We start from the raw sequence: 85,867 nt of genomic DNA on the forward strand, positions 1-85,867 counted from the left end.
TCCGCCGCGGCGGACTTGCAGTTCGCGGACCCGTGCTTGCAGGTCTTTCCCCCGTGCCCGCCGGCACCGTGCGCCGCGGGCTCGGCCGGCACCTTCTCGGCCACCAGGACGGCGGCCGGAGCAGAGCCCTCCGCCGCGGCGGCACTCGCCGGGACGCTCGCCGTGGCGGCGGGCGTGGCCACGGGCTCGGCGTCCGCGGGCTGCGCGGCCGGGTCGTCCTCGGCGGCCTCGAGCTCGCGCTCCAGCGCGCCGACGATGCGACCGTTCTCGAACGCGATCGCGTAGACGATGTGCTCCTGCAGGTACAGGCCCACGTTGATGACCTGACCGCGGGTGCCGGCCTCGACCAGGATCTCGCCGATGGAGATCGCCGGGTCCGGGTAGGTGCCGTCGTTGCGCAGCGCCTTGGCGGCCGTGACGACGTCGCCGACGTCGTAGGTGTTGGTGGTCATCGGGCCTCCTCCGTCTGCTCGGACGTTTCCGACGGCTGGGTGGAACCCAGCCGCTCCACGGTGATCTCGGACGCCGGCACGAAGGCCGACTTCGGCGCGCGGTCCTTCAACACCTTGAACAGGCGGTGATCCAGCGCGGTGGCGTTGGTGAACGCCTCGTAGGAGCGGACGAGCGCGTCGCGGTAGTCGTGCAGGAGGTGGCGCGGGTTCGCCGCGTCGGCCCCGGCCTCGGGCAGCTTGGCCAGCTCGCCGGCGAAGTGCTTGAGGATGTGCAGCCGGTTGACGGCCACGACCCGCGGGTCGTAGTCGACCTCCAGCAGGGTGAAGTACTCCTCGGCGGTGGAGCAGCGGTGGAACGCGGCCAGTTGGCCGGCGTCGGTGGTCGCGCTCATCGCGACGTCTCCTTCTCGGCCAGGCCCTCCAACAGGGCGATCTCGGCGTAGGCGTCGTAGGTGCGGCGGGCGACGTCGAGAATTCCCTCCCAGCCGATCGGGAGGTCCTCGGCGAGGTCGTGCAGATCGAGCTTGAGCTGGGTGGCCTTGCTCTGGAGCTTGCGCAGCCGCTGCTGGGCGGCGGCGGCGTCGAGGCCCGCGGTGTCCGGGGCCGGCGTCTCAGGAGTCATCGCGGGCGACCTCGCTCCAGCGCTCGATCAGCTTGCTCGCGCCGCTGACCAGGGCCTCGCCGCGGGCGGCGAGCTCCTCGAACGAGTTGAAGCCGAACCGCTGCACGTCGCGCAGCGCGTTGTCGAGCACGACGAGCCGGCCCGCAAAGATGATCACCCGGCCGAAGCCCTCGCTGTTGAGGTCGAGGATCGTCGTGGTGAACGCGCCGGTCGCCTTCTCGGTGGCGGCGGCGACGGCCTGGTAGAACGACCGCAGCCGGGCAGCGGTGGCGATGTCGAGGTCGCAGTTGGTCGCGATCGTGCGGCGCTGCTCCTTGGTCACCACGAACGGGGCGAGCAGCTGGGAGTCGGTGAACCGGTCGAGCTGGCCGTAGGAGTCGCCGGCCCGGACCTGGTCGAGCAGATCGCGCAGGAAGTCCTTCGCCTCGCTCATGCCGCGTCTCCCTTCAGCACCGCGGCGACGCTGCGGGTCCAGCTCTGCGCGGCCGGCTGCGGGTCGCGGGCCTTGAGGACCTTGCGCAGCCAGGGCGGCGGGGTCCCCGCCAGGGTCGCGACGTAGCGGGTGAGCAGGTCCTCCACGCTGGTGCCCTTGGCCACCTTCACCGGGTGGATCTTGGCCTTGACGACCTTCGCCGCGGCGGTCCCGCCGATGTCGGCGATGTTGAGGATCACGCAGTCCGTGACCGCGGCCAGCCTGGATTCGATCTTGTCCTGCTCGTCGTCCGACGCCGCCTCGAGCAGGCGGGTCTCGAACAGGTGTGACCCCTCGGGGCCGACCTCGTACACGTCGAACCGTCGGCACCAGCCGAAGTGCTGGTCCACAGCGGTGCCGTCACCGGTCGCGAAGGCAATCTTCAACACGGGGACTCCTGGAACAGGTTGTCGAGTTCGTCGGGTTCTGCCGTCGCGCGCCCCTGCTGGGGGATCTCGGTGGCGGCGAGATGACCGGCCGCGGCTCCCGGCGAGGCGGGCAGCGGCGGGCGGCCCGGCCGGGCGTGCGCGTGCCCGTGGTCGAGGACGCGGTTCGCCGCGTCGATCAGCAGCCGCAGGCTGCCCGCGTAGCCGGCGGTGCCGGCCATCGCCGTCCCAAGCCGGTCGAAGATCGGGAACCCGATCGGCAGGAACGCGGCGCCGATCCGCTCCGCGACTGCCCGGGCGTGGCTGGAGCCGAGGACGAGCTCGGCACCGGCCGCCTGCGCCCGCTCGGCGAACTCGGTCAGGTCGCCGATGACGACCTCGGCCCACGGCGCGTCGGCCAGGGCGGGCGCCGGAGTCGGCGACACCGCGGTCACGATCTCGGCGCCGACGTCGCACAGCAGCGAACCGGCGGCCAGCAGGGTCTCGGGCTCGCCGGCGATCGCCACCCGGACGCCACCGAGGACGAAGTGCGCGTCGAGCAGGCCGTCGGCCAGGCGCGCGCGGGCCCGGCGGACCTGCTCCGGGGCGGTCCGGCCGGTGTGCGCCATCAGCTCCGCGACCAGGGCGTCCGTCTCGGTCAGGCCGGACAGGTGCCGGTGGCGCAGCAGCCGGGCGCCGGTACGGGCGGCAAGCAGCTCGCCGGCGGGGGCGGCGGTGGCGCCCGCGACGAGCACGGCACCGGCCTGGCGCAGCGAGCGCAGCTCGGCGAGGCCCGCGCCGCCGGTCGTCGTCGGCTGCCAGGCCGGGGCGAGATGGCCGTCGACCGAGGCCGACAGGTCCGGCACCAGCACGGGTTCGAGCCCGAACGCCCGGACCAGCCCGGCGACCTCGTCAAGGTCGGCCGCGGTGAGTGCGGGACCGGCGAGGACGGCGACCAGCTCCCGGTCGCCACCCGGCTCCCGAGGGGCGACCGGGCTCTGGTCGGCGACCCGGCTCTGGTCGGCGGCTGCGCGCTGGTCGGCGGCTGCGCGCTGGTCGGCGACGTCCTCGTCGGTCGTACCGGCCCGCCGGGACAGGGGCGAGGCCGGGACGGTGGTGGTGACCGGCGCCGCGGCGGGGATCGCGCGGGCGGCGCCGGTCAGCATGGTGGCGGCCGACGAGGTGACGGCCGACGAGGTGACGGCCGACGGGGCAGCGGCGGGTGGGGCAGCGGCCGGCGGGGCGGCGGGGAGGGTGGCGGCCGGCGGGGCGGAGGCGGCGATGAGCGCGGTCGGCGCGTCCGGGCCGGCCTCGGCCGTCATCGGCGCGGGCACCACCGCCCGGATCAGTGCCTCCAGCGCGGCCGCCCAGCCGTCGGACAGCCCGCCCAGGAAGTCCGGGGTGGACACCCCGATGATCAGCGGCGCGGTGTCGGCGTCGGCGTCGGCCCAGGTGGCCAGGTAGGTGCGCAGCTGGCCGCCGACGTCCTCGCCGGAGACCTCGGTGACGCCCGTGGTGAGCAGGCCGATGATCGCCGGGCGCTGCTTCTTGCGGATGGCGTCGAGGGTGGCCACCATCGCCTCGCCGCTGCCCATGACCGCGGTGACCTCGCTGATCGCCGTGGTCTGCAGCGGGATCGGCTCGTTGAAGTGCCGGGTCAGCAGGGCCTTGGCGAACGACGCGCAGCCCTGCGAGCCGTGCATGATCGGCAGCGAGTCGGCGAGGCCGAGGAAGACGAGCGCGGCACCGAGCGGCTGGCTGAACTTGAGCGGGTCGATCGCGGCGCGGCGCTCCCCGGTGATGATCTCGGCCATCAGTGGGCCCCGACCAGGTCCCAGGGGGCGGGCCGGCGGACCTGTTCCCAGACCGGGCTCGCGATCGCCATGTCGAGGCGGCGGGCGAACTCGACCATGCCGGTGTAGCCCGCGTAGGGGATGTGCCGCTCCTGGTTGATGTCGAGGAACGGCAGCCGGCCCTTGAGCGCGGTGTACTGGTTGCGGCCGCCGGCGACGAGGATGTCGGCGCCGGTCTCCTCCGCCACCCGCAGCAGTTCCCGCGGGCTCCCCTCGGAGATCATCTTGGCGTCGCCGAGCAGCTCACGGATCTTGTCGATGTCGCCGTCGGAGCTCTTGGTGATGCCGCTGCCGACGACCTCGATGCCGAGGTCCTGCAGCGCGGAGACGATCGACCAACTCTTGACGCCACCGGTGTAGAGCACGGCCTTACGGCCGGTCAGCCGGGCGCGGTAGGGCGCGATCGCGGCCTCGACGGCCGCCTCCTCGACGGCGATGAGTTCCTCCGTGCGGCGGGAGAGCTCGTCGTCATCGAGCAGACGGGCGAAGCCGCGCAGGGTGTCGCCCATCGCGCTGACGCCGTAAAAGCTGCCCTCGAACCAGGGGATGCCGTAGCGCTCCTCCAGGCCGCGGGCGAGGCCCAGCAGCGCCCGGGAGCAGACGACCATGGTCGCCTTCGCCCGGTGGGCCGCGGCGATGTCGCGGTAACGGGCGTCCCCGCTGATGCAGGACCGGACCCGGATCCCCAGCCGGGTCAGCAGCGGCACGACGTCCCACAGCTCGCCGGCGATGTTGTACTCGCCGATGAGGTTGACGTCGAGGTCGGTGACGTCGCCCGGCTCGACCGTGCCGATCACGTGGTCCAGCAGCGTCTGGCCGGCGATCTTGTTGCCGAGGTTCTTGTTCCCGACGAAGCCCGGGGCGTCGACCGGGATCACCGGCACCCCGGTCTGCTCCGCGGCGGCCGCGCAGACCGCGCCGAGATCGTCGCCGATCATCGCGGTGACGCAGGTGGAGTAGACGAAGACCGCGGGCGGCGCGTACCGCTCGACGACCTCACAGATCGTGTCGAACAGGCGCTGCTCGCCCCCGAGCACCACGTCGCTCTCGGTCATGTCGGTGGTGAAGCCGTGGCGGAACAGCGTCGGCCCGGACGACAGGCTGCCTCGGCCGTCCCAGGAGTTGCCGGCGCAGGCGATCGGGCCGTGCACGATGTGGGCGCTGTCGGCGATCGGGACGAGGGTGATCATCGCCCCGTCGAAGGTGCAGCCGCCGGAGGTACCACCCGGCTGGGGCTTGGGGCAGCCCGCCTTGCGAGCCTTGGCGCTCTTGGCGTTGTTGGTGTCGCAGGCCGTCTCGGTGAATAGGGCAGCACGTTCAGTAGCAGCCATGGGCCATCCTCGGGAGGGGGCGGTCCTCGGGAGAGGCTGGACAAGGGGGTCGATCGGCCCGGGAGGGAGCCGATCGACCCGGCGCGGGGAGATGTCGCCATCGGTCGACCCGCGGGAGGTGGTCGACCGGCCGCAGGGAGCGCGGTGGGCGCGGCCGGCCGACCACGTTCGGATCCGGCTGGGAGCCGGCCCGGCTACAGCGCGGCGCCGATCAGCGAACGGCGTCGAAGCTGTGGTCGGGGGCGTTGCGGTCCATCTCGTCGAGGATCGTGTTGACGAGCTGGGTGAGCAGGTGCAGACCGCCCGTGTACCCGATGATCGGGAACCGGTGCAGGTGGTGCCGGTCGAAGATCGGGAACCCGACCCGGACCAGCGGCACGTTCGCCTCGCGGGAGATGTACTTCAGCTGCATGCTGCCGATGAGCACGTCGACCGGCTCCGTGAAGACCAGCGACCGCAGGTGCCAGAGGTCCTTCTCCGGCCACACCGTCGCCTCGTCGCCGAACTTGCTGGCGGAGAGCACCTTCTCCATGCGGGCCTTGAAGGAGGTGTCGGCGTTCGTGCTCACGATGTGCACCGGGATCATGCCGAGTTCGAGCACGAAGCGGGTCAGCGCGACGACGAGGTCCGGGTCGCCGGCGATGGCCACCCGCTTGCCGTGCACGTAGGCGTGCGAGTCGGTGATCGCGTCGACCAGGCGGCCACGCTCGGCGGTCAGCTCCGCCGGGACCTCGACGTCGGCGACCTTGGCGACCGCGGTCAGGAAGGCGTCCGTGCCCTTGACCCCGAGCGGGGTCTCGAGCGTGATCGTCTCCTGCTTCCAGTCCTTCTCGATGTACTCGGCCGTGCGGCGCAGCGTCGACTCCTGCAGCAGCAGGCTCGCGCGGCTGAACTTCGCCAGCGCCCCCTCCTTCAGCGGGGTGCCGCCCGGGTAGAGCTCGTACTCGCCGTTCGCCGGCGAGTCCAGCGCGCTGGAGTGGTCGCCGAGGATCAGCGGGTCGACGCCCATCAGCTCGAGGATGCGCTTGTACTCGCGGTGGTTGCCGACGTAGGTGTCGAACCCGGGGATGACGTTGAGCCGGACCTTGTCGGACTTCGCCACCTTCGACGCGTCCGCGTCGGGGGACTTCGCCAGCATCTCGATGATGCCCTTGAGCATCACGTCGTAGCCGGTGATGTGCGAGCCCACGAAGGACGGGGTGTGGGCGTACGACACCGGGAAGTCCTGGGTGATCGCCTCCTGCTCGCGCGCCGCGCCGATGTAGGCGAACAGGTCCTCACCGATGACCTCGGCCATGCAGGTGGTGCTGACCGCGATGTGCTTCGGCTTGTAGAGGGCGGTGATGTTCTCCATCGCCTCGACGAGGTTGTTGATGCCGCCGAACACGGCGGCGTCCTCGGTCATCGAGGTGGAGGCGGCGGGCACCGGCTCCTTGAAGTGCCGGGCGAAGTGGCTGCGGAAGTACGCCACGCAGCCCTGCGACCCGTGCACCAGCGGCATGGTGCCCTCGAAGCCGAGCGCGGCGAGCACCGCGCCGAGCGGCTGGCAGGCCTTGGCCGGGTTGACGGTCAGGGCCTCCCGGGCGAAGTTCTTCTCCCGGTACTCCCACCCGCGGGTCCAGTCGAGGACCCGCTGGACCTCTTCCTTCGGGGCGGCGTTCTCGAACTCGCGCTTGCCCTCGAACTGCTTCTGGTAGACCTCGTCGCGGAAGATGTCGTTGTGGTCAAGGACCCGCAGCGGGACCGCGCTGGTGTGCTCGGGGGTCGTCGTCACCGGACGTCCCTCCTCTCCCCTGTGGGGCTTGTCCCCAGGTGGGGCTTGAGGCCTGCCGCGGCAGCCGCCAGCGACCGTTCGGGGTCACGGGATCGCTGGCGGCTGCGTTCGGCCAGGCCGGGATGAACTACTGGTCAGCTACTACAAGTGGCCGTCTACTGCTGGGCGCCTGGCGCCCGGATGCCCGAAGGGCGGCGGATCAGGCGACCTCGCCGGCCTTCGACCAGGGAGCCTCGAGGAGGTCCCAGGCCGGGCTGTTGATGGCGATGTCCATGTCCCGGGCGAAGACCGCGAAGCCGTCGACGCCGTGGTAGGGCCCGGAGTAGTCCCAGGAGTGCATCTGCCGGAAGGGGATGCCCATCTTGTGGAAGACGTACTTCTCCTTGACGCCCGCACCCATCAGGTCCGGCTTGAGGAACTTGGCGAACTCCTCGAGCTCGAACGCGGTCGGGTCGTCGTAGAGGACGGTGCCTTCCTTGAGCATGCCGTAGGTCCGGGTGTAGTCGTCCTTGTGGGCGAACTCGTAGCCGGTGCCGACGACCTCCATGCCAAGGTCCTCGTACGCGCCGATGGTGTGCCGGGGACGCAGGCCACCGACGGCGAGCATGACGCGCTTGCCCTCGAGCCGCGGCCGGAACGCCTTGGTGATCTCGTCGAAGCGCACCTGGTACCGGGCGATCGCCGCCTCGGTCTTCGCCTTGATCTCGTCGTCGAAGAACTCGGCGATCTTGCGCATGGAAGAGATGATCTTCGTGGGGCCGAAGAAGTTGAACTCGGTCCACGGAGTGCCGAAGCGCTCCTCCATGGTCGTGCAGATGTAGTTCATCGAGCGGTAGCAGTGGATCAGGTTGAGCTTCGACAGGTGCGTCGAGGCCATCTCGTTGATCGTGCCGTCGCCGGACCACTGGGCGATGACCCGCAGGCCCATCTCCTCGAGGATGCGCCGGGAGGCCCAGGCGTCACCGCCGATGTTGTAGTCACCGATCAGCGCGACGTCGTAGTCGGTCCGCTCGAAGGAGTCGCCGCCGGTGCCGAGCACGTGGTCGCGGACAGCGTCGTTCGCGATGTGGTGGCCCAGCGACTGGCTGACGCCACGGAAGCCCTCGCAGCGAACGGGGATGACCGGGATGTCGAGCTTCTTGGAGGACTTCTTGGCCACGGCCTCGATGTCGTCACCGATCAGACCGATCGGGCACTCGGACTGCACGGAGATGCCCTTGGCCAGCGGGAACAGCTCGACGATCTCGTCGCAGACCTGCTCCAGCTTGGGGTCACCGCCGAAGACGATGTCCTTCTCCTGGAAGTCCGTCGTGATCTGCATGGCCGTGAAGTTGTCGACGCCGAGGTGACCGTGGGCGTAGTTGCGCCGGGTCGCCCAGGAGTACTGACCGCAGCCGACCGGGCCGTGGCTGATGGTGACCATGTCCTTCACCGGGCCCCACACCACGCCCTTGGAACCGGCGTAGGCGCAGCCGCGGATCGTCATGACCCCGGGCCGGGACTTGATGTTGGACTTGACCTCGCACTCCTTCGACCCCTCGGGGTCGTTGGCCTTGAGGTGCTTGGCCCGGAACTTGGCTGCCTTCTTGGGGTACTGAGACAGAACCTCGGCGATCATCGCCTCGGTCTCGGCCCGCTCGGGTGCCGGTGTCGTCGTCATGGTCGGGACCTCATCCTCGACGGTGTCGGTGCAGGTGGGCGTGGGATCGTCAGGCGACCGCGGCGGCCTTGCCGATCACGCTCTCGTCCTCCTGCGCCATGATCCCGAAGTCGATGAGGAGCTCCTCGAGCTCGTCCATCGTGATCGGGGTCGGGATCGTCTTCATGTCGTTGTTGACGATCTTGTTGGCCAGCTGGCGGTACTCGTCGGCCTGGCTGTTCTTCGGGTCGTACTCGATGACCGTCATCCGGCGCAGCTCGGCGTGCTGCACGACGTTGTTACGCGGGATGAAGTGGATCATCTGGGTGTTGAGACGGCGGGCGAGCTCCATGATCAGCTCGTCCTCGCGGTCGGTCTTGCGGCTGTTGCAGATGAGCCCGCCGAGCCGGACACCGCCGGAGTGCGCGTACTTCAGGATGCCTCGGGCGATGTTGTTCGCCGCGTACATCGCCATCATCTCGCCGGAGGTGACGATGTAGATCTCCTGCGCCTTGCCCTGGCGGATCGGCATCGCGAACCCACCACACACAACGTCACCGAGGACGTCGTAGGTGACGAAGTCGAGGTCCTCGTACGCGCCGGCCTCCTCCAGGTAGGTGATGGAGGTGATGACGCCACGGCCGGCGCAGCCCACACCCGGCTCCGGGCCACCGGACTCGACGCACTTGATGCCCCACTGGCCCTCGACGAGCACCTCGTCGAGCTCCAGGTCCTCGACCGAACCCTTCTCGGCGGCGAGCTGGATGACGGAGGTCTGCGCCTTCGAGTGCAGGATCAGGCGGGTCGAGTCAGCCTTCGGGTCGCAGCCAACGATCATGACGCGCTGGCCCATCTCGGCCATGGCCGCCATGGTGTTCTGCTGGGTGGTGGACTTGCCGATACCACCCTTGCCGTAGAAGGCGATCTGGCGCATGCGGTGCTCCTCCTTGGGACGGTTGCCCGGCGCGCGGTCACCGGGGCTCGGCCATGCCGGTCGGGCTGGCCGGGCCGCTCGGCCCGCGGGCTGCCGGACGTGCCGCCGGTCGGTTGACCGGGACGTCGGCACTACCGTGGTGCTGGTCGTACGACCCCTGGCGCGGGGCAGGTCGGTCAGACCTGCTCTTCGCGCCGGGGGGCCTCCACTCGGGGGGTCGGCATCTCTACCCGCCCGAGAAGCTCCTGGAAGTCACGGCCGTGAAGGCCGCGCTTGTGCTGGGTGGCGGCGGCGCGGACCCGCTCCAGCAGGGGTTCGATCTCGTCGTCCTCGGCGGTCAGTCCGTACTGCTCGAGGGCGTAGCGGACCGAGGCCCGCCCGCTGTGCTTGCCGATCGCCAGCCGCCGCCGCCCGCCGACCTCGGCGGGGTCGAACGGCTCGTACGTCGCCGGGTGGCGCAGGATGCCGTGCACGTGGATGCCCGACTCGTGCGCGAACACCGACTCGCCGACCACCGCCTTACCCGCCGGCAGGGGCCGGCGTGCGGCCCGCGACACCAGTCGGGCAAGGCTGCGAAACGACGTCGTGTCCAGGTCGACGGGCAGCTTCAGCAGGTGCCGAAGCGCCATCGCGACCTCTTCGATCGGGGCGTTCCCGGCGCGTTCACCCAGGCCCAGCACGGTGGTGCTGACCCAGGTGAACCCCGCCTGGACGGCGGCGATGGTGTTGGCCGTCGCCAGGCCGAAGTCGTCGTGGGCGTGGATCTCCCACGGCCCCGGGACCGCCCTGACCAGTCGCCCCAGCCGATCGTGCGCGCTCACCGGGTCGAGCAGGCCGACGGTGTCGGCCCAGCGCAGCCTGGTGACGCCCAGTTCCCGCAGTTCGCCCGCCAGGTCCGTGACGAACGCGTCGTCGGCGCGGGAGGCGTCCTCGAAACCGACGCTCACCCGCATCCCGCGGTCCGTCGCGTCCGCAACACAGTCGCGGACCCGCAGCCGCGCCCAGGCCCGGTCCCGCCCCAACTTGCTCTTCAGGTGCAAGTCGGAGACCGGGATGGTCAGGTGCGCGGTCACGAGGCCGCAGCTGGCCGCGGCCTCGACGTCGCGGTGGTCGGCCCGGCACCAGCCCACGATCTCCGCGTGCGGATCGGTTGCGAGGATCTCCCGCAGCACGTCCCGCTCGGTGACACCCATCGCCGGGATTCCGGCCTCGATCTGGTGTACTCCGATGGCGTCCAGGGCAGCGGCGATGGCGAGTTTCTCGGCCGCGGTGAATGCGACGCCAGGCGCCTGCTCGCCGTCGCGGAGCGTGGTGTCGCAGAATTTGATCGCCGCGTCCGGCTGTATCGCCGTGGTAGATGAGCTGGGAAAACGGGGGTCTCGCACTGTCATCACCAGCCGTTGCTCCGGGACTGAAGACCATGGGCTGCGCCGCGAACTGTGGTTCTGCGTTTGTTCGGCGGCGACATGAATCAGACTAGGAGGCGATTATTTCGAGGCTGCAAGCGCCGGTAACTTCCGGGTTAACAGGTATTCCGAGCGGATGAGTGCAAGCTTTTCCGTCGGGATATCTCGAAGGATATCTGCCAGGAAAAACTTATCCTTGGATTTTTCTTTGGGGGACTTCGTGCGGGCCGTAGGTGGCCCAGCTCACCCGGCGGGGGTGGGCCGCCCAGGGCGGCCGGGGGCCCTCGTGGTCACGCACCTCACCGAGGGCGGCGCCCGCGCCGAACGAATAGGAGCACCGGCGGAGGCGTCCGACCGTGCATACGCCAGGTTATCCGACGGGGCCGGCCAGGCGAGTCCTTTCCGTAGCGCAAATGTCACGGAAAGAGGTCCGCGGGGATCGTCGAGGGGTTGCCGAGGGGCCGTCGAGAGGCCGCGGCGGTGGTGCGGAGTACGCACTAATCGGCACGTCCCGACGGCGTCACCATCGGCCTGTGCAGCGAGGGTTAACGTTATCGAAACCCTTGAACTTCTTCCCGGGTTGGACCTCGTCGGACGGGTCGGATATCTTACGGATAACAAAAAGACGCCGGGCGAAGCCGGGCGAGGCCGGCCCGGCAGCACGCAGTGCTTTCCCTCGGGGAAGCGGAAGGAGCTGGGCGTGTCGGTACACGTATACGCGGGGTACTTCGGTTGCCAGCCGGGATGGTAGAGATGTCGGAGGCGCAGATGATCGGTGTGCCGACCGACACCCCCGGGAGCTGGGAGGACCTGCGGTCGGCCGTGGTGGGGAACAACGGAGTCTTCAGGACCACCATGGGCATGCTGCGGGAGATCGGTGGCTACGGCCGGCTCGGGACGAACGTGCGGCAGATCCTCAGCCGCAACCTCGCGGGTATCGGTCTCGGTCACCTACCCATGGAGCTGCCGGCATACCAGGACAAGGAGATCCTGCTCTTCCAGTACGGCACCCCCGCGGCCGAGATCGTCGAAGCCGTCCGTGAGGGCGCCTCGGACGGAGCCGAGACCGCCCTGATCCGGCTGAACTCGTCGCAGGACATCGCCAAGGTGCGAGACGCCTCACTGAAGGCGGTCGAGCTCCTGTCGATCCTGAACGACCGATGCCGGGACTGCATGCGTCCACTGCCGTGAACGATCGGTAGGCGGCTCCCCTCAGCGATTCTCGCCGATCGCCGAGGCACCGCCTGCCCGTCGACTCGGCCCGCAGATCGCCGCCGCCGGCGCGGGTCCGGGGACGGCGGCTACCACGGGCTTTCTCTCGCAGTGGCGACCTGGGACGCCGCTGCGAGAGAAAGCCTGGGTCACCGTCCGATCGTTGACCACTGCCCCGGCCGACCGGCCCGGGCAGTGGTTTGCGATCCGCTCGGTCACAGGTGTAGATCCCTCCTTGGACTCCTTGTCGGACACCTGGAGGGACGAGACCATGACGACGGGCACCGGCCGAGCAGACGCCATGGCCGCGGCGCGCGTGACCTGGGTGCTCATCCCCGGTGCGGGGGGCGCCTCCTGGTACTGGCACCTCGTGGCGCGCAGGTTGGCGGAGGCCGGCGGGACCGTCGTCGCCGTCGACCTCCCCGCCGCGGACGAACGCGCCGGCCTGCCCGAGTACGCCGACGCGACGGTCGCCGCGGTGACCACGGCAACCCCGACAACCGGGGCAACGCCGGCAACCGGGGTAACCGGGGCGACCGGGGCCGCGGTCCGGCCGGGCGCCGACGGGGCCGGCCACGCCGCGTCCGGCGGCGGCGAGGTGGTGGTGGTCGCGGCCTCCCTGGGCGCCTTCGTCGCGCCGCTGGTGTGCGAGCGGCTGCCGGTGTCGTTGGTCGTCCTGGTCAACGGCATGATCCCGCTGCCGGGCGAGACGCCGGGCGCATGGTGGGAGGCGACCGGCCAGCCGGCGGCCCGGCGCGCGTCGGACCTCCGCGCCGGCCGGCCGCCGGACGCGGACTTCGACGCCACGACGTACTTCTTCCACGACCTGCCGGCCCCGCTGGCCGCGCAGGCGTCGGCGGGCGAGCCCACCCAGTCGGAGGCGGTCTTCGGGTCGCGGCTGTTGATCGACGCCTGGCCGCCGGTGCCGACCCGGGTCCTCGTCGGTCGGGACGACCGCTTCTTCCCGGCGCAGTTCCAGCGCCGGGTAGCCCGCGAACGCCTGGGCCTCTCCGCCGACGAGATCCCGGGTGGTCACCTCGTCGCGCTCGCCAACCCGTCCGCCGTCACCGCCCGACTGCTCTCCTACGCCGAGGCGGCCCTCGGCCCGATCGGGCCTCGCTGATCAGCGGCTTCCCCTCGTTCCACCCGCTTACTGATCAATAAGCAAGTAGCGTGGGGGCCGTGAGCCAGACCAGGGAACGGATCCTCGCGATCGCCCGCGAGCTGTTCGTTCGTCATGGCTACACCGGCACGACCAACGCCGACATCGCCCGCGAGCTCGGCACCACGACGGCCGCGCTGTACTACCACTTCCCGTCCAAGGCGGCGATCCTCGACGGCCTGCTCGCCGAACCGCTGGCGGCCTACCACCGGATCATCGGTTACCTCGACACCGGGCCGCCCGCGCCGGCGGAGCTGCTCGGCGCGTTCATCGACCTGGCCGCGGACTCCCGCGAGCTGGCCGCGCTCATCGACCGGGACCCGAGCGTGCTGGCCGTCGTCGACAAGCGGCTGCCCCGCACCATCGAGCGGATGACCGAGCAGGTGATCGCCGCGCTGGCCGGCCCCGACGCCGACCGGGGCGCCGTCCTGCGCGCCCACGCCGCCTTCGCCGCGACCAAGCACGCCACCATGGCCGCGCTCGCCCTCAACGCCGGCACCCTCGACCCCGCGGATCGTGCCGAGATCCTCCGCACCGCCCTGCGCGTCCTTCAGCCTCCCGCCGCGGGCTGAGCCTCCCGCCACGGGATGGGGAATCCGGCTGCCTCGTCTCGCCCGACGGCGTAGAAGGGAAGGATGTCGCAGTATCACTTCGACCCCGGGACCTATCGGGCCATGGTGGTCGCCGAGGTGCCGCACTACGAGCGGCTCCAGGACGAGGTGGCGGCGGCGACGGCGGGCCGGCGGGTGACGCGTCTGCTCGATCTGGGGGTGGGCACGGGCGAGACCAGCGGGCGCGTGCTGCGCGTCCATCCGGATGCCGCCCTCGTCGCGCTGGACGAGAGCCCGGCGATGCTCGACGCCGCCCGCACCCGCCTGCCACCCGCGGACCTGCGCGTCGGCCGGCTCGAGGAGCCGCTTCCCGCCGGCCCGTTCGACCTGGTGATCTCGGCACTGGCCGTTCACCATCTCGACGGGCCCGGCAAGGCCGACCTGTTCCGCCGGGTCGCCGCGATCCTGCCGCCGCGTGGCCGCTTCGTGCTCGCGGACGTGGTCGAGCCAGACGACCCCGAGGACGCCGTCACTCCCGTCGACGGCGTCCACGACACACCGAGCCCGTTGCCCGACCAGCTCGACTGGCTTCGCGAGGCCGGTTTCGACACCGCGATCACCTGGCAGCACCGCGACCTGGTGGTCGTCACCGCCGATCGCGCCGCCCGCTGAGACCGGCTGCCACACTGCCACACCACGTACCACGCACCGCCCAGGTCGGCCAGGATCGGTCAGATGACGACGGTCCTGCTCGGGTTCGCCGCCGGTCTGCTCATCGCGACGGTCACCACTCCCGTCGGCGTGTCGGGAGCGGTGTTCCTGCTGCCCGTGCAGCTCGACGTCCTGCACACCCCGAACCCGGCGGTCACCCCGACGAACCTGCTGTTCAACGTCATCGCCACCCCCGGCGCCCTGGCTCGCTACCGCCGGCAGAACCAGCTCGCAGGGCCCCTGACCCGCCTTCTCGTCGCCGGCACCCTGCCCGGCGTCATCGCCGGCGCGATCATCCGCGTCCACCTGGTCCCCGGCGCCCGGCTGTTCCGCCTGCTGCTCGGTCTGTTCCTGCTGCCTCTGGGCATCTGGCTCTGCGCCCGCACCCTCCGCCTTTCACGCCAACCCCACCCCACCCCGCCGCCGCGGCCCCGCACCATCACCGCGCTGGCCCTGCTCGTCGGCCTCATCGGCGGCGTCTACGGCATCGGCGGCGGCTCGATCCTCAGCCCGATCCTCGTCGGACGCGGCATGCCCGTCCCCACCGTCGCCCCCGCCGCCCTCGCCTCCACCCTCGCCACCTCGATCGTCGGCGCCGCCGCCTACGCCATCCTCGCCCTGACCACCACCGGCAACATCGCCCCCCACTGGGCCGTCGGACTCGCCAGCGGCCTCGGCGGCCTCGGCGGCGCCTACCTCGGCGCCCGACTCCAACACCACATCCCCAACACCGGCCTACGACTGCTGCTCGGAGCCCTCGCCATCGCGCTGGCCGCCGTCTACCTCACCCAGGCCCTCTGACCGGCGCCGAGCCCTCCGCTCCAGGGCCCCGTCAGACGGTCCTGATCAGCGGCCTTCCGGAAGCTCGATGACCACATTGGTCGACTTCACCACGCCGACCACCACCACGCCCGGTTCCAACCCGAGCTCGTCGGCAGCCTCCCGGCTCATCAGCGACACCACCCGGTGCGGCCCGGCCTGGACCTCGACCTGCACCATCACCGGACCCCACACCACCCGCGTGACCAGGCCAGGAAAACGATTCCGGGCCGACCGGGCGACCACCGGAGAGCGCGCAAATCCCTGCTTGACGGCCAGATCCTCCATGAACCCGGCCAGAACAGCACCTTCGACCGCGCGACGTCCAGCGTCATCCGTGATCACCGCCAGCCGGCCGCTGTCCGCCCAACGACGCACCGTGTCATCGCTGACGCCGAGAAGCGCGGCGGCGTCTCTGATCGGGAAACTCGGCATGACCCAGATTACAGACCTCACCCGACCAGGCGGTCTTCACAGCCGCGCCTCGGGTCGGGGCCGCCGTCCCTCGCCCCGCCGGGCGGCTCGGAGTTCGCCCTACTCACCGCCAGCCGCCGCCGATGATGCCGACGGTTCGATGGGCGGCGGCCCGGTGGCCTGCTGGCGTAGCTGCTCGTTGAGCCGGTGGGCCTCGGCGAGCTGGTCTTCGAGCAGGACGATGCGGCAGGCGGCGTCGATCGCGGTGCCCTCGTCGACGAGTTCGCGGGCGCGCCCGGCGAGGCGGAGTTGGTGGCGGGAGTAGCGGCGGTGGCCGCCGTCCGAACGCAGGGGAGTGATCAGGCCGGCTTCGCCGAGGGCCCGCAGGAACGCGGGGGTGGTGTCGAGCATCTCGGCCGCGCGGCCCATGGTGAAGGCGGGATAGTCGTCGTCGTCAAGGCTGTCGGCCGGTCTGCGGGTGGTTCCAGGGGTCATCGCGCCTCTCGAGCACACATCGAGGGACCCCGGTGCCGCATGGCACCAGGGTCCCGAGGGTTCAACACCATCTACCGACGACTAGCGCCGGCTCTCTGTATCCGCGTGGCCGCCCAGGACGGGCGGGGACGCGGGGACCGCATATGCGTGACCGGGGACCACCTTCCAATCTGGGGCCTGCGGTAGCCGAGCGGGCTGGAGCGCCGCTCCGGCGATCCTGATGGCGTCTGCTCCTCTCTCCTCGTTCGTCACCTGACCGAGTGCTACCGATCTTGCGTGATCGTGCTCGACAGCCGTCCTTGGCTGCCGTCCCGCTCGCGCCAGTTCCTGTCTGGCGCGACCATGGACTCTCTTGGCTACGAGAAAGACTCTACCCAGGACAGCGCCCGATGTCTACTGCCGCGGATGCAGATTTTCCGGCTCCGCAGCGACAGACCATCGTCGGCCGGCAGATCCCGCCGACGGCCACGCGTCCGTCGCACAGGGCCACGAGATCGTCGGGATCCGACGTGAGCGCGGCAGCCGGGCGGGGCGGGGTGGGCGGGGCGGCCAGTACGGTCGTGCAGACCATCGCGTCGACGTGGTTCCGGCCGGGCCGGAACCAGGGAGGTGGAACCCTCCGGATACTCCTCGGTCACGTCGAGAGCGGGGCCGGATCTCCTCACCTTCCGTACCCACCCCCGGTGTGCCGGCGGTTGGGCGAAGGATCGCGCGTTTCACGATGCGCGAGGTGACGGGTGCCCATCAGCACGGATGCCCGTTCTCGACCTGGGCGTGGTGCGTCCAGGAGGTCCGTCCTTGGGTCGGATGTCCGGCGACACGAGCGTGGTGGACCCTCCGGATACGTGTCATCGCTCTCTGTTACTGGTCACATGATGCTCATGCATCCGATGGAGGTGGCGCAAGGCCACGACGACGCAGTCCGCCCCCCCGCTGACGTACAGGTGGACGGCCGGGCTCCGGCCAGCAGCCAGCGGCCGCCGGATCGGCGCCCCGAGCGGATGACTGGACAGACCTCCGAGTCACGGGGTCCGCACCGGCGCGGCGTGCTCGGCAGCGCCGGGCTGCTCGGCGCCGCCCGGCTGGCCAGCATTGCCCGGCTGTTCGGCGGCGCGGGACTGCTCGGCGGCACCGGCCTCGTCGGCGGTGCTCTCGCCCCGAGCGGACTGCCCGGCCTCGGGGTCGGCACCGCCCTGGCCGCCGACGACGCCGGTCACCAGCCCGGGATCACCGAGACTCCCCCGGACTGGCTGGTGTTCACCGCCTACGACCTGACCGCCGCCGATCCGAGCGCGGCGCGCTCGTCGCTCGAGGCGGTGCTGCGCGCCTGGACATCCGGCGTGGCGGGGTTGACGACCGCGCCGGCGGCGGGCGGCGGGGTGGGGCTGACCGTCACCGTCGGGCTCGGCGCGTCGGCGCTGCGCCGCGCCGGCCTCGGCGACCGGATCCCCGGGGAACTCGCCGACATCCCCGCGATGCCCGGTGACCAGCTCGACCCGGCCCGCAGCGGCGGGGACCTCGGCGTGCAGGTGTGCTCCACCGATCCGACGGCGGCCCTGTCGGCCGCCGCCCGGATGGGCACCCTCGCCGCGCCGTTCGCGGCCACCCGCTGGGTACAGCGGGGGTTCCAGCCCACCAACCCCGGCTCGACGGACCCCCCGGGTGCACACCGCAACCTGATGGGCCAGCTCGACGGGCTGGCCAACCTCCAACCGGGCACCCCCCAGTTCGACCGTGCCGTCTGGGCGTCGGGGGAGCCCGCATGGATGCGCGGCGGCAGCTACCTGGTTCTCCGGCGCATCCGGATGCTGTTCGACGCCTGGGGACGACTCGACGAGAGCGACCAGACCGCGGTGATCGGCCGGCGGCAGTCCGACGGCGTGCCGCTGTCGGCCGGCCCCGGCGCCACGGCGTTCACCCTGCCGGACATCAACGTCCGCCGTCCCGACGGCCAGTTCGCCATCGCGGCCAACGCCCACGTCCGGGTGACGAGCCCGCCCGCGAACGGCGGTGCCGTCATCTTCCGGCGCGGCTACTCCTACGACGACGGGCCGGACTCGTCCGGCGCCCGGGACGCGGGCCTGTTCTTCGCGTCCTACCAGGCCGATCCGCGGACGTCCTACGTCCCGATCCAGCAGAGGATGTCCGCATCCGACGCCCTGAACGCCTTCATCCGCACCACCTCCAGCGCCCTGTTCGCGATCCCGCCCCTGCCCTCTCCGGGCGGCTACTTCGCCCAGGCACTGATCGAGAACGGCTGAACGGCCCCGTTCCGGTAACCAGCAGACCCGATGAGCGCGGTATGGCGGACGGGCAGGGGGTCGCCCTGATCCGGTTCCTGGTCGTGGCCTGACGGGCGTAGGTCACCGGTGTATCGGGGTACCAGGTGGACGTTCGGTGAACGTTCCAGCCGAACCGGAAATTCGGTTTCGAGAGCGGACGTCACCCCGTTCCGGCGTTTCGCTCTCGGTGACGCTCCCAGAAAAATGGTCCGATCAGGGGAAACGCCACCGCGGTACACCCGGCGCTGTTCGGCACCGACCACTGACCCGCCACCGCTACGACCACCATCGTCACGAGTATGAAGAACGGGGTACCGACGGCGAGCAGCGTTGCGCTCGCGACGCCGTCACGGCGAAGAAGGACCACCGCTGCCACCGAACACAGGGCCGCCGGACCAGTGAAGATCAGGAGTGGTCCACCGAACCACACAAACGCCAGGCCAGCACCGGAAGACGCCAGCACGAGCGTTCCGACCGGCCATAACACGCTCGCGGACGCGGCGAGACAGGCAATCACGCAGGTCGCGGCACCCGCTGGCTGCGCCCTGCCCGGCCCGCCGAAGCGAAGGGTTCGGGTCACGGACCTCACCTCCATCCACATGATGCGTGAAACACGGAAGAGGCGGTGATCGTGCAGCCGGGCTCGGACTCCGCGGATCTTCCCCGGGCGGTGGCTCGAATGCCGACCGGACTGACGTTCACCGAGTCCTGCGGGGCCGTCGACACCGTGCTCATTTACCGCACTCCGGCCGAGCAGGTCGGCAGCCGACCGCAGCGAACAGTCCCTGGTCGCGAAGGGCCGCTCTCGGCGAGTACTACTCCACGGGGTGCAATCCGATGTCGTCGCCGACCGACCCCGCCGCGACGCGAACCGCGAGGTCGGTATCCCGCCGCTCCATGTCGGCGTGGTGCTCGGAAGGCGAGATCCGCTCCTTGCTGCGCCGGCTTGTCCACAGGTCGCGATGTACGTCGGCCTACATGGTCGTCCGCCGACGACACGCCCGTTGCTACAGGCCCTGCTACCCCGGCCGGGCCGGCATGGCGCCGGACGGGACAGAGTCCACGTGACGAGCATCACTCGCCGGGGGTGGGCGACGGCGCTCGCTGCGTGGATCGATCGGAGAATATGCGGATCGTGTCCGTTCCCATGCACGTCGGAGCAGGAGGCCGCGGAGTGTCCACCGTCGAGGAGCGCGTAAAGAACGTGGTCGTGGAGCAGCTGAACGTCAAGCCGGCGGAGGTCACGAACAACGCGTCGTTCGTCGAGGACCTGGGAGCGGACTCCCTGGACCTTGTCGAGCTGGGCGTGGCCCTGGAAGAGGAGTTCTCCATCGGTATCTCCGACGAGGACGCCGCGGGGATCAACACCGTGCAGGATGCCATCGACTGGATCAACGCGCGCTGGCGGTAGGGCACGCGGTCGGGCTGTCCACGCGATCCGCGCGCCGTGCGCTTACTCGCCTTCTCCATCACGTCGACGGCAGGGTGACGGTGGCTCCTACGCTGCTACCTGTGAAACTGATCGAAAGGCCTGGTAAGGCGGCGACGCTCACAGGCTTCGGTCGATCGAACCGCCTCCCGGCTGGCGCTGGTCAGCCGAGGTAGGGCGTCGGCCGGTGCTCCAGGTAGTGACCCGATCCGCAGGCGCATCGACGGGTGGATGTCTAGCCCGTCGATGTCGGCCGGGGTGACACCCCAGATTTGGCCACCCACACGCCCGCCCCGAACTCTGACGTGCACAGGCTGCCCCGCCACACCGGGGTCCGGGGGGTCGTCCCCCCGGGCATACATCAAGGCCACCGGGAAGCTGCCCGAAGGGCAGCAACCACGAGGAATCAGCGCGTGGAGACGCGGGGACTTGAACCCCGAACCCCTGCCTTGCAAAGGCAGTGCTCTGCCAATTGAGCTACGCCCCCTGGACATGCCTCCGCCGGGCCGCGTTGCCCGGAGGCAGGCGCCGCTCGGTGAAGCGCCCCCTAGCCTACGGCATCGAGCCCATCTCGGACCTTCACCGAGGCGGGAGTCCCGCGCGTCGGCGCCTGCCGCCCGGGGTGCCGGCCGGCCGATTCGGTGCCTGCCCAGGAGCAGGGTGGCTCACTTCCGCCCCTGTGGATAACTTCGACGCTGCCCATCGGCGGTCATGGCTTGGGGCTGTGGATAACTTTCGCGCTGCCCTCCGAGGGGCTGTGACGTCTGCCCTGTGGACAACTTCCACGCTCACCACTGGAGGTCAGCGTTGGAGCCTGTGGATAACTCCTCGCTGACCATCGGAGGGCGCCGGCGCCATCCGGCAGGCACCCTGAGGACGTCGGCCCGGCCGGTGGGTCAGGAGCGGCGCAGGGTGGGGTCGATGAAGGCGAGGCGTTCGCGGACCTTGACGGCGAGGTCGCGGAAGTCGGAGTAGCAGCGGCGGACGGCGGTCTGGGTGCCGCCGAGGGCGCCGTCGCCGGCGCGCAGCTCGAACATGGGCTTGCGGGCGTCGTGGGCCAGCGGGATCAGGTTGGCGTAGTGGCGCAGGGTCGCGATCTCGAAGGAACGGTCGTGCGGGCCGGGGTTGCCGCTGGTGAGCACCGAGGTCGCGAAGACCTCGGGGATGCGGTCGAGCCAGCGGTCGTGGGCCTTGGCGGGGCGGTCGGCGCGGGCGGGCGGCTGCATGACGATGTAGCCGATCGGCATCATCAGGCCGCGGGGCGCGGGAATCCGCTCGGGCACTTTCGGCAGCACGGTGCCCTGCCAGGTGGAGCGCCACTCCCGCAGCGTCGGGCCGAGGTTGCGCAGGCCGCGCAGCGAGAACAGGTCGGCGGCCAGCGGCATGAGCACCGTGTCGGCGGACAGCAGCGACGCCCGGTTGATGGCACCGAGGTTCGGGCCGACGTCGATGAGCACGATCTCGGCGCCGACGGTGCGGGCACCGTTGTCGATGACCCGGTGCAGCGCCGTCGTCGTCCGCAGCGCGGCGATGTCCTTGCCGAGAAAGCTGTTCGGCCAGGCGGCGGACAGCCGGTCCTCGAAGACGCTCAGCTCGACGTCTCCGGGCAGCAGCCAGAGGCCGTCCTCGATCATCACCGGGTCGGGCAGCTCGACGTCCCCGACGCCCTCCATGATCGGCGCGATGGCGGTGGCCATCGTGCCCGTGCCGGGGAAGACCCGCGCGGGGCGGGCGTCGAACTCGACGGGCTTCGGGGCCGACGACGCCGTGTCCTCCGGTTCCGCCCAGAGCCGGGTCAGCTCGTCCTCGTCGAGGAACTGCGCGGTCAGGTTCGCCTGCGGGTCGAGGTCGACGGCGAGCACGCGGTGGCCCATCCGCTGGAGCATGTGCGCCAGGTGGTAGGCCAGGGTGGTCTTACCGACGCCACCCTTGTTGTTGAACAGCGCCATCGTGATCATGCGCGGATCCGATCGCGCCGCCGCCCGTGGTTCCGCCGCCCGCCCTGTGTGACCTCACCCCGGTTGTCCCTGTTGTCCGACACGCCAGACATTCTCTCGCCTGCCCGATTCGCGGGCGTGAGCGGGAGACGCCTACCGCGGGCGGTCGCCTCTCGGCAGTGGGCTCCCGCCCGTTCTCGACGACGGGCCCCCGCCCGTCACCACCAGGGACCGAGCGCGGGCCACTCGGGGCGGCCCGGCTCGCGCCCGGTCAGCCAGGCCAGCGCGGCGGTGGTCGGGGCGTCGACGACGACCAGCGTGTCCCCCCGCCCGACCGCGGTCGACGGCCGGTCGCCCGGCGCGAGCAGGACGGTGACCTCCGGCGGCAGCCGCGCCGGCAGGCCCCGCACGGCCCAGGCCCATTCGACCTCGACGTAGGCGGGGCTCAGGTCCGCCCAGCTGGGACCACCGAGGTCGGTGAGGGCGAGATCGACGAGGTGGATCTCGGTCTCCCGCCACCGCAGGAAGACCAGATCGGCGAGGGTCGTCACGCCGTACGTGCTGACCCGGCCGAAGCCGGTGCGCCAGACGTCGACGTGGACGGCGTCCCAGGCCCGCTCCAGCCGCGCGACGGCGGCGGCGACCTCGGCCCGCACGGTGGTGGCCGGCAGGTCGCGGCCGGCGGCGATGTCGCCGTCGCGCTGCTCCTGGCCGCCCGGGTACTGGTCGCGGACGTCGCCCCCGGCCGCCGCCTCGACCATCCCGCTGTGCCCCTCGGCGTTACGGGCCAGGTGGGTGAGCAGGTGGGCCACCGTCCATCCGGGCAGCCCGGACGGGCGGCGCAGCACCTCGTCGTCCACCCGTTCCACCAGGTCCAGCAGCCGGCGGTGGGCCGCGGCGCAGCCGGCGAGGCGATCGTGCGGCACCACGGACGGCCGGTAGTCGGGGCCGGCGGACCACGCCCCGGAGGACGCCGACGGCTCGATGCCGGACTCCTGCGCCGGGCCCGGGTCGGGGCCCACGCCGCCGAGAACCGGACCGAACTCAGGGTCGGCGGCCGCGGCGTCATCGGCTGGGGGAACGCCGACGCCAGCTGGTCGGGAAGAGGACGGGGCAGCCATGCTCCCACCGTGCCCCCTGCGGGCGGCGGTACGCCAGGCGAAACGCCATTCCCGTGACGATGCTCCGAACATCACGGGAAAGCCCGGTTCTAGACCAAGATCACGATCGAATCAGTCGCGACACAGACTCTTTACCGACCAATCCCTTGCTGTCCCGCAAGGCTGCTGGGAGGGTCGAACCCGACTGGACAGCGCCGTCAGGTCAGCGGTGTCGGGATGGGCGACAGACGGAGGCCGAGGGCGGATGCGAGCCGAGCGGTACCCGTGGTGACGACATGACGGCGACCAGCGGTGCCAGGACCAGCGACGCCAGGACCAGCGGTGCCAGGACCAGCGACGCCGGGATCGGGTCGCCGGCGGCGATCGAGCTTGTCGGGGTGGCCAAGGACTACCAGACCCGTGGCCGGGCGGTGCCGGCGGTCAGCCGCGTCGATCTCGCGATCAGGCCGGGCGAGTTCTTCTCGCTGCTCGGGCCGTCGGGGTGCGGCAAGTCGACGACCCTGCGGATGATCGCCGGCTTCGAGGAGCCGACCCGCGGGCGCATCCTGTTGCAGGGGCGCGACGTCACCGCGGTGCCGCCGAACCGCCGGGACGTCAACCTCGTCTTCCAGAGCTACGCCCTCTTCCCGCACCTGGACGTGGCCGGCAACGTGGCGTTCGGCCTGCGCCGGCGCGGGGTCAAGGGGCGTGAGCTGCGGGAGCGGGTCGGGGCGATGCTCGACCTCGTCGAGCTGTCGGAGCTGGCCGACCGGCGGCCGCGGGAGCTCTCCGGCGGCCAGCAGCAGCGGGTGGCGCTAGCCCGCGCGCTGGTCAACCGGCCGGCGGCGCTGCTGCTCGACGAGCCGCTGGGCGCCCTCGACCTCAAGCTTCGCCAGACCATGCAGATCCAGCTCAAGGCCATCCAGCGCGAGGTGGGCATCACCTTCCTCTACGTCACGCACGACCAGGGCGAGGCGTTGACGATGTCCGACCGGATCGCGGTGATGAACGGCGGCCGGGTCGAGCAGCTCGCCTCGCCGCGCGACATCTACGAGCGACCCCGGACCCGCTTCGTCGCCGGGTTCATCGGCACGTCGAACCTGCTGCGCCGCACCGTGCGCGCGCTCGACGCGGCCGGCCCGGGTGGGCGACCGACGGTCGTCCTCGACGCCGGTACCGACGAGCGGCTCAGCGCCCCGCTGCACCCGCCGACGGGCCCGCTGCGCGCCGGGGACCAGGTCGAGCTCACCGTCCGTCCGGAGAAGATCGAGATGTCGGTGAGCCGCCCGGACGGGCCAGGCTGCGCACTGCGCGGCCGCATCGTCGAGGTCGTCTACCTCGGCACCTACACCACGTACACGGTCGCCACCCACGGCGGCACCGAGATCACCGTGTTCTGGCAGAACTCGACCGGCGCCGGCAACGTCGCCGAGCGCGGGGACGAGATCTGGCTGTCCTGGCTGCCGGAACACTCCTACGTCCTGCCCGAGCCAGTAGCCCTGCCCGAGCCGGTAGCCCTGCCCGGATCGGTCGTCCCGCCCGAGACCGTCAACCAGCCTGACTCGGTCGGCCCGCCGGACTCGATCATCCCGCCTCACTCGGTCGTCGCGCCGGACTCGGTCGACCCGCGCGAGACGGTCGTCCCGGCGGCCGGTACCTCCGCGGACCCGGCGGCGTACCGGATCTCCCACTGACAGCTCAGGCCAGCACGCGGGCTCGCGGGCGCACCTGCCGCCGAGCCTGCCCCGACGCAGAGGAACGCGCACCGTGACGCAGCCCGACACCCCCGGCGACGCCGGCCGCTCCGGCGACCACCGAAGCGGCGGCGACGATGTGCGCGCGGCGGCGCTCGCGGACCCCGCGATGCTGCGCGGCCTGACGCGGGCCCGGTTCGGCCGCCGCGGTCTGCTGCGGTTCGCGGGACTGGCCGGTGGGACGGCGTTCCTCGCCGCCTGCGGCGTCAGCGGGGAGAAGAAGGACTCCGCGGGCGCGGATGCCGCGTCGTTCTGGAAGGACCGGACGAAGGCCGGCACCCTCGACTTCGCGAACTGGCCGCTGTACATGGACGTCGGCTCCACCGACGCCGACCATCCGTCGCTGGACATGTTCACGAAGGAGACCGGCATCAAGGTCACCTACCGGGAGGTGATCCAGGACAACGAGTCGTTCTTCGCCCAGATCCGGCCCACGCTGGCCGCGAACCGGTCGATCGGTTACGACCTGATGGTCCTCACCAACGGCATCACGCTGAGCCGGGTGATGCAGCTCGGCTACCTCGCGCCGCTCGACCACGCCAGGCTGCCGACGTTCGCCGCGAACGCCTCGCCGAGCGTGAAGAACCCGACCTACGACCCGGGCAACGCCTTCACGATCCCCTGGCAGTCCGGGCTCACCGGCATCGCCTACGACCCGGCGAGGACCGGCCGCGAGATCACCAGCTACAACGACCTGTTCGACCCGAAGTTCGCCGGCAAGGTCGGCATGTTCGGCGACAACCAGGACCTGCCGAACCTCGCCCTGCTCGGCATCGGCGTCGATCCGGCGAAATCCACCCCGGACGACTGGAAGAAGGCCGCCGCGAAGCTCACCGCGCAGCGCCGGGACGGAATCGTCCGCAAATACTACGACCAGTCCTACATCGACGCCCTGGCCGGCGGGGACCTGTGGATCTCGATGGCCTGGTCCGGCGACGTCTACCAGCAGATCGCCACCGGCACGAACCTGAAGTTCGTGGTGCCGTCCGAGGGCGGTCTGCTGTGGACGGACAACATGTGCATCCCGCGGACCGCGCCGCACCCGGTGGACGCCATCTCCTACATGGACTTCGTCTACCGGCCCGAGATCGCCGGCATGCTCGCGGAGTACATCAACTACATCACGCCGGTGCCGACGGCCGCCGAGCACGTCCCGGCGGACCTGGCGAGGTCCACCCTGCTGTTCCCGTCCGCGGACGAGCTCTCCCGGGTCAGCCGGTTCCGGGTGCTGACCACCGACGAGGAGACCGAGTGGAACCGCATCTTCCAGCCGGTCTACCAGTCATGACGGCCGCCGCCGGCGCAGGCGCGGTGAGGCGGCGGCGGGCCGGGGCGCTCACCCCCTACTTTCTCGTCCTGCCCGGCGGCCTGTGGCTGGCCATCTTCTTCGTCGTGCCGATGGCCGTCATGCTGTCGGTCTCGCTGCAGACCGGAAACGTTGTCGACGGCTTCAGGCAGACCTTCGACCTCGGCATCTACGCCGACGCGATCACCACCTACGACACCCAGTTCATCCGTTCACTCGTCTTTGGCCTGATCGCCACGGTGACGACGATTCTGCTGGCCTATCCGATGGCCTACTGGATTGCCTTCCACGCCGGCCGGAACAAGTCCAACTACCTGTTTCTCGTGCTGCTGCCGTTCTTCGTCTCGTTCGTCATCCGCACGGTCTCCTGGAAGTTCCTGCTCGCCGACGACGGCATCCTGCTCGGCAACCTGAAGGACGCCGGGCTGCTGCCGGCCGACTTCCACGTCCTGGCCACCTCGTTCGCGGTCGTCGCCGGGTTGACGTACAACTTCTTCCCGTTCATGCTGTTGCCGATCTACGTGGCGCTGGAGCGGATCGACCCGCGGCTGCTGGAGGCCGCCGACGACCTGTACGCGAACCGTCGAGGGGTGTTCGGCCGAGTCGTCCTGCCACTGTCGATGCCCGGGGTGTTCGCCGGCTTCCTGCTCACCTTCGTTCCGGCGACGTCGGACTTCGTCAACGCCTACGTCCTCGGCGGCACGAACACCACCATGATCGGGAACATCATCCAGACGACATACCTGACGAACGCGGACTATCCCCTCGCCTCGGCGGTGTCGTTCATCCTGATGGCCGTGCTGCTTGTCGGGATCTTCCTCTACGCCCGCCTGCTCGGCACCAGGGACGTCCTCGAGATGAGCGCACGATGACCCTCCTGGACGCCGCCCCGCCCCGCCTCGACCCGGCGGTCGACGGCCGATCGCGGCCCGCCCGGCGATCCGGCCGGCGCGGCGGGCGGCTGGGCGAACGGCTCCTGCACGCCTACACCTGGCTGATCCTGCTCTGGCTGGTGCTGCCGATCATCGTGATGATCGTGTTCGGATTCAACGACCGGGTGGGCAAGCGCAACAACACCTGGAACGGCTTCACCCTGCGCTGGTGGGGCGAGCTGTTCGCCATTCCCGACCTCACCACCGCGCTGGTCAACTCGCTGACGATCGCGTTGCTGTCCACCGCCGTCGCCACCGTGCTCGGCACCCTGATGGGCCTCGCGCTCGGCCGGCACGGCTTCCGCGGTCGCGGCGGCGTGGAACTGCTGATGTTCGCCAACATCGCCGCGCCCGAGGTGGTGCTCGGCGCGTCGCTGCTGTCGCTGTTCATCACGATGGGCGTGCCGCGGGGCTACCTGACCATCCTCATCGCGCACATCATGTTCACCATCTCCTACGTGGCGGTGGTCGTGCGGGCCCGGCTCGCCGGTTTCGACAGCTCCGTCGAGGAGGCCGCACGCGATCTGGGGGCCGGCCCGCTCACCACGTTCCGCCTGGTCACGCTGCCGCTCATCCTGCCGGGGGTGGTCTCGGGGGCGTTGCTCGCCTTCGCGATGTCGATCGACGAGTACGTCATCACGACGTTCAACGCGGGCAGCACGCTGACGTTCCCGCTGTGGGTGTTCGGCGCCACCCGGGTCGGTGTGCCACCCCAGGTCAACGTGATGGCCACGATCATCTTCGTGGTCGGCGTGCTGCTGGCGCTCGGCAACGCCCTCCTGCTGCGCCGCCGCCGGGTCTGACCCCGGACCGGCCGTACCATACGGAAAATCGACGAGAGGAGGAGGGGATGTTCACCACGCCCCGCTTCCTGCAGGGCATCGTCCCGTTCGAAGGCAGGGGCCTGGACGCGCCGTACCCGCTCGGACCGGCGTTCAGCTACGTGGTCCCGGCCGGTGTCACCGCCCAGCCGCTGTACTTCCGCGGCGGCAACTCGACGGACGAGCTGATCTGCCTGATCCTGCAGCGGGACGGTGCGCCGATGCGCTTCTTCCCGATCGGCGCCCGGGCCTCGGTCCACGTTCCGTTGCGCGTGGTCGAGGATCTGGCTCCCGCGACCCGTATCGAACTGCACCTCGCCGCCCCCGCGGGTCTGCTCGGCATGCTCGTCGCCGACGTCGGGATCGTCGAACTCTGACCGGGCGGCAGCGGCTCAGTCCTCGGGAGGCCGGCTGCGGCGGTCCCGCTTCGTCGCGGACCGCTGCTTCTTCGCCTGCAGGCGCCGCTCGACGGCGCCGCGCGAGGGCCGCGTCGCCCGCCGCGGCCGGGGTGGCGGGGCGGTCGCCACCCGCAGGGCGTCGACCAGCCGGTCGAGCGCGGCCTCCCGATTGCGCAGCTGCGAGCGCTGCTCGCTGGCGACGACGGTGAACACACCGTCGGTGAGCCGGTCGCCCAGGCGCGCGAGTGCGCGCTGACGCAGCGTCGGCGACAACGCCGGCGAACCGGCGACGTCGAAGGAGAGCTCCACCCGCGAGTCGGAGGTGTTCACCGACTGGCCACCCGGCCCGGACGAGCGCGAATACCGCCAGCGCAGCTCGGCCGAGGGCAGCACGAGACCCGGGCGAACCGGGATCTCACGGGGCAGCATGGCTCCCATGGTGCCCGATCACGGACTCGACGTCAGGCGAGTTCCGCGCCACCGAGCAGGCCAGCGGGCGAACGGGCGAACAGCCGCGGGCGCCCCGCCGCCGCGACGAAGGTCAGCGGCCTGCGGCCGGCGACCCGGTGGTGGACGTCGCCTCCCGCCAGAGGTCGATCTCCTCCTTGCCCCGGGACCGCCGCCGGGCCGCGGAGAAGGCGGCCCCCGCACCAGCCAGCAGCGCCAGCACGGTCATCTTGCGCGCCATGTCGACTCCTTCGTCGGCGTCCTCGGCCCGGGGTGGCCCAGTCGTTCCACGTTATCCCGACCGGCGAGCGAACCGTCGATCGAACCGTTGACCGGACGGGCGACGGACGGGCGACGGATCAGCGACGCAGCAGGCCGCGCAGTCGGGAGCGGGCGGGCCAGGACGGCGGCGGCCCGGACACCTCGTAGGCGGGGAACGCCCGCTCGGCCACGTCGACCAGCATCGCCACGTCGATGGGCCGCAGCACCACCCCGGCGGACAGGATGTACTCGGCCACCCCGGTGGCGGGCAGCAGCAGCACGCCCTCGACGAGGGCGAGGCCGGCCGGAACCTCCGCGCGGGCGAACGCGACGACCGGTTGGACCTCGAGCTGCCAGCCGTCCGGCAGCTCGCCGAGCAGTTGGGCGGTGGCCTCCTCGCCCATCCACGCCACCAGGCCGAGCATCGCCCGCAGCGGCACCTTGCCGGCCCAGACGCCGGCCGCGTTCTGCCGGACGGGCCCCTGGTGGGCGTCGGTCTCGACCACCCAGGCCCCGGACGGCCCGATGACGAGGTGGTCGATGTTGCCGGCCGAGTCCGCGAGGCAGCGGTCGTGCAGGACGGTGTAGCCGGCGCGGACCAGCCGGTCGAGCGCGCGGGCGGTGCTGCGTTCGGCCTCCGCGTCCTCGCGCCAGGCCTCGATCTCCGGCGGGGTGCGCAGGAAACGCACGGCCCCGACGACACCGACCGCGAGCGCGGCGAGCACCGCGAGCTGGGCGGTGGCGAGGCCGGGCAGCCCGGCAAGGGCACACAGCACGGCGAGGACCAGGGCCGCGCCCACGGCGAGGGCCCCGCCGACGGCCAGCACCCGACCTTTGTGATCTCCGCGTTCGGCGGAATACAACTGTTTACGCCGCAGGTACTCGGCCATGGCCGAACGTCCCGCTGACTGTCGATCGGACACGGCCGCGGTCACCACCTCCCGGCGCCGTCATGACGCCGTCGCGCTCGGCGTTGTCTCCGGGTCCGGGACCGGGGCGGGCGCCAGTTCGTCACGGCGCGCTACCGGCTTTCTGGTCCATCCCGGTCACCATTCCATCGAATACACAACAGCGACAGGGTCAGGGGCGTGGAATATGCGAGCGAGAACCACGTTGAACCCACATCTATACCACCCCTCGGCGAACCGGCCGAGGCGACACCACACGCGACGGCCGGTACGGAGCGGGCCGGGCAGGGGAGGACTCCCCGGGAAGGCCGCCATGGGGCGCCGTGCCGACCGCTGGCAGCACCGAGAGGGAGCCGCAGGATGCCACGTCACGTGTCACTCCGGGGATCCGGGGACGAGGAGCAGCCGTCGTCCCACCGATCGCCCGGAGCACCGTCGCCAGGCCGACAGTCGCCTGCCGGACAGCCCGCAGCCCCGGCTCGCCCGGACCGGCCGGTCGACCTCGACGCGGTGTGGGCCTTCGCCGCCGGCTGCGTCACCCCGACCGAGAAGCCCGCGGGTGGGTCGGGCTCGGTACCCGCCCGCGACGTCCCGCGCCCCGGGACGTCGGCGGACTCCGAGACGTCGGCGGGCCCCGAGCCGTCGGTGGGGATCGGGACGTCGGTGGGGATCGAGACGGAGTGGTTCGTGGTGGACACCCGGGTGGTCCACCAGCCGGTCCCGCCCGAGCGGACCCGTCGGGCGCTCGGCCGGATCTCCGGCCTGATCACCGGCGCCGCCGGACCGGTCCTGCCGGGGGGCAGCCGGCTCACCTTCGAACCCGGCGGCCAGTTGGAGCTGTCGGGTCCGCCGGCCGGGCTCGCGGCCGCCGTCCAGTCCACCGCCGCGGACCTGCACCTGGTGCGGGCGGCGCTGGCCGAGGACGGCCTCGCGATCGTCGGGATGGGGGTCGACCCGCTGCGCGCCGGGGTGCGCCAGACCACCGCATCCCGGTACGCCGCCATGGAGGAGCACTTCCGGACCGGCGGGGGGACCTCCGGCGAGGTGATGATGCGTTCGACCGCGTCCGTCCAGGTGAATCTGGATCTCGGCACCACGCCCGCGCAGGCGGCCGAGCGGTTTCGGCTGGCGCACGCCGTCGGGCCGGTGCTGACCGCGATGTTCGCCGCCTCGCCGGCGTTGGCCGGCCGGCGTACCGGCTGGCGCTCGACCCGCCAGGCGGTCTGGTCGGGCATCGACGCGGGTCGCACCGGCTCCGTGCTGGACCTGCCCGCGCAGCCGGCGGCGGGCGGCGACGCGGGTCCCGGTGCGGCGGCGGCGCGCTCCGGTGATCTCGCCGACCGCTGGGCGCGGTACCTGCTGGCGGCGAAGCTGATGATGATCGGCGACCCGCTGGGCGACGTCGGGCCCGGCGAGGACCGCCGCTTCGTCGCGGCCACCGGCGGGCACACGTTCGGGGACTGGGTCGCCGGGCGGGGCCCGGTCGAGCGCGCGCCCACCCTCGACGATCTGTCGTACCACGCGACGACGCTGTTTCCCCCCGTCCGCCCACGGGGCTGGTGGGAACTGCGCTACCTCGACGCCCAGCCGGCAGAGGGCTGGCGGGTGGCGGTGGCGGTGGCGACCGCCCTGCTCGACGATCCGGTCGCGGCCGCGGCGGCGGCGCAGGTCTGCGCGCCGGTGGCGCGGCGCTGGCCGGCGGCCGCGATGCTCGGCATGGCCGACGAGCCCCTGCGGCTGGCGGCGGTGCGCTGCCTGGAGCTGGCCGCCGCCGCGCTGCGCCGTGCCGGCTGCGCCGACCTCGCGGACGCGGTCGAGCTGTTCTCCGAACGCTATCCCCAGCGGGGCCGATGTCCGGCCGACGAGCTGTCCGAGCGGTTCATCCTGATCGGCCCGGCCGGCCTGCTGCGCGAGGAGGCACACCTGTGCGTATCGGTCGCCTGACCCAGGATCCGACGCCCTCGGCGACGCCGGTCACCGCCGAGGCCGTGGCCGGCGCGCTCGACCTCGCGCGGGCGCGCTCGCTGGCCTACACCGACATCGACGCCGAGGAACTCGTCCGCCAGCATTCGCCGCTGATGTCGCCGCTGATCTGGGACCTCGCCCACATCGGCAACTACGAGGACCTCTGGCTGGTGCGCGTGCTCGGCGACGCCGCCGCGACCCGGCCGGGTCTGGACGACGTTTACGACGCCTTCCGGCACAGCCGGGCCAGCCGGATCCGCCTGGCCCTGCTCGACCCGGCCGAGGCTCGTGCCTACCTGCGCGAGGTCCGCGGCCGGACCCTCGACGTCCTCGACCGGCTCGCGCCGCTGCCCGCCGACGCCGGGTCGCCCGACGCGCCGCCGCCCTTCGGCGCCGGTGGACCCGGCGATCCAGCCGGCCCCGGCAGCCCCGGCAGCCCCGGCAGCCCGGTGAGCCCCGGCGGCCGGGTGAGCCCCGGCGGCCCGGCCGCGGACCGGCGCCGGCTGCTCGCCGGCGGCTTCGTCTACGGCATGGTCATCCAGCACGAGCACCAGCACGACGAGACGATGCTCGCCACCCATCAGCTGCGCGCCGGACCGCCACTGCTCGCCCCGGGCCGGACGCCGCCGCCCGGACGGACCATCCCGCGCGCCGAGGTGCTGGTGCCGGCCGGGCCGTGCACGCTCGGCACGAGCACCGAGCCCTGGGCCTACGACAACGAGCGGCCCGCGCACCAGGTGGACCTGCCGGCGTTCTGGATCGACACCCTGCCGGTGTCCAACCGGGCGCACATCGCCTTCATCGACGCCGGCGGCTACGACGACGAACGGCTGTGGTCGCCGGCGGGCTGGCAGTGGCGCATGCAGGAGAACCTCACGGCGCCGGCGTTCTGGTGGCGCGACGGGGCGGTGTGGCTGCGTCGGCGCTTCGGCCGGGTCGAGCCGGTGCCGCTGGACGAGCCGGTCCAGCACGTCTGCTGGTACGAGGCCGAGGCGCACGCCCGCTGGGCCGGCCGCCGGCTGCCCACGGAGGCGGAGTGGGAGAAGGCCGCCGCCCACGACCCGGCCACCGGACGTTCACGGCGCTATCCGTGGGGGGACACCGATCCGACGCCGGAGCATGCCAATCTGGGGCATCGCACGAGTGGCCCGGCCCCGCTGGGGGCCTATCCCGCGGGCGCGAGTCCCTGCGGAGCCGAGCAGATGATCGGGGACGTGTGGGAATGGACCGCGAGCGGTTTCACCCCGTATCCGGGTTTCCGCTCCCATCCCTACCGTGAGTACAGCGAGGTCTTCTTCCCGAAGCCGGGAGCGGATTCGCCGTTCCGGATCCTGCGCGGGGGAAGCTGGGCGACGGACCCCGCAGCCGTGCGCACCACCTTCCGCAACTGGGACTACCCGATCCGCCGGCAGATCTTCGCGGGCTTCCGCCTGGCCCGCGACGCCGGCTGAGCCGATGTGCCGCCACCTGGCCTGGCTCGGCGCGCCGCGTACTCTGGCGCAGCTGACCATGGACCCCCCGCACAGCCTGTTGCGCCAGTCCTGGGCGCCGCGCCGAATGCGGCACGGCACGATCAACGCCGACGGCTTCGGGGTCGGCTGGTACGCCCCGGCGCTGCGTGCCCAGCCGGCCCGGGTGCGTCGCGCAGTGCCGATGTGGACGGACGCCTCCTACGCGTCGATGGCGGGTGCGATCGCGTCCGGCTGCGTGCTGGCCGCGGTGCGCAGCGCCAGCGTGGGGATGCCCGTGGAGGAGTCCTCGACGGCTCCGTTCACCGACGGGACCCGGCTGCTCAGCCACAACGGGCGCGTCGACCCCACGGCGGTGCGGGCGCTGCTGCGCGAGCGGCCCGACGCTCCGGCGCCCGACTCCGCCTGCGACTCGGCGCTGCTGGCCGCGCTGGTCTGGGAGCGGGCCGCGACACGTCCCCTGGCCGACGCCGTGGCCGACGTCGTGTTGTCCCTCAGTGGCGCCGGGCTCGCGGACCGGCGTGCGGGTGGCATCGTGCCGTGGGCCGGCGACTGGGCGTCCGGGACGGGACCGCAGCCCGCCCCGCCGCCGACGGCGGTGGCCGGCGAGGACGTGGCGCGGCTGAACCTGCTGGTGACGGACGGCACCCAGCTCGTCGCGACCGCCTGGCTGGACAGCCTGTCCTACCGGGTAGAGCCGGACGGCATCCTGGTCGCAAGCGAGCCACATGATGACGAACCCGGCTGGGTCGACGTTCCGGACCATCATCTCCTCTTGACCGACACACGCAAAGTTACTCTTCGTAGTTTGATCCCTTAGATCGGTTACTGTGGGTTGCACCACGTCGATGGAGGGCGCCACGATGACACCGAGGACTCCGACGACCACCCCCGCGGGTGCCGCCGGCACCACCGGAGCGGACCGCACCACCGGCACGAACCACACCAGCGACACGAACCACACCAGCGACACGAACCACACCGCGAGCGGTGGCGGGACGGTCGCGGCGGCGGCGCCGGCGGGGCTGACCCTGGACCGGCACGTGGACCCGGCGGATCGCGCCGTCAACCTGGCCCGCGACGTGCTCACCGGACTCACCGCGAACCCGCGGGAACTGCCGCCCAAGTGGTTCTACGACGCCACCGGCGGCATGCTGTTCGACGAGATCACCAGGCTGCCGGAGTACTACCCCACCCGGCGTGAGCGGGCGATCCTCGACGGCCACGCGGGCGCCATCGCGGCCGCCTGCGCCGCGGACACGCTCGTCGAACTGGGCTCGGGAACGTCCGAGAAGACCCGGCTGCTGCTCGAAGCCCTGCGCGCCGGCGGCGGCCTGCGCCGATTCGTCGCGTTCGACGTCGACGAGACCACGCTCGCGCAGGCCGGTCGCGGCCTCATCACGGCCTACCCGGACCTCGCCGTGCACGCCGTCGTCGGCGACTTCGAGCGGCACCTGGCGCACCTGCCCGGCGGCGGTCGGCGCCTGATCGCCTTCCTCGGCGGCACGATCGGCAACATGCGGCCCGCCCAGCGCGGTGCCTTCCTGCGCGCGCTGCGCGAGCAGTGCGGCGCCACCGACGCCCTGCTGCTCGGGACGGACCTGGTCAAGGATCCGGACCGCCTCGTCGCCGCCTACGACGACGGGGCCGGGGTGACCGCCGCGTTCAACCGCAACGTGCTCACCGTGATCAACCGGGAGCTGGGCGCGGACTTCGACATCCGCGGCTTCGCCCATGTCGCCTGCTGGAACGCGGCGGACTCCTGGATCGAGATGCGGCTGCGCGCGGTCCGCGACCAGCGGGTGACCATCGACTCCCTCGCGCTGGAGATCGAGTTCGAGCGCGGGGAGGACCTGCTGACCGAGATCAGCACGAAGTTCACCCGGGACGGCATCTCCGCGGAGCTGGCGGACGCCGGCTGGGCGGTGGCCCACCAGTGGACCGACCCCGAGGGCGACTTCGCCGTGACCCTCGCGACGCCGTCGACCTCGCCCTCGGCGGCCCCGGTCTGAGCCCCCCGGCGGCCCGCCCCCGCCCCGACGCGATGCCGGCAGGCCGTCAACCGCGCCCGTCGCAGCCGCAGCTGCGTCCGTCGCGGCCGCCTCGGCGTCAGCCGCCGAGGAGGCTGACGTCGCGGGCGGCGCCGGTCGACGCCGAGGTCGCCATCGCGGCGTAGGCGCGCAGGGCCGCCGAGACGGCGCGCTCCCGGTTCGCCGGCCGGTAGCCGCCGGCTGCCTCCAGCTCGGCACGGCGCCGCGCCAGTTCCTCGTCCGAGACGAGCAGTTCCAGCCGGCGCGTCGGAATGTCGATGTCGATGACGTCACCGTCACGGACGAGGGCGATCGTGCCGCCGTGCGCCGCCTCCGGCGAGACGTGGCCGATCGACAGGCCCGAGCTCCCGCCGGAGAACCGGCCGTCGGTGATCAGCGCGCACTTGGGCCCGAGCCCCCGCCCCTTGAGGAAGGCGGTCGGGTAGAGCATCTCCTGCATGCCGGGGCCGCCGCGGGGACCCTCGTACCGGACGATGATCACGTCGCCGGGCTGGACCCGCTTGTTGAGGATGGCGTCGACCGCGTCCTCCTGGCTTTCGACGACGAGCGCCGGGCCGCGGAAGGACCACTGGCTTTCGTCCACCCCGGCGGTCTTGACGACCGCGCCGTCGGTGGCGAGGTTGCCGAACAGGACGGCGAGGCCACCCTCGGCGGAGTAGGCGTGCTCGACGGAGCGGATGCAGCCGTTCTCCGCGTCGGTGTCGAGGGAGTCCCAGCGGTTGGTCGAGCTGAACGGCTCGATCGTGCGCACCCCGCCCGGCGCCGCGTGGAACAGCTCGACGGCGTCCGGCGACGGCTGCGCGCCGCGGACGTCCCAGCGGTCGAGGAACTCCCGCAGGCTGGCCGCGTGCACCGAGTGGGTGTTCCGGTCGAGCAGGCCGGCCCGGTCCAGCTCGCCGAGGATCGCCGGGATCCCGCCGGCCCGGTGCACGTCCTCCATGTAGTAGTGGGTGGAGCTGGGAGCGACCTTGCACAGGCAGGGCACGGTGCGCGAGATCTGGTCGATGTCGGCGAGCGTGACGTCGACGCCGGCCTCGACGGCGGCGGCGAGCAGGTGCAGCACGGTGTTCGTCGAGCCGCCCATGGCCACGTCCACGGCGAACGCGTTACGGAACGCAGCCGCCGTCGCGATCGAGCGGGGCAGGACGGCCTCGTCGTCCTTCTCGTAGTAGCGCCGGGCCAGGTCGACGACGAGGCGGCCGGCCTCGACGAACAGCTCGCGGCGGGCGGCGGCGGTGGCCAGTGTCGAGCCGTTGCCCGGCAGGGACAGGCCCATCGCCTCGGTCAGGCAGTTCATCGAGTTCGCGGTGAACATGCCCGAGCAGGAGCCGCAGGTCGGGCAGGCCGACCGCTCGATCGTCGACAGGTCGCCGTCGGAGACCTCCGGGTTCACCGCCGCGGACATCGCCGTGATGAGGTCGAGCTTCGACCGGGCGGTGCCGCCGGAGATCACCGCGTTGCCGGACTCCATCGCCCCGCCGGAGACGAACACGGTCGGGATGTTGAGCCGCAGTGCCGCGAGCAGCATGCCCGGTGTGATCTTGTCGCAGTTGGAGATGCAGACCAGCGCGTCGGCGCAGTGCGCGTTGACCATGTACTCGACGCTGTCGGCGATGATCTCCCGCGACGGCAGGGAGTACAGCATCCCGCCGTGTCCCATCGCGATGCCGTCGTCGACCGCGATCGTGTTGAACTCCCGGCCCACTCCCCCGGACTCCGCCACCGCCTCCGCGACCAGGGCGCCGAGGTTACGCAGGTGCACGTGGCCCGGCACGAACTGGGTGAAGCTGTTCGCGATGGCGATGATCGGCTTACCGAAGTCGTCATCGGTCATGCCGGTCGCGCGCCACAGGGCGCGGGCCCCGGCCATGTTCCGGCCATGCGTGGTGGTACGGGAGCGGAGTGCGGGCATCTCGACCTCGGACGTCACGACGGCTACGCCCCGACGGGGCCGCCGGCAGCGGACTGGCGATGTCACGACGGTACGCCACATCCCGGGCGCCACCCTTGAGGACGCCAGGCGGGCAGGCGCTCTGGCGTCGAGGTCGGGTGACCGGGGACCGGTCAGCCGTCGGAGTCGGGTTCGTCGGGAGCCGACCGTGGCTGGCGTGAAGACGCGTCACCCGGACGCTGCCCGGGCGGCGGGGCCGCCCAGGGGTAGCCGGCGATCCGCCGCCCGCCGCCCCGTCGACCCGTCGGGCCGGGCGGCGAACCGGCGCCGGTCGCCGGCCCGCCGTCGGACCCACCGACCGGCGTGGTCGGATCGGCCGGGCCGTCGAGATCGTCCCCGCCGCCCGGGCCGGCCGCGGTGTCCGTGAGCCCGTCGAAGGTCGGCGGGTAATCGGGGATCGGCGGGATCGGTGGCAAGTCGGGGATCGGTGGAAAGTCGGGAATGGAGGGGAAGTCGGGGTCCGACCGGTGCCCGGCCAGCGGCGGGTAGTCCGGGATCGACGGGAAGTCCGGTCCGGGCGGGCCGTCCTCGACCCCCGGTGGGCGGGCGTCGGGCTTCCCGGGAGGGGTCCTGTCGCGACCACCGGTCGCCGGGCCGCCCGTCGGCGCGCCCGGCCAACCTGGAGGCCCGGGCTGACCCGGGCCTCCAGGTTGGCCAGCCTGCCCCGGAAAGCCGCGCTGACCGGGATAGCCGGGCTGACCGGGATAGCCCGCCTGACCGGGAAAACCGGGCTGACCCGGATAGCCAGCTTGACCTGGATGGCCCGCCTGACCGGGAAAACCGGGCTGACCCGGATAGCCTGCCTGACCCGGAAAACCGGGCTGACCCGGATAGCCCGGATAGCCGAGCTGACCCGGAGGGCCGATCGGCTGACCGGGGTAACCTGCCGGCTGATGACCGCCGGGTCCCGGCTGGCCGGGCTGCGGCGGGCCGCCGCGGGCCCCCTTCCGGCTGGTCGGGGGCCGGTGGCGGCGCCACCGGTCCCTGATCAGCCAGACGAGTCCCAGCGAGGCGGCGGTGCCGGCGATCGGCCCCACCGAGGCTCGCGCGATGAGTAGGAAGAGGGTCAGGACGCCGGTGAAGACGTAGCCGGTGACGAAGAAGACGAACGGGCGGACCTTGAACCTGGTGATCTGCTCGCGGAGCAGGATCGCCAGGAACAGCCAGATGAGGAAGCCGAAGAAGCCGGCCATCAACGGCGCGACGAACAGAAACCCGAAGAACGTTCCCATGGTCAGGGGTCCAGACGGTCGCGGGCTGGTCAGACCGGGTCGGGGCCGGCCGGGACGTCCACCCCGTGCACCATGGACGGCGGCCCGGCGAAGTACGGCCCAAGCGCCGCGCGCCAGCGGACGAAACGGTCGGATTCGCGGAAGTTCTTCAGGTGGCTGTCCAGGTCGTCCCACTCGACCAGCAGCACGAAGCTGGACGGCGACTCGATGCCCCGCGTCAGCCGCGCGGACCGGCAGCCGGGCGTGTCGACCACCTCCGTGCGCGCCTCCCGGTAGGCGGCGGCGAACTTCTCCTCGGTGCCGGGCTGCACGTCGATCCGGGCGATCTCCAGAACGCCCGGCCCCTCGGCTCCGCTGTCCCCGCCGTCACTCACCGGCCGTCCCCTCGATGCGCCGCATGGTCCCGGTCATCCCCGGGTTCCGGCTGTCCCGCGTTCCCGGTCGCCATAGCGCCCAGTGTGTCACCGTCCGGGGATCGTGGTCCGCCGACCGGGGCAGGTGGGCACCGGCCGGCAGGGGTCAGTTGGCCATGTCGACGAATCTCGAGTAGTGCCCCTGGAAGGCGACGGTGACGGTGCCGGTCGGCCCGTTGCGATGCTTGGCGATGATGAGGTCCGCCTCGCCGGCGCGCGCCGACTCCTTCTCGACCGTGTCCTCCCGGTAGAGCAGGATGACCGCGTCGGCGTCCTGCTCGAGGCTGCCGGACTCGCGCAGGTCGGAGACCTGGGGGCGCTTGTCGGCGCGTTGCTCGGAGGCGCGGTTGAGCTGCGAGATCGCGACCACCGGCACGTCGAGCTCCTTGGCCAGCAGCTTCAGCGACCGCGAGATCTCGCTGACCTCCTGCTGGCGACTCTCGACCTTCTTCGGCGACGACATCAGCTGCAGGTAGTCGAGGATGACCAGACGCAGCTCGTTGCGCTGCTTGAGCCGACGGGCCTTGGCCCGGATCTCCATCATCGTCAGGTGCGGGCTGTCGTCGATGAACAGCGGTGCCTCGGCCACCTCGCCCATCCGCCGGGCCAACCTGGCCCAGTCGTCGTCGGTGAGCCGACCGGTGCGGATGTTCTGCAGCGACACCCGCGCCTCGGCCGACAGCAGCCGCATGGTGATCTCCATGCGGCTCATCTCCAACGAGAAGATGACCGAGGTCAGCCCGTTCTTGATCGACGCTGCCCGGGCGAAGTCCAAGCCGAGCGTCGAGTTGTGGGTCGGGATACAGGTCTCGCCCGCGAGGTAGAGGTGATCGGGACTGTCGACCTCGACGCACCGGACCGGCACAGACGCGATCGGTCGGACGTCCGTGATGTACCGCACCGCGGCCGCCGGGTGTCCGGTCGGCCGCAGTCGGGCGGCCTTGCGCGCAAGCCGGAAGACCTGATCCTGGGGAGCGAAGTTCACCGTGAAACAGGTGGACGTCTCCTCCGACCGGCCCCGCGTCCGCGTCGTCGTGACGGTCGCCCGACAGCCCAGCGAGAGAACGAGCTCACGGACCTCTCGGGCCAGCCTCGGGTTGGTGGTGGCGAACTGGGCGGTCGACCCGTTGCTCGCGACGGTGCCGTCGGCGTCCAGCAAACCTGCCAGCAGGTCACGGCGTTGCTGCTCGCTCGCCCGCAGATAGCCGGCCGGGATGTGCCGGTCGCCCAGCACACCGAGGGTGCGCAGCCGGGCCTGCAACGTCCCGGCCCGGGCGTGGCAGGAACGGCAACGCGGCCCGAAACCGGTGGTCCGGCCCCCGCAGTCCACGCAGCTTCGCACCGAGAGCGGCTCCGCGAGGAAACGCAGCTTGCCCCCGCAGGACTGGCCACAGGTGCGGACGCCGGGCATCGCGGCGGTGAACGGCCGCCCGCACACCGTGCAGGCCCTCTCGGTCGCCGCGGACCGCCGCAGCCCCGGTCGATGTCTCGCACTGGTGCTGCCCACGACCTCGTGTCCCCGGCGCCGGATCTCCTCGGAAATCTCCGGATCAGCCGAGGTCAGGCTCGCACAGGCCGCCGTTTCGTCGCCGAGCCAGGATCCCAGCACATACGGATCGACCGGCAGGTCGACCGCCGGCAGCTGGAACGGGCCGGCGACACGCACCGCATGGGTGCACCGGCGATCGGCAGTCCGACAACGCAGAGTGCGAGCGATCTCCTCCGTGGTGACCGGTCTGGTGAGCGTCGCGGTGCGGGAGCCCGAACGAACCGGACCGTCACGGCGAGGCTCCGCCCGGGTCTGCGTGATCCACTGATGCTGTCCGTCCGCCACGATCACGGACCCGTCGGAGAACTCGACCTCGTAGCACGGCCGGCCGTGCATCACGTCGGTGGCGGCGACCACGCGCGTCGGCCGCCCGTCGGCACCGATGAGCATGTCGCCGACGGCGACGCGGCCCATCGTCGTCCAGCCGGTCGGGGTGGGGAGCGCAGTCCCGAGGGCCAGCGCCTTACCGACGGCCGGGCGGGCCGCGACGATCCAGAGCTGGCCGCCGTGCAGGCCGTTGGTCAGCTCGTCGAGGTCCACGAAGCCGGTCGGCACGCCGGTCAGCGCGCCCTCGCCGCGGCCCTGGATCGACTCGATCTCCTCCAGGGCCGGGTTGAGCAGCTCTCCCAGCGGCAGGTAGTCGTCGTTCGCCCGCCGCTCGGTGACCTCGTACACGGCGGCCTGAGCGCGATCCACGACGTCGCTGACGTCGGGGGCGGCGCCGAAGGCGAGCTGGACGATGCGGGTGCCGGCCTCGGCGAGGCGGCGCAGGACCGCCTTCTCGGCGACGATGCGCGCGTAGTAACCGGCGTTCGCCGCGGTGGGCACGCTCGAGATCAGGGTGTGCATGTACCCCGGCCCGCCGACCCGTTCCAGCAGGTCGCGGCGGCTGAGCTCGGCCGCGACACTGATGACGTCGGCGGGCTCGCCCCGGCCGTACAGGTCGCCGATGACCTCGTAGACGAGTCCGTGGGCCGGGCGGTAGAAGTCCGCCATCCGCAGGACCTCGACGACGTCGGCGATGGCGTCCTTCGACAGCAGCATGCCGCCGAGCACGCTCTGCTCGGCCGGGAGGTCGTGGGGCGGGGTCCGCTCGAACTCCGCGCCGCCGCCTGCGCCGCCGCGCGAGATCTCCGTGACGCTCACGACGCACCCTCCCCGCTCTCCCGCAGATCCAGATTCGAACACATGTTCGTACACATCGGGGCTGCGGTCAACGGGCCACGCCACCGCGCCCAGCAGATCTCGGCCACTCGTCGACCCCCGTCACGCCGCGTCCGACACGGCGACCGCCACGCGACCCGGGTACCGGCGAGCGGCCGTTGAGCTGGCCGGGCGAGTCCGGCTGACCCAGTGTGGAGGGTCCGACCATACGGATCGACGAGCACCCCCACCAAAAAGTTATCCACAGGCCCATGTGGAAAAGCTGTGGGTAACCTGCCGGAACCTGGGGAGGAGCTCGGGACAGCGGCTCACACCCTGTGGAAAACAAGGATCACAAGGCCGAGGGTCCGCAGGCACCGCAAGCACAGCCGACCCGCCTCCTGTGGATAAAACAAGGCGGAAGAAAGTTCGCTGCGGACCGGTCCCGCAACGACGAACTCCCCCGGACCGAGGACCACCACTGGGGTGGGTCGGCCGGGGGAGTTCGTCAGTCCGGGGCATCCGCGCCTCGGCGGCGAGGCGGCAGTGCCGCCTCGCGAGGGCAATGCCGCCTCACCCGAGGGCGGTGCCGCCGGTCCTAGGCCTTCTTGACCTGGAGCTTCACCGACGCCGTCACCTCGGGGTGAAGGTGGACGGCAACGGTGTACGCCCCGAGCGACTTGATCGGCGTGGTCAGTTCGACCCGCCGACGGTCCAGCTCGGGACCGCCCGCCGCGGTGACGGCCTCGACCACGTCGGCCGCCGTCACCGAGCCGAACAGCCGGCCTTCCTTGCCGGCCCGGCTGATCAGCTCGACCTTGAGGCCGCCGAGCTGGCCGGCGATCTCCTGGGCGTGGCCGAGGTCGCGGACCGCCCGAGCCGAGCGGGCCCGCTTGATCTGCTCGACCTGGCGCTCCGCGCCCTTCGTCGCGAGGATCGCGTACTTGCGCGGCACCAGGTAGTTGCGCCCGTAGCCGTTGGCGACCTCGACGATGTCACCCGGGCTGCCGAGGCCGGGGACCTCCTGGGTCAGGATGAGCTTCATCCCGCCACCCCCTAGCGGGCCGAGGCGGTGTAGGGCAGCAGCGCCATCTCGCGGCTGTTCTTCACCGCCGTCGCCACGTCGCGCTGGTGCTGGCTGCAGTTGCCGCTCACCCGCCGGGCACGGATCTTGCCCCGGTCCGAGATGTACTTGCGCAGCAGCGAGGTGTCCTTGAAGTCGATGTACTCGACCTTGTCCTTACAGAAGACGCAAACCTTCTTCTTGGGCTTGCGCACGGCCGCCTTGGCCACGGATGTGCTCCTACCTCGTTGTGTCGACCGCGAGGACGACGAGCGCCCGCTCAAAACGGAGGCTCGTCTGAGTAGCCACCGGCCGGCTGCTGCGACCAGGGGTCATCATTCGGGACTCCGCCGGCCGGCGCACCGGAGGGGACGCCGGCGGGCGCACCGAAGCCGCCGCCAGTGCCGCCACCGCCGCTGTAGCCACCGCCACCACCGCCGTAACCGCCACCACCGCCGCCACCACCACTGCCGCCACCGCGGGCGGCGCGGACGACCTTGGCGGTCGCGTAACGCAGGCTGGGGCCGACCTCGTCGACCTCGAGTTCAATCACAGTGCGCTTCTCACCCTCGCGAGTCTCGAACGAGCGCTGCTTGAGCCGGCCCGTGACGATGACCCGGGCGCCCTTCTGCAGCGACTCGGCGACGTGCTCGGCGGCCTGACGCCAGATGGAACAGCGCAGGAACAGCGCCTCGCCGTCTTTCCACTCGTTGGTCTGGCGGTCCAGCGTGCGCGGCGTGGAGGCGATGGTGAAGCTCGCCACCGCGGCGCCGTTCGACGTGAACCGCAGCTCGGGGTCGCTGGTCAGGTTGCCAACGACGGTGATGACCGTCTCACCGGCCACGGGCGCCCTCCCGGATGTCGGCGGTCCACGACGGCGCGCAGATCGCCGTCACCGCGGACCAGGTCATGCCGCCACCCGGCGGCTCTGGCGAGGCTTCTTCGGCTCGGGAAGCCGGATGACCTTCGTGCGGATGACCGACTCGTTCAGAACGAGCTGACGGTCGAGCTCGGCGACCACGTCCGGCTCCGCGTGCAGGTCGATCACCGCGTAGATGCCCTCGTTGCTCTTGGCGATCTCGTAGGCGAGCCGGCGCCGGCCCCAGATGTCGACCTTCTCGACCACGCCGCCGCCCTGCCGGACGACGCCGAGGTACTGGTCGAGAGACGGCGCAACGGTGCGTTCCTCGAGATCCGCGTCGAGGATCACCATGAGTTCGTAATGACGTGCCAAGGGTGAACCCACCTCCTGTGGACTCAGCGGCCACGGATTCTCCGTGGCAGGAGGAGCCGTGGATCGGGTCTGCGCCGACGCGGACGAGCGCGGCCGCGCTGATCCAGGAGGGACCGCGCACCGGCACATCCGGACGGTCAGCAGTGCACTGCGGCCGCTCGCGGCAGGCTGACGATCCCGAGGAGATCGCCGGCTGACCAGCGAACAAACGCGTGCCCCGACGCACGGCGTGTCTCGACGAGCTTACTCGATCCTTTTCGGCACCCCGGGCGCCCCGACGACCAGGACCACACGCAGCCAGGCGGTCGCCACCCCGGCCAGGCAGACGAGATCAACCGAGACGAGCAACCCACGCAGGTGCCGTGACGGGGTGGGATCCGCGATCGCCAGCCCGAGCACGGCGAGCGCGGCCAGGCCCGCGATCCCGGCCGCCAGGTGGGCGAGGGAGCGCGGACCCAGGCCCGCGCCGCCGTCCGACCGGCCGCCGTCCGACCGACCACCGCCCAAGCGACCACCGCCCAAGCCCAGACCGTCCGAGCGACCGCCGTCTGCGCGAACGCCGTTCGAGCGCACACCGTCTGCGCGGTCCGCAGAGGCGTCCGCGCCGGCCCCGGATCCGGCGTCGGGTCGACCCGGCCGGGGATCCCCGGTATCCACCGCATCGCCCTTTCGTCACGTGGCCCCGACGCGGCGACACGCGCGTCAGCGACATCGTCGCGCATCCCCCGCCCGCAGGGTCGTACCACCGCGCCGACATGCGGCACGTCGCCGGGTCAGTCGACCCACTGGCCCTGGGTGAAGGCGATGACCAGCGTCGCCATCACGGGGGTGCACAGAAGCAGGTACACCGGCGCGACCCGGGGACTGCGCGCGGCAGCCCGCGCGAGCAGCAGGTAGAGCGGAAAGGCGACCAGGATTCCGCGAATCCCCGAGGCGTAGTAGTTCGTGCAGGCCATGATCGTGGTCATCACGCCGACGAAGGTCGCCTCCCCCCACCTCCGGCCGATCAGCAGGACGACCGTCAGCAGCACGCCGACGACCACCGCGAGCAGCTCCCCCCGCCAGAACCACACGAAGGTCGACGCCCCGTTGCCGTCGGTCGCCGACGACCAGGTGGTCGCCCACCCGGACCAGGGCCAGTCGGTGCCGCGATGCCAGCCGTCGCGCATGGCGTCGGTGTAGGCCCCCCAGCCGCCGGTGCGCGCGCGCAGGTAGCCCAGGTAGGCGAGGACGGGGATCGGCGGAAGGGCCAGCGCGAGCGCCGGCCAGGCGAACACCGGCCGTCCCGCGGCACGGCGGCCGACGACGTACTGCACGGCGAGCGCCACGCCGAAGGCGACGCCGCTGATCCGCGTGCTCGCCGCCCCCGCGCCGAGCAGGCCGGCCAGCCACCAGCGCTGCCGGCGGGCGGCCAGCCAGGACGCCGTCGCGAACGCCAGGAACAGCCCCTCCGAATAGGCGGCGAACAGGAACACCGCGTACGGGAAGGAGATCAGGCTGACGACGGCGAACCTCGCGGCCGGGGCCCCCACCTCGTCCGCGGCCAGCCGCCAGAGCGCGGCCGCGGTGACGGCGCCGGCGAGCAGGGAGACGACGAGACCGGCGACGATCCAGTCCGGCACGACGAGATGGACGAGGCGGATGGCCAGCGGCAGGCCCGGGAAGTCGACCTCGGTGCGGTCCGAGTAGGCGGGGGAGAGATAGCCGTACCGGGCGACCTTGGTGAACAGGCCGACGTCCCAGTGGTCCCAGAGGGTGCGCAGCCCGGGGGCGTCGCGGGCCGGGCGCGAGGTCAGCGCCCTCGCGGCGGCGAGGGAGAGCAGCGCGACGGCGATCCGGCTGCCGAGCCAGAGCGGCAGCGTGGCCCGAACGGACTCCGGCAGGCGGGACCAGGCCGCACGGGCGGTGTGGATGCCCCGAGCGGACGGACTCCGCGCGGCGGAGGTGCCGTCCGGCTCGGCCAGATGGCCCCGACCGGATGGGATCGCCGGGTGGGACGGCTCGGCGGCGTCGGCGGACGGATCCTGAGAGGCCGCCTCAGCCACCAGCGGATCCGCTTCCATCGGGGTCCGGGCTGTCGAGGGTGTCCGACCGGTTCTGCCGCGGCCGGAACAGCGCCCCCGGTTCCAGCGGCGCGAGCTCCGGCCGCGGGGCGGACTCGCCTGCCGGCCCCGCTGCGGGCGACGCGTCGACGGCGGTCGGCGAGGCCGTGACGGCTGCCGGCGAGGCCGTGACGGCTGCCGGCTCCGGGACGCCACGCGCCGGCCTCGTCGGCCGGCCCCGCCAGCCACCGCGCACGTCAGGCGCGTGATCCAGGAAGCCTCCGGCCGGGTCGTCCACCGCGTCCGGGTCCAGCCCCGCCGCCGGCTGATCCACGGCGAGTCGGTCGGCCGGGTCGAGCGACCCGCCGGCCCGCACCACATCCGCCCGCGGATGCAGGATCTCCCGCACCACGAACGCCGCCAGGACGAGCAGCACCAGGTCGCGCAGCGCCACCGCGCCCACGAACCAGCCCCGGTCGATCCCGCGCCGGCCCTGGGTGTCGTTGTAGATGAAATGCATGAAGCGGGTGAACAGGACCCACGCCTCGCAGGCCTGCCAGAGCAGGAACAGCCGCCACCGCGGCCGGGCCAGCGCGACCAGGGGGAGCAGCCAGATCGTGTACTGCGGCGAGAAGACCTTGTTGCTCAGCAGGAACGCGACGACCAGTAGGAACAGCACCTGGGGCAGCCGCGGCCGGCGCGGCGCGAACCAGGTGAGCAGCCCGATCGCGACGACCGCGACCACCAGGGTCGCGGCGGTGATGATGTTCAGTGTCCCGATGGGCAGGCCGTGCTCGCGGATGCCCTGCAGGACCAGCGGGACGCCGATCGCGACGGTCCCCCACGCCGCCACCGCCGAGGCGGCGACGAGGCGGCGGGTGTCCGGGCGGTGCACGATGAGCGCCGCCGCCACCGCCAGGACGACGACCGCCGTCACCGCGCAGACCACCAGGTGCAACGGGCCGAACCAGGCGGGGTCGTGACGGTCGGCGAGCCAGGTCGCGCCGAAGGCCACCGAGTCCCAGTCGGCGCCCCGGTCGGAGTTCAGGTCGATGAACCGGGCGAGACCGTTGCGGGCCCCGTCCGGGCCCCCGCCGACCAGGCGCAGCCAGTCCCCGCCGCGCCAGAAGGTCGTCCAGATGCTGTCGCCGACCTTGTTGCCCTGCTCGTTGAAGTAGCCGGCGGACAGCCACAACGGCACGATGACGACGATCACCGTCACGATCGCCGTGGTGACGGTCTTCGCCAGCTCCCGCATCTTCCCGGCCCGCAGGCAGAGAAAGCCCAGCCCGAGCAGGAACAGCACCGGGTACAGCTTGGTGAGGATGCCCAGGCCGAGCAGCAGGCCGGCCAGCCGCGGTGCCCGTCTGGACCAGGCGAGCAGACCGCCGGCCGCGAACGCCACCGCGAGGATGTCCCAGTTCGTCAGCAGATGCAGGACCAGCGCGGGCGCCAGCGCGAACAGCGCCGCGTCCCAGACCCGCCGGGATCCGGCCGTCAGCGCGGTGCAGAGCACCGCCACGCACGCGGCGACCATGAACAGCAGCGCCGTGAGGTCGTAGAAGACGGCCGAGCGCCGGTCCATCGTGTAGTGGTCGAACACCCGGCGGCCGTTGTCGTCCCGGTAGACCGCCTTCGGGCCGGAGGCGTGGCCCGCGGGCCAGGAGATGAGGGCCATCGCCGCGCCGATCAGCGGCGGGTACTCCGTCGGGTAGTCCAGGTAGGGGATCTTCCCGTCGACCAGGCCCTCCTGGCTGTAGAGGGCGACGACGTCCGAGTAGCACAGCGCGCTGTACTGGTGCTCGTGCGTCCAGGTGCGGGTGTCCCGACAGCCGATCTTCTGCGTGTAGCCGAGCACGCTGGCCACGATGACCAGGGCCATCAGCACGCGCAGCGGGGTCAGCCAGGTCCGCCGGTCCGCCAGGACCGCGTGTTCGCCGGGCGGCCCGCCGATGAGCTGGCTCGCGCCCGCCACGACCGGGTCCTCCCGGGCCGGGCTGACGCGGGCGGGAGACGCCGGTGTCGTGGCCATGCGGGTCATTGTGGTACACGGCCAGGCGGGCGTCCGACCTCACCCGCGCGGAGCGCGAGAAGCGGTCCCGGGTGCGGAACCGCTGGACGGACCGGTGGACGGACCACCCCCCGCCGCGGCGGATTCGGGATTGCGGGTGCGCATCTCGACGACACCCCGATGTCCCGAACCCGCCGGCGCGGTCGGCCCACCGGTCACCCCAAAGGGTCCCCGAAGAGCCCCGTCGGTCTGGGCGAACCGTTCGGGCGGTTCGCACCGCCGGGCTGCTGCGGCTGCTGCTGCTGCTGCGGTTGCTGCGGCTGCTGCGGCTGCTGCTGCTGGCCGCCGCCGTTCCCGCCGAACAGGCCGCCCAGCAGATCGGTGAGGCCCGACGTCGGCGCGGCGCTCGGAGTGTCCGTCGGCGTGGGCGTGGGGTCCGGCTCGTTGTCCTGGACCAGTCCACCGAACGCCGGCGGGTCGAACGTCGACTTCGGGACCCCCTGCAGGGCCGCGTCCATGAAGGCCTTCCAGACCCTGGCCGGCAGAGTTCCGCCGTACACCCCGTCCGCCGCACCCGGGATGCCCTTGAGCTGGTCGGTGTTCAGGCCCTTGCCGCGGAACATGTCGACGCAGGAGGCGATCTCCTTCGTGTATCCGCAGAACCAGGCAGACCGGAAGTCGGTCGAGGTACCGGTCTTCCCGGCGGCCTCGCGGCCACCGGCGAGCGCGGCCCGGTGCCCGGTACCGCTCGGATCGGTGATCACGCTCTGCAGCGCGTAGGTCGCGTCCCGGGCGACCGAGCTCGGGATGGCCTGCTTCGCGTTCTGGTCGGCACCCGAGTAGATCACCTGGCCGCTGCCGTCCACGACCTTGTCCACCATGTGGGGTTTGGCCCGCACCCCGTTGCTGGCGAGGACCGCGTAGACCGACGTCATGTCGATGGGGTAGACGTTGTCCTTGCCCAGGGTGATACCGGCAACCGGTTCCAACGTGGTCGAGTCACGGATGCCCAGGTTGCGCGCGGTGGAGATGACGTTGTTGACGCCGATGTTCTGGCCGAGCGGCACGAACACGGTGTTGATCGAGGCGGCGGTCGCCTGGATGAGGTTCTTGTAGCCGAGGTCGCCGCCTTCGCTCTCGTCGTTGCCGACCTCGTAACCGGGGAGAACCGCCTTGGCGGGCGCCGCGAACGTCGACTTCAGGTTGATGTTCTTCTGGAGCGCGGCCACCAGGGTGATCGTCTTGAAGGTCGACGCGGACTGCACCTGCGCCGTGGCCACGTTGTCCTCGTACTGCTCGCGGCCCTGCGCATCCTTGCCGTAGAGCGACCCTCCGTACCAGGCAAGGATGCGGCCGGTCCCGGGTTCGACCGCGGACAGGCCGGTCCGCAGATCCGGCACCGCCGCATAGGCGGTGCTCAGCACGCTGGTGACCGCGTTGAACGCGGCCATCTGGCGACCCTTGTCGATCGTGGTGGTGATGCGCAGGCCACCGCGGTTGATCTGGTCGTCGGTGATCCCCCCCGCCTTCAGCTCACGCTTCACCTCGTCGCGGATGTAGGCGACCTGGGCGGAGGTGGTGGTGGAGTCGCTCGCCATGGCGGCGACCGGTGGGGGCTGCTCGCCGGTGATGGACGCGGGCGCCCAGCCCTTCGCGGCCATCGTCGCGACGACGTCATGCCAGCGGTTGGCCGCCGGGCCCGGATTCTTCGCCGGATCGAGGTAGTTCGGCGATCGGATCAGGCCCGCGATCACCGCACCCTGCTGGGCCGTGAGGTTCGCGGCCGTCGTGTTGTAGTACGCCTTCGCCGCGGCCTCGATGCCGTAGGCACCGCGGCCGAAGTAGATCGTGTTCAGGTAGAACTCGAGGATCTGGTCCTTGGAGTACTTGCGGTCCAGCTTCACCGCGAGGACGATCTCCCGCATCTTGCGGCTGAACGTGCGTTCCTGGCTCAGGTAGGCGTTCTTCGCGTACTGCTGAGTGATCGTCGAGCCGCCCTGGAGCTCGCCACCGGTGACGTTGACGTAGAGCGCCCGGGCGATGCCCTTCGGCGAGATGCCGGGCTCGCTGTAGAAGTTCTTGTCCTCGGCCGCGAGCACCGCGTGCTGCATGTCCTTGGACACCTGGGCCAGCGGCACGTCGGTGCGGTTCACCGTCCCGATGCGCGCGAGCTCGTCGCCGGTGCCCTGGTTCGACCCGGCCGGCGGGCCGTAGAAGATGATCGAAGTCTGGTCGGTCTTCACCTCGCCGGGCAGCGGCACCCGGGTCGCCGCGTAGACGACGGCGACGCCGGCGGCGAACAGCAGGATCGACGAGAAGACCCCGGCCAGCACGAGCCGGCGCAGCCAGCGGGGCCGCCGCCGCCACCACTTCGGGCCACGACGTCCCTCGCCCGGTCGGCGGGAACGACCGCCGCCCGGGCCGCCGGGCCCGTCGGGTCCGCCCGGTCCGTCCGGACCTCCCATCGCCGCCCGGGACGAGCGCGTGGGCGCCCCGCGCCCCGGCCCGGTGCGCGCGGACGCGGGCGCGGGCGCGGGCCGGCGGGCACCGGATCCCCCCGGGCCGGTGCGGCCCTCGGCCGCCTCCAGCTCGCCGACCCGCAACGCCATCCGTTCGGTCGCCCGGGTGGGCCGGTCACGGCGCCGCCCGGCGACCCGGCGCACCGGCGTCACCTCCGTCATCCCGGCACCGTCCGCCGCGCCTCGCCCAGCCTGCTCCGCCGTCACCTTGCGGTAGACGGTCGCATCGGCGGTGCGTTCGCTGACGTCGACCCGGCGCAGTGCCGCCTGGTCGACGGTGTCGTAGAGCGTGTTCACCTTCGCCGAGGTCCGCGGCGCGCCTGCGGCCCGATCGCGTCCCGCCGGTGGCGGCGGTGGGCCGGACGGGCGGTCCAGCTCGGGCCCACCACGGTCGCCGGCTCCGGGCATCCCACCCGAGCGACGGTCCGGCACACCCCGACCCCCCGTGCGCTCCCGTCCCCGCCCGCCGCGGACGGCGGGCTCGTCGCCGGCCGGCCGGTCGGCCCGGCGACGTGGATCGGTTCCGTCCCCGCCCACGGGCGGCTGATCGGGGCGGGCGCCACCCCTCGGGTCCACCGCCGGGACAAACGGCCCGGCCGCGACCGCGCGGGTGGCTCCCGCGTCGCGAGGCCGGCCGGTCTCGCGGAACGTCGCCGGATCACGGGGGGCTCCCGCGACGCGGCCGGGTGCGTCGGATGGTGTCTGCCGGCCCGCCGCGCGGGTCGCGGGCCATTCGGGTGCGCCGCCGGGCAGCGACCGCTCGACCGCCGCCCGGTCGGGCGTTCCCCGGTCGGGCGTTCCCCGCTCCGGTGCCCGCCCGGGGCTGGCAACCCGCTCGGGGGCGGCGCCCCGCTCGGGGGAGATACCACGCTCGGAGGAGACACCACGCCCGGACGCGCGGCCGGCCCGCTCGTCGGCGACGGGATCGGGACCGGGACCGGGCGGCACCCCACGACCGGCGGCCCGGGCCACCGAGCCGTGGTCGGGTACCCAGCCGGCGGTCGGGATCGCCGCGGCGCCGGCACCCGGACGCCGGTCGGGCTGCGCCGCCTCGACGGGAGCCACCGCACGAGGCGGCGGTCCCCCGACACGTCCGGCGGGACCGGCCGCCCCCGCCCGACCGACGACTCCCTGCGACCCGACAACTCCCTGCGACCCGACGACTCCCTGCGACCCGCCGGCTCCGGGTGGCCCGGCAACTCCCGCTGGCCCGGCAACTCCCGCTGGCCCGGCAACTCCCGCTGGCCCGGCGGATCCGGCAGGCCCGGCAGGCCCGGCGGATCCGGCAGGCGGCACCAGCGCGGTGCGCTCGCCGCGTCCCGCTGCGGGTCGACCGGCCGCCGGTACCAGGGCGGTGCGCTCGCCGCGGGGGCGGTCGACCGACGGCGGGCCGTCGTGGCCGGCCCGGGCAGGCGAATCCGGCCGATCCGGCTGGCCGGCTCGGGCAATCCGGTCGGGCCTGGCCCGATCGGGGGACGCCTCCTGAGGCTGGCCGGGTTCGGACCGCATCGGGTCCGCATCCGGGCCGCCCCGGTAGGCGCCTCGGTCGTAGGGAGAGCTCACCGACCGCTCCATCCGTCGCTCTGGGACTCCCCGGTCGCCGCTCCGCCACAGGGGACGGGCCGGCACCCCCGACCGCTACCGAAGGTCCGGCCCCCACCGGTCCGATCCGGCCGGAACCCGGCTGTGGGGGAGGTCGACGGCCTCAGGCCCTGGGCAGGAGTCGGCCGACCAGACAGGACCGGGCCATCCGCCGGGCTCACCCCGGCAAGGTCACGAAACGGAACCACTCGTGGTCGGCACCACGCCTGGACCCGTCGCGACACCCACATGGCAGACCAGGATCTCACGCCAGATTCCGCCCGCTCGCGCAGGGCGCCCGGAGCGCCGTCGCGTCGCAGCGCCCAGCGCCGCGGCGCGGCCGGAGAACAGAGGGTTCGAGGGGAGCGCGCAGAGACGCGGTGGAGGGGAGCGGGGGAGGGCGGGAAACGCCGCCGTCAGGTGTCGGCGGCTCGGCGGTGCTGGCGCTTCGCCTTCGGCTCGCCGGTGCCGATCACGTAGGACGTGATCAGATGGTTCCACCCGCACGGACGGCACACCTCGACGACGTAGACCCGCAGCTCGCTGTACCTCGCCGCGAGCGCCGGGAGGTCCTTCGTCGCCCGCACGCGGCCGGAGCTCTCCCCAAGTTCGTCACCGTAGGTGTAGGTGACGTGGATGAGCGGATCGGCACCGCGGCAGACCGGGCACCGCTTGCTGGTCGGCTCGCCGTGGTACTTGGCGGCGCGCAGCAGGTACGGGTGCGCGTCACAGACGTCGAGCGAGGACACCCGCCCCGCGAACAGATCCGCGAGCGTCGCCCGGCGGGCGAGCGCGTAGTCGATGACCGACCGCGACCGCATGTTCCAACGGTACGCCGCGGACGTGTTCCAGGCAGATGGTCCGGACAGATGGTCACCGAACGGACTGCCGGCCGCCACCCGCGCGACGGCCGGGCCCGCGCGCCCCGGGCGGGGCCGCGACCACTGTGAGCCGGATGACACTGTGACGCCGCCCCTACTCACGGCGAGGTCGCCCGGTGGGCACCGCCAGCCTCAGCCCGGTCCCGCGGGCCCGTGGGCCTCGCCTGGGCTGGACCCCGATCACCCCTGCGACCAGGCAGTTCCCGGGGCGGCCACCGGCTGCGGCGAGATCACGGGGGACCGGGTCACGCCAGCCCCGGGCCGCGAGCGGAAGGGGCCGCGCCGCGACCCCGCCCGGAGGTGGAGGTGTCGTTGTGTCATCTCCTGGTCGCCGGATGGTCATTCCTGGTTGCGGCGCTCGTCCCGAGACGTCTATCCTCGATGTATCGATTCGATATGTCGGCGCGACAGTATCGACTCGGCAGTACGGGGCGACGGCACGAGCGAGACGCAGCGGGCAGCGCCGCACAGCCGGGAGCGCCACGCAGCGAGGCGGCAGACCGCGAGGCGATCAGGCCTGCGGCCGGGCACGGTCGAAGGAGGGTGGGTCATGCTGGAACTGGCGGTTCTCGCCCTGCTCTCCGAGAGCCCGATGCACGGTTACGAGCTGCGCAAGCGGCTGGCCGCGGTCCTCGGCGCGTTCCATCGGTTCAGCTACGGCTCGCTCTACCCCTGCCTGCGCCGCCTCGCGGACGCCGGATATGTCACCGCGGACGACGTCAGCGCGACGACCCGGCTCGGCGGGCGCAGTCGGGTCGTCTACACGCTGACCGGCGAGGGCAAGGAGAAGCTCGCCGAGCTGCTCGGTGAGGGTGGCCCGTCCTCCTGGGAGGACGAGATGTTCGGCGTGCGGTTCGCCTTCTTCGCGAAGACGGACGCCGCCGTCCGCCTGCGCATCCTGGAGGGGCGCCGGGGCCGGCTCGAGGAGCGCCGGGAGAAGGTCCGTTCGGCCCTGACCAGGACCGTCGAGCGGTTCGACACCTACACGCTCGAGCTGCAGCGCCATGGGCTCGAGTCGGTGGAACGCGAGGTCCGGTGGCTCAACGAGCTGATCGAGACGGAGCGGGCCAGCGCCCCGGCGGGGTTCACGGAACCACAGTTGTCCACAGCGTCCACAGGGTTGTCCACAGCTCCATCCACAGGATCGGAGCCATCCACAGGATCGGAGCCTGGCACGCTCCCCCCTCCCGCTCGTGGCGGCGGGACGGGGCGCCGGCCGGTCAGGCCGGCCCGAGCGGGCCGGACGGCCCGGCGGGACGGACGCGGCACCTATCTCGACGGCACGCACGGCGGCAACGACGGCGACGCGCGCGACCGGAACAGGCACGCCCCGGCCGAGGCCGGCCCGGACCCCGACGGTGAGGTTCCGGCCGGTCGGTGAGTGGCACCGCGCAGCGGCGCCCGCTCCCTGCCCTTCGGCTGGTGGGCGGCGCCGCGGCGGGCCGTATGCCCCGAATATTTCCACTTCCATAGAAATCGCAGCTAAGGAGCAGACCGTCATGGGTTCGGTACGTGTCGCCATCGTCGGCGTAGGCAACTGCGCCGCCTCGCTGGTCCAGGGGGTCGAGTACTACCGCGGCGCCGACCCGTCGGCGCAGGTCCCCGGGCTGATGCACGTGACGCTTGGCGACTACCACGTCTCCGACCTGACGTTCGTCGCCGCGTTCGACGTGGACGCCAAGAAGGTCGGCCGCGATCTCTCCGAGGCCATCGTCGCCAGCGAGAACAACACCATCAAGATCGCTGACGTGCCGCCGCTGGGCATCACCGTCTCCCGGGGGCACACCCTCGACGGCCTCGGCCGTTACTACCGGGAGACCATCGAGGAGTCCGACGAGACGCCGGTCGACGTCGTCGCCACCCTGCGGGAGTCCCGCGCCGACGTGCTCGTCTGCTACCTGCCGGTGGGTTCCGAGGACGCCGCGAAGTTCTACGCCCAGTGCGCCATCGACGCCGGGGTCGGCTTCATCAACTGCCTGCCGGTGTTCATCGCCGGCGTCCCCGAGTGGGCCGAGAAGTTCCGGGCCGCGGGCGTGCCGATCGTCGGCGACGACATCAAGTCGCAGGTCGGCGCCACTATCACCCACCGGGTGATGGCGAAGCTCTTCGAGGACCGCGGCGTCGTCCTCGACCGCACGATGCAGCTCAACGTCGGCGGCAACATGGACTTCAAGAACATGCTCGAGCGCGACCGGCTCGAGTCGAAGAAGATCTCCAAGACGCAGGCCGTGACCTCCCAGGTCTCCCACGACCTCGGCAAGGACAACGTGCACATCGGGCCGTCGGACTACGTGGCCTGGCTCGACGACCGCAAGTGGGCCTACGTCCGGCTCGAGGGTCGCGCGTTCGGCGACGTCCCGCTGAACCTGGAGTACAAGCTCGAGGTCTGGGACTCCCCCAACAGCGCCGGCGTGGTCATCGACGCGGTGCGCTGCGCCAAGATCGCCCTGGACCGGGGCATCGGCGGGCCGATCCTGTCCGCCTCGTCGTACTTCATGAAGTCCCCGCCGGAGCAGTACCGCGACAACGAGGCCCGCGACAAGGTCGAGGCGTTCATCCGCAACGAGGGCTGATCGGGGCGTCGGGTTCGGTCGTCCGGAGGGGGCGGCCGAACCCGACGGCACCACCCGGCCACGCCGCGACCGGCTCGACCGGGCCTGCGCGGGAGCACCGGTGACCTGAGTCGGGCCGGGTGGCCCTACGCTGACAGGCGTGGCATGGTCGGCGAACCTCCGCGAGCTGCTCGGCGGCCGCGGGTTCCGGATGCTGTACGCGGCCCGGCTCACCTCCCAGGCCGCCGACGGCGTCTTCCAGGCGACCCTCGTGAGCTACGTGCTGTTCTCCCCCGAGCGGGCGACGTCCGCGGGGGCGCTGGCCTCGTCCCTGGCGATCGTCGTGCTGCCCTTCAGCGTGATCGGCCCGTTCGCGGGCATCGTGCTCGACCGGACGTCCCGCCAGCGGGTGCTCGTGGTCAGCTCGCTCGTGCGGATGGTCCTCATGGCCATCCTGGTGGTCCTCATCGCCGCCGGGCGTACCGGCGTCGACTTCTACGCGGTGGCGCTCGCGTCGGTGAGTGTGAACCGTTTCGTCCTGGCGGCGTTGTCCGCCGGGCTGCCCGTCGTCGTCGACGTCGACCGCCTCGTCACCGCCAACGCCCTGTCGGTCACCTCCGGCACCGTCGCGACCCTGCTCGGCGCCGGCCTCGGCAGCGGGGTGCGGGGCCTCGTCGGCGGCGACGACCGGACGGTGGCCCTCGTCGCGGGCCTGGCGGCGATCGCCTACCTGTTGGCGATGGTGACGGCGGCGCGCTCCGGCCGGGACGATTTCGGGCCCGTGGTCGCCGTGCCCTGGCAGGGAGCCTGGCGGCAGGCCACCGAGGTCGTCGCCGACATGGTCGACGGCGCCCGCTACCTCGCCGGCCACGGCCCGGCGCGCCGCGCGCTCGCCGCGCTGACCAGCTCGCGGGCGGCCTACGGGCTGGTCCTCGTGATGACGGTGCTGCTGTACCGCAACTACTTCACCGGCAGCGAGGGCGGGCTGACCGGCCTCGCCGCCGTCGTGACCGCCAGCGGGGTCGGCACCGTCACCGCCGCCCTCGTGACCCCGCGGGCCACCCGGCGGATGCCGAAATCGAGCTGGATCACGCTGGTCCTGGTGTTCGGAGGCGTCGTCGAGGTGGCGCTCGGCCTGCCCTTCAGGGCTCCCCTGTTCATCGTCGCCGGCGCGCTGCTCGGGTTCTCCGCCCAGGCCAGCAAGATCTGCGTGGACACGATCGTCCAGGAGCAGACCGACGACGCCTACCGCGGCCGCGCCTTCTCGCTCTACGACCTGTTGTTCAACGTCGCCTTCGTGGCCGCGGCGGCGCTCGCCGCCGTCGTCCTGCCCGACGACGGCCGCTCGGCCGCGGTGGTCGTCGTCGCCGGGCTGGGCTACGCGCTGGCCGGGCTGGTGTACTACCGGGCCGCCCGCCGGCATCCCGAGGACCGGGTGATCCGCGGCGTGGGCGACGGACCACCGAGGCCGCATCCGGCCGTTCCCCCGCCCGGCGGTCCCGCCGACCCGGTCGATCCGACCGACTCCACCGGACGGATCAACCCGATCATCTCGGCGGGGCCGGCCGAGAGCCGCAGCTGACCCACCCCGACAGCCCCACAGCCCCACAGCCCCGACAGCGCCGACAGCGCCCGCTGCCCCCGGCCGCGTCGTCCCCCGGTCGGGCGGTCAGGCGTCCGGGATCGGCACCTCGTGCTCGCGGGCCCACCGGAACAGCTCCGCCTCGGCCGCCTCGCGTCCGACGAGGCCGCACTCGAAGCGGAACTCCAGCATGTGCGCGCGGGCCTGGCCCACCAGGCGCGACGGGGCAAGCCCCAGCAGCGCCATGATGTCGTCGCCGGACAGCTCCGGCCGGATCGCCGCGATCTCCTCCCGCGCGGCGAGGTCCGCGATCCGTTCCTCCAGCGAGTCGTAGGTACGCGACAGCGCCGCCGCCTTGCGCCGGTTGCGGGTGGTGCAGTCGGAGCGGACCAGCTTGTGCAGCCGGGTGAGCTGGGGGCCGGCGTCGTGGACGTAGCGACGCACGGCCGCGTCCGTCCACTCGCCCTCGCCGTAGCCGTGGAACCGCAGGTGCAGGTAGACGAGCCGGCAGATGGCGTCCGTGACGTCCTTGGGGAAGTGCAGGGCGGCCAGCCGGCGCCGCGTCATGTCCCGGCCGACGACCTCGTGGTGGTGAAACGACACCCGGCCGCCCGGGATGTGCCGCCGGGTGCGCGGCTTGCCGATGTCGTGCAGCAGCGCCGCCCAGCGCAGCACCTCGTCGGGCGCGCCCGGCTCCTCCAGGGCGATCGCCTGGCGCAGCACGGTCAGCGTGTGCGCGTACACGTCCTTGTGCTGGTGGTGCTCGTCGATCTCCATCCGCATCGCCGCGACCTCGGGCAGCACGATGTCGGCGACGCCGATCTCGACGAGCCGCTCCAGGCCCGCCACCGGATCGGCGGCGAGGAGGAGCTTGCGCAGCTCGTCCCGGATCCGCTCGGGGGAGACGATCGCGAGCCGCTCGGTCCGCGCGCGCATTGCCTCGACCAGCTCGGGCACCGGGGTCAGCCCGAGGGTCGCCTCGAACCGGGCCGCGCGCAGGATGCGCAGCGGGTCGTCGTCGAACGACGCCGCCGGGCTCGCCGGGGTACGCAGCACGCCGCGGGCGAGGTCGGCCATCCCGCCGAACAGGTCGACGAAGTCGTGGCCCGGGACCGACACCGCCATCGCGTTGACGGTGAAGTCCCGGCGGGACAGGTCCGCCTCCAGGCTGTCGCCGTAGGTGACCTGCGGGTTGCGGGACTGCCGGTCGTACGCCTCGCTGCGGTAGGTGGTGATCTCGAAGCGCAGGCCGCGACGGGCGAGCCCGACCGTGCCGAAGGCGATCCCCGCCTCCCAGGTGGCCTCCGCCCAGCCCCGGGTGATCTCCAGAACCCGCTCGGGCCGGGCGTCCGTGGCGAAGTCGAGGTCGGCCGGGGCGCCGCCGGCGCCCGTGGCACCCGTGGTGGGCCGGCCGAGCAGGGCGTCGCGGACCGACCCGCCGACGAGGTGCAGCAGGTGGCCGTGCGCGGCGAACACGCGCCCGAGCTCGTCCGCGGCCGGCGGCACCCTGAGCAGCTCACTCACCACCCGTTCGGCCGAGTCGCGCGGGTTGTCCAGACTGATCACTGACACACCTTCAGGTTACGGGGTTGGACGCGGTGAACCGGCACCTGGACGGACTGGGGACGATCACATCGCGGCCGCGGCGGCGCGGTTGCGACCACCCGGAGCAACGGGCACAACCGGGACGTTGCGGGCACACGGGCCGGCCGGGGGACCCGCGCCTCGTACGATCAATCCATGCCGCCGTCGACCTCCTCTACCGGTCGCGCTCCGCTGCCCCGGGTGGAGGAGACCTCGGCGGGCGGCCTCATTCTCGACCAGTGCTCCACGGACGCCTCCGCCGCGCTCATCGCCCGCCGGGATCGCCATGGGCGCCTGTTGTGGCTGCTGCCCAAGGGGCACGTCGAGGCCGGCGAGACCACCGAGCAGGCCGCCGTGCGCGAGGTCAGCGAGGAGACCGGGCTGACCGGGTCCGTCCTCGGCCGGCTGGGCACCATCGACTTCTGGTTCGTCGCCGGGGGGACACGCATCCACAAGACGGTGCACCACTTCCTGCTGCTGCGCAGCGTCGGCTCGCTGTCGGACGCCGACATCGAGGTGGATGCCGTGGCCTGGGTCCCGCTGGCCGAGGTCGCCGGGCGCCTCGCCTACGCCGACGAGCGGCGCCTGCTCGACGAGGTGCCCGTCGTGCTGGCCGCGACCGCATGACGGCGCCGCACCGGCCCGCGCTACGGGCGCGGCGGCGCTCGGCCGCCGGCGGCCGGCGCTGGGCGACCCGGCTCGCCGCCCTGGCGCTGCTCGCCCTCGTCGTCCCGGTGGCCGGCGGCTCCGCGGCGGGCGCGGCGATCCGCGGCGGGCTCGTGGAACGGATCGCCCGACCGGATTCATCCACAGGATCACCACGGTCTTCCACAGCTTCATCCACAGACGAACCGGGAAATTCACGACCTTCTTCATCGGGATCGACGCCGTCGTCCACCGGTGCGGGCAACCCGGTGACCGTCACCCTCACCGAGGTGCAGGCACCGCCGGCCGGCTCGTCCGTCGTGTCCGTGCAGGGGACGCTGGCCACCTCGGCGGACCAGCCCCTGACCGACCTGCGGATGAGCCTGTGGATCGGCTCCGCGCCGGTGACCTCCCGCGGGCAGCTCGAGACCCTGGCCGGCAGTACCGTCGCGGCCCGCGCCCTGACCACCCGGCAGCTCGCCCTCGCGAGCGGCGACCGCTCACAGCCGCTGACGGATCCGCCCGTCCGCGGCACCGATCCGGTTCCCTTCATGATCACCGGAGACCTCGGTGGTGCGGCCCCGCCGGCGCGGGCCGGCGCCTACCCGCTGCGGGTCCTGGTCACGGGTTCCATCGGCGGGAGGGCCACGAGTCCGCTCGGCGCGGCGTACACCTTCGTGGTCCGCTCGTCCGGCCAGCAGCAGCGAACCCCGGTGGCGGTGGTCCTGCCGCTCGCCGACCAGCCCCGCCTGCGCTCGGACGGCCTGCTGACCGACAACGTGCTCGCCGACGAGGTGAAGCCGGGCGGCAGGTTGTACCGACTGCTCGACGCGGCCCGCACGACCGTCACCGCCGAGGGCCGGCCCGCGGTCACGCTCGCCGTCGACCCGACGCTGGTGCAGGCGCTGCAGGCCATGACGAACCCGGACGGCTACCACTACGCCAGCCCCGGCGGCGGCGCGGAGGGCGTGAAGGAGACGCAGAGCTCCAGCGCCGCCCAGTTCCTCAACGACATCAGGGGCTTCGCCGAAGCCGGCGGCGCGGTCTTCGCCCTGCCCTACGGCGACGCCGACCTGGCCGCCCTGGTCCACGCCCAGAAGCTGGACACGGTGAGCTACGCCGTCAACACTGGCCAGGTCGTGCTGGCCGCCCTGCTGAAACGAGACCCTCGGCAGATGGAACGCGTCGCCTACCCCGTCGACGGGCTCGCCGACGCCGCCACCGTGGACGTGTTGCGCCAGTTGCAGGTCGGGACCGTGCTCCTCGACGACCGCTCGCTGCGCCCCCGGTCCAGCGCCACCTACACACCGTCGGCAACCTACGAGCTGCCGACGTCGGCCGGCCCGATCCGGGCGCTCGCCACCGACCACCGCCTCGCCGAGATCGCCACCTCCTTCGACGGCCGAGCCGACGGGCCCAGCGCGGGGGGCGTCCTGGCGCACCTGCGGGCCGAGCTCGCCACGATCACCGCCGAGAGGTCCGAACCCCGGTTCCAGGTCCTCGCCCTGCCACGGGACTGGGCCCCCCCCACGGACGACTGGGCCAGGCAGGTGCTGGGGACGATCGACAGCGACTACTCCACGCCGGTCCCGCTCGACGGCGGCGCCGGTCAGAACCAGCCGCCGCCCCGTCGCGGCGCGCTGGTCTACCCGGCCGACGCGCAGGCCCGGGAGCTGCCCGCCACCTACCTCGACGCGGTCACGAGCGTCCGTGACGAGGCGCGGGCGCTGGGGCCGGTACTCTGCCCACCGCTCAAGTCCCCTCCCACCTGCCAGGTCGACAGGGTCAACCCGATGAGCGACGCACTTGTCACAGCGACCTCCGTCGCCTGGCGCGGGGGGCGCATGGTCGACGGTGTGTCGCTGAGCCAGCAGGTGGACGGGGACGTGTCCGCGATCCGCAACGGCATCCAGGTGGTGGCCTCCCGCAGTGTCAACCTGACGAGCAAGCACGGGCTGGTGCCGATCACGCTCGAGAACAACACGAAGTTCGAGGTCACCGTCGTGCTCGCCTTCTCCTCGACCCACTCCCGGCTCCGCTCGCCGGCCCGCGAGACCCGCACCCTCCCCTCGGGGCAGAAGGCCCAGATCGAGATCGAGGTGGACGCCGAGGGAGCGGGGACCTTCCCGCTGGAGATCCGCCGCCTCAACCTCGACGGCCAGGCCCTGTCGACCGATCCCCCGACGCGCGTGCTCGTCCGCTCCACCGTCTACGGCGCCATCGCCACGGCCATCACCATCGGCGCGGTCAGCGTGCTGCTGCTGGCCGTCGTGATCCGCCTCGCCCGCCGGCTGCGGCCGGGCGCGCGCCGCGCCGCCGACTCCGCCGGCGGCGCCCCCCCACCGGTCGCCGGCGCCACGGCGGCCCCGGACGGCACGGCGATCCTGAGCGGCACGACGGCCCTGAGCGGCACGACGGCTCCGAGCGGCACGACGGCTCCGGACGGCCGGATGGACCCGGGTACCGGCGCGGCAGGCGGCGCGGCGCTGCCGGGCCGCCCCGGGAGCGAGTCCGACACCGCCCGGCCGCCTCTGCGGCGGGCGCCCGCCACGGTTGCCTCCGGCTGGTCGACGGGCGCCCCGACCACCGACCTCTCCTACGCCGCGCGTCGCGGGCCGGCCAGCGCGCCCGCCGCCCGCGGCCTGGCGCCCGGGACCGGCCAGGAGCAGGACCGAGACCGGGAGCAGGACCGGGAGCATCTGCCCGATCCCGGCCACGGCGTCGCGGCGGAACACGTCGCCCCCGAGCGGGACGCGGCCACCGGCCAGGTTCCGTCCCGCCGGCGACGGAGCGGCCCGTGACCCCCGAGGGGGAGGGCGGCTCGGGTCCCCGGCACCGCCGGGGAGGCACCGGCCCCCGGGCGGGCCGTGGCAGTCGTGGTCGCGATCCGTGGCAGGACAACGCCGGCGACCCGGACCACCGGGCGGACGAGTGGCCCGACGGCGCCGGCCAGCCCCACCTCGACCCCGACCGCTCCTATCCGGGCAGCGACCAGCGGTACCCGGGCGGCGGCCGATCCTTCCCGGGAGACGGCCGCTCCCATCCCGACCCTGGTGGGCCGCACCCGGACCGCGACGAGCGATACCCGAGCCTCGACCAGCGGTATCTCGATCCAGCCGATCGGTACCCCGGTCCCGACGGCCAGCCCGGCATCCCGGACGACATTTACCGGGATCGGCACGACGGCTACCGCCGCCGGGACGGCGACTACACGCATCAGTCCTATGGCGACGGACCGTACTCAGAACGGCCGAACGCAGGTGGGCCGCACGGAGATGAGCCGTACGCCGGCGATTCCTACGTCGACGCTTCCTACGTCGACGACTCGTACGTCGACGACTCGTACGCCGATGGTGCGTACGCCGAAGGGCCGCCTACGGACGGGCAGTACCCCGGGCGGGCACGGCGGGCGGCCTACCCCGAGCGTCGATTCGGCGATCACGACCCTGCCGGGCGGTTCGACGCGCCCCGCGGCGGCGACGACCGATGGGCCGACCCCCGGGACGGCGCCGCGGCGCGCCCGGTCCCATCCCCCGGTTCCCCGCGGGCCGCGGCTGCGGAGGCGACCCGGAAGTTGCCGTCCTCGCCGCGGACACCACCGCCTCCCCCCGGGGTGCCCCCCCCGTCCGAGCGAGGTCCTGGCTCCGCGGCACCTGGGCGGGTCCAGCCCGCCGCGCCCGTCGACGGGACGCGAACCACCAGGCTGCCCACCCCGCCCAGCCCGCAGCCGGCAGGTCCGATGCCCGGACGAAGGCCGCAGGCGGAACCCGGCCCGCCGCCCGCACAGGTCGGCCGACTCACCGGTCCAGGCTCCGCTGGTCCAGGTCCCGCCGGTTCAGGTCCCGCCGGACCGGGTTCCATCGATGCGGGTTCCATCGATGCAGGTTCCGCCGGTTCGGACTTCACCGGGCGCGGGTCGCGGGAGCAGCAGCCGGATCCCGACGACCGCCCCCGGCGCTTCGCCGGCGAACGGCGCCGGCCGTCGCTCGGCGAGTCCCGGCCGACGGTCGCGCTTCCGCGCAGCAACGTCCGGCGCATCCCCCCGGAGTCGCACCAGCACGGCCGCGCACGGGACGGCGGCCGCGGACGGGACACCGCCCTGCCTCCCGAGGCTCGGGACGGCCGCGCAGGCCGGGACCCCCGCTCCCGTGACCGTCGCGACGAAACCCGCCGCGGCGAAGCCCGCCGCGGCGCTGAGCGCGACGGCGCCCTCGGCGGTTGGCGCGACGATCCGGTCGCCGACCCGCGGGCCGGCGGCCGTGTCGGCGAGGTCAGCGACGGCGGCGGCCGCGGGGACGGCGGCAACGTGGGCTACGGCGGCGGCGTCGGGCAGGACGACCTCAGGGACGTCCGCGCCGCCCGCCCCCGCACCCCGACCCCCCGCGAGACGGGCGGACGGACCGCCCGGCGCGACCCGTCCCGTCGACGGAACCCGCGCCCCGCCGATGCGGCGGCCACCACCGCGCTCGCGAAGCCGTCCACCGCGAAAGCGGCGACCCCACCACCCACGAGCGCCCAGTCCACCAGGGCGCCGTCGACGCGGGCACAGCCGACGCGGGCACAGCCGACGACCGCGAAGCCGACGACCGCCCGTCGGGGGAAGTCCGGCGCGGGGAAGTCCGGGCCGAGCCTCGGCCAGGCCAGCGGGATCATGGCGATCGGCACGATCGTCTCCCGGGCGTCCGGCTTCCTGCGTACGGTCGCGATCGCCGCCGCGCTGGGCACCAGCGGGGTCAGCCAGGCCTACAACGTCGCCAACACCACCCCGAACGTCCTCTACGACCTGCTCCTCGGCGGCATCCTGACCAGCGTCATCGTCCCGGTGATGGTGCGCGCGGCCAAGGAGGACCCGGACGGCGGGGACAGGTTCGCCTCCTCACTGCTGACCATCATGATCCTCGGGCTGGGCGCGGCGGTGGCGGTCGGCATGCTGGTCGCGCCCTGGATCACCGACGCCTACCTGCACGCGGGGTCGGCGGAGCGCGCGCTGGGCACCGAGATGCTGCGCTGGTTCCTCCCCCAGATCGTCTTCTACGGGGTGGGCGCGACGATCGGCGCGATCCTCAACGTCAGGCAGTCCTTCGCCGCGCCGATGTTCGCGCCGATCCTGAACAACCTGATCGTCATCGCGACGTGCGTGGCCTTCGTCTACGTCGTGTCGGGACCGCACCCACCCGGGGTGGACGGGCCGAAGGCCATCAGCAACGCGCAGATCACCGTGCTCGCCGGCGGGACAACGCTGGGCGTGGTCGCCATGACGCTCGCCCTGCTGCCGTCGCTGCGCAAGGTCGGTTTCCGGTACCGCCCGCGGCTGGACCTGCGCCATCCCGAACTGCGCTCGGCGGCCCGGCTGGCCGGCTGGACGCTGCTGTTCGTCATCGTCAGCCAGATCGGCTATCTGGTGATCGTCAATCTGTCGACGGCGTCGACCGCCTACACGATCTACACCTACGGCTACCAGATCTTCCAGCTTCCCTACGCGATCATCGGCGTCTCGGTGATCACGGCGCTGCTGCCGCGGATGAGCGGGCACGCCGCCCAGGGCCGCCGGGATCTGGTCCGGGCGGACATCTCGACCGCGACCCGGGTCGCGGTCACGGCCATCGTGCCGGCGGCCCTGTTCATCCTCGCCCTGGGGCGCCCGATCGCCGTCGCGGTCTTCTACCACGGCGCGGTCCGGTACCACGCCGCGGTGGACATCGGCGACACGCTCAGCGCCTTCGCGCTGGCGCTGGTGCCGTTCTCGCTGTTCCAGGTGCAGTTGCGGGCCTTCTACGCCTACCAGGACAGCCGGACGCCGGCGCTGGTCAACATGGGCGTCGTCGCGGTGAACGTGCTGGGCGCGGTGGTGCTCACCGTGCTGGTGCCCGAGCAGCACCGCGCGCCGGCGCTGGCTCTCGCCTTCGCCTTCGCCTACCTGGTCGGGCTCGCGGCCACGACGATCCTGCTGCGCCGACGGCTGGGCGGCGTCGACGGCAACCGCACCGCCCGGGTGATCACCCAGGTCGCGGTGGCCGCGGGTTTCGGCGCCGTCATCGCGTCCCTGCTGGCCCGGGGAATCCGAGCGGTGATCGGGACGGGCTGGCTCAGTTCCGGGATCGCGGTGGTGATCGCGGCCGTCGTGGGCGGCGCGCTGTTCATCGCGGTCGCCAGACGGATGAACGTGCACGAGGTCAACGCGCTGACCGAGGTCGTCAACGGCCGCCTGCGTCGCGGGCGGGGCAGGCCCGGCGGGCCGACCGCCGCGCCGACAGCCGCCGGCCGGACCGGGCGGCCGGCCCGCGCGGACCGGACCGACCGGACCGACCGCGCGGGCCGCCGGGAGCCGTCGTCGCGGACCGGGGCACGCGCCCCCACGCCACCGCGGCGGGACGACCCGGACGACCGGTCGGGACCTGCGACGGGCACGCGCCGGAACGGGCGGACGCCGCGGCGGCGCTGACCGCGCGGAGCCCGCGCCGGCCCGGCCCGGGCCGGCGCAGACGGCCGACCGACACCCGCGGCGGGCACCAACGGGCCAGCCCGACCCGGCGAATTCCTGCTGACCACGGTCGGGCAATGCCCGTGTGGGCGAGGCCGGCAGTACCCGCCGACCCTTTCGTCAACCTAACGCGGTGTAGTCGAGTAACACCCAGGGATTACACTACTGATACGTAGGTATACGGCGGATATTCGCCGCGACGCGCATGGCTGGACGAGAGCCCGACGACCGCCGGCGGCTCCGTCGTCGTCGGGGGAAACGTCCTTCCGGCCCCCGTGGGGGCCTATCCGGACCCGGCCGGGCCGGCGGCCCCGAAGGCCGACCAGAGGCGACTTGGCGGCCATCGTCACAGCCGGTACACAAGGGCGGGTTGTCCCAAGACATTCGCGAGATCCTCCGGCCATCCTCGTACACTGGACACGCTGTGCGCGGGCCCCGCCCAACGTCGCCGGTGAACCAGGCGCAGCCTCCGCTCGTCACGTCGTTCACCGTGGCGACAAGCTCCGGGCGACGAAGGATTTCGGGGTCTCCGCCCACGGTCACGGCACACTGGGCGGACCCCTGCCCGGGTGAGGTAGGGAAGCCCGACGGCGGATCGTCCCCGTCTGGCCCGTGGACGACGGAGGCGCTGTGGTCGACGGAAGTAACCGACCGCAGGCTGAGGACGTCGACGACGTGACGCTGACCGCCGCCGATGCTCGGAGCTCCGCGACCCCCGCCGGCACCACGGTCCTCGCCGAGACCGTCCTCGACCGCCGCTACCGCCTGCTTTCCGCGCTCACCAGTCGCGGGCCGGTCACCCTCTGGCGCGGCGACGACAACGTGCTCGCCCGGCCGGTCGCGGTACGCATCGTCGAGCACGGCCCGACGAGCCCGGGCGACAACGGCGCCGCCGCGGACCCGAACCGGGAACAGGCCGCCCGGCGCCTGCTCGCCGCGGCCATCAACTCCGGCCGGCTCGTGCACCCGGGTGCCGCCTCCACCTACGACGCCACGACGACGACCACCGGATCACGCCGCATCTCCTACGTCGTCTCCGAGTGGGTCGACGGCAGGACGCTGCGCCAGCTCACGGCCCAGGGGGCGCTGCGCCCCGAGCAGGCCGGCGCCGTGGTGCTCGCCGCGGCCAGGGTCATCGCCGCGGCCCACGAGCGGGGCATCCATCACGGCGATCTCAACCCCGGTGACGTCATCGTCTCCAGCCACGGCACCGTGAAGATCATCGATCTGGAGATCGGCGGCGTGCTCGCCGAGCTGGAGCGGTCGGCGACGCCCGCAGAGCTCGACGGCCCCGACCGCGCCGGGACCGGCGATGACGGGGAGGACGCCGAGGCCACCAGGGTGGTGGGCACGGCTGCGGGAGACGACGCCGCGGCCGATCTGCGGGCGCTCGGCGGCCTGCTGTACGCGGGGCTCACCGGCCACTGGCCCCTCGGTGGGGACCGCGGCCTGCCCACCGCGCCGACCTCGGGCGGGCGGCTGCGCACCCCCCGGCAGGTCACCTCGTCGGTGCCGCGCGACCTGGACGCCATCACCATGGCCACCCTCGGCGACGAGCGTGCCGGCACCCCCATCGCCACGGCGGCGGAGCTCGTCGACGAGCTGGAGTCGATCAACCCGGTCGACGCCGTGCTCGACACCGGCCTGATGAGCCTGGGTGAGTACGCCGCCAGCACCGAGGCGATGGACGTCAACCGCCTCGATTCCACCGACTACGGGACCACCGCGGACTACGGGGCCAGCGCCGACTACGGGGCCACCGCCGACTATCCCGCCCCGGGCCGCTACGCCGACACCGGCGGCTACCCCGCCGGGGCCCAGGAGGGTCGCAACGCCCGGTACGGCCCGCAGGCAGGCGGCGCCGGTCGGGGCGGCGGCTTCGACACGCGTGGCGGCTACGACGACCGCGACCGCGACAGTCGCGGCTACCCCGAGGGCCGCGCCGGCTATCCGCCGTCGGACCGTCGTCCGTCGGACCGTCGTCCGTCCGGCCCGGGGCGGGAACGCGGCCAGGAGAGGTCCTCGTGGGGCCGCATGGTGCCGTGGATCGCTCTCGTCGTCGTCGCCGTCGTCGCCGTGGTGGCGGTGATCGTGTCGCAGAGCGGCGGGCACGGGGGCGGCGCCTCGCCCACCGCGACCGCTCCGGCCCAGGCACTTCCGAGCGGCACCGTCCTGAGGCCGGTCAGGGTCAACTCCTTCGATCCCCCCGCGGACAACGGCGACGGCAGTGAGAGGGACAGCGAGGTCGGGAACGTCGTCGACGGCAACCCGTCCACGGTCTGGCACACCGAGGGCTACACAACCAGCAACTTCGGTGGTCTGAAGTCAGGCGTCGGTCTGCAGCTGAACTTCGACAAGCCCATCAGCCCCACGTCGGTGACGGTGCAGGTGGCCGGCGGGCCGGTGTCGTTCGACCTGCGCAGCGCCGCCTCCCCGGCCGACTCGATCGAGGGCTACCAGACCGTGGTGTCCAAGGCCGGGGCCGTCGGCCCGGTCAGCCTGGCCATGCCCTCCGACCTGACCCAGGCCCAGTACTGGGTCCTGTGGGTGACCTCGCTGCCGCGGATCTCCCCGACTCCCGCTGACGGCAAGCCGTACCGCGGCGCCATAGCCGAGGTCACCTTCCGCTACTGACCGCGCACGTGCAGCCCGAAACCCGTGCGACCCGCGGGCTCCAGCCCCTCCTTCAGGTGCAGCGAGCCGAGGTCGTAGTCGCCGAAGTTCTGCGGCCGGAACGCGATCGGCTCGGTGGACTCCAGGGTGAGCAGGCGCTGCTCCCAGGCCCTGGCGACATCCGGGTAGTCCTCGCCGGTCATCCGGTCGGTGCCGTACAGCACGAACGGCGGCAGCACCTCGATGCCCGGGTAGTAGAGGATGCCGTGCTGGATCGGGAACAGCAGGTCGTCGATGGGCCCGTTGATCCCGCGAGCGGCGTAGTGCGACTGCGGGCCGCCGGCGGTCACCGACAGCAGGGCCCTGCGGCCCGCGAGGGTGCCCTCGCCGAAACGCTCGCCGTACCTGGTGTCGCTGTGCTCGCCGACGCCGTAGGCGAAGTGGTAGGTGAACACCCGGTCCACCCAGCCCTTGAGGATCGCGGGCATCGTGTACCACCACAGCGGAAACTGGAAGATGATCGTGTCAGCCCACCGCAGCTTCTCCTGCTCGGCGAGAACATCCGGGGTGAGTGTCCCGGCGTCGAAGGCCCGGCCCGAGTCCAGGGCGACCTTCAGCGGGCGGGAGGCGTCGGGGCCGTAGTCCGCGGCGTCCACGACCGCCTTCCAGTTCATCGCGTACAGATCGCTGACCCGCACCTCGTGCCCGTCGGTCGCCAGGGTGGACACCGCGAGGTCCTTCAGCGAGCCGTTGAGCGACGTCGGCTCCGGGTGGGCGTAGACGATCAGGGTCTTCACGGGAACTCCTTCGGATCGGGTGCAGTCGATCGTGGGCGCCGCGGCGCCCGGCGTTCAGGGGCGCCTCGTCCGTCGGACGGGACTTCCTGGTAGCGACAGGACCACCTGCACGGACACCACCGAGGCCATACTCGGAGGCATGGACGATCTTGCGGGCTTCCTGCGGACCCGGCGTTCCCGGGTCGACCCGGCGGTCGTCGGCATCCCCACCGACCGCCGCCGCCGGGTCGAGGGGCTGCGCCGCGAGGAGATCGCGCTGCTGTCCGGAGTCAGCGTCGACTACTACGTACGCCTGGAGCAGGGCCGCGCGACCCAGCCCTCCGAGCAGGTCCTCGACGCGCTCGCCCGCGTCCTCGGCCTCGACGAGACCGAACGCGGCCACCTCCACCGGCTCGCCCGACAGCGCCGGCGCCGCGCGAAGGCGCCGAGCGGGCGAGTCCGGCCGGAGCTGGCGCGCGTCCTCGACCTGATCACCGACGCACCCGCACTGATCATGGATGACCGCCTGGACGTGCTCGCCGGGAACCGCCTCGCCGGGCTCCTGTTCGGCCGGCCGATACCGGGCCTGAACACCGCCCGGCACATCTTCCTCGACGAGGCCGAGCGCGGCCTCTACGCGGACTGGGAGAACTGCACCCTCGACGTCGTCGGGCACCTGCGCCTGGCCGCCGGCAGGTACCCCGAGGACCCCCGCCTGGCCTCGCTCATCGGCGAGCTGGCGATGGGCAGCGAGCGCTTCCGCCGCCTCTGGGCCCGCGCGGACGTGCGCGCCCGCACACACGGACGCAAGGCGTACCGGCACCCGGTGGTCGGACTGCTGGAACTACACCAGGAGAACTTCGCCCTGCCAGACGCGTCAGGCCTGGAGCTGCTGGTGCTGTCCGCGGCCCCCGACAGCCCCGCCGAGGACGGGCTGCGCCTGCTCGCAGGCCTGGATGCGGACACGGCGGTGGATCCGCGCCGGAAGGCCGTGGGGGAGGGCCCTCCTGAGGCCGTGAGGCCGTGGGTTGAGGCCGTGAGGCCGTGGGTTGAGGCCGTGGGGCCGTGGGTTGAGGCCGTGGGGCCGGATGTCGAGGGCGCGGGCGGTGCGGCGATGATGGGTGTGGCCGGGCAGCACCCAGGGTGACGATGTCTCGGCTCGACGTCGGGTTCGGCCGGGCGCTCTGGCGTCCGCCCGGCCGTGGTGCTGACGGGCGGGGCGGGAACCGCTTTTCGCGGACGGTGCTCGGCTGGTCGATGTGCCTGTCCGCACGGCGAAAAGTCGCTGTTCGTGGGGTCGGGCGCGCCTCGCCCTGTTCCTCGGTCACCCGCCGCTCGGGAACCCCGGGGCGCCGCCCACCGTCTCAGAGGTAGGACACCACGATGCGGCGGCCACCTCGAAGCGGCCGCCGGACGCCCGCAGTCGGTCCGCCGGCCGCAGTCCCCACCACGCGGCCCACAGCGCCCGGACCCGCCGGAGGAGGTGATCGACAATGACGACCGACCCGCCGGACGACCGTCGCCGGCCCGCCCACGCGCGCCCCGCCTTCCCACTCGGCCGCCGGTCCCGCGGGCACGACCACCATCCCGACGTGGAGCTGCTCGACGCCGTCGCCGGTGGTGAGCCGGTCACCCGCTCGACTCGTGACCACGTCGAGACCTGCCCGGTGTGCCGGGAGTCGATCGCCGCGCTCCGCAAGGTCCGCGCCGACCTGTCCCGGCTGGCCGCGATGACGATGCCGGGCGACGTCGCCGAGCGCATCCAGGCGGCGCTGGCCGCGCGGATGCCTCCCCAGCCCCACCCGCCGCACGATGCCGCGGCCCGCCCCGGTGCCGCGGTGACCACGACCGACGCGCCCGCGCCACGCCCGGCCCCCGACGCGGGCCGCTCCCCCACCGGCCCGACGGCCGCGGTGCCGACCGGCGCTCCTCCAACCGGCGCTTCCCAGACCGGCGCTTCCCAGACCGGCACCCCTCAGACCGGCGCGCGGACCCGGGGCGGTGGGCCCACCGGCGACACAGGCGGCGGCGGGCGCGAAATCCGACCCGTCCGGGGTCCGGCGCGGATCGGCCCCGGCCGGCGGCCCGCGGCCCGCCCGGAGCGGCGACCAGCGCCGGGCGTGGGGGCGGCCCCGGGGTGGGACTGGGTGTCGATCGCGGCCGTCTGCGCGGCGTTCGTCACCTTCGGTGCGGCGGTCCTCGCCTTCTACGGACTTCGGGTGGTGGCCGCCGACCATCCGGTCGCGGCATCGAGCGTCGCGCAGGGCCGGCATGCGACCGCCGCGGCCGCCGGAGCCGGGCCGGGCCGGCTGACCATGATGGCGGATTCGCGGACGACCGTCGCCCCGGCTGATGTCGGCCAGCACGGCAGGGAGCTGCTCACGGGCCAGATCGCGGGTTCGGTGGCGCTGCCCCTGCCGCTGACCGGCCCGACGGGGGGCGCCGAGGCGGATGCCGCGGCGACGGGCGCCGTGCCGCTCCAGGCGGTCGCCCCGGCCGCCGCACGCCACCCCGCCGCCGTGGTGGCGGCACCGCCGGCCACGGCCGGCCAACGGCTGCGCACCCTGCTCGACACCCCGGACCTGCGCTCCTGCTACCAGAGCCTCATCGCCCAGTCGGGCGGCGAGATCCTCGCGGTCGACCTCGTCCGGTACGACGGGCAGCCGGCGCTGCTGGTCGTGCTGTCGATCCCCATGCAACCGGCGGCGGCACGGGTGCTCGTCGTCGACGCGCACTGCGGCGTCGTCAGCGTCTCCGCCGCACTGTGGTACAGCGCGACCACGTTGCGCAGGTAGCGTGACCAGCAACACCGGTGGTCACTGGCTGCTCGGCACCGGCGGGCACACGATGGAATCAGACGCCCTCGAAGACCGTTGTCGCTCTCGGACACCGTCTTCACGGATCAGACCTACGACCAGGGATCGCGAAGCACCACCGAGGCCGATGGGCACCGGCGGGGTCCACCCCGGCTGACGGGGAATCGCGCAGCGTGGAAGGAGCGGGTGTGACAGCCCAGCAGCAGGTCCAGGACGTCACCGGTCACGGTGATCGACCGGCAGACGACGTGCGCGATGTCATCATCGTCGGCTCGGGGCCGGCGGGCTACACGGCCGCCATCTACACCGCCCGGGCCAACCTGCGGCCCCTCGTCTTCGAGGGCGCGGTCGCCGCCGGCGGCGCGCTCATGAACACCACCGAGGTCGAGAACTTCCCCGGCTTCCCCGAGGGCGTGCAGGGCCCGGAGCTGATGGAGAAGCTGCGCCAGCAGGCGGAGCGCTTCGGCGCCGAGCTGGTCGCCGACGACGTGACCGAGCTCGACCTCACCGCCAACCCGAAGGTCGTCCGGGTCGAGGACCAGACGTTCCTCGCCCGTACCGTCATCGTCGCCACCGGCTCGGCCTACCGCAAGCTCGGCGTCGAGCATGAGGAGCGGCTACTCGGGCGCGGGGTGTCGGCGTGCGCGACCTGTGACGGCTTCTTCTTCCGCGACCACGACATCGCCGTCGTCGGCGGCGGTGACTCGGCGATGGAGGAAGCGACGTTCCTGACCCGGTTCGCCCGGTCGGTCACTCTGATCCACCGGCGGGACAAGCTGCGGGCCAGCGCGATCATGCAGGAGCGGGCCTTCTCCAACGACAAGATCCGGTTCCGGTGGAACGCCGACGTCGCCGAGATCCTCGGCGAGGACAAGCTCACCGGCGTCCGGCTGCGGGACACGGTCACCGGGGAGACCGACGAACTCGAAGTCACCGGCCTGTTCGTCGCGATCGGCCACGAGCCGCGCACCGAGCTGCTCCGCGGCCAGCTCGAACTGGACGACGCCGGTTACGTCAAGGTCGCGCATCCCACCACGAAGACGAACCTCGACGGCGTGTTCGCCTGTGGCGACGTGGTCGACCACACCTACCGGCAGGCCATCACCGCCGCCGGCACGGGGTGTGCCGCCGCCCTCGACGCGGAGCGCTTCATCGCCGCCGGCGAGGGTCCCGGCGAGACGACCACCGAGGCCCCGCGGGTCTCCACCCCGGCGCCGCAGCCGGCCTGACGCCGCCCCCGCGGGTCGGACCCCACGACCACTCACTTCCAGCCGCCACCACATCCAGCAGGGAGAACAGCAATGGCAGGCACCACCCCCGTGACCGACAGCACCTTCACCGCCGAGGTCCTCCAGAGCGACGTACCGGTCCTCGTGGACTTCTGGGCCGAGTGGTGCGGCCCGTGCAAGATGGTCGGGCCGGTCCTCGAGGAGATCGCCAAGGAGCACGGCGAGAAGCTGCGGATCGTCAAGCTGAACATCGACGAGAACCCGGAGACGGCGCGGAACTACCAGATCATGTCGATCCCGACCATGGCGGTCTTCGTCAAGGGCGAGGTGGACAAGAGCATCGTCGGCGCGAAGCCGAAGGCCGCTCTGCTGCGCGACCTCTCCGCGTACATCTGATCGTTTCCTGACCACCGGCCCTTCTCCGCGGCCACGCGGTGCGCTCACCCTGGCGGGTGGGCGCCCTGCGGGCCGCCCCCGACGGCCCGCCGCGCGTTCCCGCCGGCGGGCCGTCTGCGTGTCCGGGGGACGGCGCCTGGCCAGCGGGACCGGCGGGGGGTCGGCGGCGGGAATGGGGATTTCACAGCACAGCGTGGCCGAGTCGGTCACGCTGGGTCAATGACGGAGGATCCCGTTCGCGGCCAGTCGGGACCACGCGGGCATGCCCTAGGCTTGAGATTCAGCAATCGGCAGTCGCGAAACAGTTCGTCGACGCGGCGGCCCCGACCACCGGGTTCCGCCGGGGAACACGTTGGGGGCAGGCAAGCTGAAAGGTACACGTTTGTGAAGCTGTTGCGGCTGGGAGACCAAGATTCCGCCGTCGCCGAGGTTCGGGCGGCCCTGACCTATCTCGGTTTTCTTCCCGTGACCCCCCGGCAGAGCGGGGAACGGGGCGAGGCAGCGCCGGCCGTGGCCCGTCCCGGGGAGTCGAAGGGGGTCGGGCTGCCCGCCGCGGCCGCCGACCCGGCCGCCGCGGTGGGCGTGCACAGCCCGGCTGAGGAACCGGCCGGCGGCGCGGGCGGTGCGGCGCCCGCTCCCCCCGACCGGTTCGATCGCGACCTCGACAATGCGCTGCGGGCCTTCCAGCAGAGTCGTGGGCTGTCCGTCGACGGGATACTCGGTCCGAATACGGCGCGGGCGCTCGAGGAGGCCCGGCACAATCTCGGCGACAGGTTGCTCTATTTCAGCGCCGCGCACCCCTTCGTCGGAGACGACGTGGCCGCGCTGCAGGAGCGCCTGTTCAACATGGGCTTCGACATCGGCCGGACCGACGGCATCTTCGGCCCCCGCACCGAGAGCGCGGTGCGCGACTTCCAGCGCAACCGCGGCCTGGATCCGGACGGCCGCTGCGGCCCGCGGACGCTGCGTGAGCTCAAGCGGCTGCGCCGCACCGTGACCGGTGGTCGTCCCGATGTGCTGCGCGAATCCGTCCGCCTGCTCGCCCGCGGCACCTCACTGCTGGGGGTGGTTGTCGCCCTCGATCCCGGGCACGGTGGCGACGACCTCGGCATCGTCAGCGGCGGCCTGTGCGAGCGGGACCTGATGGCCGATCTCGCCGCCCGGCTCACCACCCGCCTGCTCGACTCGGGCCTGGAGTCCCACCTCATCCACGGCCCGGACGAGTCGCCGAGCGAGGAGGAACGCGCCGCCCGCGCGAACGAGCTGGAAGCCGACCTCCTGATCTCCCTGCACACGGAAGGCAGCACCTCCCGCCACGCGCAGGGGGTATCGGCCTACTACTACGGAAACGCCCGCGGATCCTCGGCCGTCGGCGAGCGCTTCGCCCAGCTCGTCCAGCGCGAGATCGTCTCCCGTACCGACATGCTGGACTGCCGCACCCATCCGAAGGTCTGGGATCTGCTCCGCCGCACCCGGATGCCGACGGTCCGGCTCGACCTCGGCTACCTGACCAACGATCACGACGCCCGCGCGCTCGGTTCGACCGATTTCCGGGCCGCGGTCGCCGAGGCGGTTCTCGCGGCGACGCAGCGGCTGTTCCTCCCGCCGGAGCTGGACGCCCCGACGGGCCAGCTCCACGTCCCCCGGCTTGCCGGTCGCGCCTGACGGGTCCGCCGGCCCCTCGTCGACGGGGACGGAGAAGCGCCGGCCCGCCGGCCCGCCGCCACCCGGCTCCGGACACACTCCGGGTGCGAGAGGGGTTTCACGTGAAACGGAAGCGGTGCGTCGAGGGTTGATCCGCGCCGGTCGGCCTAGGCTGAGGCCAACACGGCCGCCGTCCCCGCAACCGCTGCGGACGGCGGCCCGGTGGCCGACCGCGGGAGTGCCCTTTCGATGAGCCGTCGCATCGCGAACATCACCTTGGACAACATCGACGACATGCCGCTGCCCTGCCGCCGCTGCGTGTTCTGGGAGCTCGATCCGGTCGCGCGCAGTCGCGCGGAGGAGACCGGAGCCACCGACCTGGAGAAGGAGGCCTGGGTTTCCGCGGCGCTTCTCGAATGGGGAAGCTGCGGGAAAATCGTCTATATCGATGACGTCCCGGCCGGCTTCGTCATGTTCGCGCCGCCCGCGTACGTGCCGCGCTCGGTCGCCTTCCCCACCAGCCCAGTGTCACCGGACGCGGTCCTGCTGATGACGGCGCTCATCGTGGAGGAGTTCGCCGGCCAGGGCCTTGGACGCATCCTCATCCAGTCCGTCACCAAGGAGATCCTGCGGCGGGGGTTCAAGGCGGTGGAGGCGTTCGGTGACCTGCAGGACTCGGGCACCCGGTGCGTGGTGCCGGCCGACTACCTGCTGGCCGTCGGATTCAAGACGGTCCGTCCCCATCACCGGTGGCCTCGGTTGCGTCTCGAGGTGAAGAACACGGTGAGCTGGCGCGAGGACGTCGAGGTCGCGCTGGAACGGCTGCTCGGTTCGATGACGCCGGAGGGCGTGCTCCGCAAGGTCGGCCAAGCCGGCAACCCCGCCTGACCGCCGCCGGGACGCCGCGCCCCCGCGTCCCGTACCGGCGGTCCTCGCCACTTCCCGCGTATCCTCCCGCCGGGCCGTCAGCGCGATTCTCCAGGAACCGGCGGTCCTCGCGCTTCCCGCGCGTCCCCCGTCGGGCGACATAGCGGGATCAAACCCGGTTCGCCGCCACCGCCACCGCCGGTACCGCGGCGTCGAACGGCACCGCGACGACGCGTTCCCGTCGGGTCGGCCGGCCCAGCCGCGCCCGACCAGGCCGCGCCTCGGACCGGTTCGTAGGCAGGCGCGGGCGTCATGGGCCCGCCGTCGTGGCGAGGACGCGACGACGGCGACGCGGCCGGGACGACTAACGCGGCGAAGCGGCGTCCGACGCGGTCGCGGGGGACATCACCGCGACGATCCGCTCCAGGTCCTCAAGCGAGCCGAACTCAACCGTGATCTTTCCCTTGGTGCGACCCATGTCGACCTTCACCCGCGTCTCGAAGCGGTCCGAAAGCTGGTCGGCGAGTCGCGACAGGGTGGGTGGGGTCGAGCGTGGGCCGCGCGGAGCGCGCTTGCGCGGCGTGTCCTCGTCCAGCGCGACGATCTCCTCGACGGCCCGGACGGACAGCCCCTCCGCGACGATGCGGGTGGCGAGCCGGTCCTGGGCCTCGGGATCCCGCAGCGAGAGCAGCGCCCGCGCATGCCCCGCCGAGAGCACGCCGGCCGCGACGCGCCGCTGCACCGCCGGCGACAGGCCGAGCAGGCGGATGGTGTTGGTGACGTGCGAGCGGGACCGGCCGAGCCGGCCGGCGAGCTCCTCGTGGGTCGCCCCGAAGTCCTTGAGGAGCTGTTCGTACGCCGCCGCCTCCTCCAGCGGGTTGAGCTGCTGGCGGTGCAGGTTCTCCAGCAGGGCATCGCGCAGCATGGCGTCGTCGGCGGTCTCCCGCACGATCGCGGGGATGCGGGTCAGCTCGGCGAGCTGGGACGCCCGCCAGCGCCGCTCTCCCATCACGAGCTCGTACTGCTCCCGCGCCACCTGCCGGACCACGACCGGCTGAAGCAGGCCGACCTCGCGCAGGCTCGCCGCGAGTTCCTCCAGCGCGTCCTCGTCGAAGTGCGTCCGAGGCTGGCGCGGGTTCGGGACGATCCACCCGACCTCCAGCTCGCGGAAGGTGGCGCCGTGGACGGGCAGCGGACCGGTGCTGTCCCCACCCCGCAGGCCGAAGGCGCCGAGGGGCCCGCCCCCGCCGTCGGGACGGCCTCCGTCGGCCGCGAGGCGAACGGCGTCGGGCCCGTCCGCGGGCGGGGGGGCGACGGGGATGAGCGCCCCGAGCCCGCGCCCCAGTCCGCTGCGGCGCGCGCTCACCTGACCGCACCGTTCGGCTCGAAGCCCCGCTCGGCGAGCTCACGGGCCGCGGCCAGGTAGGACAGGGAGCCGCGGGAGGTCGGGTCGTAGGTCAGCGCCGACTGCCCGTAGCTCGGGGCCTCCGCGAGCCGGACGTTACGGGGGATCGTCGTGCCCAGCACCCGGTCCCCGAAGTGCTCCTTGACCTCGTGCACGACCTGATCGGCCAGCCTGGTGCGCGAGTCGTACATGGTCAACAGAATCGTCGACAGGCGCAGGTCCTGGTTGAGGTGGGCCTGGACGAGCTCCACGTTGCGCAACAGCATGCCGAGTCCCTCCAGCGCGTAGTACTCGCACTGGATCGGGATGAGCAGCTCCCGCGCCGCCACCAGCGCGTTGACGGTCAACAGGCCCAGCGACGGAGGACAGTCGATGAGGACGTAGTCGACCTCACGCTGCATGCTCTGGATGGCCCGGTGCAGGCGGTTCTCCCGCGCCACGAGCGAGACGAGCTCGATCTCGGCACCGGCCAGGTCGATCGTCGCCGGGGCACAGAACAGCGCGGGTGCCTCGGCCGAGGCCACGATGACCTCGTCAAGCGGACGGTCCCCGAGCAGCACCTCGTAGATGGAGGGGACGCCGGAGTGGTGGTCGATGCCGAGCGCCGTCGACGCGTTTCCCTGCGGATCGAGATCGATCACCAGGACACGGATGCCGTGCGACGCCAGGGCCGCGGCCAGGTTGACCGTCGTCGTCGTCTTGCCCACGCCGCCCTTCTGGTTGGCCACCGAGATGATGCGCCGCCGAGTGGGACGGGGGAATGGTTGTCGTCGTTCTGCCGCCAAGGCTTCCACTGCTGCTGCCGCCGCCGCTCCGATCGGGGTCGACCGGTCGAGCGGGTCCAGCGGGGGAATGACGGAGTCGTGACCCCGATATCCCCCGCCCACGGATCCGCCTCGGCCCGTCGACGCTGTTTCACGTGGAACGAGACTGCCCACGCGTCGGCTGGTCACGATCGACCTCCCGTGATCGTCGTGAGTCCCGCGCCGTTCGTCTGACCTGTCTGCCATCGTGCCGCTCACCGTCGCCGCGCCCTTTCCTGCCTTCGGCCCGGGAGAGCTGGGATGACCGCACGGCTCGGAGGACGCGAGTGGGTTCGTCCACCCGTCCCTCTCCGCACACCACGACATCCACGGGATGCCACCCCTGGGTTCCGAGACTGCCGCGCGCGTCCTGCAACTCCTCCAGGATCCGCGAACCGCGCATCGCCAGCATGACACCACCCGGTTGCAGCATCGGAAGGAGGATTGCGCCCAGCCGCTCGAGCGGGGCGACCGCGCGTGCGACGGCAACCCCGAATCTACGACCCTCCGGGCCGATTCCGGCATCCGGCGCGCGGCCACGCAGGACGGAAACCTGCTCCTCCAGACCCACGGCAGCCACAACCTCCTGCAGAAAGCGGCAGCGTCGTTCCATCGGTTCGAGCAGCACGACCCGCACGTCCGGGCGGGCCAGCGCGAGGGGAATTCCCGGCAGACCGGCGCCGCTGCCCACGTCAACGGCGTCGGCACCCTCGGGAACGACCTCGGCGAGAACCCCACAGTTGATCACATGCCGCTCCCACAGCCGGTCGGTCTCCCGCGGACCGATCAGCCCGCGTTCCACTCCCGCGGTCGCCAGCAGCTCGGTGAAACGCTCCGCCGCCGCGAGACGCGGGCCGAACAGCTCGGCCGCGGCCGCCGGTGCCGCTGGCGGGGGACCCACGGGACGCACCGGACGCGAGGGGTCCGAGTCGGTCATCGCACACCCACCCGGGCCAGTCCGGTGGTGCCATCCCCGCCGTCGGCACCACCGTCGCCGTCTGAGCCACCACCGACAGTGGCGGCGGTGCCGGCGCCGGGTGGGCGGGGCCGGCCGGACCCCGGCCGAGGCAGCCAGCCGGGTGGACCGCCGCCGGGGACCGCGGGTCGGGAGAGGCAGGACGACAGCAGCAGAGGATCGCGCACCCGACAAGCATCCCCGCTGCACCGGGCGGGGCATACGCCGCGGTGCCGTCGGGTCCCGTCGGCCCGCATCAGCCGCCGCTGCGAGCCCGGGGCCACCGCGGGCCGAGGTCACCGCGGGCCGAGGTCACCGACGTAGCGCCGCTCGGGCGTGACGTCGGACGCCGAGCCCCGACACCGATGGTCGGGGTCACCGGCGGAGGCCGGGTCAGTGGTAGGCGACGATGACCCGCCGGGGCGGCGGGGTGCCTGCGGAGCAACGGTCATAGCGGGTCAGCACGCCGGTCAGCCGGAAGGTCCAGTCCTCGGTCGCGCACCAGCCGGCCCGGTGCAACGGCGCGAGCTGACCAGCCAGGCCCGTCCGCTCGATGTCGAAGACGAAGACGAGCAGGTGCCCGGGCGGAACGGGGCGCTGCGCAAGCTGGCGCAGCAGCGCGGGCGCGGCGCCGCCGAAGAAGACGGTGTCCCGTCGGGGGATCCGGGCGGGCGTACCTGCCCCGCCGCTTCCGGCCGCCCGGGCATCCGCCGCACGTCCCGCGGGCCGGTGGCCATCGACGACGCTCACCCCGTCGGCCCCCGAACGGCCGACGAGGACGGCGCGGCGCGGCGCGGGTATCGCCACCCGGGCGCCACCGGCGGACCCTCCACCCGCGGACACCCCGTCCGCGGACACCTCGCCGGCGGACGTCTCAGTCGCGGGACTCTCGCCGGCAGACCTCTCGCCGGCAGACCTCTCGCCGGCGGCGGAGTCGGCCGTGCCGCCGGCGCCGCTTCGCCGCGGGCGGCCGTCCCCTGCGGGGCCGGGCTGGAGATCGCTGGGCTCGCGCGGCCCGTCGTCGCTGGCCTCCATCGCGTAGAGCCAACCCGGACGGGCCAGTCTGCCGCCGACCGCGACGACGTCACCGGGCCGGGCCACCCGTCGGGTGACGATGGCCGCGTCGACCATCAGGTCCAGGCCGCGCAGGCGGTCCTGGTGTTCCCAGAGTGGACGGCTGCCCGACACCGACGTCTGCATGAGCAGCACCCCGCAGCCGGTGATCGCGACGACCGCCGCGAGGGGGAGCGCTACCGCGGCCCGGGCGAGGCCGACTCGCGAGACCGCGAGTCCAGGCACCGGCGTGGCGCCGACCGGGGGTGAAGGCGGCGGAGAAGCCGGGGACACAGGAGAAGCCGGAGAGGCGGGAGAGGCCGGGGGAGTCGGGACCAGCGTCCCGGAGAGTGCAAGCGTACCGTCGCCTTCCGTCACCACCCTCGGCGAGAAGACGGAATGTGAGCGCTCGGCCACGGATCCCGGCAGGGTGAGGGTTGGGGGACTACCCTTCGAGCGCCCAGCGGCCCGCTGGGGCCCGCCGCGGGGCAGATGGCCTCGCACCGCCGACAGGAGGGACCGAATCACCCGCTCGGCACCCACCACCACCACAACAACGAGCAGTGGCACCACGTACAGGTTGGTCCGGGTCGGTCCGAACGGCCAGTACCGAGCGGCGCTCGCGCCGAGCATCATCAGCTCCGCGCCGCCGAGCGCGGCGAGCAGAGTCCGGCCCTGCCGGTGACGGGCGAGCGCCACGACGCCGGTTCCGCCCGCCACGACGACCGCGACCGCGATCAGGACGGCCGGTGCGGAACCGAACGGCCCGGCGGGCACCGTGCCGTGGACGAGGCTCGGGTCGAAGCGGTCGATTCCCGGCGGCGAGCCGGTGACGGTGGCACGGACCTGATCGGCGACGAACCGCAGTGCCGCCCACGGCCCGCGGCCGGCGAGGAACTGGCGATCCCAGTAGTCGCCATTGCGCTGACTGGACTGGTGGGCGACGAACCCGACGGTGTGCACGGTGCTGAGGGCGAGCGCGGGCAGGCACTCGACCAGCCGCCACCGCCGCGCCGGGCCCCGCCACACGTCGACCGCAACCAGCGGGAGCACCACGAAGATCCCAGGCACGGCGACGAGCGCCAGCACCCCCGCCGCCGTCCGCCGGACCAGGCGGCCACGGTCGGGCCCTCGCGCGGCCCCGGCGGCCGGGACCTCGTCGGGCGGCTCGCGCGGGTCCGAGGTCCAGACGACGACGATGCACACCGCGGCGAGCGCCTCGACCGTGTACGGCTTGAGCTGGGTGGCGAGGTCCAGAAACGTCGTGTTCAGGCACAGCCAGCCGGCGGCGAACACCGCCGAGGTCGTCCCGGCGAACCTGCGGGTGAGCACGACGATCGCGGCCCCGAGCAGGGGCAGCGCGACGAAGCCGGGCAGCCGCAGCGACCACGAGTGCCAACCGAACGCCTCGCCCGCGAGCCGGGTGATCCCGAGCCAGCCGAGCGCGGACGGGGTGTTGGCGACCGTCAGCTCCGACCAGAACGACGCCAGCGGCTCGCTGACGAAGTGCGCCCGCCAGATCTCGTCGTACCAGAGTGGCCTGGTCAGGTAGGCGTGCAACAGGCCCAGGACGCCGGCCAGGCCGAGCGCGACCGCGCCGGCCGCCACCACCGTGGACCGCCCAGGCCGACGACGGCCCGCAGGCGGCACGGCATCCCCCGATCAGCAGCGGCGCCTACCGCCGCACCTCCAGCCCGAATCTAGCGCCCGACACCGACCCCCATCGCGGGGGAGGTCGTTGTGCCCGCCCGGCGAGGTCCGCGCGCAACACTCCGCATCAGACGCCCGCGCGCCGGTCGTCCCCATGCCGGGCGGCCGAGTGCCGGTCGAGCGGGGGCCGGGGCAGCCAGGGGCCGGGTCAGCCGAGCAGGATGACGACCCGCCGGCTCGGCTCCTCGCCCTCGGACTCACTGTGGACGCCGTCGATCTCGGCGATGGCGTCGTGGACGACCTTGCGCTCGAACGGGGTCATCGGGGCGAGCGTCTCGGGCTTGCCCCGTTCGATCGCGCGCTCCGCCGCCGCCGTCGCGATCTTACGGAGTTCGACCCGACGCCGCGCTCGGTGACCGCCGACGTCGAGCATGAGGCGGCTACGGTTCCCGGTCTTCTGCAGGACGGCGAGCCTGGTGAGTTCCTGCAGCGCCTCGAGGGTCTCACCGCCGGTCCCGATCAGCTTGTCGAGCCTCTCGCCGACCACCGCGACGACAGCCCGACCACCCTCGACGTCGAGATCGAGGTCGCCGTCCATGTCGACGATGTCGAGCAGGCCCTCGATGTAGTCGGCGGCGATCTCCCCCTCCTGTTCGAGGTCGACGAGTCGCCGCTCCTGCGGGCTGAGCCCGGCCTCCTCCGGGGAGCCTTGCTCTTCGGAGACTCCAGCTCCATCCACAGCCAGGTCAGGTGCCGAACCGGTCATCAGCGCTTCTCCAGGGGAACAGGGGGCGGCGGAGCAGAGATTACGGGATGCCCCCGCATCGTGACGAAATCAGGGGGACCGGCGAGTTCGCCCGCCGGCCGGGGAAGGGCTCCCCGGGTCAACGCCGCCCGCCGGGCCGCTTGCCCTTGCCTCGCCGCTTGGCGGGACGGGAACCACCGACCTGGCGGCGGACGCCGGCGGGAGCCGGGACGGGGCGGGTCGCCGCGCCGTCGCCCGCCGCGGGCACGGCCGCGGGTTCCGCACCGCTGCCGGCCGCTGCGGCGGCCTTGCCCGGTGAGCTCTTACGGCCGCCCGACGAGGCCTTCCCTCCCGCAGTCTTCCCCCCCGCGGCCGTGGAACGCGCCGCTGCGGGGACGTCATCGGCTCCCCCGGCCGCGCCCGCGACCGGCGGGGCGGCAGGCGGCTGCGAGGGCTTTGCCGCCGCCGACGCGCCGCTGCGGGACCGGGTCCCGGGCGGGGCCGACGACGAGCCTCGCCCTGCCTTCGCCGCACCGCCCTTGACCCCGGCACCCTTCGCCGCGGTCGAACCGCCGCCCGTCGCGGCCATCGCCCCCGCGCCGGAGTCGCCGCTCTTGGCCAGGCTCGGGCCGCCCGCAGCCGCCGGCCGCGCGCGGTTCCTGGACTTGGCACCGGCACGCACGCCGGGCGCCGGACGCGCCGGAGTGGGCGCTGCATCGGCGCCGGTGCGAGCACCGGGGAGCCGGCCACCGGCGGCGAGTGGGCGGACCGGCGGCATCCTCTTGATCACGAAGAACTGCTGGCCCATGCTCCACAGGTTGGTCGTCAGCCAGTAGAGCAGCACCGCGATCGGGAACCGGAAACCGAAGATCGCGAGCATCAGCGGGGAGCCGTAGAGCAGAACCTTCTGGACGATCGCCTGCTGCGGATCCACCGGCCCGGTACGAGCCATGATCTGCCGCTGGGTCATGAAGGTGGTCAGACCCATCAGCACGATCAGCACGACCGCGAGGATCTTGACGTGGGTGCTGTTCACCCCGAGGAAGTGCACGAAGTCGCTGTCGGAACCGAACTCGCTGGCGAGCGAGATCCCGAAGACCTTGGCCGAGGCGATCTGCTCGACCTGGTCCGCGGACAGCCCCACCCGGGGCCGCCAGACAAGGGCGCCGTTCGGGCCCTCGTTCATCGGGGCCAGGTGGGTGAACACGTGGAACAGCGAGATGAACAACGGGATCTGGAGCAGAATCGGCAGGCAGCCGAGAAGCGGGTTGCCGTGCTCCTTCTGCAGCGCCATGATCTCTTGCTGCATGCGGGGCTTGTCGTGCCCGTACTTCTCCCGGATCTCCTTGATCCGAGGCTGCATCATCTGCATCGTCCGCTGCGACTTCACCTGCTTGACGAACAGCGGGAAGATCAGGACACGCACCGCGATGACGAGCAGGACGACCGAGAAGGCCCAGGCGAAGAAGCTGTCGGCGCCGAAGATCGGCGCGAACCCCTTGTGGAAGAAGACGATCGCGTTCGCCGCGAGATGGTAAAGGGGATTCAACAACGTTCGGACTCCTCACGCCCACGGTCCGCGACCGGAACCGACGATCTCGGCCCGCGTCCCCTCGGCCGGAGACGGAAAGCCATGCCTGTGGGCCGGCGCGACCGCACCGGTGATCCGGGCGCGACCGCGCGGTTACCACGCCCGGAGACGGTCGTCACCCCTCTGGGTTTGCGAACGACTCCCGGCCCCGCGCTGGTTCCCGGATCGGCGGTCGTTCCGGGATCCGTCCCGATACCCGGCGGCCTGCCGGTGGGCGCAGGCCGATCGGAGGGCACATGCCGGTCGGTGGGCTCGCCGGGGACCGGGTCGTACCCGCCGGCCGAGAGCGGCTGGCAGCGCAGCAGCCGGCCGACGGCCAACGCCCCACCGCGCATGCCGCCATGGCGGCGAACCGCCGTCAGCGCGTAGGCGCTGCACGACGGCTCGAACCGGCACATGCCGGCGTTGCGGCCCGACCAGCCGGCCCGATAGAGCCGCACGAGCCCGGCGAACACCCAGGCCAGCGGCCCTCGGACCGCCCCGTCGGCGGTGCGGGCCACGGTCGGCAGGCGCCTGCGGGCCAGCCCGGAGGCCAGCACAAGATCAAGGACAAGGGCCACGGCCAGCGCCACGAGCAGGAACATCCCGACGGTCATCGGCCGCTTCCCACCACGAGCCGCGCCGGTCGGGCCGGCTGCGCACGCGCGCCGTCGCCCCGACCGTCCGAACCCCGACCATCCGCGGCCGGGCGGGCACGCAGGGCCCGCGCAATCGCGTCGTCCAGGGCCTGACCGAGCCGCTCGGAGCTGGCCGAGGCCGCCTCCGGCAGGGCGCGGACGACGACCATCGTTCCCGGGGGCAGCCGGTCCAACCGGGCCCGCACCTGCTCTCGCAGGCGGCGACGCACCCGGTTGCGCACCACGGCCTTGCCGACCCGGCGTCCGACGACGAAACCCGCGCGTGGGGGCTCCCCACTGGTTGTCCACACGCTGTGGACAACCAGTGGACCGGACCTGGTCCGCCGGCCCGCGGTCCCCACGTGGGCATGCTCGCCCCGGGTCCGCACGCGGGAGACCTCGGGAAGCATGTCAGCCGGGGTACAGCAGGAACCCGCCGTCAGGCGGAGAGCTCGCTGCGGCCCTTGCGACGGCGGGCAGAGACGATGGAACGACCAGCGCGGGTCCGCATGCGCAGCCGGAACCCGTGCGTGCGGGCCCGCCGGCGGTTGTTCGGCTGGAAGGTGCGCTTACTCACGTGAAGACTCCGTCTGCAAGATGGACGCGGGCGGTGATCTCCGCCGCCGAGGGGTGGGCCCCACACGGCCCGCGCAAGCGCATCCCACGACAAACGAAGCGGTCTAACACCGCGGTTCGACCTAGCGTACACATGCCGGTGCCGCGGACGACCCGGCGACCGCACCCCGCCCGCCGTCATCGGCGAGCCCGGCCCGTCCCGCGGCCCCTCCCCGACCGCGACCCAACCTGGGCGACCGACTCGGTCCAGACGCAACCGCAGGCCGCCATCGTCCACCCGAAGCCACCGTGGGACCGACCGCGACCCACGGCAAGCCGGGGCCGGACACCGCGATGACTGCTGGTAAGCAAATGCCACACGGCCGGGTCCGCCGACCCGGCCGGCCCCGCCCGCCG

Annotated in this window: 72 protein-coding genes and 1 tRNA gene (1 of these 73 cut by a window edge); 29 read left to right on the top strand and 44 right to left on the bottom strand. The window is 72.6% G+C overall.

What is annotated here, in order from left to right:
* The 11 genes from FRAAL_RS29710 to nifV all read right to left on the bottom strand — a co-directional run.
* Nucleotides 1–452, bottom strand: partial view of a nitrogen fixation protein NifZ gene (locus FRAAL_RS29710; protein ID WP_011607838.1) — the 5' portion only. The gene continues 199 nt to the left of window position 1, outside the view; the window shows 452 of its 651 coding nt (coding positions 1–452); the start codon lies at nt 450–452; its stop codon lies off the left edge, out of view.
* The gene (gene nifW / locus FRAAL_RS29715) at nt 449–844 is read right to left on the bottom strand and encodes a nitrogenase-stabilizing/protective protein NifW (protein ID WP_011607839.1); all 396 of its coding nucleotides are present in this window, start codon (nt 842–844) and stop codon (nt 449–451) included. Before nifW ends, FRAAL_RS29710 begins: the two co-directional genes overlap by 4 nt.
* Nucleotides 841–1,074, bottom strand: coding sequence for a CCE_0567 family metalloprotein (locus tag FRAAL_RS29720; RefSeq protein WP_011607840.1), 234 nt, complete (start codon nt 1,072–1,074; stop codon nt 841–843). Before FRAAL_RS29720 ends, nifW begins: the two co-directional genes overlap by 4 nt.
* On the bottom strand, nt 1,064–1,507 hold the full coding sequence (locus FRAAL_RS29725) for a NifX-associated nitrogen fixation protein (protein WP_011607841.1): 444 nt from the start codon (nt 1,505–1,507) through the stop codon (nt 1,064–1,066). Before FRAAL_RS29725 ends, FRAAL_RS29720 begins: the two co-directional genes overlap by 11 nt.
* Nucleotides 1,504–1,935 (bottom strand): nitrogen fixation protein NifX, encoded by a 432-nt coding sequence (gene nifX, locus FRAAL_RS29730; RefSeq protein WP_041939985.1) that lies wholly within the window; start codon nt 1,933–1,935, stop codon nt 1,504–1,506. Before nifX ends, FRAAL_RS29725 begins: the two co-directional genes overlap by 4 nt.
* On the bottom strand, nt 1,929–3,725 hold the full coding sequence (locus tag FRAAL_RS29735; RefSeq protein ID WP_011607843.1) for a nitrogenase component 1: 1,797 nt from the start codon (nt 3,723–3,725) through the stop codon (nt 1,929–1,931). Before FRAAL_RS29735 ends, nifX begins: the two co-directional genes overlap by 7 nt.
* A complete protein-coding gene (nifE, locus tag FRAAL_RS29740) occupies nt 3,725–5,095 on the bottom strand; it encodes a nitrogenase iron-molybdenum cofactor biosynthesis protein NifE (RefSeq protein WP_011607844.1) in 1,371 nt (456 codons plus the stop codon). Before nifE ends, FRAAL_RS29735 begins: the two co-directional genes overlap by 1 nt.
* A gap of 211 nt (nt 5,096–5,306) precedes the next feature.
* On the bottom strand, nt 5,307–6,869 hold the full coding sequence (gene nifK / locus FRAAL_RS29745) for a nitrogenase molybdenum-iron protein subunit beta (RefSeq protein ID WP_011607845.1): 1,563 nt from the start codon (nt 6,867–6,869) through the stop codon (nt 5,307–5,309).
* Nucleotides 6,870–7,068: 199 nt separating this feature from the next.
* On the bottom strand, nt 7,069–8,529 hold the full coding sequence (nifD, locus tag FRAAL_RS29750) for a nitrogenase molybdenum-iron protein alpha chain (RefSeq protein ID WP_011607846.1): 1,461 nt from the start codon (nt 8,527–8,529) through the stop codon (nt 7,069–7,071).
* A gap of 49 nt (nt 8,530–8,578) precedes the next feature.
* Nucleotides 8,579–9,442 carry a nitrogenase iron protein gene (gene nifH / locus FRAAL_RS29755; protein ID WP_009741523.1) on the bottom strand — a complete coding sequence of 288 codons (864 nt, stop codon included), beginning with the start codon at nt 9,440–9,442 and terminating at the stop codon, nt 8,579–8,581.
* Nucleotides 9,443–9,618: 176 nt separating this feature from the next.
* Nucleotides 9,619–10,836 carry a homocitrate synthase gene (nifV, locus tag FRAAL_RS29760; RefSeq protein ID WP_011607848.1) on the bottom strand — a complete coding sequence of 406 codons (1,218 nt, stop codon included), beginning with the start codon at nt 10,834–10,836 and terminating at the stop codon, nt 9,619–9,621.
* A gap of 765 nt (nt 10,837–11,601) precedes the next feature.
* Here nifV and FRAAL_RS29765 point away from each other — a divergent pair.
* From FRAAL_RS29765 to FRAAL_RS29785, 5 genes are all read left to right on the top strand, one after another.
* Nucleotides 11,602–12,039 carry a hypothetical protein gene (locus FRAAL_RS29765; protein ID WP_041939986.1) on the top strand — a complete coding sequence of 146 codons (438 nt, stop codon included), beginning with the start codon at nt 11,602–11,604 and terminating at the stop codon, nt 12,037–12,039.
* A 292-nt stretch (nt 12,040–12,331) separates the two neighbouring features.
* Nucleotides 12,332–13,183 carry an alpha/beta fold hydrolase gene (locus FRAAL_RS29770; RefSeq protein ID WP_231861430.1) on the top strand — a complete coding sequence of 284 codons (852 nt, stop codon included), beginning with the start codon at nt 12,332–12,334 and terminating at the stop codon, nt 13,181–13,183.
* 59 nt (nt 13,184–13,242) lie between these two features.
* Nucleotides 13,243–13,794 (top strand): TetR/AcrR family transcriptional regulator, encoded by a 552-nt coding sequence (locus FRAAL_RS29775; RefSeq protein WP_157892258.1) that lies wholly within the window; start codon nt 13,243–13,245, stop codon nt 13,792–13,794.
* 63 nt (nt 13,795–13,857) lie between these two features.
* Entirely contained in the window at nt 13,858–14,445 is a 588-nt protein-coding gene (locus tag FRAAL_RS29780; protein ID WP_011607855.1) for a class I SAM-dependent methyltransferase, read from the top strand.
* A gap of 63 nt (nt 14,446–14,508) precedes the next feature.
* On the top strand, nt 14,509–15,285 hold the full coding sequence (locus tag FRAAL_RS29785; RefSeq protein WP_011607856.1) for a sulfite exporter TauE/SafE family protein: 777 nt from the start codon (nt 14,509–14,511) through the stop codon (nt 15,283–15,285).
* Nucleotides 15,286–15,330: 45 nt separating this feature from the next.
* Here the strand turns inward: FRAAL_RS29785 and FRAAL_RS29790 are convergent, their stop codons facing one another.
* Both FRAAL_RS29790 and FRAAL_RS29795 read right to left on the bottom strand, forming a co-directional pair.
* Complete coding sequence (locus FRAAL_RS29790; protein ID WP_041939988.1) at nt 15,331–15,738, bottom strand: TOBE domain-containing protein; 408 nt, start codon at nt 15,736–15,738, stop codon at nt 15,331–15,333.
* Nucleotides 15,739–15,837: 99 nt separating this feature from the next.
* Nucleotides 15,838–16,212 (bottom strand): MerR family transcriptional regulator, encoded by a 375-nt coding sequence (locus FRAAL_RS29795; protein ID WP_041939989.1) that lies wholly within the window; start codon nt 16,210–16,212, stop codon nt 15,838–15,840.
* 1,001 nt (nt 16,213–17,213) lie between these two features.
* On the opposite strand from FRAAL_RS29795, the gene FRAAL_RS29805 reads away from it, so the two are divergent.
* The gene (locus FRAAL_RS29805; RefSeq protein ID WP_011607861.1) at nt 17,214–18,473 is read left to right on the top strand and encodes a Dyp-type peroxidase; all 1,260 of its coding nucleotides are present in this window, start codon (nt 17,214–17,216) and stop codon (nt 18,471–18,473) included.
* Nucleotides 18,474–18,654: 181 nt separating this feature from the next.
* On the opposite strand, the gene FRAAL_RS29810 is transcribed toward FRAAL_RS29805, so the two are convergent.
* Nucleotides 18,655–19,074, bottom strand: coding sequence for a hypothetical protein (locus tag FRAAL_RS29810; protein ID WP_157892259.1), 420 nt, complete (start codon nt 19,072–19,074; stop codon nt 18,655–18,657).
* A gap of 51 nt (nt 19,075–19,125) precedes the next feature.
* On the opposite strand from FRAAL_RS29810, the gene acpP reads away from it, so the two are divergent.
* The gene (acpP, locus tag FRAAL_RS36455; RefSeq protein WP_505474310.1) at nt 19,126–19,905 is read left to right on the top strand and encodes an acyl carrier protein; all 780 of its coding nucleotides are present in this window, start codon (nt 19,126–19,128) and stop codon (nt 19,903–19,905) included.
* A 432-nt stretch (nt 19,906–20,337) separates the two neighbouring features.
* Here acpP and FRAAL_RS29820 read toward each other — a convergent pair.
* The 3 genes from FRAAL_RS29820 to FRAAL_RS29830 form a co-directional block, all read right to left on the bottom strand.
* Nucleotides 20,338–20,410: transfer RNA gene (locus FRAAL_RS29820), tRNA-Ala, on the bottom strand.
* 409 nt (nt 20,411–20,819) lie between these two features.
* Nucleotides 20,820–21,881: a ParA family protein gene (locus FRAAL_RS29825; protein ID WP_011607865.1), complete on the bottom strand. Its 1,062-nt coding sequence runs from the start codon at nt 21,879–21,881 to the stop codon at nt 20,820–20,822.
* 197 nt (nt 21,882–22,078) lie between these two features.
* Nucleotides 22,079–22,981, bottom strand: coding sequence for a maleylpyruvate isomerase family mycothiol-dependent enzyme (locus tag FRAAL_RS29830; RefSeq protein ID WP_041939993.1), 903 nt, complete (start codon nt 22,979–22,981; stop codon nt 22,079–22,081).
* A 275-nt stretch (nt 22,982–23,256) separates the two neighbouring features.
* Here FRAAL_RS29830 and FRAAL_RS29835 point away from each other — a divergent pair, with 275 nt between their 5' ends.
* The 5 genes from FRAAL_RS29835 to FRAAL_RS29855 all read left to right on the top strand — a co-directional run bounded on the left by FRAAL_RS29835 (nt 23,257) and on the right by FRAAL_RS29855 (nt 28,150).
* Nucleotides 23,257–24,654, top strand: coding sequence for an ABC transporter ATP-binding protein (locus FRAAL_RS29835; protein WP_011607867.1), 1,398 nt, complete (start codon nt 23,257–23,259; stop codon nt 24,652–24,654).
* A 73-nt stretch (nt 24,655–24,727) separates the two neighbouring features.
* On the top strand, nt 24,728–26,002 hold the full coding sequence (locus tag FRAAL_RS29840; RefSeq protein WP_011607868.1) for an ABC transporter substrate-binding protein: 1,275 nt from the start codon (nt 24,728–24,730) through the stop codon (nt 26,000–26,002).
* Entirely contained in the window at nt 25,999–26,892 is an 894-nt protein-coding gene (locus FRAAL_RS29845) for an ABC transporter permease (RefSeq protein WP_050997296.1), read from the top strand. The genes FRAAL_RS29840 and FRAAL_RS29845 overlap by 4 nt, the downstream gene beginning before the upstream one ends.
* Entirely contained in the window at nt 26,889–27,755 is an 867-nt protein-coding gene (locus tag FRAAL_RS29850; RefSeq protein ID WP_011607870.1) for an ABC transporter permease, read from the top strand. Before FRAAL_RS29845 ends, FRAAL_RS29850 begins: the two co-directional genes overlap by 4 nt.
* 47 nt (nt 27,756–27,802) lie before the next feature.
* Nucleotides 27,803–28,150 (top strand): hypothetical protein, encoded by a 348-nt coding sequence (locus tag FRAAL_RS29855; protein ID WP_011607871.1) that lies wholly within the window; start codon nt 27,803–27,805, stop codon nt 28,148–28,150.
* Nucleotides 28,151–28,165: 15 nt separating this feature from the next.
* Here the strand turns inward: FRAAL_RS29855 and arfB are convergent, their stop codons facing one another.
* From arfB to FRAAL_RS29870, 3 genes are all read right to left on the bottom strand, one after another.
* Nucleotides 28,166–28,600, bottom strand: a complete 435-nt coding sequence (gene arfB, locus FRAAL_RS29860; RefSeq protein ID WP_041939994.1) for an alternative ribosome rescue aminoacyl-tRNA hydrolase ArfB — start codon at nt 28,598–28,600, stop codon at nt 28,166–28,168.
* A 112-nt stretch (nt 28,601–28,712) separates the two neighbouring features.
* Nucleotides 28,713–28,859 (bottom strand): DLW-39 family protein, encoded by a 147-nt coding sequence (locus tag FRAAL_RS29865; protein WP_011607873.1) that lies wholly within the window; start codon nt 28,857–28,859, stop codon nt 28,713–28,715.
* Nucleotides 28,860–28,977: 118 nt separating this feature from the next.
* Entirely contained in the window at nt 28,978–29,769 is a 792-nt protein-coding gene (locus FRAAL_RS29870; RefSeq protein ID WP_011607874.1) for a nuclease-related domain-containing protein, read from the bottom strand.
* 378 nt (nt 29,770–30,147) lie between these two features.
* Here FRAAL_RS29870 and egtA point away from each other — a divergent pair, with 378 nt between their 5' ends.
* Genes egtA through egtD form a run of 4 tightly spaced genes read left to right on the top strand, consistent with a single transcriptional unit; the run spans nt 30,148 to nt 35,233 of the window.
* Entirely contained in the window at nt 30,148–31,731 is a 1,584-nt protein-coding gene (egtA, locus tag FRAAL_RS29875; protein WP_041939995.1) for an ergothioneine biosynthesis glutamate--cysteine ligase EgtA, read from the top strand.
* Complete coding sequence (egtB, locus tag FRAAL_RS29880; RefSeq protein ID WP_011607876.1) at nt 31,713–33,203, top strand: ergothioneine biosynthesis protein EgtB; 1,491 nt, start codon at nt 31,713–31,715, stop codon at nt 33,201–33,203. Before egtA ends, egtB begins: the two co-directional genes overlap by 19 nt.
* Before the next feature lie 4 nt (nt 33,204–33,207).
* Nucleotides 33,208–34,041 carry an ergothioneine biosynthesis protein EgtC gene (egtC, locus tag FRAAL_RS29885; protein WP_011607877.1) on the top strand — a complete coding sequence of 278 codons (834 nt, stop codon included), beginning with the start codon at nt 33,208–33,210 and terminating at the stop codon, nt 34,039–34,041.
* A gap of 43 nt (nt 34,042–34,084) precedes the next feature.
* The gene (gene egtD, locus FRAAL_RS29890) at nt 34,085–35,233 is read left to right on the top strand and encodes an L-histidine N(alpha)-methyltransferase (RefSeq protein ID WP_041939996.1); all 1,149 of its coding nucleotides are present in this window, start codon (nt 34,085–34,087) and stop codon (nt 35,231–35,233) included.
* 97 nt (nt 35,234–35,330) lie between these two features.
* On the opposite strand, the gene ilvD is transcribed toward egtD, so the two are convergent.
* From ilvD to FRAAL_RS29955, 13 genes are all read right to left on the bottom strand, one after another.
* A complete protein-coding gene (gene ilvD, locus FRAAL_RS29895; RefSeq protein ID WP_041941157.1) occupies nt 35,331–37,184 on the bottom strand; it encodes a dihydroxy-acid dehydratase in 1,854 nt (617 codons plus the stop codon).
* Between the two features lie 152 nt (nt 37,185–37,336).
* Nucleotides 37,337–38,455 carry a hypothetical protein gene (locus tag FRAAL_RS33405; protein WP_011607880.1) on the bottom strand — a complete coding sequence of 373 codons (1,119 nt, stop codon included), beginning with the start codon at nt 38,453–38,455 and terminating at the stop codon, nt 37,337–37,339.
* A gap of 29 nt (nt 38,456–38,484) precedes the next feature.
* Complete coding sequence (locus tag FRAAL_RS29905) at nt 38,485–38,829, bottom strand: antibiotic biosynthesis monooxygenase family protein (RefSeq protein WP_011607881.1); 345 nt, start codon at nt 38,827–38,829, stop codon at nt 38,485–38,487.
* 145 nt (nt 38,830–38,974) lie between these two features.
* Entirely contained in the window at nt 38,975–41,563 is a 2,589-nt protein-coding gene (dnaB, locus tag FRAAL_RS29910; RefSeq protein ID WP_041939997.1) for a replicative DNA helicase, read from the bottom strand.
* Between the two features lie 595 nt (nt 41,564–42,158).
* The gene (gene rplI / locus FRAAL_RS29915) at nt 42,159–42,605 is read right to left on the bottom strand and encodes a 50S ribosomal protein L9 (protein ID WP_011607885.1); all 447 of its coding nucleotides are present in this window, start codon (nt 42,603–42,605) and stop codon (nt 42,159–42,161) included.
* 11 nt (nt 42,606–42,616) lie between these two features.
* A complete protein-coding gene (gene rpsR / locus FRAAL_RS29920) occupies nt 42,617–42,853 on the bottom strand; it encodes a 30S ribosomal protein S18 (protein ID WP_009741495.1) in 237 nt (78 codons plus the stop codon).
* Between the two features lie 50 nt (nt 42,854–42,903).
* Nucleotides 42,904–43,467, bottom strand: coding sequence for a single-stranded DNA-binding protein (locus tag FRAAL_RS29925; RefSeq protein ID WP_011607887.1), 564 nt, complete (start codon nt 43,465–43,467; stop codon nt 42,904–42,906).
* A 63-nt stretch (nt 43,468–43,530) separates the two neighbouring features.
* Nucleotides 43,531–43,857 carry a 30S ribosomal protein S6 gene (rpsF, locus tag FRAAL_RS29930; RefSeq protein ID WP_256788871.1) on the bottom strand — a complete coding sequence of 109 codons (327 nt, stop codon included), beginning with the start codon at nt 43,855–43,857 and terminating at the stop codon, nt 43,531–43,533.
* Nucleotides 43,858–44,100: 243 nt separating this feature from the next.
* Nucleotides 44,101–44,379 carry a hypothetical protein gene (locus FRAAL_RS29935; protein WP_083867064.1) on the bottom strand — a complete coding sequence of 93 codons (279 nt, stop codon included), beginning with the start codon at nt 44,377–44,379 and terminating at the stop codon, nt 44,101–44,103.
* A gap of 251 nt (nt 44,380–44,630) precedes the next feature.
* On the bottom strand, nt 44,631–45,902 hold the full coding sequence (locus FRAAL_RS29940; RefSeq protein ID WP_011607890.1) for a glycosyltransferase family protein: 1,272 nt from the start codon (nt 45,900–45,902) through the stop codon (nt 44,631–44,633).
* Nucleotides 45,895–47,940 (bottom strand): glycosyltransferase 87 family protein, encoded by a 2,046-nt coding sequence (locus FRAAL_RS29945; protein WP_011607891.1) that lies wholly within the window; start codon nt 47,938–47,940, stop codon nt 45,895–45,897. Before FRAAL_RS29945 ends, FRAAL_RS29940 begins: the two co-directional genes overlap by 8 nt.
* Before the next feature lie 185 nt (nt 47,941–48,125).
* Nucleotides 48,126–51,494, bottom strand: coding sequence for a transglycosylase domain-containing protein (locus FRAAL_RS29950; protein WP_231861431.1), 3,369 nt, complete (start codon nt 51,492–51,494; stop codon nt 48,126–48,128).
* Nucleotides 51,495–52,426: 932 nt separating this feature from the next.
* Nucleotides 52,427–52,831 carry a DUF5318 family protein gene (locus tag FRAAL_RS29955; RefSeq protein WP_011607893.1) on the bottom strand — a complete coding sequence of 135 codons (405 nt, stop codon included), beginning with the start codon at nt 52,829–52,831 and terminating at the stop codon, nt 52,427–52,429.
* A gap of 610 nt (nt 52,832–53,441) precedes the next feature.
* Between FRAAL_RS29955 and FRAAL_RS29960 the strand changes: the two genes are divergently transcribed.
* The 3 genes from FRAAL_RS29960 (at nt 53,442) to FRAAL_RS29970 (ending at nt 57,025) form a co-directional block, all read left to right on the top strand.
* On the top strand, nt 53,442–54,272 hold the full coding sequence (locus tag FRAAL_RS29960) for a PadR family transcriptional regulator (RefSeq protein ID WP_011607894.1): 831 nt from the start codon (nt 53,442–53,444) through the stop codon (nt 54,270–54,272).
* A 118-nt stretch (nt 54,273–54,390) separates the two neighbouring features.
* Nucleotides 54,391–55,464 (top strand): inositol-3-phosphate synthase, encoded by a 1,074-nt coding sequence (locus FRAAL_RS29965; protein ID WP_011607895.1) that lies wholly within the window; start codon nt 54,391–54,393, stop codon nt 55,462–55,464.
* 139 nt (nt 55,465–55,603) lie between these two features.
* Nucleotides 55,604–57,025: an MFS transporter gene (locus FRAAL_RS29970; protein WP_011607896.1), complete on the top strand. Its 1,422-nt coding sequence runs from the start codon at nt 55,604–55,606 to the stop codon at nt 57,023–57,025.
* Nucleotides 57,026–57,112: 87 nt separating this feature from the next.
* Here FRAAL_RS29970 and FRAAL_RS29975 read toward each other — a convergent pair whose 3' ends face one another.
* On the bottom strand, nt 57,113–58,591 hold the full coding sequence (locus FRAAL_RS29975) for a CCA tRNA nucleotidyltransferase (protein ID WP_041939999.1): 1,479 nt from the start codon (nt 58,589–58,591) through the stop codon (nt 57,113–57,115).
* A gap of 174 nt (nt 58,592–58,765) precedes the next feature.
* Between FRAAL_RS29975 and FRAAL_RS29980 the strand changes: the two genes are divergently transcribed.
* The 4 genes from FRAAL_RS29980 (at nt 58,766) to FRAAL_RS29995 (ending at nt 68,369) form a co-directional block, all read left to right on the top strand.
* Nucleotides 58,766–59,236 (top strand): NUDIX hydrolase, encoded by a 471-nt coding sequence (locus FRAAL_RS29980; protein ID WP_050997297.1) that lies wholly within the window; start codon nt 58,766–58,768, stop codon nt 59,234–59,236.
* Nucleotides 59,233–62,055, top strand: a complete 2,823-nt coding sequence (locus FRAAL_RS29985; protein WP_011607899.1) for a DUF6049 family protein — start codon at nt 59,233–59,235, stop codon at nt 62,053–62,055. The genes FRAAL_RS29980 and FRAAL_RS29985 overlap by 4 nt, the downstream gene beginning before the upstream one ends.
* The gene (gene murJ / locus FRAAL_RS35925) at nt 62,052–65,696 is read left to right on the top strand and encodes a murein biosynthesis integral membrane protein MurJ (RefSeq protein WP_011607900.1); all 3,645 of its coding nucleotides are present in this window, start codon (nt 62,052–62,054) and stop codon (nt 65,694–65,696) included. Before FRAAL_RS29985 ends, murJ begins: the two co-directional genes overlap by 4 nt.
* A 669-nt stretch (nt 65,697–66,365) precedes the next feature.
* Complete coding sequence (locus tag FRAAL_RS29995) at nt 66,366–68,369, top strand: protein kinase family protein (protein ID WP_041940000.1); 2,004 nt, start codon at nt 66,366–66,368, stop codon at nt 68,367–68,369.
* Here the strand turns inward: FRAAL_RS29995 and FRAAL_RS30000 are convergent.
* On the bottom strand, nt 68,363–69,145 hold the full coding sequence (locus FRAAL_RS30000; protein ID WP_011607903.1) for an NAD(P)H-dependent oxidoreductase: 783 nt from the start codon (nt 69,143–69,145) through the stop codon (nt 68,363–68,365). The genes FRAAL_RS29995 and FRAAL_RS30000 overlap by 7 nt on opposite strands.
* 139 nt (nt 69,146–69,284) lie before the next feature.
* On the opposite strand from FRAAL_RS30000, the gene FRAAL_RS30005 reads away from it, so the two are divergent.
* The 6 genes from FRAAL_RS30005 (at nt 69,285) to FRAAL_RS30030 (ending at nt 76,097) form a co-directional block, all read left to right on the top strand.
* On the top strand, nt 69,285–70,271 hold the full coding sequence (locus tag FRAAL_RS30005) for a helix-turn-helix transcriptional regulator (RefSeq protein WP_231861432.1): 987 nt from the start codon (nt 69,285–69,287) through the stop codon (nt 70,269–70,271).
* 346 nt (nt 70,272–70,617) lie between these two features.
* The gene (locus tag FRAAL_RS30010) at nt 70,618–71,919 is read left to right on the top strand and encodes an RsmA family anti-sigma factor (RefSeq protein ID WP_063822671.1); all 1,302 of its coding nucleotides are present in this window, start codon (nt 70,618–70,620) and stop codon (nt 71,917–71,919) included.
* A gap of 209 nt (nt 71,920–72,128) precedes the next feature.
* Entirely contained in the window at nt 72,129–73,169 is a 1,041-nt protein-coding gene (trxB, locus tag FRAAL_RS30015) for a thioredoxin-disulfide reductase (RefSeq protein WP_041940001.1), read from the top strand.
* Nucleotides 73,170–73,241: 72 nt separating this feature from the next.
* Nucleotides 73,242–73,565 carry a thioredoxin gene (trxA, locus tag FRAAL_RS30020; RefSeq protein WP_011607908.1) on the top strand — a complete coding sequence of 108 codons (324 nt, stop codon included), beginning with the start codon at nt 73,242–73,244 and terminating at the stop codon, nt 73,563–73,565.
* Between the two features lie 384 nt (nt 73,566–73,949).
* Nucleotides 73,950–75,230, top strand: a complete 1,281-nt coding sequence (locus FRAAL_RS30025; protein WP_041940002.1) for an N-acetylmuramoyl-L-alanine amidase — start codon at nt 73,950–73,952, stop codon at nt 75,228–75,230.
* A gap of 228 nt (nt 75,231–75,458) precedes the next feature.
* On the top strand, nt 75,459–76,097 hold the full coding sequence (locus FRAAL_RS30030; RefSeq protein ID WP_041941162.1) for a GNAT family N-acetyltransferase: 639 nt from the start codon (nt 75,459–75,461) through the stop codon (nt 76,095–76,097).
* 343 nt (nt 76,098–76,440) lie between these two features.
* Here the strand turns inward: FRAAL_RS30030 and FRAAL_RS30035 are convergent, their stop codons facing one another.
* The 9 genes from FRAAL_RS30035 to rpmH form a co-directional block, all read right to left on the bottom strand.
* Nucleotides 76,441–77,442 (bottom strand): ParB/RepB/Spo0J family partition protein, encoded by a 1,002-nt coding sequence (locus FRAAL_RS30035; protein WP_011607911.1) that lies wholly within the window; start codon nt 77,440–77,442, stop codon nt 76,441–76,443.
* Nucleotides 77,439–78,209 (bottom strand): ParA family protein, encoded by a 771-nt coding sequence (locus FRAAL_RS30040; RefSeq protein ID WP_082121920.1) that lies wholly within the window; start codon nt 78,207–78,209, stop codon nt 77,439–77,441. The genes FRAAL_RS30035 and FRAAL_RS30040 overlap by 4 nt, the downstream gene beginning before the upstream one ends.
* A gap of 187 nt (nt 78,210–78,396) precedes the next feature.
* Nucleotides 78,397–79,185 (bottom strand): 16S rRNA (guanine(527)-N(7))-methyltransferase RsmG, encoded by a 789-nt coding sequence (rsmG, locus tag FRAAL_RS30045; RefSeq protein WP_011607913.1) that lies wholly within the window; start codon nt 79,183–79,185, stop codon nt 78,397–78,399.
* Between the two features lie 447 nt (nt 79,186–79,632).
* A complete protein-coding gene (locus FRAAL_RS30050; protein ID WP_011607914.1) occupies nt 79,633–81,942 on the bottom strand; it encodes a glycosyltransferase family protein in 2,310 nt (769 codons plus the stop codon).
* Between the two features lie 208 nt (nt 81,943–82,150).
* Nucleotides 82,151–82,708 carry a Jag family protein gene (locus FRAAL_RS30055; RefSeq protein WP_011607915.1) on the bottom strand — a complete coding sequence of 186 codons (558 nt, stop codon included), beginning with the start codon at nt 82,706–82,708 and terminating at the stop codon, nt 82,151–82,153.
* Nucleotides 82,709–82,826: 118 nt separating this feature from the next.
* Complete coding sequence (yidC, locus tag FRAAL_RS30060) at nt 82,827–84,239, bottom strand: membrane protein insertase YidC (protein ID WP_011607916.1); 1,413 nt, start codon at nt 84,237–84,239, stop codon at nt 82,827–82,829.
* Nucleotides 84,233–84,874, bottom strand: a complete 642-nt coding sequence (gene yidD, locus FRAAL_RS30820) for a membrane protein insertion efficiency factor YidD (RefSeq protein WP_083866963.1) — start codon at nt 84,872–84,874, stop codon at nt 84,233–84,235. The genes yidC and yidD overlap by 7 nt, the downstream gene beginning before the upstream one ends.
* On the bottom strand, nt 84,871–85,305 hold the full coding sequence (gene rnpA, locus FRAAL_RS30070) for a ribonuclease P protein component (protein WP_041940004.1): 435 nt from the start codon (nt 85,303–85,305) through the stop codon (nt 84,871–84,873). Before rnpA ends, yidD begins: the two co-directional genes overlap by 4 nt.
* A gap of 29 nt (nt 85,306–85,334) precedes the next feature.
* On the bottom strand, nt 85,335–85,472 hold the full coding sequence (gene rpmH, locus FRAAL_RS35470; protein WP_009741462.1) for a 50S ribosomal protein L34: 138 nt from the start codon (nt 85,470–85,472) through the stop codon (nt 85,335–85,337).
* Between the last annotated feature and the right edge of the window lie 395 nt (nt 85,473–85,867).

This window comes from Frankia alni ACN14a (assembly GCF_000058485.1).
In the GTDB taxonomy this organism is placed as follows: domain Bacteria; phylum Actinomycetota; class Actinomycetes; order Frankiales; family Frankiaceae; genus Frankia; species Frankia alni.

What these genes read in the sequence shown, in the direction of transcription:
- nifW (WP_011607839.1), bottom strand. Translation starts at nt 844, where the DNA reads ATGAGCGCGACCACCGACGCCGGCCAACTGGCCGCGTTCCACCGCTGC.
- FRAAL_RS29720 (WP_011607840.1), bottom strand. Translation starts at nt 1,074, where the DNA reads ATGACTCCTGAGACGCCGGCCCCGGACACCGCGGGCCTCGACGCCGCC.
- FRAAL_RS29725 (WP_011607841.1), bottom strand. Translation starts at nt 1,507, where the DNA reads ATGAGCGAGGCGAAGGACTTCCTGCGCGATCTGCTCGACCAGGTCCGG.
- FRAAL_RS29735 (WP_011607843.1), bottom strand. Translation starts at nt 3,725, where the DNA reads ATGGCCGAGATCATCACCGGGGAGCGCCGCGCCGCGATCGACCCGCTC.
- nifE (WP_011607844.1), bottom strand. Translation starts at nt 5,095, where the DNA reads ATGGCTGCTACTGAACGTGCTGCCCTATTCACCGAGACGGCCTGCGAC.
- nifD (WP_011607846.1), bottom strand. Translation starts at nt 8,529, where the DNA reads ATGACGACGACACCGGCACCCGAGCGGGCCGAGACCGAGGCGATGATC.
- nifH (WP_009741523.1), bottom strand. Translation starts at nt 9,442, where the DNA reads ATGCGCCAGATCGCCTTCTACGGCAAGGGTGGTATCGGCAAGTCCACC.
- FRAAL_RS29765 (WP_041939986.1), top strand. Translation starts at nt 11,602, where the DNA reads ATGTCGGAGGCGCAGATGATCGGTGTGCCGACCGACACCCCCGGGAGC.
- FRAAL_RS29770 (WP_231861430.1), top strand. Translation starts at nt 12,332, where the DNA reads ATGACGACGGGCACCGGCCGAGCAGACGCCATGGCCGCGGCGCGCGTG.
- FRAAL_RS29780 (WP_011607855.1), top strand. Translation starts at nt 13,858, where the DNA reads ATGTCGCAGTATCACTTCGACCCCGGGACCTATCGGGCCATGGTGGTC.
- FRAAL_RS29785 (WP_011607856.1), top strand. Translation starts at nt 14,509, where the DNA reads ATGACGACGGTCCTGCTCGGGTTCGCCGCCGGTCTGCTCATCGCGACG.
- FRAAL_RS29790 (WP_041939988.1), bottom strand. Translation starts at nt 15,738, where the DNA reads ATGCCGAGTTTCCCGATCAGAGACGCCGCCGCGCTTCTCGGCGTCAGC.
- FRAAL_RS29795 (WP_041939989.1), bottom strand. Translation starts at nt 16,212, where the DNA reads ATGACCCCTGGAACCACCCGCAGACCGGCCGACAGCCTTGACGACGAC.
- FRAAL_RS29805 (WP_011607861.1), top strand. Translation starts at nt 17,214, where the DNA reads ATGACTGGACAGACCTCCGAGTCACGGGGTCCGCACCGGCGCGGCGTG.
- FRAAL_RS29825 (WP_011607865.1), bottom strand. Translation starts at nt 21,881, where the DNA reads ATGATCACGATGGCGCTGTTCAACAACAAGGGTGGCGTCGGTAAGACC.
- FRAAL_RS29830 (WP_041939993.1), bottom strand. Translation starts at nt 22,981, where the DNA reads ATGGCTGCCCCGTCCTCTTCCCGACCAGCTGGCGTCGGCGTTCCCCCA.
- FRAAL_RS29835 (WP_011607867.1), top strand. Translation starts at nt 23,257, where the DNA reads ATGACGGCGACCAGCGGTGCCAGGACCAGCGACGCCAGGACCAGCGGT.
- FRAAL_RS29845 (WP_050997296.1), top strand. Translation starts at nt 25,999, where the DNA reads ATGACGGCCGCCGCCGGCGCAGGCGCGGTGAGGCGGCGGCGGGCCGGG.
- FRAAL_RS29850 (WP_011607870.1), top strand. Translation starts at nt 26,889, where the DNA reads ATGACCCTCCTGGACGCCGCCCCGCCCCGCCTCGACCCGGCGGTCGAC.
- FRAAL_RS29855 (WP_011607871.1), top strand. Translation starts at nt 27,803, where the DNA reads ATGTTCACCACGCCCCGCTTCCTGCAGGGCATCGTCCCGTTCGAAGGC.
- arfB (WP_041939994.1), bottom strand. Translation starts at nt 28,600, where the DNA reads ATGCTGCCCCGTGAGATCCCGGTTCGCCCGGGTCTCGTGCTGCCCTCG.
- FRAAL_RS29865 (WP_011607873.1), bottom strand. Translation starts at nt 28,859, where the DNA reads ATGGCGCGCAAGATGACCGTGCTGGCGCTGCTGGCTGGTGCGGGGGCC.
- FRAAL_RS29870 (WP_011607874.1), bottom strand. Translation starts at nt 29,769, where the DNA reads ATGGCCGAGTACCTGCGGCGTAAACAGTTGTATTCCGCCGAACGCGGA.
- egtA (WP_041939995.1), top strand. Translation starts at nt 30,148, where the DNA reads ATGCCACGTCACGTGTCACTCCGGGGATCCGGGGACGAGGAGCAGCCG.
- egtC (WP_011607877.1), top strand. Translation starts at nt 33,208, where the DNA reads ATGTGCCGCCACCTGGCCTGGCTCGGCGCGCCGCGTACTCTGGCGCAG.
- egtD (WP_041939996.1), top strand. Translation starts at nt 34,085, where the DNA reads ATGACACCGAGGACTCCGACGACCACCCCCGCGGGTGCCGCCGGCACC.
- ilvD (WP_041941157.1), bottom strand. Translation starts at nt 37,184, where the DNA reads ATGCCCGCACTCCGCTCCCGTACCACCACGCATGGCCGGAACATGGCC.
- FRAAL_RS33405 (WP_011607880.1), bottom strand. Translation starts at nt 38,455, where the DNA reads ATGGGAACGTTCTTCGGGTTTCTGTTCGTCGCGCCGTTGATGGCCGGC.
- rplI (WP_011607885.1), bottom strand. Translation starts at nt 42,605, where the DNA reads ATGAAGCTCATCCTGACCCAGGAGGTCCCCGGCCTCGGCAGCCCGGGT.
- FRAAL_RS29945 (WP_011607891.1), bottom strand. Translation starts at nt 47,940, where the DNA reads ATGACCCGCATGGCCACGACACCGGCGTCTCCCGCCCGCGTCAGCCCG.
- FRAAL_RS29955 (WP_011607893.1), bottom strand. Translation starts at nt 52,831, where the DNA reads ATGCGGTCGCGGTCGGTCATCGACTACGCGCTCGCCCGCCGGGCGACG.
- FRAAL_RS29960 (WP_011607894.1), top strand. Translation starts at nt 53,442, where the DNA reads ATGCTGGAACTGGCGGTTCTCGCCCTGCTCTCCGAGAGCCCGATGCAC.
- FRAAL_RS29965 (WP_011607895.1), top strand. Translation starts at nt 54,391, where the DNA reads ATGGGTTCGGTACGTGTCGCCATCGTCGGCGTAGGCAACTGCGCCGCC.
- FRAAL_RS29980 (WP_050997297.1), top strand. Translation starts at nt 58,766, where the DNA reads ATGCCGCCGTCGACCTCCTCTACCGGTCGCGCTCCGCTGCCCCGGGTG.
- FRAAL_RS29985 (WP_011607899.1), top strand. Translation starts at nt 59,233, where the DNA reads ATGACGGCGCCGCACCGGCCCGCGCTACGGGCGCGGCGGCGCTCGGCC.
- FRAAL_RS30005 (WP_231861432.1), top strand. Translation starts at nt 69,285, where the DNA reads ATGGACGATCTTGCGGGCTTCCTGCGGACCCGGCGTTCCCGGGTCGAC.
- FRAAL_RS30010 (WP_063822671.1), top strand. Translation starts at nt 70,618, where the DNA reads ATGACGACCGACCCGCCGGACGACCGTCGCCGGCCCGCCCACGCGCGC.
- trxA (WP_011607908.1), top strand. Translation starts at nt 73,242, where the DNA reads ATGGCAGGCACCACCCCCGTGACCGACAGCACCTTCACCGCCGAGGTC.
- FRAAL_RS30030 (WP_041941162.1), top strand. Translation starts at nt 75,459, where the DNA reads ATGAGCCGTCGCATCGCGAACATCACCTTGGACAACATCGACGACATG.
- FRAAL_RS30055 (WP_011607915.1), bottom strand. Translation starts at nt 82,708, where the DNA reads ATGACCGGTTCGGCACCTGACCTGGCTGTGGATGGAGCTGGAGTCTCC.
- yidD (WP_083866963.1), bottom strand. Translation starts at nt 84,874, where the DNA reads ATGACCGTCGGGATGTTCCTGCTCGTGGCGCTGGCCGTGGCCCTTGTC.
- rnpA (WP_041940004.1), bottom strand. Translation starts at nt 85,305, where the DNA reads ATGCTTCCCGAGGTCTCCCGCGTGCGGACCCGGGGCGAGCATGCCCAC.